Source organism: Dysgonomonas sp. PF1-14, from assembly GCF_029892965.1.
Classification (GTDB): Bacteria; Bacteroidota; Bacteroidia; order Bacteroidales; family Dysgonomonadaceae; genus Dysgonomonas.
The window spans coordinates 1-115,343 of record NZ_JARXWN010000005.1 but is presented as its reverse complement, the minus strand read 5'-3'; the positions used below and the strand labels follow the sequence as shown (position 1 = coordinate 115,343).

84 protein-coding genes and 4 pseudogenes (1 of these 88 running past the window's edge) are annotated in these 115,343 nt (G+C 41.1%); 61 read left to right on the top strand and 27 right to left on the bottom strand.

The genetic code is table 11. The annotated features are described in order from the left end of the window. The 3 genes from M2448_RS08140 to M2448_RS08130 form a co-directional block, all read left to right on the top strand. Nucleotides 1-157, top strand: the 3' portion of a protein-coding gene (locus M2448_RS08140; protein WP_280645703.1) for a hypothetical protein. The gene continues 650 nt to the left of window position 1, outside the view; only the last 157 of its 807 coding nucleotides appear in the window; the start codon falls outside the window, past its left edge; its stop codon occupies nt 155-157. Nucleotides 158-255: 98 nt separating this feature from the next. Then, nucleotides 256-1,419 carry a DUF418 domain-containing protein gene (locus M2448_RS08135; protein ID WP_280645704.1) on the top strand — a complete coding sequence of 388 codons (1,164 nt, stop codon included), beginning with the start codon at nt 256-258 and terminating at the stop codon, nt 1,417-1,419. A gap of 49 nt (nt 1,420-1,468) precedes the next feature. Beyond that, entirely contained in the window at nt 1,469-2,272 is an 804-nt protein-coding gene (locus M2448_RS08130) for a hypothetical protein (RefSeq protein ID WP_280645705.1), read from the top strand. Nucleotides 2,273-2,336: 64 nt separating this feature from the next. Here the strand turns inward: M2448_RS08130 and M2448_RS08125 are convergent, their stop codons facing one another. Both M2448_RS08125 and M2448_RS08120 read right to left on the bottom strand, forming a co-directional pair. After that, nucleotides 2,337-3,875 (bottom strand): hypothetical protein, encoded by a 1,539-nt coding sequence (locus M2448_RS08125; protein ID WP_280645706.1) that lies wholly within the window; start codon nt 3,873-3,875, stop codon nt 2,337-2,339. 37 nt (nt 3,876-3,912) lie between these two features. Further along, nucleotides 3,913-6,747 (bottom strand): TonB-dependent receptor, encoded by a 2,835-nt coding sequence (locus tag M2448_RS08120; RefSeq protein ID WP_280645707.1) that lies wholly within the window; start codon nt 6,745-6,747, stop codon nt 3,913-3,915. A gap of 259 nt (nt 6,748-7,006) precedes the next feature. Here M2448_RS08120 and M2448_RS08115 point away from each other — a divergent pair, with 259 nt between their 5' ends. The 12 genes from M2448_RS08115 to M2448_RS08060 all read left to right on the top strand — a co-directional run bounded on the left by M2448_RS08115 (nt 7,007) and on the right by M2448_RS08060 (nt 22,357). Further along, on the top strand, nt 7,007-7,588 hold the full coding sequence (locus M2448_RS08115) for a hypothetical protein (RefSeq protein WP_280645708.1): 582 nt from the start codon (nt 7,007-7,009) through the stop codon (nt 7,586-7,588). Nucleotides 7,589-7,606: 18 nt separating this feature from the next. Then, complete coding sequence (locus M2448_RS08110; RefSeq protein WP_280645709.1) at nt 7,607-8,941, top strand: TolC family protein; 1,335 nt, start codon at nt 7,607-7,609, stop codon at nt 8,939-8,941. Between the two features lie 11 nt (nt 8,942-8,952). Then, nucleotides 8,953-10,176, top strand: coding sequence for an efflux RND transporter periplasmic adaptor subunit (locus M2448_RS08105; RefSeq protein WP_280645710.1), 1,224 nt, complete (start codon nt 8,953-8,955; stop codon nt 10,174-10,176). Nucleotides 10,177-10,313: 137 nt separating this feature from the next. Next, entirely contained in the window at nt 10,314-11,057 is a 744-nt protein-coding gene (locus M2448_RS08100; protein WP_280645711.1) for an ABC transporter ATP-binding protein, read from the top strand. Nucleotides 11,058-11,141: 84 nt separating this feature from the next. Beyond that, entirely contained in the window at nt 11,142-12,362 is a 1,221-nt protein-coding gene (locus tag M2448_RS08095) for an ABC transporter permease (protein WP_280645712.1), read from the top strand. A 364-nt stretch (nt 12,363-12,726) separates the two neighbouring features. Then, complete coding sequence (locus tag M2448_RS08090; protein WP_280645713.1) at nt 12,727-13,803, top strand: histidine kinase; 1,077 nt, start codon at nt 12,727-12,729, stop codon at nt 13,801-13,803. Continuing rightward, nucleotides 13,800-14,522: a LytTR family DNA-binding domain-containing protein gene (locus M2448_RS08085; RefSeq protein ID WP_280645714.1), complete on the top strand. Its 723-nt coding sequence runs from the start codon at nt 13,800-13,802 to the stop codon at nt 14,520-14,522. The genes M2448_RS08090 and M2448_RS08085 overlap by 4 nt, the downstream gene beginning before the upstream one ends. A gap of 173 nt (nt 14,523-14,695) precedes the next feature. Then, complete coding sequence (locus M2448_RS08080) at nt 14,696-17,095, top strand: family 20 glycosylhydrolase (RefSeq protein WP_280645715.1); 2,400 nt, start codon at nt 14,696-14,698, stop codon at nt 17,093-17,095. A gap of 268 nt (nt 17,096-17,363) precedes the next feature. Continuing rightward, the gene (locus tag M2448_RS08075) at nt 17,364-18,524 is read left to right on the top strand and encodes an NAD(P) transhydrogenase subunit alpha (RefSeq protein ID WP_280645716.1); all 1,161 of its coding nucleotides are present in this window, start codon (nt 17,364-17,366) and stop codon (nt 18,522-18,524) included. Between the two features lie 26 nt (nt 18,525-18,550). Beyond that, on the top strand, nt 18,551-18,862 hold the full coding sequence (locus tag M2448_RS08070) for an NAD(P) transhydrogenase subunit alpha (protein ID WP_280645717.1): 312 nt from the start codon (nt 18,551-18,553) through the stop codon (nt 18,860-18,862). Further along, a complete protein-coding gene (locus M2448_RS08065; protein ID WP_280645785.1) occupies nt 18,862-21,339 on the top strand; it encodes an NAD(P)(+) transhydrogenase (Re/Si-specific) subunit beta in 2,478 nt (825 codons plus the stop codon). Before M2448_RS08070 ends, M2448_RS08065 begins: the two co-directional genes overlap by 1 nt. Before the next feature lie 163 nt (nt 21,340-21,502). Then, nucleotides 21,503-22,357 (top strand): neutral zinc metallopeptidase, encoded by an 855-nt coding sequence (locus M2448_RS08060; protein WP_280645718.1) that lies wholly within the window; start codon nt 21,503-21,505, stop codon nt 22,355-22,357. A gap of 12 nt (nt 22,358-22,369) precedes the next feature. On the opposite strand, the gene nadC is transcribed toward M2448_RS08060, so the two are convergent. The 4 genes from nadC to M2448_RS08040 form a co-directional block, all read right to left on the bottom strand. Next, complete coding sequence (nadC, locus tag M2448_RS08055; protein WP_280645719.1) at nt 22,370-23,236, bottom strand: carboxylating nicotinate-nucleotide diphosphorylase; 867 nt, start codon at nt 23,234-23,236, stop codon at nt 22,370-22,372. Continuing rightward, nucleotides 23,233-24,807 (bottom strand): L-aspartate oxidase, encoded by a 1,575-nt coding sequence (gene nadB, locus M2448_RS08050; RefSeq protein ID WP_280645720.1) that lies wholly within the window; start codon nt 24,805-24,807, stop codon nt 23,233-23,235. The genes nadC and nadB overlap by 4 nt, the downstream gene beginning before the upstream one ends. A 218-nt stretch (nt 24,808-25,025) precedes the next feature. Beyond that, complete coding sequence (gene nadA / locus M2448_RS08045; RefSeq protein ID WP_280645721.1) at nt 25,026-26,030, bottom strand: quinolinate synthase NadA; 1,005 nt, start codon at nt 26,028-26,030, stop codon at nt 25,026-25,028. A gap of 172 nt (nt 26,031-26,202) precedes the next feature. After that, a complete protein-coding gene (locus M2448_RS08040) occupies nt 26,203-27,411 on the bottom strand; it encodes a hexokinase (RefSeq protein ID WP_280645722.1) in 1,209 nt (402 codons plus the stop codon). Between the two features lie 829 nt (nt 27,412-28,240). On the opposite strand from M2448_RS08040, the gene M2448_RS08035 reads away from it, so the two are divergent. The 3 genes from M2448_RS08035 to M2448_RS08025 all read left to right on the top strand — a co-directional run bounded on the left by M2448_RS08035 (nt 28,241) and on the right by M2448_RS08025 (nt 34,185). After that, nucleotides 28,241-29,335 carry an efflux RND transporter periplasmic adaptor subunit gene (locus tag M2448_RS08035; protein WP_280645723.1) on the top strand — a complete coding sequence of 365 codons (1,095 nt, stop codon included), beginning with the start codon at nt 28,241-28,243 and terminating at the stop codon, nt 29,333-29,335. Between the two features lie 122 nt (nt 29,336-29,457). After that, complete coding sequence (locus M2448_RS08030) at nt 29,458-32,496, top strand: efflux RND transporter permease subunit (protein WP_280645724.1); 3,039 nt, start codon at nt 29,458-29,460, stop codon at nt 32,494-32,496. A gap of 369 nt (nt 32,497-32,865) precedes the next feature. After that, nucleotides 32,866-34,185, top strand: a complete 1,320-nt coding sequence (locus M2448_RS08025; protein WP_280645725.1) for a TolC family protein — start codon at nt 32,866-32,868, stop codon at nt 34,183-34,185. Between the two features lie 317 nt (nt 34,186-34,502). Here the strand turns inward: M2448_RS08025 and M2448_RS08020 are convergent, their stop codons facing one another. Both M2448_RS08020 and M2448_RS08015 read right to left on the bottom strand, forming a co-directional pair. Further along, the gene (locus tag M2448_RS08020; RefSeq protein ID WP_280645726.1) at nt 34,503-35,264 is read right to left on the bottom strand and encodes a TIGR03915 family putative DNA repair protein; all 762 of its coding nucleotides are present in this window, start codon (nt 35,262-35,264) and stop codon (nt 34,503-34,505) included. 2 nt (nt 35,265-35,266) lie between these two features. After that, nucleotides 35,267-36,529 (bottom strand): putative DNA modification/repair radical SAM protein, encoded by a 1,263-nt coding sequence (locus M2448_RS08015; RefSeq protein ID WP_280645727.1) that lies wholly within the window; start codon nt 36,527-36,529, stop codon nt 35,267-35,269. Nucleotides 36,530-36,755: 226 nt separating this feature from the next. Between M2448_RS08015 and M2448_RS08010 the strand changes: the two genes are divergently transcribed. From M2448_RS08010 to M2448_RS07945, 14 genes and pseudogenes are all read left to right on the top strand, one after another. Next, a complete protein-coding gene (locus M2448_RS08010) occupies nt 36,756-37,940 on the top strand; it encodes an NlpC/P60 family protein (protein ID WP_280645728.1) in 1,185 nt (394 codons plus the stop codon). Nucleotides 37,941-37,946: 6 nt separating this feature from the next. After that, nucleotides 37,947-39,089 carry a dipeptide epimerase gene (locus M2448_RS08005; RefSeq protein WP_280645729.1) on the top strand — a complete coding sequence of 381 codons (1,143 nt, stop codon included), beginning with the start codon at nt 37,947-37,949 and terminating at the stop codon, nt 39,087-39,089. A gap of 69 nt (nt 39,090-39,158) precedes the next feature. Further along, entirely contained in the window at nt 39,159-40,004 is an 846-nt protein-coding gene (locus tag M2448_RS08000) for a hypothetical protein (protein ID WP_280645730.1), read from the top strand. Nucleotides 40,005-40,495: 491 nt separating this feature from the next. Continuing rightward, entirely contained in the window at nt 40,496-41,662 is a 1,167-nt protein-coding gene (locus M2448_RS07995) for a DUF1343 domain-containing protein (RefSeq protein ID WP_280645731.1), read from the top strand. An 18-nt stretch (nt 41,663-41,680) separates the two neighbouring features. Beyond that, a complete protein-coding gene (locus M2448_RS07990; protein ID WP_280645732.1) occupies nt 41,681-43,138 on the top strand; it encodes a glycosyltransferase family A protein in 1,458 nt (485 codons plus the stop codon). Nucleotides 43,139-43,247: 109 nt separating this feature from the next. Further along, nucleotides 43,248-44,189, top strand: a complete 942-nt coding sequence (locus M2448_RS07985; RefSeq protein ID WP_280645733.1) for a DUF4922 domain-containing protein — start codon at nt 43,248-43,250, stop codon at nt 44,187-44,189. Between the two features lies 1 nt (nt 44,190). Further along, on the top strand, nt 44,191-45,486 hold the full coding sequence (locus M2448_RS07980; protein ID WP_280645734.1) for a SpoIID/LytB domain-containing protein: 1,296 nt from the start codon (nt 44,191-44,193) through the stop codon (nt 45,484-45,486). 10 nt (nt 45,487-45,496) lie between these two features. Next, nucleotides 45,497-45,985: pseudogene (locus tag M2448_RS07975) on the top strand (MFS transporter); the annotation flags it as partial. A 573-nt stretch (nt 45,986-46,558) separates the two neighbouring features. Next, nucleotides 46,559-47,363 (top strand): annotated as a pseudogene (locus M2448_RS07970) (MFS transporter); the annotation flags it as partial. 20 nt (nt 47,364-47,383) lie between these two features. Next, nucleotides 47,384-48,619, top strand: a complete 1,236-nt coding sequence (locus tag M2448_RS07965) for a DUF1343 domain-containing protein (protein ID WP_280645735.1) — start codon at nt 47,384-47,386, stop codon at nt 48,617-48,619. Between the two features lie 8 nt (nt 48,620-48,627). Beyond that, the gene (locus M2448_RS07960; RefSeq protein WP_280645736.1) at nt 48,628-49,797 is read left to right on the top strand and encodes a heparan-alpha-glucosaminide N-acetyltransferase domain-containing protein; all 1,170 of its coding nucleotides are present in this window, start codon (nt 48,628-48,630) and stop codon (nt 49,795-49,797) included. Then, nucleotides 49,794-50,651: a BadF/BadG/BcrA/BcrD ATPase family protein gene (locus tag M2448_RS07955; protein ID WP_280645737.1), complete on the top strand. Its 858-nt coding sequence runs from the start codon at nt 49,794-49,796 to the stop codon at nt 50,649-50,651. The genes M2448_RS07960 and M2448_RS07955 overlap by 4 nt, the downstream gene beginning before the upstream one ends. 11 nt (nt 50,652-50,662) lie before the next feature. Then, a complete protein-coding gene (gene murQ, locus M2448_RS07950; RefSeq protein ID WP_280645738.1) occupies nt 50,663-51,484 on the top strand; it encodes an N-acetylmuramic acid 6-phosphate etherase in 822 nt (273 codons plus the stop codon). Nucleotides 51,485-51,905: 421 nt separating this feature from the next. Next, nucleotides 51,906-53,195 (top strand): DUF1080 domain-containing protein, encoded by a 1,290-nt coding sequence (locus M2448_RS07945; protein WP_280645739.1) that lies wholly within the window; start codon nt 51,906-51,908, stop codon nt 53,193-53,195. 80 nt (nt 53,196-53,275) lie between these two features. Here M2448_RS07945 and M2448_RS07940 read toward each other — a convergent pair whose 3' ends face one another. The 3 genes from M2448_RS07940 to M2448_RS07930 all read right to left on the bottom strand — a co-directional run bounded on the left by M2448_RS07940 (nt 53,276) and on the right by M2448_RS07930 (nt 56,452). Continuing rightward, nucleotides 53,276-54,895, bottom strand: a complete 1,620-nt coding sequence (locus tag M2448_RS07940; RefSeq protein WP_280645740.1) for a flotillin family protein — start codon at nt 54,893-54,895, stop codon at nt 53,276-53,278. Nucleotides 54,896-54,928: 33 nt separating this feature from the next. Continuing rightward, nucleotides 54,929-55,504, bottom strand: a complete 576-nt coding sequence (locus M2448_RS07935) for an NfeD family protein (RefSeq protein WP_280645741.1) — start codon at nt 55,502-55,504, stop codon at nt 54,929-54,931. A 111-nt stretch (nt 55,505-55,615) separates the two neighbouring features. After that, on the bottom strand, nt 55,616-56,452 hold the full coding sequence (locus tag M2448_RS07930; RefSeq protein ID WP_280645742.1) for a methylated-DNA--[protein]-cysteine S-methyltransferase: 837 nt from the start codon (nt 56,450-56,452) through the stop codon (nt 55,616-55,618). Nucleotides 56,453-56,634: 182 nt separating this feature from the next. On the opposite strand from M2448_RS07930, the gene M2448_RS07925 reads away from it, so the two are divergent. The 4 genes and pseudogenes from M2448_RS07925 to M2448_RS07910 all read left to right on the top strand — a co-directional run bounded on the left by M2448_RS07925 (nt 56,635) and on the right by M2448_RS07910 (nt 63,272). Next, nucleotides 56,635-56,883 (top strand): hypothetical protein, encoded by a 249-nt coding sequence (locus M2448_RS07925; protein ID WP_280645743.1) that lies wholly within the window; start codon nt 56,635-56,637, stop codon nt 56,881-56,883. Nucleotides 56,884-57,388: 505 nt separating this feature from the next. Then, nucleotides 57,389-59,854 carry a phenylalanine--tRNA ligase subunit beta gene (pheT, locus tag M2448_RS07920; protein ID WP_280645744.1) on the top strand — a complete coding sequence of 822 codons (2,466 nt, stop codon included), beginning with the start codon at nt 57,389-57,391 and terminating at the stop codon, nt 59,852-59,854. Between the two features lie 311 nt (nt 59,855-60,165). Further along, nucleotides 60,166-60,273, top strand: a pseudogene (locus M2448_RS07915) (hypothetical protein); the annotation flags it as partial. A gap of 107 nt (nt 60,274-60,380) precedes the next feature. Beyond that, entirely contained in the window at nt 60,381-63,272 is a 2,892-nt protein-coding gene (locus tag M2448_RS07910) for a PD-(D/E)XK nuclease family protein (RefSeq protein WP_280645745.1), read from the top strand. Here M2448_RS07910 and M2448_RS07905 read toward each other — a convergent pair whose 3' ends face one another. From M2448_RS07905 to M2448_RS07875, 7 genes are all read right to left on the bottom strand, one after another. Next, on the bottom strand, nt 63,273-63,839 hold the full coding sequence (locus M2448_RS07905) for a pentapeptide repeat-containing protein (protein WP_280645746.1): 567 nt from the start codon (nt 63,837-63,839) through the stop codon (nt 63,273-63,275). Between the two features lie 3 nt (nt 63,840-63,842). Further along, on the bottom strand, nt 63,843-64,406 hold the full coding sequence (locus M2448_RS07900; RefSeq protein ID WP_280645747.1) for an L-threonylcarbamoyladenylate synthase: 564 nt from the start codon (nt 64,404-64,406) through the stop codon (nt 63,843-63,845). 4 nt (nt 64,407-64,410) lie between these two features. Then, nucleotides 64,411-64,938, bottom strand: coding sequence for a GNAT family protein (locus M2448_RS07895; protein WP_280645748.1), 528 nt, complete (start codon nt 64,936-64,938; stop codon nt 64,411-64,413). A gap of 18 nt (nt 64,939-64,956) precedes the next feature. After that, nucleotides 64,957-65,775 (bottom strand): DUF5672 family protein, encoded by an 819-nt coding sequence (locus M2448_RS07890; RefSeq protein ID WP_280645749.1) that lies wholly within the window; start codon nt 65,773-65,775, stop codon nt 64,957-64,959. Between the two features lie 27 nt (nt 65,776-65,802). Further along, nucleotides 65,803-66,258, bottom strand: a complete 456-nt coding sequence (locus M2448_RS07885; protein ID WP_280645750.1) for a hypothetical protein — start codon at nt 66,256-66,258, stop codon at nt 65,803-65,805. Between the two features lie 133 nt (nt 66,259-66,391). After that, nucleotides 66,392-67,015 carry a recombination mediator RecR gene (gene recR / locus M2448_RS07880; protein WP_280645751.1) on the bottom strand — a complete coding sequence of 208 codons (624 nt, stop codon included), beginning with the start codon at nt 67,013-67,015 and terminating at the stop codon, nt 66,392-66,394. Between the two features lie 120 nt (nt 67,016-67,135). Further along, entirely contained in the window at nt 67,136-67,918 is a 783-nt protein-coding gene (locus M2448_RS07875; protein ID WP_280645752.1) for an ion transporter, read from the bottom strand. A 191-nt stretch (nt 67,919-68,109) separates the two neighbouring features. Between M2448_RS07875 and M2448_RS07870 the strand changes: the two genes are divergently transcribed. The 3 genes from M2448_RS07870 to M2448_RS07860 all read left to right on the top strand — a co-directional run bounded on the left by M2448_RS07870 (nt 68,110) and on the right by M2448_RS07860 (nt 75,848). Further along, nucleotides 68,110-69,915, top strand: a complete 1,806-nt coding sequence (locus tag M2448_RS07870; RefSeq protein WP_280645753.1) for an ABC transporter ATP-binding protein — start codon at nt 68,110-68,112, stop codon at nt 69,913-69,915. A 327-nt stretch (nt 69,916-70,242) separates the two neighbouring features. After that, a complete protein-coding gene (locus M2448_RS07865; protein ID WP_280645754.1) occupies nt 70,243-74,676 on the top strand; it encodes a translocation/assembly module TamB domain-containing protein in 4,434 nt (1,477 codons plus the stop codon). After that, nucleotides 74,664-75,848: an SAM-dependent methyltransferase gene (locus tag M2448_RS07860; protein WP_280645755.1), complete on the top strand. Its 1,185-nt coding sequence runs from the start codon at nt 74,664-74,666 to the stop codon at nt 75,846-75,848. Before M2448_RS07865 ends, M2448_RS07860 begins: the two co-directional genes overlap by 13 nt. Nucleotides 75,849-75,856: 8 nt before the next feature. On the opposite strand, the gene M2448_RS07855 is transcribed toward M2448_RS07860, so the two are convergent. The 3 genes from M2448_RS07855 to M2448_RS07845 form a co-directional block, all read right to left on the bottom strand. Next, nucleotides 75,857-77,113: a DUF5103 domain-containing protein gene (locus tag M2448_RS07855; protein ID WP_280645756.1), complete on the bottom strand. Its 1,257-nt coding sequence runs from the start codon at nt 77,111-77,113 to the stop codon at nt 75,857-75,859. A gap of 91 nt (nt 77,114-77,204) precedes the next feature. Beyond that, nucleotides 77,205-77,933 (bottom strand): YebC/PmpR family DNA-binding transcriptional regulator, encoded by a 729-nt coding sequence (locus tag M2448_RS07850; RefSeq protein ID WP_280645757.1) that lies wholly within the window; start codon nt 77,931-77,933, stop codon nt 77,205-77,207. A 487-nt stretch (nt 77,934-78,420) separates the two neighbouring features. After that, nucleotides 78,421-79,257, bottom strand: a complete 837-nt coding sequence (locus M2448_RS07845) for a hypothetical protein (protein ID WP_280645758.1) — start codon at nt 79,255-79,257, stop codon at nt 78,421-78,423. 217 nt (nt 79,258-79,474) lie between these two features. Here M2448_RS07845 and M2448_RS07840 point away from each other — a divergent pair, with 217 nt between their 5' ends. Next, nucleotides 79,475-80,527: a tyrosine-protein phosphatase gene (locus tag M2448_RS07840; protein ID WP_280645759.1), complete on the top strand. Its 1,053-nt coding sequence runs from the start codon at nt 79,475-79,477 to the stop codon at nt 80,525-80,527. Here the strand turns inward: M2448_RS07840 and M2448_RS07835 are convergent, their stop codons facing one another. Genes M2448_RS07835 through M2448_RS07825 form a run of 3 tightly spaced genes read right to left on the bottom strand, consistent with a single transcriptional unit; the run spans nt 80,528 to nt 84,361 of the window. After that, nucleotides 80,528-81,076, bottom strand: coding sequence for an AAA family ATPase (locus M2448_RS07835; RefSeq protein ID WP_280645760.1), 549 nt, complete (start codon nt 81,074-81,076; stop codon nt 80,528-80,530). 39 nt (nt 81,077-81,115) lie between these two features. After that, nucleotides 81,116-81,946 carry an endonuclease VIII gene (locus tag M2448_RS07830; RefSeq protein ID WP_280645761.1) on the bottom strand — a complete coding sequence of 277 codons (831 nt, stop codon included), beginning with the start codon at nt 81,944-81,946 and terminating at the stop codon, nt 81,116-81,118. 45 nt (nt 81,947-81,991) lie between these two features. After that, complete coding sequence (locus M2448_RS07825; RefSeq protein ID WP_280645762.1) at nt 81,992-84,361, bottom strand: cation:proton antiporter; 2,370 nt, start codon at nt 84,359-84,361, stop codon at nt 81,992-81,994. A 320-nt stretch (nt 84,362-84,681) separates the two neighbouring features. Between M2448_RS07825 and M2448_RS07820 the strand changes: the two genes are divergently transcribed. Next, nucleotides 84,682-85,836 carry an OmpA family protein gene (locus M2448_RS07820; RefSeq protein WP_280645763.1) on the top strand — a complete coding sequence of 385 codons (1,155 nt, stop codon included), beginning with the start codon at nt 84,682-84,684 and terminating at the stop codon, nt 85,834-85,836. Between the two features lie 252 nt (nt 85,837-86,088). After that, nucleotides 86,089-87,108, top strand: coding sequence for a phenylalanine--tRNA ligase subunit alpha (gene pheS / locus M2448_RS07815; protein WP_280645764.1), 1,020 nt, complete (start codon nt 86,089-86,091; stop codon nt 87,106-87,108). Between the two features lie 61 nt (nt 87,109-87,169). Here the strand turns inward: pheS and M2448_RS07810 are convergent, their stop codons facing one another. Next, nucleotides 87,170-87,325 (bottom strand): hypothetical protein, encoded by a 156-nt coding sequence (locus M2448_RS07810; RefSeq protein WP_280645765.1) that lies wholly within the window; start codon nt 87,323-87,325, stop codon nt 87,170-87,172. Between the two features lie 429 nt (nt 87,326-87,754). On the opposite strand from M2448_RS07810, the gene ilvD reads away from it, so the two are divergent. The 9 genes from ilvD to M2448_RS07765 all read left to right on the top strand — a co-directional run bounded on the left by ilvD (nt 87,755) and on the right by M2448_RS07765 (nt 96,894). Then, on the top strand, nt 87,755-89,587 hold the full coding sequence (gene ilvD / locus M2448_RS07805) for a dihydroxy-acid dehydratase (RefSeq protein ID WP_280645766.1): 1,833 nt from the start codon (nt 87,755-87,757) through the stop codon (nt 89,585-89,587). A 4-nt stretch (nt 89,588-89,591) separates the two neighbouring features. Next, complete coding sequence (locus M2448_RS07800) at nt 89,592-90,089, top strand: DUF2628 domain-containing protein (RefSeq protein ID WP_280645767.1); 498 nt, start codon at nt 89,592-89,594, stop codon at nt 90,087-90,089. A 6-nt stretch (nt 90,090-90,095) separates the two neighbouring features. After that, the gene (locus M2448_RS07795) at nt 90,096-90,617 is read left to right on the top strand and encodes a DUF2628 domain-containing protein (protein ID WP_280645768.1); all 522 of its coding nucleotides are present in this window, start codon (nt 90,096-90,098) and stop codon (nt 90,615-90,617) included. Nucleotides 90,618-90,632: 15 nt separating this feature from the next. Then, on the top strand, nt 90,633-91,622 hold the full coding sequence (locus tag M2448_RS07790; RefSeq protein WP_280645769.1) for a zinc-binding dehydrogenase: 990 nt from the start codon (nt 90,633-90,635) through the stop codon (nt 91,620-91,622). A 16-nt stretch (nt 91,623-91,638) separates the two neighbouring features. Beyond that, a complete protein-coding gene (gene ilvB / locus M2448_RS07785; RefSeq protein ID WP_280645770.1) occupies nt 91,639-93,342 on the top strand; it encodes a biosynthetic-type acetolactate synthase large subunit in 1,704 nt (567 codons plus the stop codon). A gap of 86 nt (nt 93,343-93,428) precedes the next feature. Next, nucleotides 93,429-93,992 carry an acetolactate synthase small subunit gene (ilvN, locus tag M2448_RS07780; protein ID WP_280645786.1) on the top strand — a complete coding sequence of 188 codons (564 nt, stop codon included), beginning with the start codon at nt 93,429-93,431 and terminating at the stop codon, nt 93,990-93,992. Nucleotides 93,993-94,060: 68 nt separating this feature from the next. Next, nucleotides 94,061-94,798: an acyl-ACP thioesterase domain-containing protein gene (locus tag M2448_RS07775; protein WP_280645771.1), complete on the top strand. Its 738-nt coding sequence runs from the start codon at nt 94,061-94,063 to the stop codon at nt 94,796-94,798. 52 nt (nt 94,799-94,850) lie between these two features. Continuing rightward, nucleotides 94,851-95,897, top strand: coding sequence for a ketol-acid reductoisomerase (ilvC, locus tag M2448_RS07770; protein ID WP_280645772.1), 1,047 nt, complete (start codon nt 94,851-94,853; stop codon nt 95,895-95,897). Nucleotides 95,898-96,264: 367 nt separating this feature from the next. Next, nucleotides 96,265-96,894, top strand: coding sequence for a hypothetical protein (locus M2448_RS07765; protein ID WP_280645773.1), 630 nt, complete (start codon nt 96,265-96,267; stop codon nt 96,892-96,894). Between the two features lie 352 nt (nt 96,895-97,246). Here M2448_RS07765 and M2448_RS07760 read toward each other — a convergent pair whose 3' ends face one another. After that, nucleotides 97,247-97,591: a helix-turn-helix domain-containing protein gene (locus tag M2448_RS07760; RefSeq protein WP_280645774.1), complete on the bottom strand. Its 345-nt coding sequence runs from the start codon at nt 97,589-97,591 to the stop codon at nt 97,247-97,249. A 79-nt stretch (nt 97,592-97,670) separates the two neighbouring features. Between M2448_RS07760 and M2448_RS07755 the strand changes: the two genes are divergently transcribed. After that, nucleotides 97,671-98,753: an aldo/keto reductase gene (locus M2448_RS07755; protein ID WP_280645775.1), complete on the top strand. Its 1,083-nt coding sequence runs from the start codon at nt 97,671-97,673 to the stop codon at nt 98,751-98,753. 42 nt (nt 98,754-98,795) lie between these two features. Here the strand turns inward: M2448_RS07755 and M2448_RS07750 are convergent. Continuing rightward, nucleotides 98,796-99,444 (bottom strand): annotated as a pseudogene (locus tag M2448_RS07750) (UvrD-helicase domain-containing protein); the annotation flags it as partial. Here M2448_RS07750 and M2448_RS07745 point away from each other — a divergent pair. From M2448_RS07745 to M2448_RS07705, 9 genes are all read left to right on the top strand, one after another. Beyond that, complete coding sequence (locus M2448_RS07745; RefSeq protein ID WP_280645787.1) at nt 99,352-99,573, top strand: hypothetical protein; 222 nt, start codon at nt 99,352-99,354, stop codon at nt 99,571-99,573. The pseudogene M2448_RS07750 and the gene M2448_RS07745 overlap by 93 nt on opposite strands. Nucleotides 99,574-99,741: 168 nt before the next feature. Further along, entirely contained in the window at nt 99,742-102,342 is a 2,601-nt protein-coding gene (locus M2448_RS07740; RefSeq protein WP_280645776.1) for a hypothetical protein, read from the top strand. 288 nt (nt 102,343-102,630) lie between these two features. Continuing rightward, nucleotides 102,631-105,762, top strand: coding sequence for a TonB-dependent receptor (locus M2448_RS07735; RefSeq protein ID WP_280645777.1), 3,132 nt, complete (start codon nt 102,631-102,633; stop codon nt 105,760-105,762). 12 nt (nt 105,763-105,774) lie between these two features. Then, on the top strand, nt 105,775-107,745 hold the full coding sequence (locus tag M2448_RS07730) for a RagB/SusD family nutrient uptake outer membrane protein (RefSeq protein WP_280645778.1): 1,971 nt from the start codon (nt 105,775-105,777) through the stop codon (nt 107,743-107,745). 26 nt (nt 107,746-107,771) lie between these two features. Further along, the gene (locus tag M2448_RS07725) at nt 107,772-108,464 is read left to right on the top strand and encodes a DUF3823 domain-containing protein (RefSeq protein ID WP_280645779.1); all 693 of its coding nucleotides are present in this window, start codon (nt 107,772-107,774) and stop codon (nt 108,462-108,464) included. 31 nt (nt 108,465-108,495) lie between these two features. Next, nucleotides 108,496-110,748 carry a GH92 family glycosyl hydrolase gene (locus M2448_RS07720; RefSeq protein WP_280645780.1) on the top strand — a complete coding sequence of 751 codons (2,253 nt, stop codon included), beginning with the start codon at nt 108,496-108,498 and terminating at the stop codon, nt 110,746-110,748. Between the two features lie 101 nt (nt 110,749-110,849). Then, nucleotides 110,850-112,007 carry a glycoside hydrolase family 99 protein gene (locus tag M2448_RS07715; RefSeq protein ID WP_280645781.1) on the top strand — a complete coding sequence of 386 codons (1,158 nt, stop codon included), beginning with the start codon at nt 110,850-110,852 and terminating at the stop codon, nt 112,005-112,007. A 44-nt stretch (nt 112,008-112,051) separates the two neighbouring features. Continuing rightward, nucleotides 112,052-113,968 carry a LamG-like jellyroll fold domain-containing protein gene (locus M2448_RS07710; RefSeq protein ID WP_280645782.1) on the top strand — a complete coding sequence of 639 codons (1,917 nt, stop codon included), beginning with the start codon at nt 112,052-112,054 and terminating at the stop codon, nt 113,966-113,968. A gap of 36 nt (nt 113,969-114,004) precedes the next feature. Further along, on the top strand, nt 114,005-115,102 hold the full coding sequence (locus M2448_RS07705; RefSeq protein WP_280645783.1) for a DUF4972 domain-containing protein: 1,098 nt from the start codon (nt 114,005-114,007) through the stop codon (nt 115,100-115,102). The last annotated feature ends 241 nt before the right edge of the window (nt 115,103-115,343 follow it).

The following is a 115,343-nucleotide window of genomic DNA, read 5'->3' as shown; positions in this document are numbered from 1 at the left end:
TCTTAAGTCGAATCCGTTAATTTCGGCAACAGATATTTGTACTTTCAGACTGTATGCCCCATTGTATGGACTGGAAGAATTTTCTGTATATTCTCCGGCAATAAAGAAATATATGAAGTATAATCTATCCACTAATTCTATTACAACAGACAAATAAGAATTTCTTGTTAAATAACAATAAAAGGATTGTTTATAGAAGCGGCATTTCACAATTATATATTTTCTTTGTCGCGTCCAATATAAAATATAATACCAATGGAAAAAACACAGCGGATAGATGTAGCCGACGCCTTACGGGGATTTGCCATTATGGGTATCTTCCTGTTGCATAGTGTAGAACATTTCAATTTCTACTCTTTTCCCGAAACCAGTAGCCAGTTTCTCAAATTCACAGATAAAGCCATCTGGGATTCGTTATTCTTTACATTCGGCGGAAAGGCATATGGTATATTCGCTCTGTTGTTTGGTTTTAGTTTCTTTATTCAGGATAACAATCAGTTGCAACGGGGAAACGATTTCCGCTTGCGCTTCCTGTGGCGCTTGTTCCTTTTATTCATTTGGGGAAATATAAATGCTATGTTTTTTACAGGGGAAATACTGGTGATGTATTCCATACTGGGTATAGCACTTATATTGGTAGCAAGGCTGAAAACCAAAACTGTATTCATTATAGCCATGATACTGATGCTGCAACCTATGGAATGGGGTAAAATGATATATGCTATCTTAAATCCTGAATATGTGCCGGCAGAACCACTGGCCAATTATTATTTTGGACGGGCATTTGAAGTACAAAATAATGGTACATTCCTCGAAACTGTGAAAATGAATCTCTGGGACGGACAGCTAGCCAGCCTCACATGGGCATGGGAAAACGCACGTTTCTTTCAGACTCCGGCTCTGTTCATGTTGGGTATGCTAATCGGGCGCAGGAAAATGTTCCAGAAGACGGATGAAAATATCAGATTCTGGAGAATAGCGCTTATTGTAGCTGTAATTTGTTTCTTCCCACTTAAAGGATTAGGCGAAATACTATCCGGATTTATAGAGAATCCTGCCGTATTGAGGCCTTTGAAACTTATAGTAAAGTCTATTGAAAACATGGCATTTATGACATTCCTTGTCTCGCTTATCATGCAGCTTTATTACCTGACTACTAAGGGACATAATCTGCTAGACAAGCTCCGTCCGTACGGAAAAATGACACTTACCAGCTATATCATGCAGTCTATTGTGGGTAGTATGCTGTTCTATAACTGGGGTTTTGGCTTACACAACAAGCTAGGTGTTACATATTCATTCCTGCTGGGAATAGTATTGTTCCTGTTGCAATATCTATTTTGTCGCTGGTGGATGAAGAATCACAGGCATGGTCCGTTAGAATATATCTGGAAGAAACTGACTTGGATAGGTAAATGAAAATAATATTCATATATTTGAGAACTTACATATTATAAAGGTCTATATTATGAAAACACTACGCAGATATATCGGTTTATTATCAATGGCAATGATAATTTTGTTATCATCGTCATGTAGTAATGACGATAACGATAATGACAGAGAAGTTATATTACCTCAAAAGATCACAATGTATTCGTATGGTTATAATTCTTATAATAGAGATATATTGACAGAATATACCTTTTCGTTTGATAATAAAAATAGGGTAAAAAGTATAATAAAAGAAGAATCTGGCATGGGTATGCACAATAAAGCCAAAACAGAACTAATGTTTTCTTATGATGACAATACCGTAACAACATACAAATTCACTTCAATTATTTATGCTCCCGACGAAGAAAAGCCTGAATATATAGAAGTATCGCGAATAGAGAAAAATGAGCGGTTTACATATAAAAATAATGCAGTAGACTATATTGCTCATACTTATAATATGGAAGTTGCGATACATCTATCATTAAATACTAAAAATCAAATAGAAGAAAGAATGATAGCTTATAATGCTTATACAGAAAACTGGATATATGAACATGACAAAAAAGGGAATATGGTAAAAGGACAGAGTGGCTTTTCAGGTAATACATATATTTCGGAATATGATTCTAAGATTGGCATTTATAAAGATGTTAATAATCCGAGTTGGTTCATAATGGAGTTTCTACCTCTAGGATTGAATATTAATAACAACCTATTGAAGACAACAGGCGAAGATGTAGAAGACCCTTATGAAATTATCTATAATGCTAACGATTACCCTATATCCATAGAGAATATTTCATATAAAGCCATAATAGAATATTCTAAATAAACGTATAAAAATAAAAGAGGATTACCATCGCGGCAATCCTCTTTCCGATTAAAAAGAAGCGTGCTTAATAAACAGTGTTCTGCGGATCGAAATTAGTCCAGTCTTTGAGCCAGTTGTCCGCATCCGAATCGCTGGCGAAAGCTCCCGAATAAGTTACTTTGGCAAAGAAGCTATCCTGTAGGAACGCATCGTTGAAAGATGCTGCTCCAAGTGCCGGACTACCTGTCACAGGGCCGTAATTCGGATTAGAAGCCTTGCTGTCAGGCTGGCTCAGTTTCAAATCCGATATAGAGGCTAGTGCTTTATTATTATTTGCTACAATATTGAATATAGTGCTCGATACAGATGCTTTTGTAGGATCAGTAACAGCTGTTCCGTCTGTAGATTCCTGATCTGTCCATCCATTAGCCTGTTTGTTGATATCCGATCCGAGTATCCCCATTCCTGCAAACAAGTTGTTCTGTATCTTGAGCGCTCCCTCCTTAGCCCATGTGTGGGTTGTTCCTTTCTGATTGTCGAGCAATAAACCTACCGGATATCCTGTTGCAATGGAGTTGAACAGATTCAGACGAGAATTGCGGCGGATCTGTACAGCAGACTGAAACACACCCAGACGCGAACCATTATTCGGATTCATGCCGTCACCTGTTATGTATTGTGTTGTATTAGCAAAATCAGATGCTTGTCCCATAGGCCCTATCAAAGTCACATTGCTGAATACAGCCGATGTGTAAGGCGAGTCGGTAGTTCCATTTGAATTATTGTCCGATTCGAAACCATTCGATAGCGACTGATCGGCTAATTTCGGATTGCGTATGCCTAGCAGGAATTGCAGTTTACCGGAGAAACCGTTATCCGTATCGAAATCATCGTCCCATCCGTAATATGCTATCAGATATTTTGCATTCACCGTACCTCCGAACCACTCGAATGAGTCGTCATTGGAATATGATACCTGTACGTGGTCTATCTGGGTAGCTTTACCTACTGAACCCATTGTCAGACCATTAATCTCCAGATCGGTCTCGAATGGATAACCTGCAAACTCGATGCGTACATAGCTCACAATACCCGAATTATCATTATCGTCATTTCCGCCATGTGTGGCAAGCGGACCACCTTCTATAGGCATACCTTCATTGATATCTGTATTGTTCTTGGCACGCCCGCACAGGATTATACCACCCCAATCGCCGGGTTTACGTTTTCCTTTTTCCTGATTCGATGTGAATATGATAGGTTCTGTTACTGTACCTTTGGCAATCAACTTCCCTCCTCTTTTGGCTATCAATGCCGCTTTAGTATCTTTATCCCCTTTTATCACCGTACCGGGTTCTATGGTCAGCGTAGCTCCGTCTTCTATATATACCCATCCTTTCAGTACATAAGTACCTTTTTTGATAGTATGGCTTTCTTTTACATAGAAATCCCTTTCCCCATTACCAATTTCAGCTCCATTATTAAAGAGAATTTGTTCCGCATCAGGGTCTGTTCCGGGATCAGTACCTGGATCTGCAGGATCATTATTGTTGTCGGAACACCCCCAGAGCAGCACAATAAATGCCACAACAAATAATTTACCGAATAAATTTAAAGTTTTCATAATTGATTGTTATTAGTAAAATGAATAATATTCTGTTTTAAAATGTATATCTAGCCGTTAATGTTATATTCCGTCCGGGCTTGTATTCCTTTGTTGTTTGTTCCCTTTCCTGCGTATTGCCGTTTTCATCTATAAACTTGGGGAACTGTTTGTACTTCACCTTCTGAGCCAGTATGTCTTTTATTCCTGCGTTCAGTTCGAAGTGTGGGCCAAACTTCTTTGTCACCATAAAGTCGACTACGTTGCGCGGCATTTCGTACATATCGGGTATATCGTTATTGATTGTCGACCCTTCCGAAGACGATACACGCCCTATACCCACAATACGTTTACCGATGATGTTGTACAACAGGCTCGATGTCAGTCCCAGTTTATCATTCTGGTAAAACAACCCTGTATTCACAAGGAACGGTGATTGTCCCTGCATCGGGCGATCGTGGTTTGCACCTGTATTTTCTATAAACTTCACCTCGCTTTTTATCAACGCCCCGTTGAAAGTCAGTGATAAGTCTTTCAGACCTACAAATTCCAGATTTTTCTTTACATCCAGTTCTACACCATAGTTGTCGGCAGTATTGGCGTTGCGGAAAGTATAGATATAAGTACCGCCTCCATCGAGATATGTCCATTCTATTGGGTTCGAAAAACGCTTGTAGAATAAGGCGAAAGAGACTACTTCGGCGCTCGACGGATAAAATTCATATCTAAGGTCGAAGTTGTTGGCATACGCAGGTTTTAGATCGGGATTACCCGACACGAAGCTGAATAGATCGAAATCGTAGTATGAAGACGGTGATACTTCTCTGAACTCCTGTCTGTTGGTAGATCGTCCGTAGGCTAGTCTTACAAGTTGGTCTTTTGTTATATTGTATGATGCGTTTATTGACGGGAAGATATCAGTATAGTCGTAATCAGTTGTTTTCGATTTGTCGCCTTTAATGGTAGTATAGCTTTTCAGCGACATCTTATTGTTTTCTATACGCGCTCCTGCATAGATATTGAACTTGTTGAGCGGAATATTAAAGCCCAGATATCCGGCAATCAATGTATTTGTCCCCGAATAATCGTTCAGGCGATCGGTGTCGTCATATACAAACAGTTTGTCTGACGCATAATTCTCAGGGATGAGTATCTGGCTAACAACATCTCTGTATGAGAAATCATCGGGCAGATTTTCGGGTATCCAGCGATATTTGAAATAGCGGGTATTGTAATCTCTGTCGCGGTATTCGGTGTAAGCTCCTACTTTAACAGATGGCTTAAAACCATTGTCGAATGAAAAATCGCGTACATAATTTGCTGTCAACGAATAGTTGTATTCATTCAGTTTGTTAAAATCCCGAGTTATGTCGTTCTGATCTACCTGATATTCCATATAATGGGCATCTCCTGCATAACCGTTCTGTTCCCAGTTGATAATACGCCTGTCGGGCTGATTCTTGTTTGCATAAGAAAATCCGGCCACCCAGTCGAGATTATCTTTATCGGTTATCGTATGTTTTCCTGCCAACTGAGTGGAGTATGTCAGTCTGCTGCTGTAGATATATTCCGCCTTGCGCTGTCCGTAAAATCCGCTTGTATTCTGATAGCCCTCGCGGTCGGTATATCTGTCGCGTCCTACCTGATTCAGCATATTGCGGAACTCGAACCGATGCCTGTCGTTCGGCATATATATCAGGTTCGCCATAGCCCCTACCCTTGCATCGTTATTATACTGATTGTCTGTATATTTATAGGTGAAGTACGGCTTATCGTTATCCGAATCATATACTCCGTATCTGGAGTTTTCCATGTCTGTATACGTCTTACTGGTATAGCTGTAATTCAATGCAGCTATCACACCCCATAGGCTGTTGTTGCTTCCTGCATATTTACGGTTGATAACGAAACCCAGACGCTGATCTGGTATCGGTTTCTTAGTCTTCACCGACCAATCATTATTAAAACCGTTTTTGGTTACGTCTGTTACCAGCTGGCTGTTTTCGTTATCCATGCGTGACGATGGCACCACAGACGATAATTTCCGCATACCGTTGTCGAATCCCAAAAAGTCTGTACCACTGCTTTTGCTATACTTGAAATTTTTAAACTGTGTCTGTGTATTTATGCCTATGCCATAGCTCAGTTGTATAGAGTTTTCGCTGGGAATACCTTTTGTTTCCACTTTGATGAATCCTCCTGAAAAGTCGGCAGGTAGCTCCGGTTGCGGCGATTTCACTATCATTATATTCTCTATCTGCGAACTGGGAATAATATCGAACGAAAAGGCTCGTGTATCAGCTTCGGTACTAGGTATAGAGCTGTTGTTTACCCATACATTATTGTATCGCTGAGCTAATCCTCTTGCTACGACGAATTTGTCGTCCAATATAGAGATTCCGGGTATGCGCCTGATCACTTCCGACGCGTCCCTATCCTGACTTTTAGATATTTGCTGTGCCGAAACTCCACTTACTACTGCATTCGATTTTCGGATAGAATTGAGTAATGACACTTCCGAGTTGATACGCCCTACGGCAACTACATATACTTCGTTCAGCGCATGTTCCGATTCCAACATGGGAATATCTACGATCAGCGGTTCTCCTCTTTTTACATTCACATCAGTAATTTCCAGTGGCTGATATGAAATATAAGAGGTCGTCAGTGTATATCTTCCGGGCGATACATTCAGTTCATAGTTTCCGTCAGCATCACTGATTGTTCCGACTGTCGTTCCTTTAATGGATATGGCTACACCCGGTAATATCTCCTGTGTATTAGCATCTTTTACTGAGCCTCTGATTATGGTTTGCGCGGTGAGTGTATTGGCAGCTATAAATATAAATGCTGCGAAAATTACCCTGAATAAAACATTACATTGCTTATACATACTTCTGTTTATCTGTTACATATTCTTTTTAAAAATTCACAATGCAAAGCACTTGCATTTTTGTTACAGACAAACTACATATATGATAAGCTTGGATAAAGAAACTGTATCTTTTTTGTTAATGTGAATGTAACAATGTTAAATGAAAGATTATTACATCCGCCGAAAACAGCTATACTTCGATTAAACAGCCCTGTTTGTCGATTCTGGTTGTTTGTTAATATTTCCGGTCTTAATTTCGAATCAAAAATCAGAAGAAATGAAATCATTAGTAGCAGCCATATTAATATTTGCCGGTGTTTGCACCAATCTTTCAGCTCAACCTCCTATGGGCATGGGAGGAGGAGGAAGACCTCCCGGAGGTAAAGGTGGTGGTCGTCCACCTATGATGCATGGTATGGGACAAGATATGAACGAACCAATGATAATGGGTTTACCCGAAATACCGGATCTCACATTAGAGCAACGCGAGAAACTTAGCAAAGCCGTTACGGATGAACGTAAAGATATTTCAAAATTGCTAAAAGAAAAGCAAGATATGAAACGGGAGTCCGAGAATCCGGGACTGGCGGGTAAAGACCTACAAAAACTGTTAGAAAAAATGGATAAAACAGACGAGAAAATAAAGAAGAAAGAAGAGAAATACGACAAGAAGTATCGCTCCATTCTATCTGATGATCAATACAATATATTTTCCGTCAATAAAAAAGACATACGGTTCAGGAGTGAGAGGAAACCCGATGGTAAAAGACCGGAAAGAGGTGACCGCAAAACGCCTCCTGCCCGACCGGACAGCAATAATATGCAAAGACCGGAAATATCGGAAGAAGATATGTTTTAAATAAGATAAAGATTTCACATGAACACATTTTTCATCAAAAGATTGTTTGGTCTAGTTTTCTCAGTGGCCGGATTAATTATACCGGCTACTGCTTTTTCCCAGAATGCGTGGACGCTCAAAGATTGCATCGACTATGCCCGCAGGGAAAATATTCAAGTGAAAAGATCGAACATATCAGCCGAAAGTTACAATATAGATATATCGCAGTCGAAGGCGGAGCTATTCCCCAGCCTGAGCGGAAGTGTTTCGGCACGATATACAAATTCCCAGTCGCCTAGCGAAAAGGGAGATTACAGATATGAAGGTTTGTTCAATGGGCAATATACCCTGAATGCCAACTGGACTATATACAATGGTGGCAAGAACAGGAATAATATAAAGCAGGCTCAACTGCAAAAAGAGGCACAGGATCTGTATACAGAGTATAATCAGAATGAGATAGAAATAGCCATTACACAGGCCTACCTGCAAATACTATACAGCAGGGAATCTATCAAGAATAATGAGAATATAGTAGCCTCATCTGCCGAACAACTGAAACAGACACAGGACTTTCTGGATGCAGGCAGTATTACCCGCAGCGAATACGCGCAGGTAGAAGCCCAATATAGTTCGGATAAATATAATCTGGTACAAGCGCAGAATTCATACGACAATTACATGTTGCAGCTGAAACAATTACTCGAACTGGATTATAATGCGGATATAGATATAGTGTTTCCTGTTATTACAGACGAACAGGTACTCGTTTTCATTCCGTCCAAATACGAAGTTTACAGGAGAGCATTAGCCATAATGCCCGAAATACAAAGCAGTAAACTGAATATGCAAATAGCCAACCTGACCAAGTCGTCAGCCAAAGCAGGGTATTTACCTACCGTATCTCTTACTGGTAGCATCGGAACAGGCAACATATTCAACAGTTCACCTTCATTTGCCACACAGATAGGACGTAACTTCAATCAGAGTGTAGGTGTTACAGTCAGTATACCCATATTCGATAATAAACAGAACCGGTCGAATGTAAAGAAAGCCGAATTGCAGGTACAAACTGCCGAACTAGACTATCTGGATACACAAAAGACATTGCAACGCACAGTAGAAAGTCTTTATCAGGACGCTGTAGCCGGACAAAGCAAATATAATGCGGCTAAAGACAAGCTGAACTCGGCAAAACTGAGTTATGAACTTGTGCAAGAGCAATATTCGCTCGGTATGCGCAATACAGTGGAGCTAACCACCGAAAAAAACAATTACGCAAATGCTTTACAAGATATGCTACAAGCCAAATATACGGCATTGGTCAGCGTAAAGTTGCTAAACTTTTATCAAGGACAGGAAATCACTCTATAATATACACAAAAATGAACAAGAAATTAAAAAAATACTTGATTGTAGCAGCGGTAATAATCGTAATACTCGCTCTGGTATTTCTATTATTACCTTCGTCTAAAAAATCAACAATCTCACTGAGTACTGCTAAGGTAGAAATAGGTAATATAACTACGGCCGTAACAGCGACCGGAACGGTAGAGCCTATTACGCTTGTAGAAGTGGGTACACAGGTATCAGGGGTTATCTCCAAGATATATGTGGATTATAATTCGGAAGTAAAAGCCGGTCAGGTACTTGCCGAACTCGACAAGCGGCTACTGTCATCTGAACTGGAGAATGCAAATGCAACCCTGCAATCGAGACAGGTAGAACTGGATTTGCAAGAGAAGAACTACAACAGACAAAAAGGTCTGTGGGAAAAACAGGCAATCAGCAAAGTGGATTGGGAAAATGCCGAAACGACATATAAAACGGCCCAACTGGCGGTGACATCGTCAAAAGCAGCCGTACTGAAAGCACAGACTAATCTGGGATATGCTACCATTACTTCTACCATAGACGGTGTAGTAGTATCGCGTGCTGTGGAAGAAGGACAGACAGTAGCAGCTTCGTTCAGCACCCCTACCCTGTTTACAATAGCTAACGACCTGACTAAGATGCGGGTGATAGCCAATGTGGACGAAGCCGACATAGGCGGAGTAAAGGAAGGACAACGTGTAACATTCACAGTAGACGCATTTCCCGAAGATGAATTTAACGGAAAAGTTGTACAGGTACGGCTGGAAGCAACGACAACGTCCAATGTAGTTACTTACGAGGTTGTTATAGATGCGCCTAATCCGGATCTGAAACTTAAACCGGGACTTACTGCTAATGTAAACATTTACACATTGGAAGAGAACGATGTACTGGTAATCCCAACCAAAGCTATGCGTTTCAATCCTGATCCTGAGATACTGAAACAAATAGAAGGGTTGCAAATAGAACAATCTCAACAAGCTCCAGATCCGAACAATAAATTGAAAAGAACAATTTGGATAAAATCGGGTAATACCCTGTCTCCGAAGAGTGTAACTCTGGGAGCTAACGATGGGGTACATATTGCTGTAACTGCCGGCCTCAACGGAGGTGAAGAGGTCGTTACCGGAATAGTGCAACAGTCTAATGGCAACGAACCTCCGGCTGAAAGTTCGAACGGAGAGTCGAGCCCATTCATGCCGCAACGTCCGGGTGGAAATAACAAAAAGAAATAAGTAAACATTACAAGCACTTTGTTTTACCGGGAAACGCCGATCTGCAACAATATTATATAGATCGATTTCCTTATTCCTTACTCAACCGCAATGTTGCACATGAGGTGTTTCCCGGTTTAATCTAGTTACAATAAAATATGTCGAAAGAAATAATAAAGGTAGAAAATCTGAAACGCGACTATGTTGTGGGTGATGAAGTAGTCCATGCACTGCGTGGAGTCGATTTCAGCATTCACGAAGGCGAGTTTGTTACCATTATGGGGACGAGCGGATCGGGTAAATCTACCCTACTGAATATATTAGGCTGCCTAGACACTCCTACCGAAGGCGATTACTACCTCGACGGGACTTCGATACGCAAAATGGGAAAGAACGACAGGGCTACAATACGTAACCGGAAGATTGGGTTTATCTTCCAATCATACAATCTGTTGGCAAAAACTACAGCCGTAGAGAACGTAGAGCTGCCATTGATGTATAATCCCGATGTTTCGTCTAAGGAGCGTCATCAGAGAGCTATTAAGGCTCTCGAAGATGTAGGGCTGGGCGATCGTCTCAACCATAAATCGAATCAGATGTCGGGGGGGCAGATGCAGCGTGTAGCTATTGCCCGTGCTCTGGTGAACGAACCTGTAATCATATTGGCAGATGAAGCTACCGGAAATCTGGACACACGCACTTCGTTCGAAATATTGTCGTTGATGCAGAGCCTGCACAAAGAAGGGCGTACAATTATATTCGTAACTCACAATCCCGAAATAGCTGCATTCAGTAGCCGCAATATAGTGATTCGTGACGGACGAATAAAAGAAGATAAAGTAAATGACAATATCCAATCGGCAAAAGAGCATTTGGCCAAACTGCCGAAAGAGGATAATTAATAATACGATAATATGCCAATGTGCCAATAAATAGAAGACTTATAATTGGCATATCGGCACATTAAATAATTGGCATATTGAAATATGAATATCGTAAACCTATTCAAAATAGCACTCAAAGCCCTGAACGGAAATAAGTTCAGGGGATTTCTCACCATGCTCGGTATCATTATAGGGGTGGCGGCAGTTATATGTATGCTGGCTATCGGGCAAGGATCGAAAAAGAGCATACAGGATCAGATCTCCACAATGGGCTCCAATATGATAAATATTCGTCCCGGTACAGGACAATTCGGCGGAGTGCGCCAAAGTTCGTCCAGTATGCAAACACTGAAGCTGGAAGATTACGAAGCTATTATAGATCAGGCAGAATATATAACTATGGCATCGCCCGAAGTACAGTCTTCGGGACAGGTTATTTTCGGGGCGAACAACTCTCCTACTACCATCTACGGTGTGAATCCCTCTTATCTGGATATCCGCAAACACACAATAACACAAGGCGAAATGTTTACCGAGGCGGAAGTAAAGACCTCTGCTAAAGTGTGCGTAATAGGACAAACCGTAGTCGAAAATTTGTTTACAAACGGTGAAGACCCTGTAGGACAAACAATCCGTTTCAATAAGATACCATTTAAAGTAATCGGCGTACTGACCTCTAAGGGTGACAACACGATGGGTATGGATCAGGACGATCTGGTCATTGCCCCCTACACCACCGTACAAAAACGTATTCTTGCCATCACCTACATACAATCCATTTCGGCTTCGGCAGTTACCGAAGATGCCACAGAAGATGCTATTGTCAGCATTGAAAACATTTTACGGCAACAGCACAAGATAGGTGCGAACGATGACGATGACTTCAATGTGCGCTCACAAAAAGAGCTGATCTCCATGATGAGTTCCACTACCGACATGATGACAGTATTGCTAGCCTGTATCGCGGGGATATCGCTATTGGTAGGAGGTATCGGTATTATGAACATTATGTATGTGTCTGTAACCGAACGCACAAGGGAGATTGGACTGCGTATGTCTATCGGGGCAAAAGGAATAGACATTCTGATGCAATTCCTAATAGAAGCGATACTGTTAAGTGTTACCGGAGGTATCATTGGAGTAATACTGGGTGTAGGCAGTTCGTACGTGGTAAAAAACCTTCTGATGTGGCCTATCGATATTCAGGTTTACACGATTGCCCTGTCGTTTATTGTATGTACGGCCACCGGTATATTTTTTGGTTGGTATCCGGCAAAGAAAGCGTCCGGTCTTGATCCGATAGAAGCTCTCAGATACGAATAAAGTATTATTTATATTCTGATATTTTATCTATAAGATAGGCCGATAGCGATCGGAAATATAACTTAATATTATTACTGTAAAAGTGTGACCTTTGTCAGGTTTTAGTTAAAACGTGTACTGTAGGGGCGAATTGCATTCGCCCGAAGATTATACAAATTTATATAAACGGGCGAATGCAATTCGCCCCTACAGGATATAAAAAAATTAAAAACTCGTCAGTTCTGTCAGCTTTTAGTTAAAATATAAATACACTGATATATAATTGTTACTTGAAAAAATATTACTTTTGACTTGGCTTTACTTCGTCGGTTGTTGATTGACTGCATGTCGTCTCAGTGAGGATGTTGTCTTTAAACTTTGAGTTATGAAAAACTTTATAAAAGTATTCTCACATATATTCGTCTGGACTATTCTATTGATAGTACCGATGCTTTTCATGATAAAAGAAGGCAGCTTCGAAAGTAAGCCTTACCTCACCTATGTAGTACGTATAGCTGCTTTTGCATTTCTATTCTATATCAACTACTTGTATCTCATAGATAAATTTCTGTTCAGTAAAAAATTTGTTTTATACATACTCATCAATGTTGTATTGATGCTACTGATGGTAGTCATGCAGAGCTATGTTACCGACCTGCTAAAACCACCTTTGGAAGAGATATTCGACCGGATGCCGCCCATGGAAAGAGCGCGACACAGAGGTCCCGGAGGTCCGCCTATGGTTATGCGGTTAATTATAGAATATGTATCCATGCTTTTTGTTATAGGGCTGAGTGTGACAATAAAAACCACAATCAGATGGTATCGCGATTCCATTACTTTCGAAAAAGCAAAAAGCATACAGCTCGAAGCTGATCTGCGTAACTTGCGAAGCCAATTGAACCCTCATTTTCTGTTCAACACACTGAACAATATTTATTCGCTGATAGCTGTTGACCAGACTGGGGCGCAGGATGCCGTTCACAGGCTCAGCAATCTGTTGCGATATGTGATGTATGACAATAACGAGAAGTTTGTGCCGATGGATAAGGAACTGGAATTTACCCGCAACTATATCGACCTGATGAAGCTGCGTCTGAGTGCAAATGTAAAGCTGGATGTATTGATAGAAAGTAAAGGTAGTACCGACTTGGTGGCATCGCTTATGTTTATGACACTTATCGAAAACGCCTTTAAACATGGCATTAATAATGGTGAAGACAGTTTTATCGATATCAGCATACTGGTAGACCCCGGAAAAGGTGTGCTTTGTACTGTAGAGAACAGCCTGTTCGAAAAGGAAAATAATATGGAAGAACGTATAGGCATAGGCATAAGCAACCTGCAAAAAAGACTCGACCTGCTATATCCCGACAAATATGAATTCGTTGCAGAAAAACGGACAAACAGCTTCTTTACACTACTGAGGATTGATTTCTCCAAACAAAATATATTGCCATGAAATTGAAATGTATTATTGTAGACGATGAGCCTTTGGCTATAGATTTATTAAAAACGTATGTACTGAAAACATCATTTCTCGAGTTGGCAGGAACATTCAATAATGCTTTATCGGCAATAGACACGCTCAACAGCGAAAACATAGATGTATTGTTTCTCGATATCAATATGCCCCAGATCAACGGACTGGAGTTCTCAAAAACGCTGTCGCCATCTGTACGTGTTATATTCACCACAGCATACGACCAGTATGCAGTAGAAGGTTTTCGCCTCAATGCACTTGACTATTTGCTTAAACCAATAAACTATACAGAGTTTCTGCAAGCAGCCAATAAAGCATTAGAATGGTTCAAACTTACTTCGAGAGAAGCCGTAACAACCGAAGAATCAATCTCATCTTCCAGTATTTTTATAAAATCGGGTTATCGTATGGAGAAAATAGAATTCGAGAATATTCTTTACATCGAGAACCAAAAAGACTATGTGAAATTTCATCTGGAGACTGAAAAAGAACCCGTAAGCTCGTTGATGAGTATGCAGTCGCTCGAAGACAAGCTGCCTCCTACCCTGTTTATGCGTGTTCACCGCTCATTTATTGTTAATCTGGATAAGATTAAAACGATAGAACGAAACTGCATCATTTTCGGAAAAGAATACATTCCGGTATCAGAATCTTATAAAGCTAAATTTACCGAATTTCTGAACAAACACTTTTTATAAGCAATAAATACTTATTAATCAAATAATTATGCGGATCGTTTGTAGCTTCATTAACATATTAGCAAGCTTTGTGGCTAAATGTTAATTAACATTTTACAGATACAACCAATCTAAAGGATAGTTATATTTGTAGTTGGAGAATTAAATCCTAAATAAATTAAATCGTTATGCTAATGAAAAAACTACTACCCTTGCTATCACTCGCAGCAATAATGCTGGTATCGTGCGGAGAGGCGGGAAAAACCGTCCGGAAACCATACAATGAAGGTATAAACATTACCCCTATGCCTTTGGAAATAACCCAGAGGGAGGACACCTTCAAACTTTCTAAGAGTGTTGTATTTGTGGCTAACGATGATGCTGTAAGTAAAGTAGCCTCATATTTTGCCGCTAAGATAAAAAATTCTACCGGCTACAATCTGAATGTAGATAAAAGTAAACCTGCTGTAGATTACATCAATCTTGCAATCTCCCCTGACATAGCAGTAAACGACGAAGGTTATCTGCTTGATATTACAGATAAAGGAGTAGATATTCAGGCAAAAACACCTCAGGGAATATTCTACGGAATGCAAACTCTGATGCAGCTACTACCTGCCGAAATAGAAAGTTCGACTATCGTTAGAAACATCGTATGGAAAGTACCTGCTGTTACCATAAAAGACGAACCTCGTTTCAAATATCGCGGAATGCACCTCGATGTGTGTCGCCATTTTGCAAGTGTAGACTTTATCAAAAAGCAGCTCGATGTACTATCCATGTTCAAAATCAACAAATTCCACTGGCACTTGACCGACGATCAGGGATGGCGTATTGAAATAAAGAAATATCCTAAGCTTACCGAAATGGGTGCTATGCGTACCGAAGGCGAAGGCAATACATACGGCCCATATTTTTACACACAGGAGCAGATAAAAGATGTAGTAGCCTATGCCAAAGAGCGTTTTATAGAAGTTATACCTGAAATTGAATTACCGGGACATGCCGTTGGTGCATTACACGCCTACCCTGAACTGTCGTGTACAGGGAAACCGATAGAGGTAAGAAATGTCTGGGGTGTTGCTACAGACGTATTTTGTGCAGGAAACGACAGTGTTTTCCAGTTCCTCGAAGATGTATTGGCTGAAGCCATTCCATTGTTTGATAGTGAATATTTCCATATAGGTGGAGACGAGTGCCCTAAGCTGCGTTGGAAAGAGTGTCCTAAATGTCAGGCACGAATCAAAGAACTAGGACTAAAGGCAGATAAAGACCATAGTGCAGAAGAAAGGCTCCAAAGCTATGTAGTTCAGCGCATCGAAAAGTTCCTGATAAAAAACAATAAGAAAATGATCGGTTGGGACGAGATTCTCGAAGGAGGCTTGGCTCCATCGGCCACAGTGTTAAGCTGGCGAGGCGAAGAAGGCGGTATAGCCTCTGCAAATATGGGACATGATGTGATAATGGCTCCACAAAAGTGGATGTATATGGACAGATTCCAAGGCGATTATACATTGCAGCCTGTTACTATCGGCGGTATGACTACTTTAGAAAAAATATATGACTATGAGCCTGTTCCTGTAAAGATAGCAGAAGATAAGAAACATCATATACTTGGCGCACAGGTGAATATCTGGAATGAGTACAAATATACAGAAGCAGGAATGGAACACGATATATATCCTCGTGTTATCGCTCTGGCCGAACTGGGATGGACGCCTAAGGAAAAGAAGGACTATAAAGACTTCGAGCGCCGTATCGACAATCAGCGTGTACGCTTGGATATGTATGATATCAACTATTATATCCCTATGCCGGAAGATAAGGGCTTTGCTCTTGGTGTAAATAGCTGGGGTAATTCTGTAACAGCTCCGCGTTCTTGTAATTTTGTAGCTTTCACCGATCAGGCTACAATGGAATTCAAGACAACAGAGCCTGCCCGAATGGTTTATACAACAGACGGTAGCGAACCTACCCTGACTTCTACGCCTTATGATAAACCATTGACATTCACAGAAAATACAACGCTAAAAATACGCAGTGTGCTATTGTCAGATAAGATGAGCCCTGTACGTACAATCACATTGGAGAAACAAACATTTGCTCCTGCCACAGACAAGCCGGCAGATGCTAAACCGGGACTTAAAACCGAATACTACAAAGGCTATGCAAGAACTGTAGCCGAACTGGAAGGCAAAACGGCCGAAAGTACCGAACAGGTTGGCGCTCCGCAAGATAGTAAATACAGGGTGATGAATTATATGGAGTTGTATCCTGACAGTTTTTATTCTACAGTGCTTACAGGATACCTGAATATTCCGGAAGATGGTGTTTACTATTTCAGCACCGATTATGAATTCTGGCTCGACAATACACTATTCATCTCCAACGAGAAAGACAACAATGGTACTGCACGCCGTTTCTCACGCAGTGATAAATCTATAGCATTAGCCAAAGGATACCACGCTGTGAAAATAGTAAGAATGGGTGCTATCTTCGGAGGATGGCCTACACAGTGGGAAAATATAACCTTATCGATGCGTAAATCCGATCAGCCATCATTTGCGGTATTGGATGCCTCCTCCTTCAGGTAAACAATCAGAATATATATCTTAATAGAGAATCCTGTTAATATTAATTTATTGGCAGGATTTCTTTTTATATAAGTGTTTGGGAAACAATGGGAAATACAAGAAAATATTATCAATAAAAAAAAGAAGAAAAGTATTTTGAAAAATAGGATAATTTATATTCTTTTATTACTATATTTGAATCATTTTGAAAGCTGAATTATTTGATTTCACAAATAAGTAGAGCTTGATTATTTAGATTAACCAAGAATATACCTAAAAAACTTACATTATGATTATTGGAATCCCAAAAGAGATTATGCCTGGCGAAGCACGCGTGGCAGCAAGTCCGGAAACAGTAAAAAAGTTTGTTACTGACGGGGCTACAGTTTTAATCGAACAAAAAGCAGGAATAGGATCATTCTATTTTGATGAAGACTACACTGCTGCTGGTGCACAAATTATAACTTCTGCCGAAGAGCTTTTTCAAAAAGCCGATTTGATCCTTAAAGTAAAAGAACCTTTGTTCAATACTACGCACAACAAGCATGAAGTAGATCTGATGCACGCGGGGCAATATCTGATCACTTTTATACATCCGGCGTCTCCGGTTAATCACGAAATGGTACAAATGCTGGCTGCAAAAGGAATTATTGCTATGACTCTCGATGGAGTTCCACGTATATCACGCGCCCAGAATATGGATGCACTCACTTCTATGAGTACATGTGCCGGATATAAAGGAATTCTTCTGGCTGCTAATGCTATGTCTAAGTTTATACCGCCTATGTTCACAGCTGTAGGTTCTATTCCTCCGGCTAAAGTATTGGTCATTGGTGTAGGTGTGGGCGGTTTACAAGCTCTGGCAACGGCAAAACGTCTGGGTGCAATCACGTATGCTACAGATATTCGTCCTGCTGCCTTAGAGCAGGCTATGAGCTTGGGTGCAAAACTGATAGACACAGGAGTGCCGGCTGAGTTGGCAATAGCTGAAGGAGGATATGCCAAAAGCCTGTCGGAAGAATGGATCATCAAAGAGCGGGAGAAACTGAGCGAAATAATAAAAGATATGGACATTGTGTTCTGTAGCGCTCTGGTTCCGGGAAAGATAGCTCCTATACTGTTAACTGAAGACATGGTGAAAACAATGCCGAACGGATCGGTTGTAGTAGATATATCTATCGATCAGGGGGGAAACTGTTCTATAACACCTCCGGGAAGCACCGAAGTGAAACATGGGGTTACACTGATAGGTATCAAAAACATTCCGGGAATGCTGCCTACCAGCTCTACATGGATGTTTGCCAATAATGTATATAATCTGGTTAAATACCTGACTAAAGACGGAAAGATAGAACTCGATATGTCTGACGAAATTGTCAAGTCAATTCTGGTATCTATAGACGGTAATGTAGTTCATGCCGGAGCACTGGAAGCAATGGGTAAGAATTAACATATAAATCATTAATACATAGCAATATGAATCCGATTTATTTAATATTGATCTTCCTTGTATCCTCATTCGTGGGCTATCTCATTATCAAGAATGTACCCAGTCTGTTGCATACTCCGTTAATGTCGGGGATGAATGCTTTGGCAGGTATATGCCTTCTGGGAGCTATCGTTACGGTAGGATATTCATATCAGGCAGGAGGTACAGGGCTGCTCGCCGGACAAATATTCGGTGGTATAGGTGTTCTTTTGGCTACAGTGAATGTAGTAGCCGGTTTTGGGGTTACCCACCGTATGCTCAGAATGTTTAATCCGAAGAAAAAAAGTACTGAAAAATGATGACGGAAACAATCTTTTATATCGTTTGTGGAGTCCTCTCCCTTTTGGCATTGCTGGGAATATCTATGATGAGTAAGGTTACTACGGCTGTTCGGGGTAATCTTCTCCTGTCCTTCTGTATGTTTGTGGGAATTATAGTGACACTGCTGTATTACCGCATCTTTGAAGTCACTACTATCTATGCCTTTATATTAATAGGAAGTATTATCGGAGCTATTCTTGCCCGTAAAGTGCAGATGATAGAAATGCCGCAGACAGTGGCAATGCTCAACGGATTGGGCGGATTGGCAGGAGGTATAGTCGGTGCACTTACTCTGATCAATATTGGAGTAAAACCATCCGAGTTTCCACTTTTTGTGAATGTAACTGCCACACTCGCTGTTGTAGTAGGTATGGTGACTTTCGTAGGCAGTATGGTTGCAGCCGGCAAACTACACAGAGTGCTGCCACAAAAGCCTGTGATCTGGAAAAATCATCAGTTGATTACGATTGTTACTATCACCGGATCGGTTGCGGCTATCGCTTTTGCATTCTTTATCGGGTCGTCTCAAAGTATTATTGCTAACCCTTATTTTATACTCACTATTGCTGTAGTATTCGGTTCTCTTTTCGGATTGGCTTTTGCCATTCGTGTCGGAGGAGCCGATATGCCTATTACAATATCATTGCTTACATCACTGGCAGGAGTAGCTGCTGCTATTGCCGGTATGGCGATAGGCGATCTGCTGGTAGTAGCTATCGGAGGTATCGTAGGTTCTTCGGGATTGCTTCTGACACAGATAATGTGCAGGGCGATGAATCGCAAACTCATGGTTATACTGATGGGTAATACGGCTGCACCGGTTGCTGTTAAGGCTGACAAACCTGTAGAAAAAGTAATAGAGACAGTCGTAACAGAAGAAAATTCATTAGCAAGTATCCTTAAATCAGCCAAGCGTGCGATTATCGTTCCCGGTTACGGAATGGCATTGGCACAGGCGCAACATCAGGTACGACAACTGGCAGACAGTTTCGAAGCACAGGGAACAGAAGTAAAATACGCCATTCATCCTGTTGCAGGACGTATGCCCGGACACATGAATGTATTGCTGGCCGAAGCAGATGTGCCTTACGATCAGTTGTACGAGATGGATAACATCAATGACGAGTTTAAAGATACGGATGTGGTGGTAGTCATCGGTGCGAACGATGTACTCAACCCTGCTGCGCGTGATGCTGAGGGTACACCGATATATGGTATGCCTGTACTGAACGTGGATCAGGCAAAACATATCATTATCTGTAACTTCGACCTGAAACCGGGTTATGCCGGCGTACCGAATCCGCTCTACGAAATGAAGGATAAGGTAACTATGATGCTGGGCGATGCTAAAGAATCGGTTGCAAAGGTTATACAGCAGGTTAACAATACTGAAAAGATTGTAGAAAAAGAAGATACAAATACAAACAGTATTCTTAAATCAGCCAAGCGTGCGATTATCGTTCCCGGCTACGGAATGGCATTGGCACAGGCACAGCATCAGGTACGACAACTGGCAGACAGTTTCGAAGCACAGGGAACAGAGGTAAAATATGCCATTCATCCTGTTGCAGGACGTATGCCTGGACACATGAATGTATTGCTGGCCGAAGCAGATGTGCCTTACGATCAGTTGTACGAAATGGATAACATCAATGACGAGTTTAAAGATACGGATGTGGTGGTAGTCATCGGTGCGAACGATGTACTCAACCCTGCTGCGCGTGATGCCGAAGGCACACCGATATATGGTATGCCTGTACTGAACGTGGATCAGGCAAAACATATCATTATCTGTAACTTCGACCTGAAACCGGGTTATGCCGGCGTACCGAATCCGCTCTACGAAATGAAGGATAAGGTAACTATGATGCTGGGTGATGCTAAAGAATCGGTTGCAAAGGTTATACAGCAGGTTAACAATACTGAAAAGATTGTAGAAAAAGAAGATACAAATACAAACAGTATTCTTAAATCAGCCAAGCGTGCGATTATCGTTCCCGGCTACGGAATGGCATTGGCACAGGCGCAACATCAGGTACGACAACTGGCAGACAGTTTCGAAGCACAGGGAACAGAGGTAAAATACGCCATTCATCCTGTTGCAGGACGTATGCCCGGACACATGAATGTATTGTTAGCCGAAGCAGATGTGCCTTACGATCAGTTGTACGAGATGGATAACATCAATGACGAGTTTAAAGATACGGATGTGGTGGTAGTCATCGGTGCGAACGATGTGCTCAATCCTGCTGCGCGTGATGCCGAAGGTACGCCGATATACGGTATGCCTGTACTGAACGTGGATCAGGCAAAACATATCATTATCTGTAACTTCGACCTGAAACCGGGTTATGCCGGCGTACCGAATCCGCTCTACGAAATGAAGGATAAGGTGACTATGATGCTGGGCGATGCTAAAGTATCTTTAACCGAGTTACATAATAGTTTCAACTAATAACAAGTTAATTATATAAATGGCAGAAGATTTTTCTTCTGCCATTTGTTGTTATATTATTATATATTGGTCTGATTTATTTTATATATTGAACCAACATAATTAGTTTTTTTATATGTTTGCATAACAAAACTTCACAAATAATATATAAAGAAGAAAAGATATGAGATTGGACGGAAGACGAACTAGTGACAATGTAGATGACCGCCGCGGCAAAGGTCGGGGTAAAGCAACCTTAGGTATCGGTGGTACCATCATTGCCGGACTGATAATATGGCTTATGGGTGGTAATCCTTTAAGTTTCTTTACACAGCAAGCGGTTGAAGGAATGACCTCTACAAATACAGAATACAAACCGACTGCCGAAGAAGAGGCGATGGCACTGTTTTCTAAAAGGGTATTTGCCGGAACAGAGGATGTGTGGACTGCAATTTTCCAACAGAACGGGATGAAATATAAAGCACCTCAATTGGTATTATTCACAAGTGCTACGACTTCGGGTTGCGGGAGTGCATCTTCATCGACAGGGCCTTTCTATTGTCCGGCAGACCAGTCTGTATATATAGATCTTTCATTTTTCAATCAGATGAAAGACCAGTTGGATGCAGGCGGTGATTTTGCCTATGCCTATGTTATTGCGCACGAGGTAGGGCATCATGTGCAATACTTGCTGGGAACATTGGATAAAGTGCATCAACAGCAACAGCGTATGAGCCAGAAAGAAAGTAATCAACTGAATGTAAGACTGGAATTACAAGCCGATTTCTATGCCGGCATCTGGGCATATTATGATAATAAAAACTACAACTCGATAGAAGAAGGCGATATAGACGAAGGTCTGAATGCAGCTTCACAAATCGGAGACGACCGCCTGCAAATGAAATCGCAGGGATATACAGTACCCGATGCCTTCAATCATGGGACATCGGCACAGCGTTCGCGCTGGCTGAAAAAAGGGCTGCAAACAGGGAAAATATCAGATGGCGATACTTTTTCTGTTCCTTATTCGCAGCTTTAACCCCTATATAATTCAGAATGCTTTCAGGCTCAGATCTATGTTAGGAGCCGAATATATAATAGCGCCGGAGGAGATATAGTCTACTCCGGTTTTTGCTATATTATGAGCAGTCTCTTTCGTTATTCCCCCCGAAGCTTCTATTTTGGCAGCTCCGTTTATAAGATGTACGGCTTCCGACATTTCTGCCAGAGACATATTGTCGAGCATAATAATATCTACCGCCTTAGTAGCTAAGGCCTCTTTTACTTCTTCCAGATTACGGGTTTCCACTTCTATTTTCAGGTCTTTACCTTTCTCTTTCAGATATTTTACTGTGGCTTCTACCGCAGGAGTTATACCTCCGGCATAGTCGTTATGATTGTCTTTCAGCATCACCATATCGAACAATCCGAAACGGTGATTTTGCCCGCCACCGATTTGCACCGCCCATTTCTCACACATACGGAATGTCGGCGTTGTTTTACGAGTATCAAGTATGCGGGTATTGGTATCGGCAAGCAGGTCTACCATACGGCGGGTATATGTGGCAATACCACTCATGCGTTGCATACAGTTCAGCACAAGACGTTCCATTGTAAGGATTGACTGAGCCGATCCGGTAACTACGAAAGCTACGTCACCTACTTTTACTGTATCTCCGTCATTCTTGAACACTTCTATTTCCAGTGACTTGTCGTAGAAATGAAATATATACTGAGCAAGTTCTACGCCTGCTAAAACACAGTCGTGCTTTATAAGTAAGCGTGCTCGTTGTTTCAGCCCTGCCGGAACACTGGCTAGTGTAGAGTGATCTCCGTCACCTATGTCTTCTCTGATAGCTTCACTTACGAAGTGTTGCAAAGCTTCGTCTGTCACGTATGATGGTCTGTTGTTTTTCATTTCAGGTCTTTATTATAAAATGTTCCTTTATTCTCGTTTTGTTCTATACTTTGTGTTATAATGAGGTATGCAACACTGGCGAGGTTACGTAGTTCCGACAATTGCGGAGACAGGATAGAGAAATTGTAAATCTCCTTTACAGACTTATATATCTCTTCTTCCTTTTGTTTAGCCAGATTCAGACGTCTATTGCTGCGTACGATGCCCACAAGGTCACTCATCAGGCTCTGAAGCTCTTTGCGCAGGTAGTTAAGCAATACCATTTCGTCATTTACCTTCATTCCTTCCTGATTCCATTCGGGTATTGCGTGCAGTTGTTCATAGTTGAAGTTATCCTCTGTCAGCCGCTCTACCGTTTTTAGTGCTGCCCTGTGAGCAAACACAAGAGCTTCTAACAGAGAATTCGATGCCAACCTGTTAGCTCCATGCAGTCCGGTGTTAGAACATTCGCCTACGGCAAACATATTTTTGATGGTACTTTGCCCGAACAGGTCTACGTCTATACCTCCACACAGGTAATGACTGGCAGGTACTACAGGAATCAGATCTTTGAACATATCCAGTCCGGCATCCTTACATTGCTTGTAGATATTCGGGAAATGCTCCATGAATTTGCGCTGATCGAGATGGCGGCAATCGAGACAGACATAGTCGTCGCCCCGCTGTTTCATTTCACTGTCGATGGCACGAGCAACAATATCGCGCGAGGCAAGTTCTTCCCGATCGTCATATTTATGCATAAACGGCTCGCCCGAAGCAGTACGCAATTTTGCACCGAACCCTCTTACAGCTTCAGATATCAACGGCAACTGCCCCGACATGGTACTGTAAAATGCTGTGGGATGAAACTGTATAAATTGCATATTGCTGATCTTAGCCTTTGCGCGGTGTGCCAGCCCGATACCGTCTCCGGTAGCGATAATCGGATTAGTCGTATTTTTATATACATGCCCGCAACCACCTGTTGCCATCAGTGTGATCTTTGCAGACATTTTTTTTATTTTCTGGTTCTTCATATCCAGTACATAAGCCCCATAACAGTTCAGATTATATTTATCGAACTCTGCATCGGGTACCTGATGTTCGGTCAGAAGGTCTATGACATAATGATGATTCAACAGCTCCACATTCTCGAGCCGTTGTATCGCTGTCAACAAGGCTCGTTCTATTTCGGCTCCGGTAATGTCCTTGTAGTGTACCACACGATTCTCGGTATGTCCGCCTTCGCGCCCAAGATCGTAGTGCTGCGTTTCGTCCTTGTCGAAGTTAGCTCCCCACTCTACCATTTCGCGTATGCGTTCGGGGCCTTCAGTTACTACGACTTCCACAGCTTCGCGCTTACACATACCATCTCCGGCACGTAAAGTATCTTCGATGTGCTTCTCAAAACTATCTTTTGTAAAGTCGGTTACTACAGCTACACCGCCCTGTGCATATTTTGTGTTCGATTCTTCATCATCCGATTTTGTGATAATGCTTATCCGCGTATCGGGACGTTGTTGTGCTATTTTCAGCGCGTACGACAGTCCGGAAATACCCGAACCTATTACAAGAACATCTGTGTATATCATTTATTTAGTTATGAGTTATGTCTCTTTTTTTATCCTTTTGCTTTTTTGCTTGCGCAGAAACAACGTTCGAGGAGCGAATGCGACTCAATTCCAGTCTGTGTGCTGCGTAGCAAACTCATTTTATAATAATTACATTAAACAATCCTTTCTCCCCCCAGATAATTAATAAAAAACAAGCTATCCCCTGCCTGCGCGAGTGATAACTTATTACTTGCAATTTATTTTATCGCTTTCGACATTTCCAGCATTCGGTTGATAGGCTTCAGCGCTTTCAGGCGTATTTCTTCATCCATCAGTATCTCCGGCTGTTCATATTTCATGCACAAGTATAGTTTTTCCATTGTGTTGAGTTTCATAAAGTGGCACTCGCTGCAATTACAAGTGTCATCTATTGTCAGCGCCGGAATCAGTGTCTTACCCGGTGCACGTTTTCGCATTTCGTGCAATATGCCCTCTTCTGTGGCAACGATAAATTCCTGACTTTCGTCATTTACAACATAGTTAAGCAGATTGGAAGTAGATCCTACATGATGTGCCACCTGCAAAACAGGCTTTTGAGCCTCAGGGTGCGCTATCAGTTTCGCATTAGGATGATCGAGCATCTGCTGTGCTATGCGTTCCAGCGAAAAAGCTTCGTGTACGATACAGGCACCGTCCCACAGTATCATATTGCGTCCTGTCACCTGATTGATGTATCGTCCCAAGTTGCGGTCAGGGGCAAATATAATTTCCTGTTCTTTGGGTAACGAATTTATTATAAGTTCGGCATTAGACGAGGTAACGATAATATCGCTCTCTGCCTTTACCGACGAATCGCAATTTATATAGCTGACAACAATAGCTTCGGGGTGCTTCTTTTTCAGTTCACGCAAACCCTCTCCCGAACACGAATCGGCAAGCGAACAACCTGCGAGCAAATCGGGAAGTACGACTTTCTTTGTCGGATTCAGTATTTTAGCCGTTTCGGCCATGAAGTGAACTCCGCAGAAAACGATCATATCGGCATCAGTATTTTCGGCTGCACGAGCAAGCTGCAAACTATCACCCAAGAAATCGGCGATATCCTGAATATCTCCAGTCTGATAATAATGCGCAAGGATGATAGCATTTTTTTCTTTACGCATCCGGTTTATTTCTTCTACCAGATTTACACCTTTGGGGATTTCCATATTCAGATAACCTTTATCAGGCAGTGCTGCCATTGCTTTTTCGAGTATTGTCATACACATTTATTCTTTTATTGTAATGGTTAAATCGATGACAAAAATACTTATAAAAAGTGATTTAAACCATATCAGTATAGATAAATTGACGCCTTACAGCATTCCTTTCAAAAGCAAACAGGATTCGGGAGTATTCTCCGAATCCTGCTGTAACAGATATTTTATATAAGTATTATGATAATGCAGCAATGGCCGATCCTATCAGATTTGCATTATCCATTTTGCCTACATATACATGTACGTCATCGTGCTCCAGTTCCGATAACAAATTCTGAAGTTCGGACATAACCATATCCTTGTAGTTCTTACCTTTGCGGTGTTCACTCCAGAACAAGCTTCCTTCGGCTACCAGTTTTATGCGTTTGATGGAAGGATCGTGCGACACCAATACCGATACCAGACCTGCAATAGATGCAGCCACAAGCTTTGCCGAGCGCTCATATATTTGTCCGGCAACCCTTACATATCTTTTCTTATGTATATCCGGGTAATTTAATATATTGGTAAGCTTCTGCGCATCGAATCTTTCTTCAAATTCATCGCAAGGGAAGACCGATTTTAGGATTTCCCCCAGATACATTCCCGAAACGGCTTTTTCGAAACGTTGTGCACCTTTAGTATCCGAGCAGGCATCTACCTTATCGTCTATAGTTGTCAGATGCGGAGGGAAGAAATTACCCGACTCCAGATTTACAGGGATTAGCCCTGTACCTTTATAGTCCTTATTCAGTTTTTTTATCTTATCGGTCTTGATAAATGTAGCCATATTAGTACCTGTACCTACAATCAGTCCTATATAAGCGTCATAGTTGCTTTCGGTAAGACCGGCAAACAGACTGGCAACAGTATCGTTGATTACCTTCACTCCGGTAAATTTCACCTCATTTTGTTTGTTGAGATAGTCTACAAGGGGCTGTCCGACAGGCTTTCCTATCATCTCCTTGATATCTACTCCTTTTGTCCAACGTATCAGTTTTGCATCTCCATCGAGCATAGAATCTGCCGGATATGAGAAACAATAACCGATAGGCATCGGCTTTTCGCGCTTCATTTCACCAATCGGATCGGCTTGTTCCTTAAACAGGTCGTCACGACTAAAGCCGGGACTTCTCATCACCGACAAATCTTTTTTCCAACCGTTCTCGGGATGTATGGAGGCTTTTCCATCTTCAAAATCCACTACAGCCACGCGGTAGTTTGTTCCTCCAAGATCGAGTACGGTAGCATGTCCGTTGATTCCGGAAGTCTTAGGACTAATGTAAGTAGGAATACACTGAATCTCGGTATTATCTTTTTCTAGGCCATTTTCTACTTTAGCGTGAAGTGATTGGGCAATTTCCTTCAGTTGCCTTGTTTTTAATTTAAATAAGTTTTTTTTCATTTGGTATTCTGTTAAATTAAGCTGCTTTTAGATACACAAAGATATATAATAGCTACCGAATAACAGACAGATGTAAAAAGTAATATGCCAGATAATAACTATTTTTAATTTATATACTAATAATTCGGCTGCTACGAGCCCGATAGTTCATTTGCGCTTCAGCAACGAAACAGTGTACACAATTATGTACAATAGGTAAACAGTTATATGAAATATTTTCGCTCAAATTTAGATAGTTATGCCAATCAGTATTTGAGATTGTATTGAATAATCGTTTGTTTATTTTCTACTGCGCGCAATCACAGATTGCTTGCATTCCTTTTGGCCTAAGCCCCAAAAGGAATCAAAAAGTCTTTAGCGCCCCGCTTCATAGGACGACCCGTTATAGGGCTCAAAGGCTAAACAAAAAAACTCGCTCATGGCTTTTGCATAATACGAACCAACAACTAAGCTCAAACACGTTTTTGTTTTACGCCTTTCTCACCCTACGGTAAAGCTAACGGCACGGGCTAAAGCACGATCTGGAGACAATAAATAAAGAATTTTACTTGTAACTTGTAACTGCCCAAAGGGCGAAGTAACTAGTAACTAATAAACAATCATATAATTTCAACTCCTGAATTCGCATTAGTTACTAAACTTCACAGAATCGTTAGCACGGAAAAAGTCGGGGTTAAGCATGGCTATAAAACACCTAACTTTAGTTAACTCCTGTTTATTATTGCAAATAAAAACTAAATAAAGAGAGATGAATTAAACCTTTTTGCTTATTTAATATCACATTCTCGGGAAATCTATACCATAAGCCCGAAAATAGAAAAGATTTTGTATGAGTAAAAAGACTAGAATTGCCTTAATTGCAGTCATTGTACTGTTTTTGGCCGGAATGGCTCTTTATCCTAAAATAAAGGCTTGGGTTGTATCCGGTGACGGAGAACCTGTACCCACTACCGAAGGAAACAAGGGAGGGAAAACCGGACGTTCGGCACTGAATGTGAACGCCCAGATATTGAAGTATGAAAATCTGACTGATGTGATCAGGACAAAAGGGCTGCTTATTCCCGATGAAGAAGTAGACCTCTCGTTCGAAACATCCGGAAAAATAACGGAAATTCACTTCAAAGAAGGATCGACAGTGCGCAAAGGGCAACTATTGGCTAAGGTAAATGACAAACCCTTACAGGCCGAATTGCAAAAACTACAAGCTCAGGTTCCGCTTGCTCAGGACAGGGTTTTCCGTCAGAAGTCGCTATTGGCAAAAGATGCCGTAAGTCAGGAAGCCTACGAATCGGTAAATACCGAGTTGGAAAAACTAAGGGCGGATATCGACCTCGTAAAGTCGCGTATCGCACAGACCGAGCTTCGGGCACCGTTCGATGGTGTTATCGGGCTGCGTCAGGTCAGTGAAGGTACTTACGCCTCGCCTACCACTATTATATCGCATCTGACAAAAATATCGCCTTTAAAGATTGAGTTTTCGGTAAACGAAGCCCATGTGAATAATGTAAAAGCCGGCACTGTGCTTACATTTTCTCTGGATAACGACATGAGCTCTTATCAGGCAACAGTGTACGCCGTAGAATCGAATCTGGATAAACAAACACTGACTCTGAAAGCCCGCGCATTGTATTCCAACCCGGGAGGAAGGCTTAAACCGGGACTTTCTACAAACATAGAGATACGATTGCAGGAGATAAAAAATACGCTGGTTATACCTAGCCTTTCCACGATTGCCGAAATGGGACGCGATATAGCATATGTATATAAGGACGGGAAGGCGCATCAGGTACAACTCAAAAAAGGAATGCGTACTGCATCGTCCATTCAGGTGCTGAGCGGACTGAATGCAGGAGATACGCTGCTGGTAACGGGTGTAATGCAGTTGCGTGACGGGCTGCCTGTAGTAATAGACAGTTTTGAGTAACAGCCCTCTCCTAGCCTCCCTCTTGGGGGAATATGGTATCTGCATCAACAATTAATTAGAAATAATAATAGAACTTATAATCCTTAATTCTCCCTTCGGGGTTAGACGTCAATAATAAACCAATGACAATATCCGAAATAAGCATAAAGCGTCCGGTACTGGCAACCGTATTCGTATTGGTTATATTCCTGCTGGGTATGATCGGATACACCTATCTGGGTGTACGCGAGTATCCGAATATAGACAACCCAATTATCTCGGTGAATGTATCTTATCCGGGTGCTAATGCAGAAATCATAGAAAATCAGATTACCGAACCGCTCGAACAGAATATCAATGGTATTCCCGGTATCAGGTCGCTCACAAGTAGCAGTAGTCAGGGACAAAGCCGTATAACGGTCGAATTTGAATTAACGGTCGATCTGGAAACTGCTGCAAATGACGTACGAGACAAGGTATCGCGCGCCCAGCGCTATCTGCCGCGCGACTGCGACCCTCCTACCGTATCGAAAGCCGATGCCGATGCAAATCCTATCATACAGATCAGCATACAAAGTGAAAAACGTTCGTTGCTCGAACTGAGCGAAATAGCCGAACTGACGGTTAAAGAACGATTGCAGACCATACCGAATGTAAGTGCTGTTGAGATATGGGGACAAAATCGTTATTCGATGCGCCTGTGGCTCGATCCTGTAAAAATGGCTTCGTACGGCATTACACCTATGGATGTAAAAAATGCAGTAGACAGGGAGAATGTAGAATTACCATCGGGTAGTATAGAAGGAAATGACCTTGAACTTGCCATTCGCACATTAGGTTTGATGCAAACACCTGAAGAATTTAACAACATGATTATCAAAGAAGATAATTATAATGTAGTACGATTCAAGGATGTAGGGACAGCTGAGCTGGGTACAGAAAACCACCGGAGCATTATGCGCCGCAATGGTGTGCCCGCCGTAAGCACAGTAATTATCCCGCAACCCGGTGCCAATCAGATAGAGATTTCGAACGAAGCGATGATACGTCTCGAACAGTTGAGAAAAGACCTGCCTGAAGATGTCTTTATCGATGTGGCTTTCGATAATACGAAGTTTATACGGGCATCTATTGCCGAAGTGGAAGAAACCGTTTATATAGCATTTTTACTGGTTGTTATTATTATTTTCCTTTTCCTCCGCGACTGGCGTGTGACATTGGTTCCATGTGTAGTTATTCCCGTATCGCTGGTGGGGGCTTTCTTTGTGATGTATGTTGCAGGATTCTCCATCAATGTGCTTTCCATGTTAGCAGTCGTATTGGCTGTAGGGCTGGTAGTAGATGACGCCATTGTGGTAACGGAAAATATTTATCTGAAAATAGAGGGTGGAATGACGCCGCGTGAAGCGGGTATAGAAGGCTCGAAAGAAATATTTTTCGCCGTTATTTCCACTACCATTACAGTTGTAGCCGTATTTTTCCCTATTGTATTTCTTGAGGGAATGACAGGTCGTCTGTTCCGCGAATTTAGTATTGTGGTAGCGGGAGCCGTTCTTATTTCGGCATTCGTCGCCCTCACTTTCACACCGATGTTGTCGACTAAACTACTGAAAAAGGTAGACAGACCGAATTGGTTTTACAGAAAAACCGAACCATTCTTCCTTTGGTTGACAAACGGTTACCATAATGCTTTAGCTGCTTTCTTAAAACGCAAAGTTATTGTATTGCCTATAATAGCCGTTACGCTAGCGGCTATCGGTTATCTGATCAGTGTCATCCCTTCTGAAATGGCTCCACTCGAAGACCGTTCGCAAATAACGATACGTACAAGTGGCCCCGAAGGCTCTACCTATGAATTTAATCGTAACTATACGGAAAAAATTGCAGTCATAGCCGATACAGTAGCCCCCGAAAGGCTTATCAACACGATGCGTGTATGGACTGGAGGCGGTTTTATCAATCTGAGTCTGCCCGATATAAAAGACCGTAGCAGAAGCCAGATGGAAATAGCAGCAGAACTGACAAAGGCGGTAAGACGCGAAACCGGTGCCCGTACATTTGTACAACAGCAATCTACATTTGGCGGACGACGTTCAAGTATGCCGATACAATATGTACTACAAGCTCCTAATATAGCAAAACTGGAAGAATTTATTCCCGAATTTATGCGTAAGGTGCAAGAAAGCCCTCTGTTCCAGATGGCAGATGTGAATTTGAAATTTACCAAGCCCGAAACCCGTATTATCATAGACAGGGACAAGGCTGCCTTGCTTGGCGTGAGTACGCGAGACATAGGACAGACATTGCAGTATGCACTGAGCGGGCAGCGTATGGGTTATTTCTATATGAATGGAAAACAATATCAGATACTGGGTGAAATAAATCGTCAGCAACGTAATACGCCTCTCGATCTGAAATCGATATACCTGAAAAATCTTTCGGGAAACATGATACAGATGGATAACCTTGTGCGTCTGGAAGAAAGTGTTGCACCGCCGCAACTTTACCGTTACAACCGTTTCAATTCGGCAACCGTTTCGGCGGGACTAGCTCCGGGTGTTACTATCGGTGCGGGACTCGACGAAATGGACAGAATTGCGAAAGAAACTCTTGACGACACATTCCGCACAGCATTGTCGGGTGACTCCAAAGACTTCAGGGAAAGTTCATCGAGCCTTATGTTTGCTTTCGTATTGGCTATCTTATTGATATTCCTTATTTTGGCAGCACAGTTCGAGAGTTTCAAAGATCCTTTTGTTATCATGCTTACAGTACCGTTGGCCATTGCCGGAGCATTGCTGTTTATGTACGTGAAAGATGTCACGATGAATATTTTCAGCCAGATCGGTATCATCATGCTTATCGGACTGGTAGCAAAGAATGGTATTCTTATTGTGGAATTTGCCAATCAGCGACAAGAAACAGGCATGAGCAAAATGGAAGCTATACAGGGAGCGGCAGTACAGCGTCTGCGTCCTATTCTGATGACGAGTTTTTCCACTGTATTAGGTCTTTTACCATTGATTTTCGCCAGTGCTGAAGGTGCCAACGGTCGTAATGCTATGGGGGTAGCCGTTATCGGTGGCATGATGGTATCTACATTGCTTACTATCTTTGTTGTTCCTGCCATGTATCTGTACATATCTACCGACAGAGGCAAAAAGGCAGTCGATGAGAAGTAAAAATATTTATCTATATAGTGCCGATAGAGATCGGTAACAGTTTGCAGCATAAAACATTGTATAATGTGTAACCTTTGTAAGGTTTGTAAGGTTTTAGTTAAAAACCACCTCACCCGAACCCTCTCCGAAGGGAGAGGGAGTTGCAAATCCCTGAAAAGGGAATGCTGTAGGGGCGAATCCATGTGTTCGCCCGAAAACCAAATAATTGGGCAGACACGCGGGTCAGCCCCTACAAAAAATAGGGTTGGACTAGCAAGCTAGAAACATCGTTCAGCGGAACAAAGTGTAGCTAAAACTAAAAACGAGTAAACTTTGTAAGAAATGTCAGCTTTTAGTTAAAAAGGAATAGAAATTGAGAATTTATCATATATGAAGAAATATATACCAATTGCATTACTGCTTGTTTTGCCTGTATTGATGCAGGCACAGGTAGTGTATGATCTGAAAAGATGTATAGAAACCGGATTACAACAAAATTACGATATCAGGATAACCCGTAACAATCAGGAGATATCCGATAATAACATGACTATCGGCAATGCGGGCTATCTGCCTACAGTAGACCTTACTGCCGGTTATTCAGGAACAGTAAACGATGTTACGCAAAATCTGTCGGAAGGTGGACAGAACAAAAACAACGGGGTTCACAATCAGCTACTGAATGCAGGGGTTAATCTTAATTGGACTGTATTTGACGGATTCAACATTCAGACCAATCATAAGCGACTGAAGGAACTGCAACAGATGGGCGAACTCAATACCCGCCTTACTATAGAAAACTTTATAGCTGATCTGACAGCCGAATATTATAACTATATACAGCAAAATATCCGCCTGAACAATCTCAAATCAGCCGTAAAGCTATCAAAAGAGCGCCTTCGCATAGTAGAAGCACGTTACGAGATAGGCGCAGGTTCGCGTCTGGAAATGCAACAGGCACGCGTAGACTTCAACAGTGACAGTTCGCGCCTGATAAAACAGTATGAGATATTGTATGCTTCGCGTATTTCGCTAAATCAGATGATGGCTGTAGATAAGGTAGACCAACTGATAGTAACAAGCGATTCTACAATATCATTCAACCAGTTCCTCAATCAGGAAGAGATATGGCAACGTACTCTCTCATCCAATAGTTTTCTGCTATTGGCCGGCAGAAACAGAAATCTGAGCGAATTGGATTTAAAGACAGCCCAAAGCGAGAACTATCCTTATCTGAGAGTAAATGCAGGCTATGGATATAGCCGGAATATCTATAATACAGGCACAATCGACAAACAGAATACACTTGGTTTCAATTACGGCTTTACGGTAGGCATGAACCTTTTTAGCGGCTTCAATCGCAAACGTAAACAAAAGAACGCAAAAATAGAGATCGAAAACAAGCAATTACAGTACGAACAAACTACCTTGTCACTGAAAGCTGATCTGGCCAACATGTGGATGGCGTACAGGAATAATATAGAACTTACCAATCTGGAACGAGAGAATGTAGAAACTGCACGCGAAAATCATGAGATAGCAGTTGAGCGTTACAAGCTCGGAGACCTTGCCGGTATAGAATTGCGTGAGGCTCAGAACAGTTTGCTTGAAGCTGAAGAGCGTCTGGTACAAGCCGAATATAATACCAAACTGTGCGAAATCTCTCTGATGCAAATCAGTGGACAGGCGTTAAGCTATTCCGGAAAATAGATTAAAGAAGACTATGTATATGTAACAATATGTATATTATTCGCAACACAGGTTTTGAGCATTTTCATCAATATTAATATGGCTAAAATTACTCTTTTATACTGAATAATTTGTCAATAATATAGTCCTAATTACAAGTTGATTAAGGGTAACAACAAGGAAAAGATTGTGTCTGAAATATAGAAATATATTACTTTACATATTTTATATATTATATTGTTTATCAGTTAATTGATTTATTGAGAATGCCAATGAAAAACAAATAAGTAGTAGTGTTCGCGAAGCGGGTTTGTCGGTATATAATATGGTAAGAATAGCTACTGCTTTTCGGTCAGGTATTTCCAGAATCTCTTTGGCATATGCTGGCGATGCAACTTAAGATTTATGCGTTCTTTAATGGTCATCGACTTGAAGTAACCTTTCCACAGTTCCTGAAACATTTTTTCGTCCTCTGCCATCAGGTTTTCATCCAGTTTTCCGCTCAAAAGGTGTTTGTCATTGTCGAGTGTCATCTCCACCATTGTATGCAGGTCGTAGTAATATCCGTATTTCCGTTTGATGTCGTATATTACCCATTTCTGATCAGCGAAACGATCTTTGAAATGTTCGATAGCCAAAGGCAAGGCGTTACACTTTGGTGAAACCGGAGCAAAGAATATGTCATCGGCTGCTTTCTGGAAACGGACAAACTGTTTCAGATAAAGGCATTCGTGTGAAACCCGTTTTGCCACTTGGTGCATCCGTAATACATCTTCATCTCCGAAGTTAGTCTCTATGGATATTTTACTGTCTGTCTGTTTACGTATGTATCTGAACAACAATTCGTCACTCCCCTCTTCTTCCGAGAGCCACACATGCGTAAGCATATTGCAGGCTCCTTTACTCATTCTCTTTTCCAGCGATGTCCATACGCGAGTAGCCTTATCTTCCTGTGTGACTACAGTATAACAGTCTTCCATAAACAACGGTGCAACGTCGCCTTCTGCCAGCAGCTTATCGGGAAATACTTTGCGGTTGTAAGCATCGAATATGGCGGTCAATAATCCCTCAAATGTTTTATCGTAAAAGAATACAGTCATAATTAGTCCGGAAATATAATGGATAACTGTCTGTCGTCCCCTTTGCGTTTTTTTGGTTCGGTGAGTATCTTCCGTACATATTCGGGTGTAGCCTCGTTTACGGTGTACATCGGCAGTTCGTTGCAGGTTACAAAATATTGGGCTTTCTTCATTACTACTCCTATTTTTTTTAGTTGCGAGGCATTCAGTTTACCGTATCTGCGCGAGGTTACGATAAACTGCGCCGACTTGACACCAATACCGGGCACACGCAGTATCATTGCATAATCGGCCTTATTAATGTCTATCGGAAATACTTCAGGGTGACGCAATGCCCAAGCCAGTTTCGGATCTATTTCGAGATCGAGGTCAGGATACGAATCATCCACTATTTCATCGGCACGGTATTGATAGAAACGCATCAGCCAATCGGCCTGATAAAGCCTGTTTTCCCTTACCAACGGAGCTTGCTTGAGAGCAGGCAAGCGACTATCGTAGCTATTCACCGGAATGAACCCCGAATAATATACCCGCCGCATCTGTGTCTGCTGATAGAGTATAGAAGATACACGAAGAATGTCCTTGTCTTTTTCGTCGGTCGCCCCTACTATCATTTGTGTACTTTGTCCTGCCGGAACAAATCGGGGTGCTTTGCGGAATTTCTTGCGGTCTTCTATACTCTGTAGTACGCCTTGCTGGATATAGCGCATCGGTTTGTACACACTACGATGGTCTTTTTCGGGGGCAAGCAGTTTCAGATTGGCCTCTGTCGGAATTTCGAGGTTCACACTCATACGATCGGCATAAAGTCCGGCTTCGTTTACCAATTCCTGACTGGCTCCGGGTATGCTTTTCATATGAATATATCCGTTAAACCGCTGCACTGTACGCAGGTCTTTTACCACACGCACCATACGTTCCATTGTATAGTCGGGATTATTGATCACTCCCGAACTGAGAAAAAGCCCTTCTATATAGTTTCTCCGGTAAAACTCAATAGTAAGTTCCACCAATTCCTGTACTGTAAAGGTAGCTCGTCGGATATCATTGCTCCTGCGATTGATGCAATAAGCACAATCGTAGATGCAATAATTGGTCAGCATTATTTTCAATAGTGATACACAGCGACCGTCCTCCGTAAAACTGTGGCAGATACCCATCCCGCCCACAGTATTGCCCAAGCCGCCTGCTTTATTTTTGCGGACAGTACCGCTGGAAGAACAGGAAACATCGTATTTCGCCGATTCAGCCAGCACTTTGAGCTTTTCGAGTACATTATCGTTCATATCATTACAAAGAAAAATAATTTAGAGGACAGCGGGGTAGTAAAAACTATTAAAAAGTATGTATTTGTTGAAAAGTAAATTATCTATATCTAAACTTATATTTTCATTTCTTTCAGTACGTTATTTACTGAAAGAATTGGGATGAAAAGGTGTTTATAAATAGATATTGATTATATTTGTATTAATAATAATCCGAATTTTACTGCGTGTATATTTCCAATATCCTATGAAAAGATTATACCCCATAATAATATTGTTAATCCTTTTCTCAGTAAGCTTATCCGGTCAGAATAAGCAGAATCCGAAACACCGTAAGATACAGGCTGTAATAGATAGTCTCCGACAGGAATATGCACCCGACAGGCGGGTATATGTATTCGATGTGGAAGTAAAAGGTAATACACTGAATGGCTATATATACGACAGTTTCGATTATGCTAACTTTTGTGAAGTTGTAAAGAAATATGGTTATGTGAACAATGTGGAAACTTTACCGGCAAAGGAACTGGGAGAAAAGACATTCGGGGTGATTAATTTATCGGTAGCCGATATACGGGAAAAACCGGATTTCACTGAGGGAATGGCCACACAGGCAATACTGGGAACTCCTATCCTCATACTTCAAAAAGACGGATGGTATCGCATACAAACTCCCGATGGATATATAGGCTGGTCGCAGCATTTCAATTTCCATCCGATGACAAAAACCGAGTTCAATACATGGACAGAAGCGAAGAAAATAATATTTACCGATTATTTTGGATTTGCCTATTCTAAGCCGAATAAGAATAGCCAAACGATTTCAGATCTTGTGAATGGTAATATGCTAAAATACGAAGGTGAAGAAGGTGATTTCTATAAAATAGCTTATCCTGACGGAAAGATTGCTTATGTACTAAAATCGCAATGCCAACCATTCTACAATTGGTATTCTTCTTTACAATTAACAAAGGAAAGTATTATAGAAAAGGCATTTACACTAATGGGAATACCTTATGTATGGGGTGGCACATCGGTAAAAGGAATGGATTGCAGCGGATATACCAAGCAAGTTCTGTTCATGCATGGGGTAATACTTATGCGCGATGCCTCGCAACAAGTGAATACAGGTATTCCTGTGGATATAAGCAAAGGATATGGAAACCTACAAATAGGTGATCTGATATTTTTTGGTAAAAAAGATCAAAAAACAGGAAAAGAACGCATCCGTCATGTCGGTTTCTATATTGGTAATAATGAATTTATCCATGCTTCGGGCTATATAAGGATCAGCAGTCTCGATCCGAAGAAAGAGAATTATGATGAAGCAAACACAAAAGAATTTATACGTGCATCGAGGGTAGTCGGAGCTGTCGATACAGATGGTATCTGGTCTATTCAGAATAATCCTATGTATCAGGTGATTAAATAGAAATATATGAGATCAAACAGACGTAATTTTATAAAAACAGCCACACTGGCAACCCTTGCTACGGGCATTTCTGCAAGCCCACTCAATATATTTGCTCAGAATAATAAAAAGGTCATTTCTCTGAACAAAAAAATGACATTGACCTTCAAGCCTTACGACCTGCAACTGCGCCATGTATTTACATTGGCTAATTCTTCAAGAAAGACAACTCCGGTTGTGCTCACAGAAATCGTTTATGACGGCATCACAGGTTACGGGGAAGCCTCTCTCCCGCCCTATCTGGGTGAGACACAGGCTTCTGTCATGGAATTTCTCAAAAAAGTAAATCTGGAGCAATTCTCGAGTCCGTTTGAGTTGGAAGATATACTCACCTATGTAGATAAGATAGCGGACAACAATACTGCGGCAAAAGCTTCTGTCGATATTGCCCTGCACGATTTGGTCGGAAAACTCATGAACCAGCCATGGTACAAGATATGGGGCCTCAACAAAGCGGATACACCCGATACCACATTTACGATAGGAATCGACACTGATGAAGTAGTAAAACAAAAAACGAAGGAGGCTGCGCCGTATAACATACTGAAAGTAAAACTGGGACGTGATACGGACAAGCAAATGATAGAAGCAATACGTTCGGTCACAGACAAGCCTATTGCCGTAGATGCCAATCAGGGATGGAAAGACAAACATTATGCACTGGATATGATCTACTGGCTGAAAGAAAAGGGAGTAGTAATGCTCGAACAGCCCCTGTCGAAGTACAATCTGGAGGATGCGGCATGGATTACCGAGCGTAGTCCTATTCCGGTATTTGCAGACGAATCGTTCCAACGGCTACCCGATATATTGCGTATCAAAGGCGCATTCTCGGGTATAAACATAAAGCTAATGAAATGTACAGGTATGCGCGAAGCATGGAAAATGATCACGATAGCGCGTGCTGCCAATATGAATGTAATGATAGGTTGTATGACCGAGACGTCATGTGCCATATCTGCCGCCACTCAGCTGTCATCGGGAGTGGATTGGGCAGACCTTGATGGGAACCTGCTGATCAGCAACGATTGTTTCAAAGGTGTAACAGTCACAAACGGACGTATGACACTAAACGACCTGCCGGGCATAGGTATTGAAAGGCTAAAATAGTATTTTGATGATTAACTGCCTCAGCCCTATTCTTTTTATAAATTTGTACTAACTTAATTTTTTGAGCTTGTGATTATTTTAGCCGAAAGTGGTTCAACAAAGACAGGATGGTGTATAGTCGACAGAGAAGGCATTGTCGAGTATTTTTTGTCGGATGGTATCAATCCTTTTTTTCAGACACGAAAAGAAATAAGCCGCTTGATACGGCTACAGTTACCACAGGTATTCTTCAAAACCAAAGTGAGTGCTATCCATTTTTATGGTGCAGGATGTTCTTCTATCGAAAAGAAGAGTGTAGTAAAAGCTTCACTCGAAGCTCAATTTAAAACTCCGTCTATCATCGAAAGTGATTTGCTTGGCTCTGCACGCGCCCTGTTTCAGGACGAAGCGGGTATTGCCTGTATTCTGGAAACTGGCTCTAACTCTTGTTTTTATGACGGAACTGCAATTATTAAGAATGTAAAACCGTTAGGCTACATATTGGGAGACGAAGGTAGTGGTGCATCGCTGGGTAAAGCTTTTATTTCTGACTGTCTAAAAGGACTTGCACCAAAAGACCTGATCGATCCTTTCTATAAGAAATATAAGATAGAACCGGACGAAATAATGGATTATGTCTATTCCAAGCCGTTCCCGAACAGGCTTTTATCCGTACTTTCGTTTTTCTTGTACGAACATTTGGAGCATCCTTATGTAGACGATTTGGTTCGCCGCAATCTACGCGCTTTCTTTGAACGCAATATCCTGCAATACGAGTACACCGAATACCCGATACGTTTTGTAGGTTCTGTGGCTAAAATGTATTCCTTTATACTACGAGAAATAGCTCAGGAACTGGGGATATACATAGATGCAATCATCGAAAACCCTATAAAAGGACTTATCAAATATCACAGCGAGAATAGTCAGTTCTGAAGAAGGTGCAAAGGGAATTTATGTGTTTTATGGATTGTTTAAATATATTACTGTTTATTATATTAAATTTTCATATTTTAATTTTTGTATAGAATAAACAAGCAACACATATATAGTATAAAATATTAATAAACAGCATGTTGAGGCACAATCACCCGATATGATAACAAATTGTCAGTTCAATATTTATTTAGCTATATTAACTATGATATATCTATAGCAGGAAATGAAATTCTATTTAAACCCTTATTCCAAGGCAGTATTAAATTAATAAACCTCTAATACGCCCACTTTTCTACAGTTTAAGATATCTCTATAGTTAATTTATGTATCTAACAATAAATAATAGTTAATTAAGTGATTTTATTAATTTATTATTACGAATTTTCAAATATAACAGTCTATATTTGCCCATGAATCCAATTATAAAGACTCATACATCAGTTTAATCTTTTATCTTTGATATTTAAAACAAAATTAAAGATTTCGCTATGAAAAGATTACTAAACATACTTTTTGTATTGCTTTGTATATCATCAGTATATGCACAGAATGAATCTATTCGTGTGGGTGCAGAATCTACTGATGAATACTTTCCGTTGCTCGAAGGAAAAAGAATAGCTGTACTCTCGAATCATACAGGAATGATAGGCGAAGAACATCTGGTAGATGTATTAGTGAGAAACAAAGTGAACGTTGTAGCCATCTTTTCACCGGAACACGGATTCAGAGGGAATGCCGATGCAGGAGAACATGTAGCCAGTACCACTGATAAGAAAACAGGAATACCCATCAAATCCTTATACGATGGCAGAGATAGAAAACCAAGTGTTGCGTCAATGAATATGTTCGATGTGCTCGTATTCGATATACAAGATGTAGGGCTGCGATTCTATACTTATTATATAACAATGGTGCGCATGATGGATGCCTGTGCCGAATATAACAAAAAGATGATCGTACTGGATCGTCCCAATCCTAACGGACATTATGTAGATGGACCTATACTAGACATGAAGCACAAATCGGGTATCGGATGGCTACCTATACCTGTTGTACATGGCATGACGTTGGGCGAACTGGCACTAATGGCTAATGGAGAAAAATGGCTTCCCAACAGCAGGCAATGCGATCTAACCATAATCAAGTGTAAAAACTATACTCACAAATCGCTGTATCAGCTACCAATAGCGCCATCCCCTAACCTGCCGAATATGAAATCAGTATATCTTTACCCATCCACCTGCCTTTTCGAGGGAACAGTTCTAAGCTTAGGCAGAGGTACATCTTTCCCTTTTCAGGTATATGGGCATCCGAGAATGAGAGGATATACGTTCTCATTTACGCCGAGAAGTATATCAGGCGCTAAAAATCCGCCGCTACTAAACAGGAAATGTTATGGTGTAGACTTGCGCAATGTGGCGGATGAAAAAATATTTACAAAAGGCTTCGATCTGTCACACGTAATAAGTGCTTACAAAAATATGAAGATGGGAAATAAATTCTTTACCCAGTCCTTCGAGAGGCTTGTAGGAGTCGATTACATACGAACGATGATCAATGCCGGAAAATCGGCTGATGAAATAAAGGAAATGTGGCAAGGCGACGTTGCCAAATTTAAAGAACAGCGCAAACCTTATTTATTATACGAAGAATAATAACCTAATAATATAAAAATGAAAATCAACTGTTTTATACCTTTTCAGAGCATAAACCAAGCAAAAGAGACTATAGCTTCCTTGCAAGCATCGGCATTAGTAAAGAAGATCTATTTACTGACCGAAAACAACTGCAAAGACAGTGTGTCGGACTGCGAGATCATCAATATAGATTCGCTACGCTCGACAGCTACAATAAAGAAAATAGCAGCCAAAGCAGATGCGGAATATACCATGATCTATACCAAATCGGCCGACCTTCGTCTTGGCTACTTTGCATTAGACCGAATGCTGCAAATAGCTAAAGATTCGGGTGCAGGAATGGTATATTCAGATCATTATCAGATAGCGGGTGAAGAAAAGAAAAACAGTCCGGTCATAGCATATCAGAAAGGCAGCCTGCGTGACGATTTTAATTTTGGCTCTGTGCTTATTTACAAAACAGATGCACTGAAAAAGGCTGTATCTGAAATGAATACAGAATATAAATTCGCAGGAATATACGACCTGCGCCTCAAAGTATCGCAAAACGCCGATCTGGTACACATCAACGAATATTTGTACACCGAAATAGAGAACGATACACGCAAAAGCGGTGAGAAGATTTTCGACTATGTAGATCCTAAAAACCGCGATATGCAGATAGAAATGGAAAAGGCCTGTACCGAGCATCTGAAAAAGATAGGTGCATACCTCATTCCACAATTCAAAAAGGTAGAGTTTGGCCAAACCGAATTCGAATACGAAGCATCCGTTATCATACCTGTGCGCAACCGCATACGTACTATATCAGATGCCATAAAATCGGTATTGAGCCAGAAAACGAACTTCAAATTTAACCTCATCGTCATCGACAACTACTCTACCGATGGCACTACCGAAGCTATCGACAAATTCTCCGGCGATGAAAGGTTAATACACATTATCCCCGAGAACAAGGAACTGGGTATAGGCGGTTGTTGGAATGCAGGCGTTCACCACCCAAAATGCGGGAAATTTGCCGTACAACTCGACAGTGACGACGTGTATTCAGGTGAAGACACATTGCAGAAAATAGTGGATGCTTTCTATCAGCAAAATTGTGCAATGGTAGTAGGCTCGTATATGCTCACCGATTTCGATATGCAAATGATACCTCCGGGCATTATAGATCACAAAGAATGGACTCCCGAGAATGGACGCAACAATGCACTTCGCATCAACGGGCTAGGCGCTCCACGCGCATTCTACACACCGGTACTCAGGGAAATAAAAGTACCTAACACCAGTTATGGTGAAGATTATGCACTGGGGCTGTACTTCTCGCGCGAATACCAGATCGGGCGCATCTATGATGTGTTGTATCTGTGCCGCCGTTGGGACGATAATTCGGATGCATCGCTGGATATTGTAAAAATGAATGCACACAATACCTATAAAGACAGAATACGCACATGGGAAGTAGAAGCCCGCATCGCTTTTAATAAAGCTCAATGAGAAATAAGACTAGAATTAAGTAAGAAGTTAAGTAAGAAGGTGAGAGCTATAATTCATTAATGCTGCTCATAACGTCGCAAGGCTCTCACTTTTTAACAAATAAGACAGTATGAATTTAACATCAATAGAAGCAAGAAACTTACTTCGCTCACAACTGGCAGAATGGGCTTTAGCTAAATCAAACTTTGAAGCACTGAATGGTGTGGAAACCAAAGAATTTCAGTTCAACGGATTCATGGTCAGGGTGCAGTTCAATCCGGCACGCATACAGTCGTCAGCAGCTAAAGTAGACAAAAAGTCTATACAAGAAAGAAAGTGCTTCCTTTGCCCTGCCAATCTGCCTGCCGAACAAAGAGGAATACCATTCGGCGACCAGTATCAGGTATTGGTAAACCCTTTCCCTATTTTTCCGGAACACTTTACCATGCCCACATACAACCATACCGACCAGCTGATTCTGAACAGGTATGGCAATATGCTCGATCTGGCACAAGCATTGGACGAATACACAATATTTTATAACGGGCCTAAGTGCGGAGCATCTGCACCCGATCATGCCCATTTTCAGGCAGGAATCAAAGGCTTTTTGCCATTAGAAAAAGACCTCAAGAATGCACAATTTAAAGAAACAATATATCAATCGGCAGAAATAACTGTTTATGCAATCAGAAACTATCTGAGAAATGGTTTCTTACTCGAAGCCAAAGACAAAACGGCTTCTGTAGAATATTTCAGCAGGATATACTCCTTACTGGAACTGAAAAGCGATGACAAAGAACCCATGATGAACACACTCACATGGTACGATAACAACAGATGGCACACATGTATTTTCCCACGCAAGAGACATCGCCCGACCTGCTTTTATGCAGAAGGTGACGACAATCTGCTGATAAGCCCTGCCTCTGTAGATCTGGGCGGCGTATTTATCACTCCATTGGAAAAAGACTTTAAGAAAATAGCTGAAAAAGATATTAAAGATATACTAAAAGAGATTTGTATCGGTGATGACAAAATGCAAACGATCATCGACAAATTGAAAGATCAATAAAATGGAACCTAAAGTAAGTATCGGTATTTTGTGGAACAAGGCTGTTTCTTTTGTTCTCAACTCAGATTATTCATGTCTTGGCAAAGTGGTGACAGAAGAGAAGACTGTTTTCCTCAGTAACGGACAGATACTCTGGGAGGGGAATATGTATGATGAATTATACTTCGAACCTCAGAACGACAATGCCTCATTTACTTTAAAAGATGTAGTTATAGGTATCGGTTTTCATTGGGAACGCAAAGAAGATCAGGTATTTCAGGGAGCATTGAAGCTGATAGTGGAAAATGACATGATAACCGCTGTCAACATCATAGGTGTGGAAGATTACCTTACCAGTGTGATCTCTTCCGAAATGAGTGCTACCGCCTCTCCCGAGTTATTAAAGGCGCATGCTGTTATCTCCCGAAGCTGGCTTCTGGCACAGATAGAGAAGAATAAGGAAATTGCTGCTGCGAATGAGAAATATTCGACTTTTACCGAAACCGAAGATGAAATAATCCGTTGGTACGACCGTGAAGATCATCTGTACTTCGATGTATGTGCCGACGACCATTGCCAGCGTTATCAGGGGATTACACGAGCATCAGCTAATCTGGTAACAGTAAAGCAGGCTATCAGTGAGACATGGGGACAAGTCTTGATGTCTGATAACAAAATCTGTGATGCCCGTTTCTCGAAATGTTGCGGCGGTGTAGTCGAAGAGTTCCAAAACTGTTGGGAAGACATTCCGCATTCCTATTTGGTAAAGCTGCGCGACAGCGAGCATGGCAAAGACATACCCGATCTCATACAGGAGACTGAAGCCGTAAACTGGATACATACGCGCCCCGAAGCGTTCTGCAATACGCAGGACAAAAAGATATTGGGGCAGGTACTCAACAACTACGATCAGGAAACGGTCGATTTCTACCGATGGCAGGTAACCTATTCACAGGAAGAGCTTTCTGCTTTGGTACTGAAACGTTCGGGAATAGACTTCGGACTGATAGAGAAACTGATCCCTGTACAGAGAGGAACCTCAGGACGTCTTGTAAAACTGAAAATCGTTGGAACAAAGAAAACGTTAACCATAGGAAAAGAGCTCGAAATACGCCGTATCTTATCCACATCGCACCTATACAGTTCGGCATTTACCATAGACAGAAAAAATGATACATTTATAGTGTCGGGAGCCGGATGGGGACATGGTGTAGGACTGTGTCAGATAGGAGCTGCCGTAATGGGAGAACAAGGATACCTTTACGACCGGATACTGTTGCACTACTATGTAGGAGCAAGTATAGAAACATTGTATTAAAAACAATACCATGAAAGAAAACAAAAAATCGCCGTGGGCTTGGATTCCCAGCCTTTACCTTGCCGAAGGATTACCTTATGTGGCCGTAATGACCATATCGGTGATCATGTACAAGCGGATGGGAATATCCAATACCGACATTGCATTATATACCAGTTGGCTCTATCTGCCATGGGTTATCAAGCCACTATGGAGTCCGTTTGTAGACCTGCTGAAAACAAAGCGCTGGTGGATTGTGACCATGCAGATACTTATAGGTGCCGGATTTGCCGGAATAGCATTCACCATCCCCCTACCCTTTTTCTTTCAGGCTACACTGGCATTCTTCTGGCTGCTGGCTTTTAGTTCGGCTACGCACGACATTGCCGCCGACGGATTCTATATGCTTGGGCTGAATACAAACCAACAGGCTAAGTATGTAGGGATCAGAAGCACATTTTATCGTGTGGCTACTATTATGGGACAAGGTGTGCTTATCATCCTTGCCGGATTTTTGGAAAGCACATCGGGGCTTGAACCTCTGAAAATAAACATCGATGCCTCGCCACAATATACACAGTCGACTTTATATATCCCCACACTTAGCGATACAAATGCTAAAGACGGGGAAATACATTTCATCCTCGATCGTGATAATATCCGGATAGGCACGCAGAGTGTCAATAAAGATTCGTTGGACACATTCCTTAAAAAGGTGAATAAGATGAATCTAGATAACGGATTTGTTATAAAAGAAGCCGAAAAGAACAAAAGCAAAGATGGCTGGTGGAAAATTAATGTATCACAACCTTTGGGCAATTGGATAAAGGAAAACTTCGGAGAGAAACGCTATGTCGAAAAATCGGCACACTCAGGAAACGTTGCCGTTGCAGCCGTAAGACTATCGAAACAACCCGAGCAAGGAAAAGAAATGGTACTGAACACCACCATGAACAGAGGTGACAACAGCATCTCTCTCCTGCATGGTGAGCGTCTGGCATTCAATGAAGCAAACTGGAATAAAACGGCTTATCTGGTTTTCCAGATCGACCCGAAACTGAATACAGCCAGTACAGCCGAATACAAGGGATTGTCGGGCAACATACCGTTTGCTTGGTCTATTACCTTTTTCGTATTGGCAGGGCTGTTTATTGTCTTTAGTTTCTACCACAGGGTAGTATTGCCAAAGCCTGATTCGGATAAGTCGCATGCACATTTGACCGCTGGCTCTATAATGAATGAATTTATATCAACATTTAAAAGCTTTTTCAAAAAGCCACAGGCAGCCGCTGCTATATTCTTTATGCTCACATTCCGTTTTTCAGAAGCACAAATCTTGAAGCTAATCAATCCGTTCCTGCTCGATTCGCGCGATATTGGCGGACTGGGACTTACAACGGGTGAGGTAGGCTTAGTATATGGAACGATCGGCATCATCGGCCTTACATTGGGAGGTATTATCGGTGGCCTAGTTGCTGCAAAAGGCGGATTAAGAAAATGGCTGTGGCCAATGACATTCAGCATGTTGTTGACTATTGCTACATTCCTCTACTTGAGCTTTACACAGACTGAAAGTCTGATTCTTATAAATATCTGTGTATTCATAGAGCAATTCGGTTACGGTTTCGGTTTTACGGCTTATATGCTGTATCTGATGTATTATTCCGACGGAGAACAAAAAAACAGCCCATTATGCCATCTGTACAGGTTTTATGGCACTAGGTATGATGATACCGGGTATGTTTGCCGGATGGCTGCAAGAACAACTGGGTTACAATCATTTCTTCATCTGGGTGATGATATGCTCCATAATACCTATTATAGCAGTATCACTGCTCAAAATCGATCCTAAATACGGGAAGGCAGAAGACAAATTGTCCGAAAATGCTGAACAGTAAACATCAAAAGAATAAACAAAATGAAAAAACTATCTATCATATTATTCATACTTTGCTTAACACCGCTTGCCGCTTTCTCGCAGAAGATAAAGATCAAGACAGGCATCGAAGTATTGAAAGAACAGAAGTTCAAAGTATTGGAAGGGAAGCGTGTAGGGCTTATTACGAATCCTACAGGCGTAGACAATAGTATGAGGTCTACTATCGACATACTGCACGAAGCACCCAATGTAAATCTGGTAGCACTATTTGCCCCCGAACATGGGGTGCGTGGCGATGCTCATGCAGGCGACCATGTAGACAATGTGACCGATCCGAAAACCGGATTGCCTGTCTACTCCCTACATGGAAAGACGAAAGTGCCTACACCCGATATGCTCAAAGGCATAGACGTACTCGTTTACGATATACAGGATATCGGTTGCCGCTCGTTTACATATATCAGTACGATGGGACTGGCTATGCAAGGTGCGGCAGAGAGCAATATCGAGTTTATTGTACTCGACCGCCCCAATCCTCTCGGAGGTTTAAAGGTAGAAGGTGGCCTGGTTGACGATAAATTTATTTCCTTTGTAAGCCAATTCAAAATACCGTACGTCTATGGACTTACCTGTGGAGAACTGGCAATGTTGCTCAATGGCGAGAATATGCTGTCGAAACAATGCAAACTACAAATAGTGAAGATGAAAGGATGGAAGCGTAAAATGATATATGAAGAGACAGGACTGCAATGGATTCCGTCTTCTCCGCATATCCCACAACCAGTATCGGCTGTGTTCTATCCTGTATCGGGCATACTCGGCGAACTGGGTTATCTGTCGATCGGCGTAGGATATACCATTCCGTTCCAGATGTTTGCAGCCGAGTGGCTCAAAGCCGGAGACCTGGCTGCTAATCTTAACCGCTTGCATCTGCCCGGAGTACACTTCAGACCGATATATCTGAAACCGTTCTACTCGGTAGGGCAAGGCAAACAGCTCGAAGGTGTGCAGGTGCACATTATGGATTACCAGAAAGCCCGCCTGTCGGAAATACAGTTCTACGTGATGCAGGAAATAGCAACCTTATATCCTGATAAAGCCGTTTTCGACAATGCAAACGATAAACGTTACAGAATGTTCGATCAGGTTTCGGGAAGCGACTATGTAAGGCTCAACTTTGCCAAGAACAACAGATTCGACGACATAAAAGACTTTTGGTATAAAGAAGTAGAACCATTTAAGAAAGTATCGAAGAAGTACTATCTTTATAAATAAAACCTAATATGGAAAAGAAACAAAGCAGCAGGCTCTTATCGCTGGATGTACTCAGAGGTATAACTATAGCAGGCATGATAATGGTTAATAATCCCGGATCGTGGAGTTATGTGTATGCGCCTTTAGGACATGCGCAGTGGCATGGGCTGACGCCTACCGATCTGGTATTCCCCTTCTTCATGTTCATTATGGGAATTTCCACATACATATCGCTGCGTAAATTCAACTTTGAGTTCAACAAACCTACCCTCCTCAAAATATTAAAGAGAACAGTTGTTATATTTCTCATAGGGCTGGGCTTAGGCTGGCTGTCTTTGTCTTTCCGCACATACCATGACTTATCCGGAGCAGAACTTGGATTCTTCGAACGATTCTTCAGAGCCATTACCAACTTCGAACAGATACGCATACTGGGTGTAATGCAGCGACTCGCCATTACTTACGGCGCTACTGCACTTATAGCTATTCTTATAAAGCATAAATATATCCCGTATATCATTGTCACTACACTGGTGGGCTATTTTCTGCTCCTGCTGTTCGGTAATGGATTCGAGTTTAGTGAAGATAATATCATCTCAGTATTCGACAGAGCCATACTTGGCGTAAACCATATGTACAAAGACAGCGGACTGGCTATCGACCCCGAAGGCTTGCTAAGTACAGTACCTGCTATCTGCCATGTACTTATAGGGTTTTGCTGTGGCGAGCGGCTGTTATCCACCAAAGATAACTACGAGCGGATAACAAGGCTTTTCATCATAGGAGCAATACTAACATTTCTTGGCTTCCTGCTAAGCTACGGATGCCCTATCAACAAAAAGATATGGTCGCCTACATTCGTATTGGCTACATGTGGTCTGGCAGCAACGTTACTGGCTTTACTTATATGGATTATTGACATTAAAGGGCATAAAAAATGGAGTGTATTCTTTGAGTCGTTCGGCGTTAATCCGCTTTTCATCTATGTGGCTGCCGGCGTATTCTCTGTAATATTGGGGAGTACCCTCATCACATACGATGGCAATGCAATCAGCCTCAAAGGTTTTATTTACAATATCTGCTTACAGCCATATCTGGGCAACTACTTCGGATCGTTGATCTTTGCCCTGCTGTTTGTCGGATTCAACTGGGTGATCGGAAACATATTGTATAAAAAGAAAATATATATTAAGATATGATATTACTAGCAGACGGAGGTTCTACCAAAGTCGATTGGCGTTTAGTAGACGGCAATAAAGAAATAGCACAAATAACGACAAAAGGAGCTAACCCGTTTTTCCGTACAAGGGAAGATATCAGCAGCGAGCTTGCTGCTATACTGAAACCCGTTGTTAATGGGCAAACTCTGGATGGCGTATTCTTCTTCGGCGCAGGATGTGCTTCTCCCGAAAAGAACAAGATAATCAGAGATGCGATAGCAGACAATATACACGCCTCTTACATAGATGTAAACAGTGACTTACTTGCTGCGGCTAAAGGATTGTGCGGCAACCGTAAAGGTATAGCCTGTATTATAGGTACAGGTTCTAACTCATGTTACTATGATGGCAACGAGATTAAGGAAAACGTCTCACCTTTGGGTTATATTCTAGGTGATGAAGGCAGTGGAGCCGTCATAGGCAGATTATTTCTCGGAGCATGTCTGAAGAATCAATTGACTCCGGGCATCAAAGAGAAGTTTCTGAAAGAGTATGACCTCACTCCTGCTCTCATCCTCGACCGAGTGTACAAGCAACCGATGGCAAACCGTTTTCTGGCAAGCTTGTCGCCTTTCCTTATCGAGAATCTGGGAGATAGGACAATCTATAACCTTGTGTATAATGCTTTCAGAGAATTCTTTGTGAAGAATGTGATGCAATACGACTACAAGAACAACGAGACACACTTTACAGGTTCGGTTGCTTATCATTATCGCGACGTATTGCGAAAAGCAGGTACAGACTTCGGCATCAGTGTAGGTAATATTGTGCAATCACCAATGGAAGGACTTATAAGGTATTACGGTACTCAGCAACCAATCAGCAATTTGTAAAACGTAGAAGAATGACATTCATCAAAATAACAGAGCAACCTTCTCAGTATGATAATCTGGAAAACAAATCAGTACTGGAGTTGCTCACCGACATCAATCGCGAAGACCAGAAGGTTGCCCTTGCAGTAGAAAAGACTATACCACAGATCGAAAAGCTGGTAAGCCAGATTGTGCCACGCATGCAACAGGGAGGGCGCATCTTTTACATGGGTGCAGGAACAAGTGGACGGCTCGGTGTACTCGATGCTTCCGAAATACCGCCGACATTCGGTATGCCAAAAACACTTGTAATAGGACTTATTGCCGGGGGGGATACGGCTTTGCGTAATCCGGTGGAAAAAGCAGAAGATAACATGGAAGCGGGCTGGAACGATTTACAGGCTCACAACATCAATGACAAAGATATAGTAATCGGCATTGCGGCATCAGGCACTACGCCCTATGTAATAGGCGCTTTACGCGAAGCCCGCAAGCATGGCATACTTACCGCATCCATTTCCAGTAATCCCGATTCACCTATCGCGCAAGAAGCCGATGTGCCCATCGAAATGATCGTAGGGCCTGAATATGTCACAGGCAGCTCCCGCATGAAATCGGGCACTGGACAAAAAATGATACTGAATATGATCACTACGGCTACCATGATAAAAATGGGACGAGTGAAGGGGAACCGTATGGTGAATATGCAACTATCGAATGCTAAGCTGGTAGACAGGGGCACGCGCATGGTCTCGGAAGAACTGGGGCTCGACTATGAGCAATCGCAGCGGCTCTTGTTACTGCATGGCTCAGTGAAAAAGGCTGTAGATGCCTACCGCGAGGATAACAAATAAAAAGATTCGTCATGCTGAACGGAGGTGAAGCATCTATTCTATCGAAAGATATCTTTCCCGTTGGTCAGGATAACAGAGTCGTCTTATTCTATCAATTGCCTCCACTTTCAAGTGGAGGAACAAGGCTGATAATTTGAAATGGCTTTAGCCAAAAGAGATTTGACTAAAGTCTTCTTAGAGGGTATTTCAAGCCCCCGCCTTTTAGGCGGGGAAACTCATAGAGTTTAATAACCCCACCCTATCTCTTAATTTATTCTAATATAGCATGATAGATACTCCCTATCTTATCACTTTTATCTATCTTTATCGCAATATTAATAAGTATTAACCCTAATCGGTACGAAATATGTGTATCGGTGATGCATTAATGCTCGGCATTATGGATACACTCCGTATAACCCTTAAACTAAATTATTTACACATGAAATCATTAAAAGAATTGACTTCTCAGAGCTTGTTGCTGTTAGGTTCGGCAATAGCATTGTCGTTGGCATCGTGTAATAGCGAGCCACAGCATAACACCCTCTCCGAGAAAGAAAAAGCCGAAGGCTGGCAACTGCTGTTTGACGGTACTACAATGACCGGATGGCGCGACTACAACGGCACTGCCCTCACTCAGCCGTGGCATGTAGTAGACGGATGTATTCAGGCTAAAGGAGATGGCAGTGATGCCAGCGGCTACATTGTTACCGACAAGCAATATGAGAACTTCGAACTGTCCTGGGACTGGAAACTATCAAAAGGTGGAAACAGTGGGATGCTGTACCATGTAGTAGAGCGTCCGCAATACAAAGTGCCTTACGTTACAGGCCCCGAATATCAGCTGATAGACGAGCCTAACTTCGACGGAGTACTCGAACCTTGGCAACGTCTTGGTGTAGATTACGCCATGTATCTGCCCGACACTACTAAGATGAAGGTAAACCCTCAGGGAGAATGGAACAATGCCCGCATCGTATTCGACAATGGTCATGTAGAGCATTGGCTCAATGGAGTAAAGATACTGGAGTTTGAAGCGTGGACGGACGACTGGTTTGCCCGTAAGAACAGTGGCAAGTGGAATAATGCACCTGAGTACGGACTGGCACACAAAGGTGTTATTTGCCTGCAAGATCATGGTTCTCCGGCTTCGTTTCGCAACATAAAGATAAAAGAGCTGCCACGCAAGACTAAGGAAGTAAGCTTGTTCAACGGCAAAGACCTTAACGGATGGGAAGCCTATGGCACCGAAAAATGGTATGTAAAAGACGACTTGCTGGTTTGTGAAAGCGGCCCAGACAAGCAATACGGCTATCTTGCCACACGCGAGTATTATGACGACTTCGACCTCACTGTAGAGTTCAAACAAGAAGCCGATGGCAACTCCGGAGTATTTATCCGTTCGTTCATCGAAGAAGGTGTGAAGGTCAACGGATGGCAGGTAGAAGTAGCTCCTAAAGGGCATGGTACAGGCGGCATATATGAGTCGTACGGACGCGGATGGCTGATACAGATACCGAAGGAGAAAGAAGAGTTCCTTAAAGTAGGCGACTGGAACACCATGCGCATACTGGTTCAGGGCAATAAGGTAACTACATGGCTCAACGGTGAAGAAATGGTAACACTCGATGATGAGATGATAGGCAAAGGACAAGGACGCATCGCCCTGCAAATACACGATGGTGGCGGCATCAAAGTCCTGTGGCGCAATCTGAATCTAAAAACCCTATAATGGGTTCATATACAGCCAGATAGAAAGAGCGGATACATTGACTGTATCCGCTCCTTTATTTATATCTGATAATCAAATGATTACTTCTTCTTGTCGTCTTTTTTCGCTTCCGGTGCAGGCTTAGTCTCTACTTTAGGCTCTTCCTTTACTTCCACTATCGGCTCTTCTTTCTTTTCTTCTGCCGATGCTAACGGAATAGTCACTCCCGATTTTTCAGCATCACCTTTCAAATAAGACGGAAGACCCATTCCCGCCATATTGAACAGATCGTTCAACGGAGGAACAGACTTCATCAGCCCCGACACGAAATTAGCTGTGGTCGTATTACCATTCGCATTACCTCCCGCAGAATCCCATACAGTAACTTTATCAATTTTAAGATTCTTGATAGCTTCAACCTGTGTTTTAACCAACTCGGGCAATTTCTCTATCAACAATAGCTGATAAGCTGCCACCGGATCGCCGTTAGCCGCACCAACCACGCCTTTATAACCTTCAGCTTGTTTGGATAATATCTCGAACAAACCGCGTGCTTCGGCATCCATTTTGGCAAAGATAGCATCAGCTTCCCCTTTAGCCTGTTCCCGCATACGCTCGGCTACTGCCTGTGCTTCTATAATTACCTTTTGTTTTTCTATCTCAGCAGGAACTACTACATTGGCTATCTGGGTAGAACGTTCTCTTTCCGAACGTGCCATTTCGGCTTTCTGCTCTGCCTGATAAGCTTCTTCGAGAGCTTTTGCCTGTTGCACTTTTTCGGCAGCAACAGCAAGGCGTGCAGCTTCCGCTTCCTTCTCACGACGCAAAGCATCAGATCCGGCAATTTCTATCTTCGCTGTATTTTCACCTTTTACGGCTATTGCATTAGCTTCGGCTGTTTTTACACGTGTATCTCTGTCTGCTTCAGCCTTACCGATAGACTCATCCCTGAATGCTCCGGCAATACTTACTTCCTTATCTTTCTGGGCAATAGCAATAGAAACATCTCTGTCTCTGTGGGTTTCGGCAATCTGCACGTCGCGTTGTCTGTCTGCGATAGCTTTACCTGTTTCCCCCATTTTTTCTTGTTCGGCAACGCTTACCTTCGCTTCATTTATTGCTTTGGCAGCAGCTTCCTTTCCCAATGCCTCTATATAGCCCGATTCGTCATTGATGTCCGTTACGTTCACGTTTATCAGTTTCAGACCTATTTTGCGAAGTTCGGTATCCACGTTCTTGGCAATATTGTCAAGGAACTTATCGCGGTCGGAGTTGATCTCTTCGATCATCATGGTAGCAATAACCAGACGCAACTGTCCGAACAGAATATCGTTTGCTACTTCTTTTATCTGAGCTGTAGTCAGACCTAAAAGCCTCTCGGCAGCATTGTTCATATTTTCTTTCTCCGTCGAAATAGCTATCGTAAAGCGACAAGGCACGTCTACACGAATGTTCTGCTTACTCAGCGCACTGGTCAGATTGGCCTCTATCGAAATCGGTTTCAGATCGAGATACGCAAAATCCTGAATTACAGGCCATATAAACGAACCACCGCCATGGATACACTTGGCCGAAGCCCCGCCTGTTTTTCCGTAAACGACCAAGATCTTGTCTGAGGGACAACGCTTGTACCGCGAGGTCATCACCAAAATCAGGACGATTACAACTACTACGAGGACTACGCCTACCGTAACTCCTCCTCCTAATAATCCATCAATCATAGTTTCAATTTAAATTTATATTTATTATTCAATTTACTCATTCAGTGGAGCTACTACCAGTATGTCGCCTTCCAGTGCAAGCACTTTCACAATGGAGCCATTTTTGATTTCATTTGCACTTGTTGTCACCGCACCCAGTTCGTGAGTAGAGCCGCGCACACTGATAAATATCTTACCCTTACCCGATTTTGCAGCAGGAATGGTCATATAAACATCAGCGGTCTTACCTACCGTATCTTCAAGCTTGAAGGTATTGTCTTCCGACAATCGCATCAGTAGTCTGATGACAAAGAAGAATATAGCGATAAATACTATACCCACAATCAGGGCGATAATACCCAGCACTATCTTATTGTCAATAGCCGTATATAGCGATGCTCCCGTCCAGCCGAAGCCCAGAAAGAAGTTCACCAGATTGCGGAGCGAGAACAGTTGGAACGGGTGGTCTCCTCCATCCAGATTACTATCGAAATCGGCATCTACACCCGTATCAGTATCGGCACCGATAAACGACATTATGGTTTGAATGATGAATACGACACTGGCTATGATGGCGATATACCAATAGACTTGTTGTGTAGAATCCATGCTGGCAAAGAACTCTTTCATAATTGCAGTTTGGTTTTATAGTTATGTTTTCATTAGACTAATACAAAAATAAGATTTTTTTTGAAATATACAATACCCGACATACAGCAAGATTCAACAAATTCCGTATTTCTAAAACCGGGCTCTTTCCCACCCTATCAGAGCAGCTTTTCGCCCACTGTCCCAATGGTATTGCCCGAGTACGCCCGACGACCTTATCACGCGGTGGCATGGTATCAGATAAGCCACAGGATTCTCAGCTATGGCTGTTCCTACTGCCCTGCTTGCGTTCACACTATCTACACAGGCAGCTATGTCGCCGTATGCAGCTACCTGTCCGGCAGGGATTTTAAGGAGCGTTTCCCATACTTTTAGCTGAAAGTCAGTACCTTTTATGTGCAGCTTTATCTGTTCGAGGCTTGTCCAGTCTTGGTGAAAAATGTGCAGCGCATTCTGTTGCATACCATCTGTCAACTGCCTGTATCCCGCATTCGGGAACAGTATTTCCAACTCCGATAAGGCTACTCCCCTGTCGTCAGCAAAGGCCATGTAGCAGATGCCTTTATCAGTGGATGCAATCAGTATTTCGCCAAAGGGTGTTTCAGTAAAACTATAGTTTATTGTAAGATTCTCGCCACCGTTCTTATACTCGCCCGGTGTCATACCTTCTATATTCATAAAGAGGTCGTGCAGACGCCCTGTGCCCGACAATCCGACTTCGTATGCCGTATCAAATAGTGTGGCCCTACTTTCTTTCAGCATCTTTTTAGCATTCTCGATACTGATGTATTGCAGAAACTTTTTAGGGCTGACACCCGCCCACTCAGTAAACATACGCTGAAAGTGGTATGGGCTGAGCGATATATGTGCTGCCACCTTGTCCAGATCGGGCTGAGAAGTATAGTTGTCCGATATATAATTTATCGCATCTTTTATACGAATGAAATCTATTTTTTCCTGCTCTTTCATAATCTGTAAATTTAGAATAATAATGTAAAAGTAATAGTATACGAAATCAAAATAAACCCGAATCTTGCGGTAAGCAATGAGCTCCTTTTGTTATCCTGTTTGTAATATTCATTTTAACTAAAACCTGACAAAACTCACTCTTTTTCATTATATTTGTCCTTATTATTACGATGCAACACACGATGAAAACACTTTTAACTATAGCTCTGCTTCTGATCATGTCTGCTTCTTTCAGTTCTTGTGCAGTTATTAACTCTCTTCTGGGATTCGACGAATGCGGTTATCCTGATTGTGATCGAAAATGCGTTGAAAACTGTAATTACTGTATGATTCATTGTGATACATATAACGTACCTTCGGACCTGAATACCAGAGTCGGCAAATCACTGGATAAGCAATTAGAACCTTATAAATATAAACAGAAGAAATAGTTTGTACAGTTGGTTTTAACTAAAAGCTAACAAAAGTTATACAGTTTACTAGTCTTTAGTGTACTAGCCTGTTAGTACAAATCCCTCCTTTTTGTAGGGGCTGATCGCGTGTCTGCCCGTCTATCCGGTTATCGGGCGAACACATGGATTCGCCCCCTACAGCATTCCCTTTTCAGGGCTTTGCAACTCCCTCTCCCTTCGGAGAGGGTTGGGGTGAGGTGGTTTTTTAACTAAAACCTCACAAACATTACACATTTTGCACTGTTTTTTTCTCTCTTTACGCTAATTTTTATTGGCTCGGCCGATTTATCAATTCAAAGAACGCTGTTTCCAATCGGGCTGATTCAATCAGCCCCTACATTCATAATTTATAATTACTCTCATATTATAGATAAACTTCTCATACAATATCAAAAATCATACATCTATACCGCGATACTTATGACCGAATGAAATATATTTTGTATTTTTGACGGACTTTTTTGAAAAATATAAACAACTATATATGAATATTTCTTACAACTGGTTGAAAGATTACCTCGATTTCGATTTATCACCGGAAGAAACATCTGCCGCCCTCACCTCTCTGGGGCTCGAGACAGGCGGAGTAGAAGAAGTGGAAACCATCAAAGGAGGACTCGAAGGCCTTGTTATAGGCGAAGTCCTTACCTGCGTAGACCATCCCGATTCCGACCATCTGCACGTTACAACTGTAAATGTAGGAGAAGGTGAACCCTTACAGATAGTATGCGGCGCACCGAATGTAGCTGCCGGACAGAAAGTAGTAGTAGCACTTGTCGGCACAACATTGTATTCTGGCGACGAGCCGTTTAAGATAAAAAGATCGAAGATCAGAGGAACCGAATCTTTCGGTATGATATGTGCCGAAGACGAAATCGGGCTGGGTACCAGCCATGCCGGAATCATCGTATTACCTGCCGATGCCAAAGTAGGTACTCCGGCTAAGGAATATTACAATATAAAGAGTGAATATGTACTCGAAGTAGATATTACGCCTAACCGCATAGACGGAGCTTCGCATTATGGTGTGGCACGTGACCTTGCAGCATATCTGAAACAGAATAAGCTGAAAGGTAGTCTACATCTGCCGTCTGTAGATAACTTTAAAATAGATGAGCCGAATGGCGGTATCGGCATAAAGGTAGAGAATACCGAAGCCTGCCCACGCTATGCAGGTATCACCATAAAAGGTGTAGAAGTAAAAGAAAGCCCTGAATGGCTGAAAAATAAGCTAACCCTTATAGGTCAGCGTCCAATCAACAATATAGTAGATATTACAAACTATGCCATGCTCGGACTAGGACATCCGTTCCATGCATTCGATGCGGCACATATAACAGGCGGACAGGTAATAGTGAAAACATTGCCCGAAGGAACTAAGTTTGTAACACTGGATGAAGTAGAACGCACGCTCAGCGACAGAGATCTGATGATATGCAACGACAAAGAAGGGATGTGTATCGGAGGTGTTTTCGGGGGTGTGAAATCGGGCGTAACAGAAAACACAAAAGATATATTCCTCGAATGTGCTTACTTCAATCCTACATGGATACGCAAGACAGCACGCCGTCACGGCTTGAATACAGATTCGTCTTTCCGTTTCGAACGCGGTTGTGACCCTAACGATACGCTCTATGTACTGAAATATACAGCCATGCTGATACAACAGATAGCAGGCGGTAAGATTACAGGCGAAATACAGGATATATACCCTAATCCGATACAAAAACCGATAGTAGAATTATCTTACAACAAGGTAAATACACTTATCGGAAAACATATAGATAAAGAAACTGTAAAATCTATACTCGACAGCCTCGAAATAGGTATAGAAAAAGAAGACGGTGACATACTTACCCTGTCTATACCGACATACAGGGTAGACGTATTGCGCGATGTGGACGTGATAGAAGACATACTGCGTGTATATGGCTACAACAATGTTGAGATCGGCGAGGAAGTAAAATCGAGCCTTTCGTATCAGTCGGCTACCGACAAAAGTTACGATTTGCAGAATCTTATTTCCGAACAGCTTACAGGCGGTGGATTCTACGAAATAATGAACAACTCGCTGACTAAAGAGTCTTACTATGCCGAATCGGAATTGTACCCTATCAAACATTGTGTACATCTGATTAATCCGTTGAGTGCCGATCTGAGCGTTATGCGTCAGACATTATTGTACGGAGGATTGGAAAGTATTGCTTATAACCGCAACCGTCAGAACTCAGATATACGTTTCTATGAATTTGGAAATTGCTATTACTACGATGCTGACAAGAAGGTGGAAGGTGATAATCTGCGCGAATACGCTGAAGATTTCCGTCTGGGGCTATGGCTTAGCGGCAACAGTGTAGACAACAGCTGGGCTGCTGCCAACGAAAAATCGTCCGTCTATCAGTTGAAAGCCTATGTAGAAAATGTACTGACGCGTCTGGGAATTTCATCCAGCAGATATGATTATGTGCAGACATCGAACGAAATATTCAGCGCTGCCATCGACATACAGGCTAAAGGCAAAGGTAAATCGCTGGGAATGCTTGGTATTGTAAACAAAAAGACACTGAAAGCCCTCGATATAAATACAGAGGTCTACTTTGCCGAACTCAACTGGGATTCGCTGATGAAAGAGATAAGGAAACACAGCATCACATACAGCGAAATATCCAAATTCCCTGCCGTTAAACGCGACTTAGCTCTGCTATTGGATAAAAATATATTGTTCGATCAGATAGAAAAAATCGCATACAAAACCGAACGGAAGTTGCTGAAAGATATAACCCTGTTTGATGTCTACGAAGGCAAAAATCTGCCCGATGGCAAAAAGTCGTATGCAGTGAACTTCGTATTGCAGGATGATGAAAAAACACTGAACGACAAACAGATAGACACCATCATGCAAAAGATACAGAAATCACTCGAAAGCGAACTCGGTGCGCAACTGCGCTGATAGCTGACAGAAATACAAAAGGGCTCCATCTCAGAGCCCTTTTATACTTATAAGAACCTAAACCCATAACCGCCCAATGAAAAAGACATTATTATCTATTGCCTGCGGTCTGCTCTTGTGTAGCAATATCGCAGGGTAAATCTACAACCCTATTGTTAGTATCCCGCTGGATGGAAACACCTATATCACCGGCAGACAACAAAGCCGTAACTTTATTAATCCGGCAAGAGTAACAGACTGGACAAATCCGCAAACGAAATTCTCTTCATGGTTTATAGTAACCGAAACAGGGCTAGCTTACTCGTAAAGTACAGTTTGATAACCAATGGGCTGTAACGAACAAGGGGAAATGGATTCCGGTGACACAGGGCAGATTCACATACGATGCCACAGCCGTTGCCGGAGCGCGCAATCTGTGATTGCGCGCAGTAGAAAATAATAGAAGGTTTATTTGATATAACATCAAATACTGATTCGCATTATTTATAAATTAGTACCTTTGTACTTGTCATAGAAAAATCGAAGAATGATCCCATTCCTATACAATGTCGCACAGGTATATTATAAGAATTTCGGCGCGCAGATAAGCCGTTATACCTTTGTGTTCCCCAATCGCAGAGCCGGGATATTCTTTCAGCACTATCTGGCTCAGATAGCCAATAAACCTTTATTCTCGCCGGAGATACTTACGGTTACCGACCTTTTCGACAAACTGAGCCCTTACAAAAAGGCTGACCGCATAGAGATGCTTTTTCTGCTATACGATATATATAAGGAGATCAGTCGCACGCAGGAAACTTTCGATGAGTTTCTCTATTGGGGCGAAATGCTGCTCAACGACTTCGATGATGTGGATAAATATATGGTAGATGCACAGCAGCTTTTCCGCAATATCCGCGACCTGAAAGAGATAGATGCAGGATTCGATTTCCTCACGTCCGATCAGATTGAAGCTATTCGTCGTTTCTGGTCTAATTTCCTACCTATAGGAGAGAATGATAAGAAGAAAGACTTTCTGGAGATGTGGGAGGTACTTTTTCAGCTTTATACCTCATTGCGTGAGCGGCTTACGGCAAAGGGGTTGGCTTATGAGGGCATGATATTCAGAGATGTGGCAGACCGACTGGCTAAAAATATGGATTATCGCCTGCCATTCGAAAAGGTTGTATTTGTCGGGCTCAACGGACACAGTATATCGGAAGAGAAACTACTCAGATACTTGCACAAGAGAGGAATAGCCGATTTTTATTGGGACTACTCATCACCACTTGTTCGCGATAAGCAAAACAAGGCATCATTCTTCATAGACAAGAACAAAATGCTGTTCCCGACACAGTTGGAACTAAGTCCCGAAGAACTGACTATGGAAAAGCCTATAATAGAGGTCATCGGCATACCGTCGGCTGTGGGACAGGCAAAGCATGTATATCCTGTTATCAAAACCCTGTTGGAAGAGAAGCAGATCGTTTCGTCCGATCAGGCTATGAATACGGCATTGGTACTGCCTGACGAGAATTTGCTATTGCCCGCATTATACTCTATCCCTGAAGAGATAGATAAGATAAATGTGACAATGGGTTACAGCCTGGGTAATAGTTCTATCTCGGGATTGATGGAGCATATTTTCGAGCTGCAACGTAATGTACGAAAATCAGACAATTATACCGGCTTTTACTACAAGCCTGTGCTGGCAATACTCAATCATCGGTATATAACAAACATAGCGGAAGATGAAGCTAAACGGCTCAGACAAAATATAGTACAGTACAACAGGGTGATAGTTCCCGACAGGGATTTTCTGGGACATCCGTTGCTGAAGATGATATTTCGCCCGATAACAGTCTGGGCTGATATACCCGATTATCTGCGCTCCATCTTGTCTACTCTCAAACTATCTTTGTCAGTAAAAGACAAGAAAGATGATGATGAAGAGGTGGTTAGTGCCCGATCGGCAGATATAGAAGGCGAATTCATTGTCGAGTATTATAAGACAGTAAATAAGATGGACGAGACAGTAAAGGACGTTTCATCTGATATGTCGGTAGAGACTTACTTCAAACTGTTGAAAAAACTGATTGTCGGTATCAGCGTGCCATTCAGCGGAGAGCCTTTGTCGGGCTTGCAGGTGATGGGGGTATTGGAAACCCGCGCGCTGGATTTTGACAACCTTATCATCCTTTCGATGAACGAAGGCATCTTCCCTCTGAAAAAGGCTGCCAGTTCGTTCATTCCCTACAATCTACGAAAAGGATTCGATCTGCCTACATACGAGCATCAAGACAGTATATTCTCGTACCATTTCTATAGGATGATAAACCGAGCCAAACGCATCTATCTCCTATACGATACACGCACCGAAGGGTTGCAATCGGGCGAAGTGAGCCGCTATTTTAATCAGATAAAACATTTGTACCCTAATCATTTCGATATAAGGGAAAAACTGGCTGTATATAAGGTGTCTTCTGCCGAGAGCCTTGCTATTTCTATAAAGAAAACTCCGCAGATACTGGAGAAGATGAACGTATTTCTGCAAGGGGGCGACAAACGGCTTTCGGCTAGTTCTATTAACACATACCTGAACTGTCCGCTGCAATTCTATTTCTCTGTGGTAGAGGGTATGGCTGAGGAAGACGAGATAGCCGAAACAATAGAGGCCAGCACATTCGGAACTATCTTTCATGCTGTGATGGAATGGTTGTACGAACCCTTCAAAGGGAAAATGATAACTGCCGATCTGCTGCATAAGATAAGTAAGGACGATAAGCTGCTGACAGCTACTATCGAGCGTTCGTTTGCCGAAAACTATTTTAAGTCGGATAAGATAAAAAGGCTCACAGGACAGAACTACCTGACGGGTGAAGTCTTGCGCAAATACATCAGGCAGGTATTGGCTACCGATGCTAAACTGACGCCGTTTGTATATATCGATGCAGAGGAACGTATAAAATCAAACTACCAGCTCCCTTCGGGTAAAACAGTTTCGCTGAAAGGGATTATCGACCGCGTGGACGAAGTGAAAAGACACACCCGTATCATCGACTACAAGACGGGAAAGGGCGTACTTCGTTATAAGGAAATGAAAGACCTGTTCGATAAGGAAATGAAAGACCGCCCGAAAGCTGTTATGCAGGTGTTTATGTATTCACACCTCTATCTGGCAGATCACCCCGACAAGATATTGGAACCAGGTATATACTATCTGCGCAATCTGTTCGACACAAAGTTTGATCCTGATGTTATCCGCAGATCGGGAAGAGACGATGAGCGCATTACTGACTTTTCGGAATACAGGGATGAATTTAAGACCTATTTTGATGCCTGTCTCGAAGAGATATTCGATCCGCAAGTGCCATTCGACCAGACTCCTACGGGTGAGGCTTGCCGCTGGTGTATATTTACAAATATCTGTAAGAAGTAGTTATTCAATAACTATATCGAACTGACTGAGTAGCCCAATTAATTCATTTTTAGAGAAACGAGCTTTCTTTATATAATTCTGGCTAAGGTCTATAACGTAATTGTAGGCAGAGGTAAAATCGGCTTCCTGAATATTGGTATCGTAGAATATTGCTTCGTTGAGGTCACATTCTGTAAACTGAGCCTGTTTCAAATCGGCTTCACCAAAATCTACTCCTTTCAGCGATGAGTTTTTGAAGATGGTTTTACTCATCTTTCGCTTCTCAAACGAACTATAATCGAGAATACAGTTATCGAAGCTTACCTCAAAAATGAAATCGTGGCAATAGTTGAACTTTACCCCGAGTATCTTGCAGTTTACGAATACCACATTATTTAACGTAGTGTTGTGGAAGTCGGTCATAGACACGTTGCAGTTCACAAAGGTGCAATCGGTGAAATTGCACGAATGTATCTTCGCGTTAGAGAAGTCACAGTTAGAAAATATGCACTGGTCGTATATTTTCTTGTCTATCCCATCAGTGAAAGATTTACCGTCTATTTTAAGGTCGTCGCGGGTTTTAGCCATTGTCTATTCTCTTATTATTTTTACTTCTCCCGATTTGCCAAGTTTGATAATGCTCGAGGCTTTCGATTTAGATATGTCGTCCTGTCTGTAGCCTACAATATAATCGACACCGCTCTTTATCTCTTCACTGATCTCGCTAAAGTTGGCCGGAGACGGTTCTCCGCTTATATTTGCCGATGTAGATACAAGAGCCTTACGGAAACGCTGGCACAGCTTATGCGAAAATTCCTCTTTGGTAATGCGGATAGCAATGCTGCCGTCTTCGGCTATCAGGTTAGATGCAAGATTGCGGGCGTTGTCGTATATTATGGTCAGTGGCTTATCCGATACTTCTATCAGATCCCATGCTATTTCGGGTACGCCGTTTATGTAGTAGTCCAGCTTCACTGAATTGTCTAGTAAAGTGATAAGCGCTTTACTATCGTTGCGTTTTTTCAGTTCATACACTTTACGTACAGCTTCTTCGTTCGTTGCATCACAGCCTATTCCCCAGATGGTATCGGTAGGGTAAAGAATGAGTCCGCCGGCTACCAGTGTGTCGAATGCTTTTTTTATATCTTCGTTCATGCTGTTATTTAACGTTTAGTAATTGGAACAAACGTACGTCCTCAAATGTTTCGCTACGCTGAATCCAATCTTTTAACACACCGACCTCTTTATAATCTGATTTCTCAAACAAGCTGATACTCTTAATGTTACTCACCGATATGTAAGCATACAACTGGTGGAGGTATAAAAAGTTGAAAGCATATTCCTGCATCAGCAATAGTGCCTGTGAGGCATATCCTTTCTGGCGGTAATTTTCATCGATGAGTATGCCTATTCCGGCACGGCGGTGATGTCCATCTATATCATACAGGTCTACAGTGCCTATGGTTGTATCACTGCCTGCAAGGTCTACCATCAGGCGCAACTGCCTGCTCTGATAGATATCCATTTCCAGAGCATCATTTATATATTGACGTAATACAAGCTTTGAGTAGGGAGCAAGCGTGTTGCCATGTATCCACAGTGCTGTGGAATTTTCCCATTTGTAGAGGGTGTCCAAATCTTCGGGTTCCACTGCCCGCAATAGGATTTCTGTATTTTTAAGAAGCATACGACTGACGATTAAGGGTTATACTTTCTCGTCAAAGTTAATGAATTCTTTCCAGAATCCTTTCCATTTTCGTTTATACCATCCATGACAACCAAATGGCAATTGGTTACCATTAAGTTCGTAGCAATAGGCCGGATATTTGTCGAAAGCAAATTGCATGGCTTCTTGTACCGGAGGGTATTTGAATTCAGGTACTTCTATCGCCCAGAATACGTCCTCGTTGTATAAAGGCACGTTTTCGTGTGAGAGATAGAAAGCTATACGTTCTGCATGCCTTTCTATAGCATGGCAAAAGCTTTGTGTTTTCCTTAGCGAAAATCCGCCATTGCCGACCTTATTGTATAGATTTTGTCTACAAGGTTTGTCTTTCTTGTTATACCTTTTCTTTTTATTGTCTAACAAGAAGGTCATTATAAAGTTTTGGTAGATTTTCTTTTTCAGCCAAGGGGCACCTATGTAATCATAATCCTTGCTGCAAAAGTGCAGTAATTCGTCTCTGAATACATAGGAGTCCAATTGGCATATAAGGATGTATGTGTGGTTAAGGAAGCGTTCGTAAAATACAGCTGACAAAAGCAGCCTGTTGTATCCGGTAATTCCTTTAAAATATGTGTCGTCGAACGATTCGAAAGCGATCAGCGGATATTCTTCTTTCAGTGCCGACAGATCCAGTGATTCGGGCTTTATTACCGTAATCGGATGGCTGTTTAGTGTATTGTATATATTATTGAAAGAGATTTTCTCTAAACCGGTCATCTCCTGTTTATACATTGGTATCAGCACATTTACTGTTGTGTCTTTTACCATGATATTCTCTTTCTCTGATTTGTCTTGCACTATATTAGCCTGTAGAAGTATATGCTTTTAGTATTTATCTTTCTCAAACATTTCGCCCAAGCGAATAAAGAAGTTCTTCTTTCTGCGGCGTACACGTTGGTTTTCACCTGACGACATCATTATTCTTTCAAATGAGGTTTCGCCTTTTTCCATTGCCTTAATGGCGTGATAGATAACGCCCCAATCAGGCAATCCGCCCAAATTGCGGTCATCTATAAACAGATCGGCGTCTAATTTGCGGGATGCAGTCGCTACATCTTCATCGGGATGATTCTTGTTGGCAGCGTAATACACCAGCCCTTTTTCGGCACAATAGTCCACTGCCTCCTGTAACAATCGTCCGCTGCGTACCGTCCACATAAGCAGTGTATGCCCGTCTTTTTGTAATTGCAGCAATGTTTCTATAGCAAAAGGAATCGGACGTCCGATTTTTGGATATTCATGTTCTACGACCGTACCGTCAAAATCTACAGCAATAATCATATTGTATATTTTTAGTTTAGTATTCTTAGTTTTGTTTGTTAGAGTCGGTTTTCTTAAAAAAGAGATGCAAATATAATTATAATTATCATATATACAGAATTTTATTCTGTAGTAAACGATAATATTCTTGCATCTACATTCTGTATGATTCGTTAAATAAAGTTCTGTTGAGTATCGAACGCCCGAGAGTGACTTCGTCGGCATATTCAATTTCGTCGCCAATAGATATCCCTCGTGCTATCATCGATACTTTAAGGTCGAATGGATTTAGTTTTTTATATATGTAAAAGTTGGTGGTATCACCTTCCATCGTTGTGCTTAGTGCCAGTATTATTTCTTTGATATTACCCTGAGCTACGCGTTCTACCAGCGAATTTATTTCGAGGTCGGCAGGGCCTATTCCGTCTATCGGCGAAATGATACCTCCCAATACATGGTATAAGCCTCTGTATTGCATGGTGTTTTCTATTGCCATCACTTCTTTTATATTTTCTACCACACAGACAATAGATGAATCGCGCGACTTGTCCTTACAGATAGGGCACACTTCGTCGTCACTTATATTGTGGCACACATTGCAGTATCTTACCTCATGCTTGAGTTTTACAAGGGCTTCAGAGAAATTGTCGACCACAGTATTGTCTTGTCTCAGCAAATGCAGAATAAGCCGCAAAGCTGTCTTTCGTCCGATGCCGGGCAGCTTGGCAAATTCGTTTACCGCATTTTCGAGAAGAGTTGAAGGATATTTTTGGTTCATAACAATTCCTGATAAATCGCCCGCAAAGATAAAAATAATCTGGTATTATTCTTACCCTTTTAGCGATGCTTAAGACTATTTTAAGCAAAAGAAAGAAATTTTGGGGACAGTCTGCTGTTGTTATTTCAACTTATCCATCAGTTTCTTGTTCATCTCGTGCAATTCATCGATCTTACTTTCAAGTTGTTTCACATGCGATATAAGTTCGTCATTGTTGTCCGATGCCAGTTCGTCTACAATAAGGGAAGTGACGAACGACATCCCCAGCATGCCGCCTACAAACACAAATATGGAAAAGAACAGCCTTATCATGACTGACGAAATATAGGGTATTCCTTCCGACATAAGGTCGGGTATTTCGTACCAACCTTCTACCGTAAGCATACGGAATACTGTATATGCCGATTCGAACGGATTGCCAAACAAGGAAGGGTACGATTCTTTGAATATATAGGTAAGGATGGTACTGATAATAATAAGCATAATCAGTGCGCCGAGTATCAGGCTGATAGATGCTTTCAGAGCCCTGTTGAAGTCTTTAAGCAGCTTCTTAAAGTTGGGGATAAACTTACCAAACCTGATAAACTTGAATAACTTGAATATCCTGAGTAACAATATATAGTTGAGATCAGTCGGATGCTTGCCGAGTAATATAAGAAACAGCGGTATAGATGCCACCAATATCAGTATCATATCGAAAACATTGGTTGCATCCTTAAAAAAATCTTTTTTGTATGTATGTATCTTATAAATAATTTCTGTAAGGAACAAGATGGTGATCAGATGATCAGCAATTTCCAGCAACCCGTTTACGGGAGTATTAAACGTCAATAGAATGGTTATTAACGTATTCAGCAGTATAGCTCCGCCTATGAAGCGGTTATTCAATAGTATTTTGAGCATAAGTTATATTAGTGTAAGTGACAGAAAGTTTCTAGTGATATACTCTTGTGTCATAACTTTCTCTGGTTGCTATGCCTACAAGAACAATAAAAAAGTCTGTGACTTTAGGTCGCACCAAAGATATAAATATTCTTCGGTATAGGTGAACCAAAGAATCCGATAAAAAGTTATATTTGTAAAAACTTTGCACAATGTCGTTATTCGAGCTATTCAAAAACCTGAAACCTTACGTTTATCCTTATCGCTGGCTGGTCGTCCTGGCGTTGGTACTTACACTTATCGGATCGCTCACCGCTCAGGTGAATGCGTGGGTGCTGCGCTATACTGTAGACGAGATCAATGCGCTGGTAGAAGGACATAAAGGCTTGCAGGAAGGGCTGTCGATACTCGTCACCATTTCGGTTATACTCATCTCTAAGGAGATCATCAATTCATTCATACAGTTCGGGCAGAAATTCTATGGCGAAAAGCTTCGCATATTCATAGCCAAAGACCTTGCCCAGTCTGTTATAGATAAAATATTGACCTATCAGCTTGCATTCTACACCTCGGGAGGCAATCAACCCGGAAAAATGCAGGCACGAATCGACAGGGGGGTGGAAAGCCTTACCCGATTGGTGCAGAATTTCTTTATAGATATATTGCCGCTATTTGCCAATTCCATCGTGGCACTGATAATGATGTTTAATGCTAATTTCTATGTCGGGTTGGTGGGACTGTGTATTATACCGATCTACTACTATGTAAGCCGCACACAAGCTATAAAGATGAGTGGCGCACGGCGGTCGATCAAAGACTTGAGAGAGAATAAAAGCCAGGGCATTTTAGGTATATTGGAATCCATTACTGTCATCAAATCTTTTATCCGCGAAAATATAGAAAGCAAAAAGCAGATGGATCTGCAAAACAGCCTGACCGATGCGCAGATGAAGACGCGTAAGATCAGTTTCCTGTTCGATGGACTCAAAAGTTTTGTAGAGCAGATAGGTATTGTTATTATCATTATACTTACGGCATATTTTGTACTTATCGGCGAAATGACGATAGGGGCTATTATGTTCCATATATTGCTGTTCAACAACGTATCGGCTCCTATACGTCAGTTGCACCGCATATATGATCAAATGAACGATGCGCTGATATATTCCGAAAGCTTTTTTGATATACTCAAAGCCGATCATCAAATAGAGCATTCGGGCAGCTATAAGGGGCGCGTATGGGGAAAATTCCAGATAAAGAAAGTTGACTTCACCTATCCCGATAATGCTATACAGACATTGTACGACATAAATATGGAAATACTGCCGGGACAGACTACTGCATTAGTCGGTCTATCGGGCGCAGGTAAAAGTACGTTGATAAATCTGTTGGATAAGTTTTATAGTCCCGATTCGGGTGAAATACTTCTCGACGGTGTATCTCTCAAAGATTATGATACAGCATACCTACGCGAAAATATAGGGTTGGTATTGCAGAAAAATCATATATTTAACGGAACGATAGAAGAGAATATCCGCTATGGGAAGCCAGATGCTACACAGGATGAGGTAATCGATGCCGCCAAGAAATCATATATTCACGATCAGATAATGACTTTCGAGAATGGCTATCAGACATCAGCTTTATCCTTGTCGGGTGGGCAGCAACAAAAGATAGCCATTGCACGTATGTTCCTCAAGAATCCGCCGATCATCTTCCTCGATGAGCCTACCGCAAGCCTCGATGCAGTGGCTACCGAGCAGATCAAGAATAGCTTGGATGCCATAAAAAAAGACCGTACGGTAATCATCATATCACACAGTATTTCACAAATAATAGACTCTGACCGTATATACGTAATGAAGAACGGGCGGGTTGTAGAATCAGGTACACACGAAGAAATTTATCATCAGGAAGGAACTTACAAAGAAATATTCGATGCTATGGCTCGTAGCCTCAATATAGATAAGATATCGAAGACATTGGACGACGACGATGACAAGGGTGTTGATAATTAAGATATTGTGATATATTATCTTTTTCTGTATGAAGTGCTTTCTCCTGCCAGGGTGAGCAGATAAGAGATGTTTACGTCTGAGTAAACCGGCTGGAAAGATAAAGATATACCCCTTTTTGTGACACAGTCTGAATCACAATTTCTATAAAATATCTTAATAGTAAAATAAAGAAGACATATAACGAGGGCTCAATAAGACATCAGATACTTTTTTTTGATACTTTTGTACAAATAAAAAAAGAGTGTTATAAAACGATTTAAGCAAATATTCTTATCGGTTCTGGGTATTTTTGCCGGATTGGCAATACTACTTTATGGTTTATTGAATATGCCTGCATTTCAGGAATATGCAAAAGACCTTATTGTAAAAGAACTGAAAAATAAGATGGGAACCGAATTTGGCATCGGCAAACTCCATTTCAAGCCGGTGAATACACTCGAACTCGACAGTGTATATCTTTACGGACAGAATAACGAAAAAATACTGATGGCAGACAGGATCTCTGCCGGTGTAGACCTTCTTTCTCTGCTTGAAGGGCGTATTGTTATCACATCGGCATGGCTCACCGACTTTGAAGTACATCTGTCGAAACAAGATTCGGTAGCGCCATTGAACATCCAGTACATAATAGATGCCTTCAAACCGCAGGACGACAGCAAACCAAAGAATAAGATTGATTTTGTCGTTAATTCCGTCAATGTTACCAACGGACATTTTACATACGATGTACATGGCAAACCTTTCAAAGACTCTTTGTCGTTCGATGCCAATCATATTCGGGTATCAGACCTGCATGCAAAGCTTGCGTTGAAGTCTTTGGCGTCTGATTCGCTGAATATACAGGTGAAAAAGATCAGTTTGAAAGAAAAAAGCGGAGTGGAAATATCCGATCTGGTATTCAGGCTGATTACTAAGGGAAAGAAAGCCTCAGTCAGAGGTTTCAATCTTCATTTACCATCCTCTCATCTGCAATTCGACAGGTGTGAACTCGATCTTACACCTAACAGCGATACGGCAAAGATTCTTGATTATGCTACGCTTGACTGTATCATTGCTCCGTCGCGCATAGCGCCAAAAGATGTAGCGGCATTTACTTCCGCATTACAGCATTTCAAGGATGAAGTAACGTTGCAGGCACACATACAAGGTTCGATAGACGACCTGAATGTAAAAGACCTTATACTCGATTATGGTAAGGAACTGCATCTGGTGTCGAATACCGAAATAAAAGATCTGAGGAATAAAGACAAAATGTATATACTGGGTAGCATAGACGAGCTGAAACTCAGTAGCAATGAAATAGAAAGTATTGTAAATAACTTTTCTAAAAATAGGACACAATTGCCTCAGGAGTTGAGGCGTCTGGGTACCATTTCTTTTGAGGGTGATGTGTCGGGCTACCTTAAGCAGCTTACAGCATTCGGAAGTCTCGAAACAGCTCTGGGCATTGTCAATACCGATGTCTTGTTCGGATTTGATCCGAAGCCGGGCGTAAGTTCATTTGTTCAGGGGAAAGTATCTACAAATAATTTTGAACTGGGGAGACTACTTGAAAATAAAGATTTAGATAAAGCAAGTCTTAATCTGACAGTCGATCTGGAAAAACCAAAATATGGAAAGATCAGAGGCAGTGCAGAAGGAGATATTCATTCGTTCGACTACAAAGGATATACTTACAAAGATATAGCACTTGATGCCAGTTATGACGGGATGAAACTGGACGGGCAAGTTGATATAAACGATCCGAATGGGTTGTTGAGTATCAATGGGCTGATGGATATGACTGATAAGGAAAATCCTATCCTCGATTTTAAAGCGCGTGTAAAAAACGTACAGCTCGACGATCTGCATATTGCAGAGAAGATGCAACATTCGTATCTGTCATTTGTTGTCGATGCTAATTTTGCAGGAAAGAATATTGATAATGCAAAAGGATATATAAAAGTAGACTCCATTGACTTTATCAGAGAAGATAAGCTCTTCCTTATGAATCAGTTGCTGGTGGAAGTATCGGGAGAGGAAGAAGCCCGCAATCTGAAAATAACGTCAGACTTGCTCAAAGGAGAAATCAGCGGATCGTATTCCTTTTCTTCGTTGATCAACAGTGTACAACAAACATTGTACGAATACCTGCCGGCATTGATTAAACGAAACGATAAGAAGAAGCCCGAAGATAAAGTTAATATTATGGACTTCCAGTTTCAGGTCAACAATACCGAAAGCCTGAGCAATGTACTCAATCTGCCTGTGACCATACTGAGCCCTGCCAAAATAGTAGGATTCTACAACAGTGTGCAGGACAAATTTAAAGTTGAGGCATTTGTGCCGTCTGTTAAGGCAGCCGGAACAGCCATACAATCGGGATACGTCATACTAAACAATCCCGACAATGTCATAGATGCAACCATAAATGCTCTGGTACTGGGCAAGAAGGATGTGACAAACGATATAACGCTGAAAGCTCACATAAAAGACAATCTGGTAAATACCAATATAGCCCTGCTCAACAACGGAAAGCAAAAGGCAAAAGGAGAATTTTCCATAGCTACATTGTTTACCAGAGAAGATACAGATCCTCTAAAAATAGATATAGATGTTTTCCCTAGCGAATTGCTATTGAATAACGCAAGCTGGAAAATGGAGAAATCGCATATACAGATACAGCAGGGACTTTATGCCGTAAATAATTTCCGAGTGTACAACGATGATGGTAGCCAAGAGATAAATATAAACGGAAAATATTCGCAAAAGAACACGAACGATATCTTGAAAGCCGAATTGAAGAATATCAATCTGGAATATGTTTTCCAGACATTGGCTATAGATGCCCTGCAATTTGGCGGAGCGGCTACCGGTAATATATTCTTCTCTACGATAGAGAACAAACCGTATGCTAATACGCGTTTGCAGGTATCGGACTTTAAGTTCAATGGTACCGATCTGGGTAATCTTAATCTATTCAGCGAACTCGATGAAGAAACAAATAAGGTCGTGTTGGACGGACTCATTGTGAGTAAAGAAAACAAACAGACAAAAGTGGATGGCGAGCTCGATCCTATCAAACAGAGGCTTTCTATCAACTTCGATGCCGATAGTGTAGATATAGGTTTCCTCAACAAGTATGCAGAAGCTGTATTTCAGGGTATTAAGGGACGTGGCACAGGTAATGTCCATCTTTACGGAGACTTTTCGAATGTAACTGTCGAAGGGAAGGCGTTTATCCAAAACGGTGAATTGGGTATTAATTTCCTAAATACCAGATACTCGTTTACCGATACGGTCTATATGAAGAAAGACCTTATTTACTTCAACGATATAACATTGCTCGATCAGAATAAGAATAAGGCACTGGCAAGTGGTAAAGTATCGCATGACTTTTTCCAGAATTTCATGTATCTGGTCGATCTCAGAGCCAGCAACTTCCTCTTGTATAATGCTACGCCCGTACAGAATCCGTTATTCTACGGAAAAGTGTTTGCCAGTGGTAACGGCTCTATCAGCGGTGACGAAAAGGTAGTAGATATAGACATACGTATGCGTACAGAACAAAATACGGTGGTGCGTATGAACTTTATGGAAGAATATGTAAACGAATATTCGTTCCTCAAATTCAAATCGAAAGAGCCGACTGATTCGCTTACTACAGCTTCTAACCAACCTGCGCCTATACAGACCAGTTCCGATATGGAAATCAATATGAATTTCTATGTAGATGCTACGCCCGATGCCGTAGTCGAACTGGTAATGGACCCTATTGGCGGAGATATATTGCGGGGTTCGGGTAGCGGAGCCATGCAGTTTTCGTGGAGTACAAAGTCATCACCTCGCCTGTATGGAACATATAATATCAACAGAGGTAGCTACAACTTTACATTCCAGCGTATTATGGAAAGGCGATTTACTATTCAGGATGGCAGTAGTGTGCGGTTCGACGGAGACCCTTTCCAGGCTGTACTTGGTGTGCAGGCCATATACAAGATTACAGCCAACCTGACCGACCTGAGCCGATATATGGTGGAAAGTACAGGATTGACAACTATTCCGGTCAACTGTGTGCTGAATCTGTCAGGGCCATTGAGGCATCCTAACGTGGGGCTCGATATAGATTTCCCTTCGTCCGATGCAGAGGTAGAACGCCAGTTGAAAAGTATTATCAATACCGAAGATATGATCAACAAGCAGGTTGCCATGTTGCTCATCATGTCTAAATTCTATACTCCAGACGATAATCGGGAAAACAAGACTTCCGATTTTGCGGCAGTCGCTTCGGCTACTTTGTCAAACCAGTTGACTAAGATTGTAAGCCAGATAGACGACCGTTGGCAGCTCGGGACAAATATACGTTACAGTGACAGTGAAATGACGTCTACTGAAGCCGAAATTATCCTGTCTAGTAGATTACTCAACGATAGATTGCTTATAAATGGTAACTTCGGATACCGAAATGATATAAACCTGAATCAAGAAGCCATGATCACCGATGTGGATATAGAATACTTGTTGAATAATTCGGGAACATGGCGTATAAAGGCTTATAATCATTATAATGAGAAATATTATTACACCAGTGCCAGATCAGATAAAGCAACACAGACACAAGGTGTCGGTATTGTTTATAAGAAAGACTTTGACGGAATAGGAGACTTGTTTAAAAACAAGCGTTTGAGAATAATGCCTAAAACGGATACGATCAAACCTATAGTCCCCGATTCGGCAAGGCGCGACAGTTCATTAAGCCATTTTCTGAAATGGAAGAAATAAATCTGTCTCCCGATCTGATCCGCTTTGTAAACGAGCACGAGCAAGACGATGTACATTCTCTGGCTCTGAAATCGAAGAAATATCCCGATATAGATATGGAACTTGCCATTAGGCAGATTTCGGGACGCAAGATTGCTAAAAGCAAAATTCCTTCATGGTATTCCAGTGATCATATTATATATTCTAAATCGCTGTCGATGGAGCAAAGTTCATCGGAGCAGACCGCACGTTACAAAGCCGCTTTGTGTGAAGGTACATCTATGGCTGATCTGACGGGAGGGCTTGGTGTCGATTTTTCATTTCTTTCTACGGGTTTCAAGGAAGCAGTGTATGTAGAACTCCAACCGGAGCTGGCTGCTATAGCCCGCCACAATTTCGAAGTGTTGGGCTTAAATAATGCAACAGTCGTCAATAGTAATGGTACGGATTATCTGACCGATATGCAGCCTGTATCTATGATATATATCGACCCTGCCCGCAGGGATGATACAGGTAAAAAAACTGTGCTGATATCGGATTGCACACCCGATATACTTGCTATAGAAGATTTGTTGGACGAGAAAGCTGATATGGTAATGATTAAATTGTCACCTATGCTCGATATATCATTAGCTGTACGCTCGATGAGGAATATTTCAGACGTTCATATAATCAGCGTAAACAATGAAGTGAAAGAATTGCTTTTCATTAAGAGGAAAACGGCTGACAAAACCTTATACCATTGTATCAATATAGCAGGGAATAATACTGATTCATATACTTTTAGCAGGGAAGGCGAAGAAACTGCCATTGTAAATTACGCTTCGCAACCGGATAAATATCTGTACGAGCCGAATACCTCCATACTGAAAGCCGGAGCATACAAAAGTATTGCTGCTGAATATTCTTTCCGAAAACTGCATCCGAGCAGTCATTTGTATACTTCTGATGAACTGAGAACCGATTTTCAGGGGCGAAGATTTGAGATAGAGCATATCTGTTCGCTAAGTAAGCAGGATATAAAGGAATATCTTTCGAAGATCGGACAGGCCAATATAACTACACGCAACTTTCCCCTGTCGGTACAGGAAATCCGCAAAAAAACTAAACTAAAAGAGGGAGGAGATATTTATATTTTCGCCACTACACTATCCGATGATAGGAAAGTGCTGATTGTTTGCCGCAAAGCTTAGTGAATATACTACTTATCTCGTGAACGCATAGTCTGCACACCTATAAGGCTATCGTAACGCTGTCCTGTAGGACGGTAATACACATACACCGTATATTCGTTTTCTGCCTCGAAGTAATTACCTTCTGTTTTTGCTGTCGAAAATTTGTTGACATCCTTCACCAGATACTGATAGTTGTACAAACCCTGCTTTAATAATAGCGACAGGCGGTATTCCTTATTCTTGAAGTCGTACTTCATCTTGTACGTATCGGAAAAAGTGTTATTTGTAAAAGCTCCGTTTATATATATATCCTCATTCAGCGGGCTATCCATCGGCAGTGAGAAGTTGGTAGTAAAATAATCGGCTTCCGTATCGCTGAGTTCCGTATCGTTGCTGCGGATATAGAAACGTCCGTTCTGATCCTGATCGTAGCTATACGTGCGGTTTGCTTTCACCTTATCTGTTACAATATCCATCTCGTAGCCGGGACGCACATATTCTATATGTCCCACATTCATGCCATTGTAGCGGTAGCTCGATGTCTCGAAACGGCGGTATTCATTTCCCGCTTCGAATATCAATTCCTTATTGTGTTCGTAGATTAGTTTACCCGGATTGATATAAGTAGGTTTTACGTTCTTCCGTTCATTATCGAGCCTGTTATTCTGTTGAACAAAAACAAACAGATCACTACGCGGATCGCGGATATTGAGATTCTGATGATGCAAGGTAAACGACAACTGCTGATGATGACGGTTGAAATCGATATCAGTGTTCGATGATATGGTAACACCAATGCTCAGCATGGGATCTACTACCGAAAAGCATGCAGTAAGAAGCACTCTGTCGGGGATGCCTTCTTCGTACACCTCTACAGTATAATTCCCTGATAGCCTGACGCCTGTGTCTTTGTTGGGTATAGACAAGCTAAAATGTGTATAGTCCACTGTTGTATTTACCGACGGGTTGTAATCTTCTATCAGGTTGTCGTTGAACCCATCCAGATAGTCTATGTCTGATATTCCGGTACTAGGTAGCCAGTATGCATCGCAATGCAGGATGCGATAACGCAACCGGTCGTACGAATTCTCGGCTATACGGTCGAAACTAATATATATCCTGTCTCCGCTATTAAGTCTGATTACCGGATTCAGGCTTTGATTACCATTCACATTCACCTGTATGGTATGTATTTCAGGAGAGATAGCCTGTGTACGGTATGCCTGAGCATTCAGTATGCCGTAACAACTCAGAAGTAATAGGCAAATTAGTGAATATTTCATGATCTTTGATTGATGCGTTCTACTGCAAATGTAATAAAAAAACTGTAAGATGGCTATCCTACAGTTTTTGCATTGTATATGAGACTATTCTTTATTCTTCCTCTACATCTTCCTTCATATTGTGGAAAACGTTCTGTACATCGTCATCGTCGTCAAATTTATCCAGCAATTTCTGAATCTGTTCCTGTTGCTCTTTTGTCAGTTCTTTCAGATCGTTAGGAATACGCTCAAACTCTGCACTGTGAATTTCAAATTCGTTTTCTTCCAGATACTTTTGTATGTCAGAATATGACTTGAATTCGCCATACAGGATTATATCGTCACCATCCTGTTCTACTTCATCCACACCGAAGTCGATCAGTTCCAGTTCGAGGTCTTCGAGTGAAACTCCTTCTTTCGTTGAAATTTTGAATACACATTTGTGCTCAAACAAGAATTCAAGGCTGCCCGATGTTCCCAGCGAACCTCCATGTTTGTTGAAATAGCTGCGTACATTGGCTACTGTACGTGTAGGGTTATCTGTTGCGGTCTCTACGAAAATGGCGATTCCGTAAGGGCCATAGCCTTCGTAATTCACCTCTTTATAGTCGGCCTCGTCTTTCGATATAGCTTTCTTTATAGCACGTTCTACATTGTCCTTAGGCATGTTTTCCTTCTTCGCCTGTTGCATCAATACACGCAGACGCGGATTAGTATCCGGCTCGGGACCGCCTTCTTTAGCTGCTATTGTTATTTGTCTGCCTAATTTTGTGAACACACGGGCCATGTTGCCCCAGCGTTTCAGCTTTGTCGCTTTGCGGTATTCAAACGCTCTTCCCATAAATATATTTTTAGTTACAAGTTACTTTGCCCTATGGGGCAGTTACAAGTTACGGTCAATAAATCAGTTTTATTTTTCGCTAGGCAAAAGTATGAAAAGTAAATGAAGAATGAAAAATTAAGAGTGAAGAATTTCAATTGTTACACTTATTCCTCAATATAATTGTCTGATGTATAAAAATCATGCACATATGCCACCAATACACGCATGAGCTTTTCCGAATGATATTTGCATCACATTAAGTAGCTGTTTGAATTTGACCGAAAATATTTCATATAACTGTTTCTGATTATTCTTTGACTCTTATTTTTATTCTTTCTTCTCTATTTTCTACTTTTCACTCCTGGTTTAGCCCGCTAAACCTGCGAATAAAAAGAAAAAAATATATTTGATATAATACAAAATAAGAGAGCCAATCAAATTTAAACAGTTACTAAAAAAGCTGTCGGTAATACCAACAGCCTTTGGAATAAATATATAATAAGTGTTATACAGGTTGATTTTCTTTAGCCTTGCAGGCATCCGTCATGATCTGGCGTCTTTCTTTTTTATAGTTCTCACGTAGTTCTGATATCTTCTGCTTCTGTGCATCAGGAGCTATACGGCTCAGTTCTACAGCTTGTTTCTGTTTTATAAAATCTTCTTTCAGACTTTTTAGTTTAGCCTTGCTTGCTTCATCAAGATTGAAGCTACCTCGCTTACCGTTGAATGCAAATTTACCGTCTCTGGCAGGCCTTTTGCGCATATCTTTCAGTTTAGCCTGCTGCTCAGGAGTATATATCTTATTCAGATCGTCGCGGTGTTTTTGCGAAAGTTCTTTCGTTTTTGTTCTGTACTCATCGTTCAACGCTTTGATCTTTTGCTTCTGATCGTCAGTCAGGTTCAGGTCTTTCATCCTGTTGCCATGCTGTGCCAATATACCTTTGTCCATTTGTCCTCTGTAAGGACGCATAGCCGTACTTTTACCGTCTCTGCCTTTTCCTTTGCGGCCGTCTTTCATTCTCTCTCCTCTTTTGGCTTTCAGTTCTTTCGCTTTAGCCTGTTGTTCAGGAGTCAGTATATTGTTACATGCTGCCTGATGCTGTTCGCGCAACTCTTTCATTTTTGCCATCCTATCTTCTTTACTAAGAGATTTGTTATCTCTCAGTTCTTTCATTTTTGCATCCATATCAGCCTTTGCAGCCTCCATTTTCTGCTGTTGATCTGCTGTCAGATTCAATTCCTTTGCAACTTCTCTTCCTCCTCTTCTCGATTCTTGTGCTCCTACTGTTGCTGTCAAAGACATACAAGCTATTATAGCTATTGATAAAAATAATCTTTTCATAATCATAGTTTTTTTAATGTTTCTATGTGGTTAGATATAATTTGAGGTTAGAAGTTTAATCGGATCACCATATTTAACATTTATTGAACTTCGACACAACGATCTGAAATACAGCAATATCATGCCGGAAGTCTTTTCCCTGACGGCCATACCGTTTTATCGCTATCTGTTTAAGTACAGTTTTTTTAACTAACTTGCAACGATAAAAAAATCACAGATGAACAAATTGAATATATTACTCATACTTATAATATCAGGTGCTATGTCTTCATGCAATAAGAATACGGGGTCAACAGTTGGATATTCGGGAAAAGATATTTCGAAAAATATAACTATTATACGCGAAAAGTCTACCAAAGCAGCTTCGATACAGATATACACCAAAGGGTTGTGGAAAATCTATGCAGGCCTGTCTCCCGATAATATAGATATGACTAACCCGATAGCCCAAGGAATGGACAGCGGTACATTTCCATTGAATGTACCCGATTCGGTTCGTTCCTACTTCGTGATAGAAACAGAAGAGGGAAAAGCCATTGTATCTGACAGGCATTTACCAATGACAGGCGGATACAACTTTCGCGATCTGGGCGGATATGTCACTACAGACGGCAAACATGTGAAATGGGGCAAAGTATTTCGTTCCGATGACTTGCACAGTCTTACAGATGCAGACCTACACTACCTGTCTTCGATACCACTGGAGTCTATTGTCGATTTCAGATCGGAAGAAGAAATGAACGAGCAACCTGATCTCAACCCTGCTTCGGTAAAGCAAAATTATAAATATCCGATTAATCCGGGTAACTTGATGGGAGCGGTAAAAGCCGATCTGGAGAACCTTACAGAGATGAAAGCCGACACGCTGATGATGGGCATGAATGAACTTCTGGTGAGCGATTCAGCAAGTATAAGCCAGTACAGAAAATTCTTTGCCTTGCTGCAAAGCGAAAACGATGTACCGCTAATGTTCCACTGTTCGGCAGGTAAAGACCGCACAGGTATGGGAGCGGCATTGTTCCTGTGGGCATTGGGTGTAGACGAACATACAATATTACAGGACTATATGCTGTCGAACAGCTACCTTGCTAACAAATATGCTAAATACAAGGCTATAAATCCGGCTCTAGCTTCTCTGTTTACAGTAAAGCCCGAATTTATACAGGCAGGGCTCAACCGCATAAAGAAAGATCATGGCTCGGTAGAAAATTACCTGACCAATGTGCTAGGTGTAGATATTCCTAAAATGAAGGATAAATATCTGTACTGATTATATTCCCAACTGATTTAGAACAAAGTCGGCTCGTTCTTTAACAGGTAGTGTCGGCACTTCGACAGGTGTGTAGCCTAATTCGCTGTATATCTCAGTCATTACATGATAGGTAGCCACAGCTTCTTCAAAATCCTGTTTGCGTTCGCTATCGGTTTCATATATCTCTTTCCAAGCGGGCAGAATGAATACAACCGGATTGTAACGGTATATTGCAACAGCTTCTTTCAGTTTCTCACTCATATCCAGCCCTATAAGCCTCTCGTATCCGTAGGTATCGGGTATCCCTCTGTCGAAGAAGTACAGTTCATCAGAAACGGATAGTCTCACAAAATCATCCACCGAACGGGAAAGCATCATGTCTGAATACTTGCGGGCATCTGCCCAAGGCAAAGCGTCTCCACCTGTTGCAATCTGCTGCCGGATAATGTCGCGTGCCACTTCGGGCACATAGTGGTATCCCCTGCGGGCAAGCTCATCGAGCAAGGTGGTCTTCCCTACTCCGGGTCCACCAGTTATGATATAGAAGTTGGTTTTATGGTTTATCATTTTTCAGAGCATATTGTATAATATCTGTGTCTTTTGTGGTTAAATCTTCTCCTGCTGGCACGAAGGACAATAGTAGATAGTGCCACCCAGATAGGCTTCTTTTATGATGTTTCCGCCACAGTTAGGGCAAGGCTCTTTGTAGGTATTCTTACTCAGTAGACATTTATATTTACCGTAGTTTCCATAAAAGTCTTTCTCTGTATCGCGTCCACCCTTATCGGTCATGCTTTGCAGTGTGACTTTCAGGCAATGGTACAAGTCTTCTTTTTCGAGATCGGAAAGAGTGGATATCTTTCGTTTCGGATGAATACCTGCATTGAACAGTATGTCCTGCAATACACCGTTACCCAATCCGGGAATACGCTGCTCGGTCGCCAGCAGGGCTTTTATCGATATGTCTTTCTTAACACTTTTAAATATATTGTCAAAATAAGCCTTATCGAAAGCATCATCGAGCGGAGAGATACTGTTGAGACTGTTGCGATGATAGAAATTATCCATTTCACCTGTATAGGCAAATATAGCCCCATACATGGAAACGGTGAAGGCTATAAAGCTACCATCATCAAATACAATGAGTAATTGATGTTTAGCAGGATGCTTTTCTATCGCCGGATAATATTTCAGATTGGTGCCATCACCTATCGAGATATATGTATCATTGTCGCAAAGTATGTCGATATAAGCTCCATGTCCTCTCACCGACTCTATTTTCCGACCGACAAGCATATCGGAGTACAGCAAAGGGTCTCCGTTGTACCACGTAAATTTGTGCGGACTGGTAGCCTGCACAACTTCCTTTATCCGTTTGCCTGATAATATAGTTTCGGACTGACGGCTTATTGTTGTTGATTCGGGGATCTCAATCATAAATAGCTTTTGTTTTAATGACTAAAAACAATAATACTAAATATATTATGGTATGAGCGGTGTCAGATCGCTGATGTTTTCTTCAAACGAATTCAGTTTCTCTTTTTCACCTGCAAGCCATATCACGTCACCCTCTTCGAACATAAAACCGGCTGTAAACTGTATAATGGATTCATCGCCCCTGTCGATACCTATCACCATACATTCGGTTTTTTCACGGATGCCTGCACCGCCAATGGTTTTGCCGATAAGCGGTGACTCGGGTACTACCAGATATTGAGACAGGCTGATATGGTGCTGCGCTTCTTCTTCCATATTAGAGACCTGCGCACGCTTATCTTGTAGGTATTGCGACAACTGCTGCATTTCATCATCAGATCCCGACACTACCAGTTTATCGAACGGATAGAGCCGCTCATTACCATCAGGTATATTTATCTTTTTACTACCCCTGATTATAGTTACTACATTTACACCCGTTTTCTGTCTGAAATTGAGTTCACGCAGCGATTTGCCTATACTTGGCGAGTTCTGCGAAATTTCAAACTCTTCTATATGTATATTCTTTGATCGCAGGTCGTTGGCTACGGTGGGCAGTATAGCGGCTTTCTTCTCATCCATCCGTTGTTTCAGGTTAAGGTTTTCGAGAAATCGTGCCTCAATCTTACGCGACTGTGCTTTAAACCCTTGAGAGAATATGATAAGTGTCACCACAACTAGCGAAATAATCACCATCAGCACAGTCAGTCTAGGGAATAACGGAATGAGTACCATCAATACCAGTACTACACATATAATAATACGGAAAGCGATAAGAGAAATAAGTGCTCCTTTGTTCAGGCGATTGTCTCCCCACAAGTTTTTGAACTCTTCCGAACGGTTTTTCTTCATCATTATGGCACGCAGAAATGGAGCCATCAGTACCAATGTAATGATAGCAGCCAGTATATTCCCCCATATTCCCGGCATCCACTCCACTATATATGGTGTGATAAAATTCTGGAATACAAGCAGAATCGCTATAGATATAGTGAAATAAATAGCAACAAGTGTCAAGATACTTTGCAATAACTTTTTCCAGTCGGTTTGCTTATTAACCGTATCATAACCTGATGCACTGTAGCCATGTATAAGCTTTTCCCATTTGTTGGGTATGCGCTTTTCTATCCAACCATATACATTGTCAGAATATTTGATACAATAAGGTGTGGTAAAAGTGGTTATCACCGATACAGCTACAATAATAGGATACAGTGTTTCGGTAATCACCCCCAGACTCATACCCAGTGTAGCTATAATGAAAGAGAACTCCCCTATCTGCGCAAGGCTGAAACCAGATTGCACAGCCACCTTGAGTCCTTCACCCGATGCAAGTACACCAATAGCCGCAAAGAACGGACGTCCGATAAGTATTACCAATGTAAGGATAAGGATAAGAATGCTGTATTCGCCGATAACGGCCGGATCGATCATCATACCTACCGACACGAAGAATACTGCACCAAAAAGATTTTTCAAAGGCTCTATCAGATGTTCTATATGTTTAGACTCTACCGTTTCGGCAAGAATAGACCCCATGATGAATGCGCCCAATGCCGCTGAGAATCCTACCGCTGTAGCAAAATACACCATTCCCAGGCATAGCCCAATGGCGACGATAAGCAGGGTTTCATCATTCAGGTATTTCTTCAGTTTTTTCAACATGGTAGGAATCATATAGATACCAACGACAAACCAGATAAGCATGAAGAACAGCAGGCTGACGATACTATTCGCCAGCTCACCGGTTTCGAAATGCTGGCTTACGGCAAACGTAGTGAGCAATACCATCATCACAATGGCGGCGAGGTCTTCTACAATGAGCATGCCGAACACAATACCTGCAAACTTCTTCTTTTGCAGTCCCATATCGTTAAAGGCCTTTATAATAATGGTGGTAGATGACATCGAGAGCATACAGCCCAGATAGATGCTATCCATCGTAGTCCAGCCTTCTATTAGTTGTGAGATGAAAAGCTGCCCTGCCAGATAGCCGATTATTATCATCGAGCCCAGATTGATCAGTGTGGCAATGGAAGCCTTTCCACCCACATCCATTAGTTTTTTGAAGCTAAATTCCAATCCTAAGGCAAACAACAGGAAAATAACACCCAGTTCAGACCAGATAGTAACGTTTGCCATATCTGAAATCTCAGGCAATGCCTTAAATACATTAGCTACCTGATCGGGAGCAACTCCTGTTATTTTCACAACAAGGCTTTCGATGAAATTTTTGAAATGCAGGCTGGCAAGGAATCCGGCTACAATATAACCTAAGACAACCGGTTGTTTGAGTCTTTTAAATATAATAGTTACTATCCCGGCTGTAATTAGGATAATCGCCAGGTCACTGATAAAGTCAGGTAGGTGAGCCATATATTGTCTTTATATATTATAAGTTGTGTAATTATTTTGATCTCTGATAAAGTGCCGTAATGAGGAATTTCGGCACATAAAAATATCAAAAAAAAATGGTTTATGAAAATAAAAGACCAAAGAGACATTTAAAAGAGAGATTTTTTTCTTTTTTTCACGTCTCACTTTTATCTGTTCCTTTTTGACAACAAGACTTTTATAAAGGTTATAGCAATTTATTCTGATTTAACAAATTTATTATAAAATAAAATATTGTACCTTTGTTGCGAACAATGTGTAAAGTATGTTGTTCTAGTTATTAAGTAACAATAATTATTAAAATGAAAAAACTAGTATTAAGTATCGCAGCGATTGCCATGACTGCAATGCCTGCTTTAGCACAAGAATCAGTGGTAGCTCCTTCAAAAGCAGGAGATAACTGGTTTATCCAACTACAAGGCGGAATTAATTACACAATCAGCGAGAACCACAAAGCATCTTCTTTTGGTGACGTTATTGCCCCTCATGTTGCATTATCATTCGGTAAGCTTTTCACTCCGGTATTCGGCGCACGTTTAGGTGTTGGCGGATGGGAATCTAAAAACTACTACGAAGTTGACAGCAAAACAAGCGGAACCTATAAAGTAAAATATGTTCAGGCTAACTTAGACGGATTGGTAAACCTTACTAACGCTTTCCTTCCATACAAGGAGGACAGAGTATTTAATCTATATGGAATTGCCGGATTAGGTTATACACATGGATTCAAAAACTCTAAGAACGGCATATACAGACCGACTAATCTTATCACTCCGCGCGCAGGATTTATGTTTGATTTTCGTTTGAGCCAGGTAGCAAGTATCAACCTTGAGGTTGCAGGAAACTTGTTACGTGATGATTTTAACGGACGCGTATTTGACAAACCATACGACGGTGTGATCGATGCTATGTTGGGTCTTAAATTCAACTTAGGTAAGAGCGGTTTCAGAACTGTTACAGAAGGAGATCCTGAAGCATTGAGAAGAGTTAACAATGAAGTTAACGCTCTGAAAGCTGCGCTGAATGGCAAAGACGGTGAAATAGACAGACTGAAACGTGAACTTGCTGTTAAACCGGAACCTCAGGTTATCGTGAAAGAAACTAAAGAAGTTACAGAAGAAACTGAAGTACTGATGAATGCAGTTGTTGTATTCCGTCTTGGTAGCGCTCAGCTAGAAAAGAATCAGGATATCAACATCTACAATGCTGCCCGTTATCTGAAAGACAATCCGAATGTGAAAGTTACAGTTACAGGATATGCTGATAAGAGCACAGGTACTGCTGCTGTTAACCAAAGACTTTCTGAACAACGCGCTCAGGCTGTTGCTAAAGTGTTGATCGAAAAATATGACATCGCACCTAGTCGCATCACTACTAAAGCCAGTGGAGACAAAGAACAATTGTTCCCAACTGACGAGTGGAATCGCGTAGTAGTATTTACTGCAACAGGAAAATAATACAGAAGGAAATCAAAAAGAATATCAGGTAAGAAAAAGGATGTCCCGTAAGAGACATCCTTTTTTATTGTATTATATCCCATCCTGAAATAAATTGACATAAAAACAAATTTAATAGTTAAGACAGATATAAAATAAAAACACATTAAAATAGCCTATAAAGAAAGAAAAGTGTATTTTTGTACCCTGATTGTAAAAACTGTTATCAGTTTATCAAGCAATTTATAATAACTCGCATTATAATTTAAATACATGATTGACAAAATAAACAGGCTACTGTCCGAAATAGACAATCTGAAAGCCTCTAAGGCTGACGAAATAGAAGCGCTGCGTATAAAATACCTGAGCAAGAAAGGTGAAATATCGGAACTGATGAATGACTTCCGTAATGTAGCATCCGACCAGAAGCGCGAAGTGGGCATGAAGCTCAACGAACTGAAGGAAAAAGCACAGGAGCGTATCAATCAGCTGAAAGACTCATTGGAAAATGTACAAACAACTGATAACATTATAGACCTTACCCGCACTGCCGCCCCGATAGAATTGGGTACACGCCATCCGATGTCTATTGTCAAAAAAGAAATCTGTGATATATTTCGCCGTCTTGGTTTCTCTATAGCCGAAGGCCCTGAAATAGAAGATGACTGGCACGTTTTCTCGGCGCTTAACTTTGCAGAAGATCATCCGGCACGCGATATGCAAGATACATTCTTCATTGCACGCAGCCCCGAGATTGTTCTGCGCACACATACCTCATCGGTACAAACCCGCGTAATGGAAAAGCAACAACCACCGGTACGGATTATCTGTCCGGGACGTGTTTACCGTAACGAGGCTATTTCTTACCGCGCACACTGTTTCTTCCATCAGGTAGAAGCTTTATATATTGACAAAAATGTATCATTTGCCGATCTGAGACAAGTACTATTGTTCTTTGCAAAAGAAATGTTTGGAGAAGACACAAAGATACGACTGCGCCCGTCGTATTTCCCGTTCACTGAGCCTAGTGCCGAAATGGATATATCATGTAATATCTGTGGCGGAAAAGGCTGTCCGTTCTGCAAACACACAGGGTGGGTAGAAATCTTAGGTTGCGGTATGGTAGACCCTAACGTACTCGAAAATTGCGGAATCGACAGCAAAGTATATTCCGGTTACGCATTGGGTATGGGTATCGAGCGTATTACCAACCTCAAATACAGGGTAAAAGACCTGCGTATGTTTTCGGAAAACGACAAACGCTTCCTCGATCAGTTCGAAAGTGCACACTAAAAACCACAACATACTTATAAATACAAAAAGCTATCTGTGCAGACAGATAGCTTTCTTTTTATCAGAATTGTCTTACACTTATTGTCACTACTCCTGTCTTGTTTTCGGCATCGATTACAGTCAGTTTCAGTAGTTGCTCATCATCATTGTCTCCGGGGCAGCCGGTCAATAATATAGTCATGGCAATGCCAATTAACAGCAGAAAGATGTTCTTCATTAGTTTAGATAGTTAAGTTTATAATTAATGTTTGATCGTTATATTAATATGATGCAATACGATGCCGGATAGTTGAAATATATAAACATAATCAGCATTTTCACAACATTGAGTTACACTTTTCTCTAATTTACAGTAAAAAAACACGAATAAAATTTGTTTCTAAAAAAAAGTTTATAACTTTGTGATCACTTTTAGTTAGAAATAATGACAAATTGCTTTTTACATATCGTCCTCGTCATTGATATTCTCCTCGTCGGTCAGAATAAATGAGAAAGGTATGTATATAGATATTAAAAAGAAATCTAAGGGATAAAAATAGATATAGCCTTTCTCAAGTATGAGAAAGGCTTTTTTTTATAAAAGTTGCCTATTTAATTATAATTGCTGATAGCTATAAGCTAAAGGCTTACAAGGAATAAAAAAGATATGGGATTTACATTAAGAAGTTCAACAAGTACACAAGGAAGGCGGATGGCCGGAGCAAGAGCCCTGTGGAGGGCAAATGGAATGAAAGAAGAACAAATGGGTAAACCGCTTATTGCCATTGTCAATTCTTTCACGCAATTTGTACCGGGACACGTTCACCTTCACAATATAGGACAGAAAATAAAAGCAGAAATAGAAGCATTAGGCTGTTTTGCTGCCGAATTCAATACCATAGCCATTGATGATGGTATAGCGATGGGGCACGATGGAATGCTCTACTCCCTACCCTCGCGTGACCTGATCGCCGATAGTGTAGAATACATGGTAAATGCCCATAAGGCTGATGCAATGGTATGTATCAGCAACTGCGACAAAATCACACCTGGAATGCTGATGGCTGCCATGCGGTTGAACATCCCCACCATATTTGTATCCGGAGGGCCGATGGAAGCCGGAGAACTGAACAACCAACATCTAGACTTGATAGATGCCATGATAAAAGCTGCTGACGATACTGTTTCCGACAAGGAAGTAGAAGCTATTGAAAAAGCCGCCTGCCCTACCTGCGGATCGTGTTCGGGTATGTTTACAGCCAACTCGATGAACTGCCTAAACGAAGCAATCGGACTTGCCTTGCCGGGCAATGGCACAGTGGTAGCCACCCATGCCAATCGTCTGAAATTATTCACCGATGCGGCAAAACAAATCGTAACCAATGCTTACCGCTACTACCGCGACGGCGACCTGTCGGTACTGCCACGCAATATAGCCACCAAAACGGCTTTCCTCAATGCCATGACACTCGACATAGCAATGGGAGGTTCTACAAATACAATACTTCACCTGCTGGCTATAGCACAGGAAGGCGAAGTGGATTTTACAATGGACGACATAGATAAGCTTTCGCGCAAAACGCCATGTCTGTGTAAAGTAGCACCTAATACGCAGAAATACCATATACAGGATGTAAACCGTGCCGGTGGTATTCTGGGTATAATGAACGAACTGGCCAAAGGCGGACTGATAGACACATCGGTATCGCGTGCCGACGGCATGACACTCGCTCAGGCAATAGACAAATACGACATCACCAAGAGCATTATTATATCCAGAGAAGCCGAGATATTATATAAATCGGCTCCCGGAAACCGTTTCAATCTGGTAATGGGATCTCAGGACAATTACTTCCCAAGCTTAGACACAGACAGAACTGAAGGTTGCATCCGTGACATGGAACACGCTTACACTAAAGATGGCGGACTAGCCATACTGAAAGGAAATATAGCCCTCGACGGCTGCGTAGTGAAAACAGCAGGCGTAGACGAAAGTATTTTCAAATTCTCTGGAACGGCAAAAGTATTCCCTTCACAGGATGCAGCCTGCGAAGGGATCCTCAAAGGAGAGGTAGTAGCCGGAGATGTAGTAGTCATCACTTACGAAGGGCCGAAAGGCGGGCCGGGTATGCAGGAAATGCTCTACCCTACATCCTACATCAAATCGAAACATCTGGGTAAAGAATGCGCCCTCATCACTGACGGACGTTTCTCGGGCGGCACTTCGGGATTATCTATCGGTCACGTTTCACCCGAAGCAGCATCGGGCGGAGCTATCGGATTGGTTCGCAATGGCGACATCATAGAAATAAACATACCGGAACGTTCCATCAACGTAAAACTGTCGGATGCAGAACTGGATGCACGCCGCAACGAAGAACTCGCCAAAGGCAATAACGCCTTCAAACCCGACAGGGAACGTTATGTATCAAAAGCCCTGCGTGCGTATGCAAGCATGGTAAGTTCGGCAGATAAAGGTGCGATAAGGATAGTGGAATAATATAATGGAAGGAGATCCTCTAAAAGAAATAGAAGAAAGAGCCATGTATACAGCATTTTTTGGCAGCAGCGAAGATTATTATCTGAGGTGTTTAGATAAAGTTAAAAAAGGAGTTATCATCAACTTAAATATCTATGCACTCATTGGCAACATATTTTGGTTCTGTTATCGTAGAATGACTATCGAGACCATCATTATTGGATTGATTCATATCGGACTCTATATAGCAGGCATTATTTTCGGAGCTTCTTTTTTCTTATTGTCGTTTGGTATATTTTCTTTCACACTAGGGCTTTTAGGTAATTATTTATATATAAAAAAAGCTATGAGAACAATAGAAAAAGCGAATGAATATGATAAAATAGGTGATAAGTTCTCGTACATATCAGAAGAAGGTGGCACCAACATATTGGATTCTTTACTTATAGTCGCTATTCCGATGTTATTTTTTATTGCCCTTTTTATATTTGTAGTATTTATAATGGGTGATCCTGTAATGTAATTTAAAATGGAGTACAACGATCAAAATAACGAGACAGAACTGAACAACATAATAGACGAAAGCCTTTATTACAGGACTTTCTTCGGCAAAAGTGCCGACTATTATGAAAAAATATATAAGAGACTGCTTGCGGGCGAATCCATTATATTCAATCCCTATGCATTTCTGTTCAGCATCTTCTGGCTTGCCTATCGCAAGATGTACATAGAACTGATCATCCTTGTACTGGGAATAGGGTTTCTCAACAATTTCATTCTGTTCGTTCTCGGCATATATACATACAAAGCAACATTGTTTACCGGAATTATATTAACTAGTTGCTACGGCAATGTTTTCTATATGAAAAAGGCACAGCGTACCGTAAAGCGGGCAAAAGAAATGTATGTAAGTACAGAAGCACAACTGGATAATATAGAGCAGGAAGGCGGAGTTTCGCTTGTAGGGCCTGCGGTTGTAGCCTTTGCCGTATTTGTACTCACAATAGGAATTTATGCTTTTACCAATTATATGAAAAGTCTTTATTTTTAATATTCTGACCATAAAATGGAAATAACTGCTAAATCGTGGTGCTGGCAACAAAAAGGTGAACCCACCGATCTCATACTCAAAGATAAAAAGATAAGGAATTTAGGTGAAAACGAAGTCCTTATACAAAACACAGCCATAGGTCTGAATCCTGTGGATTGGAAACTGATCGAAAGAGGCCATCCCGAATGGAAACCCGATACAGTACCCGGAGTAGATGCTGCCGGCATAATTATAGCTACAGGCAAAAATATGGGGCATCTGCGCACAGGCTCCAGAGTTTGTTATCATACCGACTTGTCGCGCGACGGCAGCTTTAGCACACATACCATTGTTGCAGGACGTGCACTGATGTACATACCCGACAAGGTAAGTGACTTTGCAGCCGCATCGTTCCCCTGCCCTTCCCTAACGGCGTGGCAGGCATTCTGCAAAGTACCCGCCATCAGTGGTAGGAATGTACTTGTAAGTGGTGCAGGTGGCTCAGTCGGATATTTCCTCACACAATTGCTTATAGCAGCCAATGCACGTGTATATGTAACGGCAAGCACAAAACACCATACCGAATTTTTAAGGATGGGTGTTATCAAAGCTATAGACTATAAAGAAACCGGGTGGCAAAGTAAAATGGTAGAATCGCTCAACGGCAACCTTTTCGATGCAGCATTTGATACCGTAAACAGACAACACGCAGCAAGCCTTGCCCCGATGCTCGGATATTACGGACATATGGTCGCCATACAAGACCGAGTCGAAGTGGCTCCGCTATCAGCATTCAGCACTTGTATCTCTTTGCATGAGATAGCACTCGGAGCCTTTCACAAATATGCTACCGACAAACAGGTAGCAGCATTGATGCAGGACGGGGAAACACTTCTGGGCAAAATAGGCAACGGTACGCTCAGGCTCAGAAATTACACCGTCAATAGCTTTGACAACCTGCCTCAACATCTGGCAGAAATGAAAAAGAATAATACAGAAACGAAATATATCATTCAAGTTCAATAAGTATCTACATAAAATCATGGATAATAACAAAATAACAGGAAGTCAGGCTCTTATACAATCATTACTGAATGAAGGGGTAGACACTATATTCGGATATCCGGGTGGAGCTATAATGCCCGTATTCGACTGTCTGTACGACTACAAGAAAGAAATAAATCATATACTGGTACGCCACGAACAAGGTGCAACACACGCAGCACAAGGCTATGCCCGTACATCGGGAAAAGTAGGTGTAGCACTGGTAACATCGGGTCCTGGTGCAACCAATACCGTAACAGGAATTGCCGATGCTATGATAGACAGTACGCCTATCGTTGTCATTTCGGGACAGGTAGCTTCATCGCTCTTGGGGAGTGATGCCTTTCAGGAGGCCGATGTAGTAGGCATTATGCAACCTGTTACCAAATGGGCATACCAGATACGCCGCCCCGAAGACATTGCTTGGGCTGTATCGCGGGCATTCTACATTGCCTCTACCGGACGTCCCGGCCCTGTGATACTGGATATAACGAAAGACGCGCAATTCGGATTGTTTGACACTTACAAATACGAGAAAACAGACTTTATACGCAGCTATCAGCCGAAACCTGATGTAAAGCAATCGGAAATAGAAACGGCTGCACAGATTATAAACGAAGCAAAAAAACCGCTTGTATTAGTTGGTCAGGGTGTGATTCTCGGCAATGCTGAAAAAGAATTTATCGCCTTTGCCGAAAAATCAGGTATCCCCGTTGCAGCCACCGTTCTGGGACTATCGGCTATGCCTTCCGATCATCCGCTGCACGTAGGAATGCTGGGTATGCACGGCAATGTAGCTCCTAACCAGATGACAAACGAATGCGATGTACTTATTGCTGTAGGTATGCGTTTCGACGATCGGGTGACAGGTGATCTGAAAACTTACGCCAAACAGGCGAAAGTGATTCACTTCGATATAGACAAAGCCGAGATAAATAAGAATGTAACCGTTACAGCACGCGTTTTAGGCGATGTGAAAGATACATTGCCACAGGTTACCGCGCTGCTGAAACAAAAAACATACCCCGATTGGCTGGGTGAGTTTAAGAAGTGCTACGAAAGAGAGTACAATGTAGTTATCAAAAATGAGCTATATCCCGATTCGGGACAACTGAAAATGGGCGAGGTTATCAATAAGATCAGCGAAGCCACTGGTAATAAGGCTGTTCTTGTAACTGATGTAGGCCAGCACCAGATGATGGCTGTACGCTACTTCAGATACAAACAGACGCGCAGTGTAGTTACTTCGGGCGGACTGGGAACGATGGGATTCGGATTACCCGCTGCCATAGGTGCGAAATACGGCACTCCCGACCGCACTGTATGCCTATTTGTAGGCGATGGCGGCATACAAATGACTATACAGGAACTGGGCACGATAATGCAATACAATGTAGATGTAAAGATTATTATCCTCAACAATCATTTCTTAGGCATGGTGCGCCAGTGGCAGGAACTCTTCTTTGATGAGCGTTATTCCGAAACGACAATGAACAACCCCGACTTTGTAAAGATAGCAGACGCATACAATATTGCAGCCGAGAAAGTATCGGAACGTGCCGATCTGGATAGCGCGATTGCACGTATGCTGGCTCACAAAGGCGCGTACTTGCTCGATGTACAGGTAGAAACCAAAGGAATGGTTTACCCGATGGTTCCGGCAGGCACTTGTGTAACGAATATATTATTGGGGAATGAATAATTAATTAGCGAATTCGGAAATTAGCAAATTTGATAATGGATTATTTTAATTTGCTAATATGCTAATTCTCAAATTTAGAAATTAAAATTATGGATAAAACATTATATACAATAACCATATTTTCCGAAAACACAGTAGGTCTGCTTAGTCAGGTAACCAGTGTTTTCACACGTCGCCAACTGAATATAGAAACCCTGTCTGTCTCGGCATCAGCACTCGAAGGCATACACAAGTTTACCATAACTGTTTTTTGCGACGAAGAGACGATCAAAAAGGTAGTCCTGCAAATAGACAAGCGTGTAGATGTACTGAAATCGTATTATAACACGAACGAAGAGCTTATTTTTCAGGAAATAGCTTTGTATAAACTTTCGTCAGCTGACTTTCTGAAAATAACCTCAGTTGAAGAACTGGTACGTAAGCATAACGCACGCATACTCGACATCAACGAGAACAATGTAGTGTTGGAAAAAACAGGGCATTATCAGGAAACGCAAGACCTCTTCGAAGAGCTGAGTAAGAGCATTGGTGTATTGCAGTTTATCCGTTCGGGGCGCGTAGCTATTACCAAGTCTAAAATAGAGAGACTAAGCGATATGCTTGCCGAACTGGACAAAAAGTATAAGGAAAAATCAGTAGCTAACAGTTAATGTTTGAATTGTTAATTGTAAATTGCAGACACTTTAACTGTTAATTACTAATTTTTAAATATTCTGATATGATAGAACGCATTGGACGATACGAATTTACGATAGACGCTTACCTGACCGATTTCAGAGGAAAAGCCACGTTGCCCATGATTGGCGGATTTATGTTGCAGGCTGCAACAAAACATGCCGACGAGCGCGGATTCGGTTATTCCGAAATGACTTCGCAGCAGCGCGTATGGGTATTGTCACGTATAGCCATCGAAGTATTTGAGTATCCCAAGAATGATACCACATTCATTATCAAAACATGGATTGTAAGTGTCAACAGGCTGTTTACCGAACGTCATTTCGCATTTGAAGACAGTGATGGCAAAACTATCGGCTATGCCCGTTCGCTATGGGCATCTATCGACCTGAAAACCCGTAAGCCGACCAACTTGCTGGAGCTATACGGATTGTCGGATTATATACATACCGACAAGCTGGCCGAGATAGAAGGTATGACGAAGATCCCAGCCCTGAAAGACAATTACGAACAGGCTGCCGATTTCACAGTCAAATACAGTGATGTGGACATCAACAAGCACCTCAATAGCATGAAATATATTGAACACTTCGTAGATGTATTCGATATAGACATGTTTCGCGAGAAAGAGATTCGCCGCATCGAGATCAACTATATCTCGGAAGGGAAATACGGTACAAGGCTCGACATCATCCGCCGCGACGAAGGTGATGGGGTGTATGTACTGGAAATGAAGGATGGCGACACCAATGTATGTTCGACCAGAATAACATGGAAATAGAAAATAAGAAACAATTATAAACTTGATTTTAAATTAATTAAACAAAAACAAAATGGCAGAAATGAATTTTGGAGGAGTAACTGAAAATGTGGTTACCCGTGAAGAATTTCCTTTGGAAAAAGCAAGAGAAGTACTAAAAAACGAAACTATTGCGGTTATCGGTTACGGTGTGCAAGGTCCCGGACAGGCTCTGAACCTTCGCGATAACGGATTCAACGTTATCATCGGACAACGTAAAGGTGGTAAAACATGGGAAAAAGCCATTGCCGACGGTTGGGTACCGGGAGAAACCCTGTTCGACATAGAAGAAGCAGCCGAGAGAGGTACTATCATACAATACCTGCTGTCTGACGCAGCACAGATAGAAGTATGGCCTCGTCTGAAACCTTACCTTACAGCAGGCAAAGCACTGTATTTCTCACACGGATTCGGTATCACATACAAGGAGCGCACAGGAATTGTTCCTCCGGCAGATGTGGACGTAATCCTTGTTGCACCTAAAGGATCGGGTACAAGCCTTCGCCGCATGTTCCTCGAAGGACGCGGACTAAATTCAAGCTATGCCATTTTTCAGGATGCTACAGGCCGCGCATTCGAGCGCACCGTATCACTTGGTATCGGCGTAGGTTCGGGCTACCTGTTCGAAACAGATTTCAAACGTGAAGTATATTCAGACCTTACTGGCGAACGCGGTACGCTGATGGGTGCCATACAGGGAATACTACTTGCACAGTACGAAGTATTGCGCGAAAACGGTCACTCTCCGTCCGAAGCATTCAACGAAACTGTAGAAGAACTTACACAGTCATTGATGCCTCTGTTTGCTGAAAAAGGTATGGACTGGATGTATGCTAACTGTTCTACAACAGCTCAGCGTGGTGCATTGGACTGGATGACTCCTTTCCACGATGCTACAAAACCGGTATTTGCAAAACTATACTCGGAAGTAGCCAACGGAAACGAAGCTCAACGCTCTATCGACACTAACTCTAAACCTGACTACCGCGAAAAACTGGAAGAAGAACTGAAAGCCCTGCGCGAAAGCGAAATGTGGCGTACAGGTGCAGTAGTTCGCAAGCTGAGACCTGAGAATAACTAATAAGAAGATTTCTTATATATACGAAAGGAGTGGCTGTGCTGCTCCTTTCGTTTTTTCACACTACCCTCTTCATAAACATGCCGTATTGGCCTATTTTTTTCTTTCCGGTTATTCTCTTTTCCGTTATCTTTTTTATCTTTGGCTTTTAGTAACTGTTTAAATTTGATTGGCAATTTTATTTTGTATTATTTCAAATATATTTTTTTCTTTTTATTCGCAGGTTTAGCGGGCTAAACCAAGAGTGAAAAGTGGAAAATAGAGAAGAAAGAATAAAAATAAGAGCCAAAGAATAATCAGAAACAGTTATATGAAATATTTTCGGTCAAATTTAAACAGTTACTTACTATTATATAAACTTTTATAAACTATGAAGAAAGTATTCTTATTCTCCCTTGCCGCATCATGTGCTGCTCTCACACTATTCAGCTCTTGTTCGGGTTGTGTAAAAAAAGCAACGAAAAGTGTCACCGAATTAGGTATTAGCGCAGTAGAAGGTGTAGCCGAAGCCGTTGACGAACATGGAGAACGCGTAAGCGAAAAAGCAGCCGATGCTGCCGGAAAAGTAGCGGTAGGTGTAGGCCGAAGCCTCGATAAATTTCTGGACGAGCATGCCGAAAAAATAGCATCGGTAGGCGGACGCACTGTAGTACAGGCGGTAGACGGATTCACAGGCGGATTTAATGAAGAAGTAGATACCCATTACGATAAGCTCCCATACACCGACAATTTCTGTTCTGGCGTGTCACTCGATTATTTTGCAAAATATAAAGAGACTCCTGTAGTAGATGCATATTTCATTATCATGGAGAAGGGTACTTATAAATGCAAATTTGAATGTACCAACAATAGCGGTAAAGTGTTCCTGACCAAAGATGCCGAAATAGAGAAAGTGGCAGGTGAACGTAAATATTCATTGGTAAGCTTCTCACTCAATCCTCAGGAAGAAAAAGAATTTACTGATATCAAAGATGTAAAGATTACAGTGACGAAAAAGTAAGACTGATATAAGATATTTTCTCAGAGCAAGGTGTAGCCGATTTATATATTGGCTGCACTTTGCTCTGATTTCTACATATCATTCATAGATAAGCCCTTTTGTTTTTCCAATAATAAAATTGATTTCACTTTTGGGTATTGTTAAAGCAACGTGAGTTCGATATAAAAATAGTATGTAATCAATTGTTTTCCAAAATATATGGTGCAAATTTCGTGCCCTTTGTGGTTTTTCTTTGTGTCCTTTGTGGTAAAAGAAATAAGATTTAACCACAAAGAGCACAAGGTTTTACACAAGGCTCACAAAGAAAACATATAACTAGCTGATATTTAGATACTATTATTTCGAACTCACGTTAAAGCACTAATTTTTCAAGTATTGGCCGATGCTTTTCACCCCAATCATCCATACTGTCTATAATCGGTAATATACTTCTCCCTAAATCAGTCAAAGAATATTCACTATGAGGAGGAAGTTCTGCAAATATCTTTTTCTTGATAATACCATGTTCCTCCAGTTCTCTCAGGTTTTGATTTAGAACACGTGAAACAGCATCAGGTATTTCACGATGAAGCTCACTGGGACGTTTGGGAGAATCTCTCAGAGCATCTATCAAGCACGGTTTCCATTTTGAACCAATAATGCTCATTACTATACGGATACCACACGATAAATCTAAGGGTATTTTTCGTTTGTACATAAACTAATATTTTTTTATATGGCAAAGATAGTTATCTATTATGTATTGATAATCAGTATAGGAATAAATTAGTCAGTATATGATTATTTATTCATGTATTGCCAAGTTGTATCATGTATCCTATCTTTGTAAAGAATACGATAAGAAACAAACATCTAAATACAATAAATTATTAAGTGTAATGAAATACAGAGTTTTAGGGAAAACAGGATTTAAGGTGAGTGAAGTTTCGCTTGGAACTTGGCAGCTTGGTTCAAAGTGGGGAGAAGCCTTTGATGAGAAGATGGCGCAAAACACCCTGGAGGCAGCTTACGAGCAAGGTATTAACTTTTTTGATACGGCCGATATCTATCAAAACGGAATGAGTGAAAAAAGCATTGGTAAGTTTCTGAAAACCAAAAAAGATAAAATATACGTAGTAACAAAATGTGGCCGTAAATTAAATCCCCACGTAGCGGAAAGTTATAATGAAGAGAATATCACAAAATTTGTATTCGATTCCATACATAATATGGAAGTGGAAAACCTTGATCTGATACTGTTGCATTGCCCTCCCACAGAAGTTTATCATAACCCTGCGGTCTTCGAAACTTTGGATAAATTGAAACAACAGGGAGCAATTAAACATTACGGTATAAGTGTGGAACGTGTAGATGAAGCATTAGCAGCTTTGAATTATGACATTTCTGCTATTGAAATAATTTTCAATATGTTCCGGTTGAAACCTGCTGAGGAATTATTTGCCAAAGCAAAAGAGAAAAATACAGGTATAATAGTGCGTGTGCCTTTAGCCAGCGGACTATTGACAGGGAAATATACAGAAAACACCTCTTTTGGGAAAGATGACCATCGTTCCTTTAATAGAAACGGAGACTTTTTTGACAAGGGAGAGACTTTTTCCGGTATAGATTATCTGACAGGAATTAAGGCTGCGCAAGAATTAAAAGCATATTTAAATGTAGAAAATTTATCGGCAAAAGCCTTACGTTACATTTTAATGTACCCCGAAGTTAGCACAGTTATTCCCGGAGCAAGTTCTCCCAAACAGATTATCGAGAATGCGGAAGCGTCTACCCTACCCTCTTTTTCAGATGAAGAAATGACTATTGTTCGTGAAGTATATGATAAATACATTCGCAAACAAATTCATAATAATTGGTAATACAACATATTCCCGGTGCAAGGTATTAGCTTATCTATATAACTCCAACCCTTTTGCCATGTGAGCAGAAGTGATAATAATACCTTGCACGAAAGCGGAACTCTGGCTGGAAAGAAAGTAAACATCATCTGTATATGCTTTTAACTTATCTGCTATGATTTTTGCTTACAATTCAATTTTGTAAATAATCCTAAGTGATTTGTAGTCGGATTGCCTGGAAGTAGTTGTCAGTCCCATAATCACAGAAATCTCTTCTTCCTCATTCTTGCATTTAAGGATTTGCGGTTTCTCACCATGTCGAGCAACGGGGTTCAGTTCTTTACTTTTCCGAATCCTTTGTGCAAACTCAGTAATCTCATAGGTTGAACGATAACTCTTGCATAGTTTCATCACTTCACCCGAAGCAAAGGCTTTCCGTATCATTTTCGCAGTAGATGAGCCATAAGGGTTTACTGACTGACCGGACATCGCCCAAAATGGTTTTTCTACAAGGGTAAAGCTTCTGTTAGACTTTATACTGGATGGGCGAATAGTCCTGTATTTCATCTACTAAGAGGTGCCTGACCGAATACTGTATATTATTTCCGTTTAAAGTAATATGCAGGCAGGCCAGCGGAACGAGATCCGCATATTCGAGAGTATGATTCTTGCGCATTTTGAACAATTCCGGTTTGCCTACCCATTCAAAAAAAAGCATACTTCATCTGTAACGATAATGTTATTATTGAGCCGCTATCCGGCGCAATACAATCAGATTACACCTCCTTTCTCCCTTTCCCTCTGGTATCTGAGGGATGAAGAGGTTAGTTCCGATAAATAAATGACAATAAATGTTTTGTGTTTTATATTTAAAAATATCAATAGAATAATAAACAGTTATTTAGTATATATCAGGTATATATATTCAACCATCCATTTTTTAGTAGACACTAATGATTTATATATTCATTTTATTATCTTTACTTTTATTTTGAATAATAGTTCATAAATGAGAAAGATTCTTCTAATAATACTTATACTAACTATATTCTTGTGGAAAATAAATGTGTTTGCTCAGATAAATGAACAATCCCATTCTTCGGGCCTTACATTTACTGCCCATACTAAAAATCAGGATGAACGTACAGGCTTAAATCTCACTGCTGAAAAACCTATGAGATATTCAAAAGAAGGATTTTCGATAGAGTTTGACCTGAGACTGAGGGAAGAGCTTCATACCTATGGTTATGTATGCCGTATAGTATCCAATGATTCGGAAAGTTTCGATGTTATATCTTATTTATTAGAATCAAAGTTAAAGTTCTTACTGACAAAAGTAGACAAGGTAGTTGAAACCACATCTATCCAAGACTCTGTAAGTATAGCTAAGGATAGGTGGATTAAAGTGAAGCTATCTTTTGATAAAGCGAATATTAAAATCCAGATAGATAATAAAGAACAAACAATAACCCAGCCAATCACCGAATTTTCCGATATAAAGATTTACTTCGGAACTAACCGGAATATTCATTTCTACACAAATGATGTACCTCCCATGACTATAAGGAATATTATCATCAAAGATAATAAGGACACAATAATACATAAATGGGAGTTATCTACACACAATAAGGATGAAGTATATGATGAAATAACAAAAAGCCCGGCAATAGCAGAAAACCCGGTATGGGAAATAGATAAACATACCCGGTGGAGTAAAATTGCTTCATTCACTTTAAATACGGATGGTACAAATATAAATCCTCTTCCGCAGATAACCTATGATTCCATTACAGGAAAGGTATTTATAGTGACCAGAGACAGGATATATACATACCATCTGGATAGCAACAGGACGGATACCATTATACCACAGAAAGGTTATCCTTATTTCAGAGTCGGTTCGTCAAGCCAATTGGTGTACGATAATAAACAGAATAAGCTTATTTCCTACAATCCGGATTTACCAAAGCTCAATTTCTTCGATTTCGATAAAAAAGAATGGAGCGAGCAATCTATTGTAGAGGTAGATACCCGACAACATCACAACAGATTTATAGACCATAAGAATAACCGTTTGGTTGTTTTTGGCGGATATGGAATACATCGGTACAATGCACAATTATCTACCATTGATATTAGCGATACGGCTAAATGGAATGTAGCATCTCTCGATTCGATCATTCAACCTCGCTATTTAAGTGCATTATGTAACCTTGATGAGAAAAACATCATGATTCTGGGCGGATATGGAAGTGCATCCGGGAAGCAAGAAGAATCTCCCAGAAATTATTATGACCTCTATAAAATAAATGTAGACACAAAAGAATATACTCGACTATGGTCTTTTGTCAATGACAAGAATCATTATACATTTAGTAACTCTTTAATTGCTGATGTTGAAGCAAACAAAATATATGCCCTGACATATAACAATGACAGATATTATTCGTCTTTATATCTATCTTCTTTCGACATAAATACTGAGGCTCCTTCCATACATATCTTAAGCGATTCTATCAAATACAATTTTCTCGATATCAAATCATATTGCGATTTATTCTTATATCAGAAGACATCAGCACTTTATGCTTTAGTACAACAGGAGTCAGCGTCGGGAGAGTCAACCGTTATAGATATATATTCTTTAGCATTTCCTCCTCTCTCAAAAGATTTTATCCAAACCTATGAAGCTTCGAAAAAAGAGAATAAATCACTCCTATTCCTACTCCTTATAGCCATTGTTATTTTTCTCCTTTCTCTTGCATACATATATTACAGAAAAAAGAATAAACTCCCAAAAATAGATTTAGATGAGAATAAAGACATTGAACAATATTCTAAAAAAGAAAAACCAAAAACAGAATTACAGAAATCAGCTATATATCTACTGGGAGGATTCCGTATCTATGATAAAGACGGAGAGAATGTTACAGGCGAATTTTCGCCCACTATCAAACAAATAATGATATATCTCCTTTTAAATTCCATTAAGAACGACAAAGGAACAACTTCTCAAAGACTAGATGAAACATTCTGGTTCGGAATGGATAAAGATAGTGCTGCTAATAACAGGCGTGTGAATATAAGAAAGCTCCGGTTATTATTACAAGATATAGGAGATGTTGAGATAATTAATAAAAACAGCTATTGGTATCTAAATCTGGGTGAACATGTAACTTGTGACTATAGCGAGGTTTCGCTGCTAATAAACCAATTTGATAGAAATTTTCTCGATAAAAATACAATTAGCCGGATTGTAGCAACAGCTTCGGCCGGACCATTATTGCCCAATATAAATGAGGAATGGGCAGATGATTATAAATCTGATTTTTCCACAAAACTTGTCGATGTATTACTAGAAATAATAAATAAGCCTGAAGTAAAGGATGACCCAAAACTATTACTGAAAATTTCAGATGTAATACTTATTCATGATAGTATTGACGAAGAAGCCATCCGCATCAAATGCAGGGTACTGTATCAGATGAAACAAAAGGGCTTATCAAAGCAAAGTTATGACAAATTTTGTGAAGATTATATAGGCCTGTTAAACACTAAGCCGGACTTCACTTATGAGGATATTATTGGTGATTTAACGAAAAATTAATGTAGGATTAACGCTATTCAATTCGCCTTTTAATCAAATAATTTCAATATTTATTTCTTACATTTCCTCCTGATCTTTAACAAATTACGCATTGTTAACAAAAATACACATCGTGTGTTAATGATAGATTAACGCAGGATTAACCCCCCTTGCTTTATATTTGAAGCAGGAAAACGAAAAAATCCGTTAATGCTATACAAAATTCATACCCGGGAAATTGAATATTGAGCATGAATATGGAAATCTGAACCTGAAAAAATAAAAGACTTTTTAATTAATACTACAACTATGAAAACAAGAAAGCGTGTGAAAAAATCACAAAAAGCATTTTTAAGATTTCTTTTTTTTGTGATAGGTATTACTCTTTCTTTCAGTTTTGTTGCGGCACAGACCAATCCCGTTATTTCGGGAAAAGTAACAGACGATAGAGGAGAACCTATAATAGGGGCATCGATAACATCCCCTATAAAGAGTACAATGACCGATGTTGATGGGACATTCTCTCTTAATATACCTGTCGGAACAGAAATAGAGATATCTTACATCGGCTTTAAATCTTATAAAGCAAAAATAAGTAACACCGATTATCTGGATATAAAATTACAAGAAGACAATGTAAGACTTGATGATATTGTTGTTGTCGCTTATGGTGTACAAAAGAAAGAAAGCCTTACAGGAGCTATTTCGAATATAAAATCAGACGAAATCATTAAGACAAAATCTCCGAGTCTAGCTCAGTCTATACAAGGTAAAGTGTCTGGTCTTAGAATCAGACAACAAGACGGAGAGCCCGGACAATTCAGATCTGATATTAATGTCAGAGGACTGGGAACACCTTTATTTATCATTGACGGAATTGTTCGCGATGGAGCTGATGCTTTTCAACGATTAAATCCGGAAGATATTGAAAGTATCTCTTTCCTAAAGGACGGGACAGCAGCTATATATGGTATGAACTCTGCTAATGGCGCAATCATAGTAACTACTAAACGAGGTGCAAAAGGAAAAACCAGAATAACTCTTTCATCTAACATCGGTATCTCAAAACCGACTGATATACCTAAAATGGCAAACGCCGCACAATACATGGAAATGAGAAATGATGCAGCAATATTTGCCGATGGTAACCCTTTTGTAACCAAAGAAGAATTGGCATTGTGGAAGCAAGGTGCTCCGGGTTATCAGAGCACCAATTTATATGATGATGTTTTCAAAAAGAATTCGATACAACACCAGCATACAATCTCTATGCAGGGCGGATCTGACAATATTTCATACTTCGGCAGTCTGGGTTATGCCCGCGATGAGAGTTTATTACGCTCAAACAATATGAATTATGACAAATACACTTTCCGTTCCAATGCAGATATAAAAATAGCGAACGGACTGGTAGCAGGAATCAACCTCTCCGGAAGATGGGATAAAACCAGCCAGCCATGGAACTCGTTCTTCGAAATATTTAAACAGACCCGCATAAACTTACCAACAAATCCGGCTTATGCGAATAATAATTCTAACTATCTGGCCACACAGGAAATGGGATTCAATCCGATAGCTTTAGCTGATGCCGACCTAACAGGATACCACACTTATCATAATAAAAATTTTCAGTCTACATTTTCTCTGAAATATGACATTCCTTTTGTTCAAGGATTATCGGTTAAAGGACAGTTAGGCTATGATTACAATCAACAGAAGCATAAAGGGATCAGAAAGAAATACTCTACATATACATATTCGGCAGACAACGACGAATACATAGAGACTGTATATAATAATCCGTCATTGATACAAGTAGGAAACAATGAAGCAAACCGGCTCGATTTACAAGCACAGATAAATTATGCCCGCACTTTCAATAGCATACACAATGTTAGCGGAACACTTGTATATGAAAGAAAACAAGAAAAGAATGACTGGTCTAGCATAGAGCGTAAATACGATCTTTACACATACGATGAAATTGATTATGCAGGCATAAAAGATCAACTGTCGGGTGGTATGTCTAACGAATCGGCATTTATATCATACGTAGGCCGTTTCAACTATGATTTTATGGGTAAATACCTACTCGAACTCGCTTTCAGATACGATGGTTCGTACCGGTATGCACCGGATAGCAGATGGGCATTCTTTCCAATGGGATCGATAGGATGGCGTGCCTCGGAAGAGAAATTCATAAAAGACAGATTCAACTTTGTCGACAATCTTAAATTCAGAGCTTCTTACGGAAAATCAGGGCAGGATGCAGGAGATGCTTTCCAGTATATACCGGGATATAATCTGAATGTAGGTATATATGAATTCACTGATGGCACAGCATTATCAGGAATCGGTGCTCCGTCTATTACCAATCAGAACCTTACATGGTATAGAGCTAAATTACTTGACATAGGTATGGATCTTTCATTATTCAATGGGCTGTTTTCAATGGAATTTGACCTATACAGACGAGATAGAACAGGTTTGTTGGCTACACGTACAGTATCACTTCCTAATACTTACGGAGCCAGCCTCCCTCAGGAAAACCTGAACAGTGATATAACCAAAGGAATAGAAATCACACTAGGGCATCGTAATAAAATAGGAGATTTTTCATACAATGTAAAGGCCAATATGAACCTAGCCCGCACAAAAATGAATTATGTGGAAAGAGGACCATTTGTGAGTAGCTGGGATAGATGGAGAAATCAATCGTCGAACCGTTGGAACGACTTTGTATGGGGTTACGAAACTACCGGACAATTCACCAATTCTGAAGAAATAAGAAATTATGGAGTCGTTCAGCATGGCGAAATGGGCAATAGCAAAGAATTACCGGGAGACTATATATTTAAAGATGTAAATGGAGATGGTATCATAGACGACAATGATAAAATGCCTGTTTTCTGGTCGGGAACGCCACTCATCCATTACGGACTCACTTTAGAAGCATCATGGAAAAACTTCGATATCTATGCATTATTCCAAGGGGCAGGTATGTACACCGTTCAGTTTAGCGAAACTTATGCCGAGATTCTATGGTCTAAGGGTATGAATACACCCGAATATTTCCACGACAGATGGCATAAAGAAGACCCGTATGATCCCGATAGCCGCTGGGTTTCCGGCAAATGGCCGGCATCACGCCTGATACAGGATGTTGGGGCTTTATATAAGGACAATAGTGATATATGGCGTAGAAATGCTTCATATCTAAGATTGAAGACATTAGAATTAGGCTATACCCTGCCAAACTCATTGATGAAAAAGGTCGGTATCGACAACCTCCGTTTTTATATCAATGGATACAATTTATTCACGTTCGCCGATGCATTTGTTAAACCTTTCGATCCGGAAAGAATAGAAGGTTCTTACAATGCAGGAATGAACTATCCGTTAACGAAGAGTTTCAATTTTGGCTTTACTGCTAACTTCTAAATTATAACAACTATGAAACAGATATATAAATTAATTCTGATATTAGGTATCGTTTCCGGCATTACAGCATGTACCGACATTCTGGACGTAGAGCCTAATAATAAAGTGCCGGCTGATAAAGTACTCGATTCGGAAGAGGGTATAGCCATGCATATGGCAAACTTATACGGGCGTCTGCCTATCGAGGATTTTTCATATGCCATCGATAAAGGTTTTAGCCTTGGAATAGGGAATACAGATCCTAATAATGGAGGACGTTCGGCGGCCCATGCCTGTGACGAAGCCATGCACTCTGAGTTTAATGATGATGTAGACGAAGGATTCAACTTCTGGGAAGGCTATATAGATGAAAAAGGCACATATAAATCGTGGAGAGGTATATATACCCTGATACGCGACATTAACAGCCTGATAGAAACCATTCCTACCCTGACAAAAGTATCTGGCGATAAGAAAAGCGCATTGGAGGGAGAAGCTGCGTTCCTGCGGGCATTTACCTATTATGCTTTGGCAAAACGCTATGGAGGAGTACCTCTGATTAAAGAAGTACAGGTGTATGATGGAGATTTGGAAGCACTGAAAGTTCCCCGCAGTACCGAAAAAGACACATGGGATTTTATACTGAGCGAATGTGATATAGCTGCTAATAAGTTGACTGATAATCCTGCCGATACTCGCCGCGCAAATAAGTGGATAGCCTTAGCATTGAAATCGCGCGCAGCGCTTCATGCCGCTTCTGTAGCCAAATTTACGCATGCCCCTTACCTGAGTATTTCTGGGCCGGCAGTAGAGCAAAAGCTGGCAGGTATTGATGCCGAAGAAGCGGACAGGTATTACAAATTATGTATGGAGGCTTCCGACGAGGTGATGAAAAGTGGGCATTACGGCTTATATGGCGCAACCCCGTCAACAAAGGAAGATGCTATAAACAACTACCAGCAAATGTTTGAGAACCCGAACAATGTACTTTCAGGAACAAAAGAGCCTATGTTTGTAAAAGGTTATACATCGGGTACGGTATTGGCTCATAATTATGATATCTGGTATCGTCCTAACCAGACAGCTAGTGGCTGGCCTCATCCGGGAAGAATGAACCCGACTCTCGATTTGGTAGATACCTATGAAGATTATACAGATGACGGTAAGGGAACGAGTAGCCAAATAAAAACAAGAGTAGATGGAAATGAAAATAATTATGGAGGATTTGATAAGAATGCAGGTTATTATTCTTTCCCGATGGATAAGCCTTATGAAATATTTGAAAATAAGGATGCCAGATTATGGGCTACAATGATACTGCCGGGTACCGAGTGGAAAGATAAAACAATTATCATACAAGGTGGTATTATCAAACCCGATGGTTCATACATTTTCCGTACCGATGCCAGTGTGACCGGTCTCGATGGCAAAACATACTATACTTATGGTTCAGAAAATGCCAATCAATATTCAGGATTCAGTCCGGTTGGCGGAAATTATACCAGATCAGGCTTCTTGTTAAGGAAATTCCTTCAGGAAAAAGAAGATGTAACTCCCGAGTGGAATAAAGGTTCGAACGACTGGATAGAATTTCGTTATGCCGAAATCCTTCTAAATTATGCGGAGGCCGTAACAGAACATTCTGCCCCTACTACCACAGAGCAGACAATCGGAAAAAAAGCCTTGAATGATGTTCGCAAAAGAGCAGCACATAAAGACGAAATCGCTCTTACTGTAGATAATGTCCGCAAAGAAAGATTTGTAGAGTTCGCTTTCGAGAACAAACGCCGATGGGATCTAATACGTTGGAGAACTTATCATAAAGCATTTGAAAACAGAATGAAACGCTCATTGGTCCCTTTCCTTGATCTGCGCGAAGCTACACCAAAATATATTTTTGTAAGAATGAATCCTCCGGGATATAATAATCAGACTTTCAATTATTCACGTTATTACAGACAGATACCGGGTATAGGAAGTAACGGGCTTGTACAGAATCCATAAAATGACTCTTTAATATATAAAATATTATGAAAAAGAATTTGACAATAATAGCCATACTGGTTTGTTTAGGAATCTTTTCCTCGTGCGAAAAAGACAATCTTGATGATTATGCTCCGAACGCTTCCTTTTCGGGAGAGATCAGAGACCTCGAAACCGGAGAACTGGTACAGCAGGACATTCTGGAAGGCTCAAAAATATATTTTATCGAACTGGGCTGGAATAATCCTCCGGTACAATCAATGGTACTCAAGAATGATGGTACTTTCCAGAATAATCTGATGTTTTCGGGTGATTATAAAATCATTATGAACAAAGGAAACTATATTCCACAGGACACAATAAGGTATCAGATGAAAAAAGGAGCAAATACCCATACATTCGAAGTAATACCATACATCCGTATCACCAATACCGATATTAAGTTCAGGGATGGAAAGGTTATAGCAAAATTCAGGATGCAACAGACATCAGGAGAGCCTGTAAAAGCAATATCCTTGTTTGCCCACCCCGACATATCGGTTGGCTATCGCATACAAACAGCAAGTGTGACATATGAACTGAATACTGTAGCAGAAGATGCTGAATATGAGATTATCATGGATATAAACAATTACAGTAAAATATCCAGAGGCAACAGTTACTATTTCCGTATAGGTGCAATAAGCAGTGCATCGGAAGCAAAATATAATTATGCACCCGCAGTGAACATTGATTTGTGATCCTTTGTAAGTGCAAGCTAATAGACAAGATATGAAAAATTTATCACAAAATATACTTCAGGTCATATCCCTCACATTCATTTTGGGGATAATGGTACACTGCTCAGATAAAAGCATTGTAGGAAAAGAGCCGGTAGACTACGTAAATCCATACATAGGGAATATAAGCCATCTGCTGGTTCCTACTTACCCTACCATTCATCTCCCAAACAGCATGCTTAGGGTGTATCCGGAAAGGGATGATTATACCGGAAATAAAATTAAAGGCTTGCCTGTGATCGTTACGAGCCATAGAGGAAACTCGGCTTTTGCCATAAGTCCCGTTACCGGAGATAAGCAGTTATCTCCGGTTATACCACTGGAGTATGATAATGAAGTAATTAAGCCATATTACTATCAGGTATTCTTAAATGAGGATAATATCAATGTGGAATATGCTCCATCTCACCAATCTGCTATATACAGATTCAAGTTTAGTGAAGGAACTCCATCGCTGATTATCAATAGCAAGAATGGAGTATTAAGAGCAGAAGGTAATTCTGTTTCGGGTTATCAGCAAATAGGCGATTTTTCAACAAGAGTTTATTTGTTTCTCGAAACAGAGGTCATTCCCGAGCAGATAGATTCCCTCATGAATGAAGAAGGAAGAAGCTCCTGTATAGTAATGAGGTTCAAAGAGAGTTCAGAATCTATGCTTTTACGTTATGGTATATCCTTTATCAGTGAAGAACAGGCAAAAAAGAACCTTTACAGAGAGGTCAAGGACATTGGCTTTGATGAAGTAAAAGAACGCGGACGGGCTTTGTGGAATGAGACTTTAGGTAAGATCAGTATTGAAGGGGATTGTGAAGATTCCAAGACCTTGTTTTATACATCACTCTACCGTACATACGAGCGTATGATTTGCATCTCGGAAGATGGGATGTATTACAGTTCGTTCGATGATAAAGTGCATGGTGATAATGGCATCCCATTCTATACCGACGACTGGATTTGGGACACATACCGTGCTACTCATCCATTAAGGGTCATCATAGAGCCGGAGAAAGAAGTACATATGATAAATTCATTTATACGGATGGCTGAGCAAATGGACAATTTCTGGATGCCTACCTTCCCCGAAATCACAGGCGATAGCCGCAGGATGAATTCAAATCATGGAGTAGCAACCGTTATAGATGCTTATGTAAAAGGACTCACCGGATTCAATCTGGAACTGGCCTATGATGCCTGTAAGAAAGGTATTACAGAAAAAACACTTATTCCTTGGTCGGGTGATAAGGCCGGAATACTGGATGAATTTTATAAAAAGAATGGCTATTTTCCGGCATTGAAGTATGGAGAAAAAGAGTCGGTCGAGAATGTGAACGATTATGAAAAGAGACAGCCTGTAGCAGTTACCTTAGGTACAGTATATGACGAATGGTGCCTTTCTCAGATCGCAAAGCATATAGGCAAAAAGGACGACTATTCTTATTTTCTGAAGAGAAGTTTGAATTATCATAAATTGTTTAATCCCGACACTAAGTTTTTCCACCCTAAAGATATGAATGGGAATTATGTCGAACCATTCGATTACCGATACTCCGGAGGACAGGGAGCGCGTGATTATTATGGAGAAAACAACGGCTGGGTATATCGATGGGATGTACCTCACAATATAGCCGATCTGATATCGCTGATGGGAGGTGACGATGCCTTTGTCGATGAACTGGAAAATATGTATGATACACCTCTGGGTAAAAGTAAGTTTGAGTTTTATGCCCAAATTCCGGATCATACAGGAAATGTCGGTCAATTCTCTATGGCTAACGAACCCAGCCTCCATATACCTTACCTCTACAATTATGCAGGGCAAGCATGGAGGACACAGAAGAGGATTCGCACTTTGCTGGGTCAATGGTTCAGAAACGACCTGATGGGGGTACCCGGCGATGAGGACGGAGGTGGCATGACAGCTTTCGTTGTATTCTCGCAGCTTGGATTTTATCCCATTACTCCCGGTTTGCCAATCTACGTGATAGGAAGTCCTATGTTTGAGAAAGCAAGCCTGAAATTAGGAGAAGGCAAAACATTCGATATTGTATGCCATAATTATTCACCGAAGAATAAATACATACAATCTGCGAAACTGAATGGGCTAGACTGGAATAAATCGTGGTTTACCCATCAGGATCTGATGAAAGGAGGAAAACTCGAATTTGTTATGGGAGAAAAACCGAACAAACAATGGGCTTCCGATAAGAGTTCTGTCCCACCATCTTTTGAAATGAATGGAGATTAGACCTTAATCGATAAAAGTATCTGATTTTATTACCGTTAGATAGTTTCAAAAAAACTATCCGGCTCAAGTTATATCCGTAAAACTAATTAATACCCGAAAATATGAAAGAAAAATTGTTGATAATCGCTTGTATAGTGATCTCATTATTTATGCTGGTTTCCTATACAGGATGCAGCAGCGATAATGGGGAAGATATTGTCACTCCTGACCCACCGGGAGAAGAAAATGATACAACTTTAGATTACAATACTATATGTTTCTATTACGACTGGTATGGGAATGAACAGTTCGACGGGGGAATGTCACATTGGGCTCATGCAATAGCACCGAATCCAAATGGAGGAAACAGCCCCGGTACTATTCCCGGCACAGAAGGAAATATTGCATCTAACTTTTATCCCGAACTAGGAAGGTATAGCAATCGCGATCCCGAGATCGTAAAGAAACACATGGAGATGTTCAAAAAAGCTCGTATTGGAGTAGCTGCTGTAAGTTGGTGGAACGAGAAGACGGCAGCGGAAGCCGAAAAGAACCAACTTTTATTGGATGAAGCACAAAAAGCGGGAGTAAAAGTTTGTTTCCATTTAGAACCATATTCAGGACGTAACCCCGAAAATCTAAAAGAGAATATGAAAAAACTTATTGATAAATATGGTAATCATCCTGCATTTTACAAAGTGAATGGAAAACCGATGTTCTTTATCTACGATTCATACAATATAGAGCCGGAAGATTGGGCAAAATTATTAAGTCCGAATGGAGCTATTACAATAAGGAATACAGCCTATGATTCTTATGTTATTGGTTTATGGCTCGACAATGTAGATAAACAAGGACCTGTTATTCTCAATTCCCACTTCGATGGATTTTATACTTATTTTTCTTCACTTGGCTTCAATTATGGCTCCACTCCCACCAATTGGGGTACAATGCAAAAGTGGGCCGAAGTCAATAACAAAATATTTATACCGAGTGTAGGGCCCGGATATATCGATACACGTATCCGTCCTTGGAATACATCAGCTACCCGCAACAGGAATGACGGTAAATATTACGATGTGATGTATCAAAAAGCAATCGAATCCAAAGCGTCCTTTATTTCTATAACCTCCTTTAATGAGTGGCATGAAGGGTCGCAAATAGAGCCTGCTGTACCTTATACCGGTTCGGCATTTACATATCTAAATTACGGAGACTTAGCTCCTGACTATTATTTGACAAGAACAGCTTATTGGATCAAGGAGTTTAGAAGCCAATAAGTACACCTCACATATTACTTAATCAACACTTAAAATTTGTAAAAATGAAAACAAGACACATGTTAACCATTCAGATTTTATTGTTTATGGCAACCTTTTTATTCGGTTGTAACAGTCAGCTCGAGATGCTTGAAAAACCAGACGAGAAACCGGACGTTGCAACATTAAAGAATACAGCTCTTTCGAGCGAAAATTTGGACTATAATACTTTTGGGTTTTACTATAACTGGTATGGGAATGCTGAATTCGACAATGGCTATTTCCATTGGGGGCATGATATTCTTCCCGGTCCGGGACAAACTTCCAGTACAGGCTATATTCCCGGAACAAATGGAGATATTGCAGCCAATTTTTATCCGCAATTAGGAACCTATAGTAGTAAGGATCCGGCTGTGATAAGGCAGCATATGGAAATGTTTGTCCGCTCACGGGTGGGAGTCGTTGCGCTATCATGGTGGAACGAAACGGGTACATCCGAACCGGAAAAAATATCACTGCTCCTTAACATTGCAAATGAGTATAAGCTGAAAGTATGTTTCCATATCGAGCCTTATGGCGGACGCAATGCTGCGACAATGAAAGAGAGTATAACCCATCTGATAAACACCTATGGGAACCATCCTGCTTTTTACCGGCTGAAAGGCAAGCCTGTTTTCTTTATCTACGATTCTTATCTTACTCCGGCAGCAGAATGGGCTACCTTATTAAGTCCTACAGGCAGTAGAACAATAAGAAATACGGCCTACGATTCGCACGTTATCGGATTATGGTTAGAAAATATGAGTTCTCAGCCATCTGTTATACTGACTGCCAATTTTGATGGATTCTATACATATTTTGCAGCCGAAGGGTTCACCTTTGGTTCCACATCTTCTAATTGGGCATCTATACAGGCTTGGGCAAAGCAAAACAATAAAATATTTATCCCAAGTGTAGGTCCTGGATATATCGATACACGTGTTCGCCCCTGGAATGACACCACTACCCGCAATCGTAACAACGGCCAATATTATGACAATATGTACCGCAAAGCGATAGAGACAGGAACTGAATATATATCTATAACTTCATTTAACGAGTGGCATGAAGGTTCGCAGATAGAACCTGCCAGTTCATTCAGCAGCCCGGCTTTCACTTATTTAGATTATGGAAACCTTGCCCCTGATTATTATCTGGACAGGACTGCTTATTGGGTCAATGAGTTTGTGAAGAATAAACAACAAGCTAAAGCAGAATTATATGTAAATGGCAGAAATGGCGGATATATAGACTTTGGTTATAGTCCCGATTATTCAAACTTCGGGGAGAATGGAAAACAAGCATTTACTGTTGAACTATGGCTAAAACTAAAATACACAGAAAACTTTGGCAGTGTAGTTTCCTGTTTCAATGAAGATAGTCAGACCCATACTCGCAAAGGATGGGTTATCAATAACTTCAGCAATTCAAGACTTAGAATGACTGTCGGTCAGGAAAACTGGGGATTATTAGAGCCCGGATTTGATTTCTCTACCACCGGACAGTGGGTACATTTTGCCGCTGTAGTAGATGAAAATGGAATCAATGGAGAACATATTAATGGAAAACCTGTAGTTGTAAAAGTATATCAAAATGGAGTTCTGAAAGATCAGAGTACATCTTTTGACGGAGGAAACTATCTGCCTAATTATTTGCAGACCCCGATGATTGCTTTCGGTCAGCCTGCCGGTATTGGTGGTATGACAAGTGATTGGAGGCTTTCGGGCTATATCAAAGATTTCCACATTTGGAAAGGTGCAAAATCGGAAGAAACGATCAGGAAAATAATGAATAAAAACATTGACGTCTCAGGCTTCGAACCCGATTTGGTTTGTGGCTGGAGATTCAATTCTACACCCAACAACAATCAGGAGATAAAAGATTTAACAGGCAGGTATTCTGCTCGACTAGTTGGTGATTACCAATGGATTTCACTTCAATAAACAGACATTTTTATATAATCTAATTATTAGTACATTATGAAACACATGCTTAAATTATTGACATTGTTAATGTTCGCTGCACTTGTATTTACATCTTGTTCCGACGATGATGACAACAATCAGATGGTGGATGTGAGTAAATTTGTAGCACAAATGGAAGACGTTCGTGACGAAATGGTGCAACTACGGGATAATGCCCGATATGGTGACAAAAAGGATATGTATCCACAAGATAGTAAATATATATTGGACGATGCCGTTATACAGATAGAAAAAACTATTCGCTTCTTCAGAAACGGCACAGAGACAGAGCCAACGCAGGAAAAGGTGGATAGTGCCATTGCTAATGCGAATAAAGCTATAGCGGACTTTAAGGCAACACAACGAGCGGAAGATCTACCTCCTGAATTTAAGGAAGCTGAGTTGTATGTAAACGGCAGAGCCGGAGGATATATCGACTTCGGTTATAGCCCAAACTATTCTAAATTTGGGGAATCCGGTAAGCAGGCATTCACTGTAGAGTTGTGGTTTAAATTGAAATATACAGAAGGATTCGGAAGCATCATATCCTGTTTCAACGAAGATGGAGAAACTCAAACACGTAAAGGCTGGGTAATCAATAATTTTGATAATTCAAGAGTACGTATGACTATCGGACTTGAAAGCTGGGGGCTAATGGAGCCGGGAGTAAATTTCGCTACAACTGAACAATGGGCTCACTTTGCGGCTGTTATAGATGAAAACGGTATCAATGGAGGACCTGAGGTTATCAAAGTATATCTGAATGGTGAATTGAAGGATCAGGCGACAGCTCAAGCAGGTAAAAATTATCTATCGAATTACCTCGAAACCTCAATGGTTGCTTTTGGTCAACCGGCAGGTGTAGGTGGAATGACAGATGCCTGGCGATTGTCTGGATACATAAAGGACTTCCATATCTGGAAATCTGCAAAAACAGAAGAAGAAATAAGAAAAATTAAAGACAAAGAAATTCTTGTTACCGGTTCCGAATCTGACTTGGTTTGCGGATGGGCATTTACATCTACAGTAGAAAATAACGAAGATATTAAAGACTTAACCGGAAAATATTCGGCGAAACTAGTCGGCGAATATCAATGGAACACTATTGATTAATACAAATGTATAATTTGAGTAAGTATGCATTATCTTTGTATTGAGGTGTGCATACTTACCTTTTAACCCTATGAAAAATGAAAAGAAGGCTACTACTCAGTTTGCTTAGTTTTTTGTCTCTGACTATACATTCTCAGAATTTTTCCGACTATGTCACGCCCTTAGTTGGTACACAGAGTAAGCATTCCTTATCTACAGGTAATACCTATCCCGCCATTGCCCGTCCCTGGGGCATGAATTT

Bases quoted from the DNA above. Each gene is read 5' to 3' on its own strand.
- M2448_RS07720 (WP_280645780.1), top strand. From the start codon at position 108,496: ATGAAAAATTTATCACAAAATATACTTCAGGTCATATCCCTCACATTC.
- M2448_RS07855 (WP_280645756.1), bottom strand. From the start codon at position 77,113: ATGAAATATTCACTAATTTGCCTATTACTTCTGAGTTGTTACGGCATA.
- M2448_RS08070 (WP_280645717.1), top strand. From the start codon at position 18,551: ATGAATCCGATTTATTTAATATTGATCTTCCTTGTATCCTCATTCGTG.
- M2448_RS07825 (WP_280645762.1), bottom strand. From the start codon at position 84,361: ATGGCTCACCTACCTGACTTTATCAGTGACCTGGCGATTATCCTAATT.
- M2448_RS07790 (WP_280645769.1), top strand. From the start codon at position 90,633: ATGGAAATAACTGCTAAATCGTGGTGCTGGCAACAAAAAGGTGAACCC.
- M2448_RS07960 (WP_280645736.1), top strand. From the start codon at position 48,628: ATGGAAAAGAAACAAAGCAGCAGGCTCTTATCGCTGGATGTACTCAGA.
- ilvD (WP_280645766.1), top strand. From the start codon at position 87,755: ATGGGATTTACATTAAGAAGTTCAACAAGTACACAAGGAAGGCGGATG.
- M2448_RS08020 (WP_280645726.1), bottom strand. From the start codon at position 35,264: ATGACTGTATTCTTTTACGATAAAACATTTGAGGGATTATTGACCGCC.
- M2448_RS08035 (WP_280645723.1), top strand. From the start codon at position 28,241: ATGAGTAAAAAGACTAGAATTGCCTTAATTGCAGTCATTGTACTGTTT.
- M2448_RS08130 (WP_280645705.1), top strand. From the start codon at position 1,469: ATGAAAACACTACGCAGATATATCGGTTTATTATCAATGGCAATGATA.
- M2448_RS07885 (WP_280645750.1), bottom strand. From the start codon at position 66,258: ATGATTATTGCTGTAGATTTTGACGGTACGGTCGTAGAACATGAATAT.
- M2448_RS07945 (WP_280645739.1), top strand. From the start codon at position 51,906: ATGAAATCATTAAAAGAATTGACTTCTCAGAGCTTGTTGCTGTTAGGT.
- M2448_RS07930 (WP_280645742.1), bottom strand. From the start codon at position 56,452: ATGAAAGAGCAGGAAAAAATAGATTTCATTCGTATAAAAGATGCGATA.
- murQ (WP_280645738.1), top strand. From the start codon at position 50,663: ATGACATTCATCAAAATAACAGAGCAACCTTCTCAGTATGATAATCTG.
- M2448_RS07820 (WP_280645763.1), top strand. From the start codon at position 84,682: ATGAAAAAACTAGTATTAAGTATCGCAGCGATTGCCATGACTGCAATG.
- M2448_RS08115 (WP_280645708.1), top strand. From the start codon at position 7,007: ATGAAATCATTAGTAGCAGCCATATTAATATTTGCCGGTGTTTGCACC.
- M2448_RS08030 (WP_280645724.1), top strand. From the start codon at position 29,458: ATGACAATATCCGAAATAAGCATAAAGCGTCCGGTACTGGCAACCGTA.
- M2448_RS07840 (WP_280645759.1), top strand. From the start codon at position 79,475: ATGAACAAATTGAATATATTACTCATACTTATAATATCAGGTGCTATG.
- M2448_RS07870 (WP_280645753.1), top strand. From the start codon at position 68,110: ATGTCGTTATTCGAGCTATTCAAAAACCTGAAACCTTACGTTTATCCT.
- M2448_RS07710 (WP_280645782.1), top strand. From the start codon at position 112,052: ATGAAAACAAGACACATGTTAACCATTCAGATTTTATTGTTTATGGCA.
- M2448_RS07705 (WP_280645783.1), top strand. From the start codon at position 114,005: ATGAAACACATGCTTAAATTATTGACATTGTTAATGTTCGCTGCACTT.
- M2448_RS07995 (WP_280645731.1), top strand. From the start codon at position 40,496: ATGAAAAGATTACTAAACATACTTTTTGTATTGCTTTGTATATCATCA.
- M2448_RS07925 (WP_280645743.1), top strand. From the start codon at position 56,635: ATGAAAACACTTTTAACTATAGCTCTGCTTCTGATCATGTCTGCTTCT.
- M2448_RS08095 (WP_280645712.1), top strand. From the start codon at position 11,142: ATGAATATCGTAAACCTATTCAAAATAGCACTCAAAGCCCTGAACGGA.
- M2448_RS07740 (WP_280645776.1), top strand. From the start codon at position 99,742: ATGAGAAAGATTCTTCTAATAATACTTATACTAACTATATTCTTGTGG.
- M2448_RS08010 (WP_280645728.1), top strand. From the start codon at position 36,756: ATGAAAAGATTATACCCCATAATAATATTGTTAATCCTTTTCTCAGTA.
- M2448_RS07910 (WP_280645745.1), top strand. From the start codon at position 60,381: ATGATCCCATTCCTATACAATGTCGCACAGGTATATTATAAGAATTTC.
- M2448_RS08110 (WP_280645709.1), top strand. From the start codon at position 7,607: ATGAACACATTTTTCATCAAAAGATTGTTTGGTCTAGTTTTCTCAGTG.
- M2448_RS08075 (WP_280645716.1), top strand. From the start codon at position 17,364: ATGATTATTGGAATCCCAAAAGAGATTATGCCTGGCGAAGCACGCGTG.
- pheT (WP_280645744.1), top strand. From the start codon at position 57,389: ATGAATATTTCTTACAACTGGTTGAAAGATTACCTCGATTTCGATTTA.
- M2448_RS07955 (WP_280645737.1), top strand. From the start codon at position 49,794: ATGATATTACTAGCAGACGGAGGTTCTACCAAAGTCGATTGGCGTTTA.
- M2448_RS07875 (WP_280645752.1), bottom strand. From the start codon at position 67,918: ATGCTCAAAATACTATTGAATAACCGCTTCATAGGCGGAGCTATACTG.
- M2448_RS07725 (WP_280645779.1), top strand. From the start codon at position 107,772: ATGAAAAAGAATTTGACAATAATAGCCATACTGGTTTGTTTAGGAATC.
- ilvB (WP_280645770.1), top strand. From the start codon at position 91,639: ATGGATAATAACAAAATAACAGGAAGTCAGGCTCTTATACAATCATTA.
- recR (WP_280645751.1), bottom strand. From the start codon at position 67,015: ATGAACCAAAAATATCCTTCAACTCTTCTCGAAAATGCGGTAAACGAA.
- M2448_RS08105 (WP_280645710.1), top strand. From the start codon at position 8,953: ATGAACAAGAAATTAAAAAAATACTTGATTGTAGCAGCGGTAATAATC.
- M2448_RS07940 (WP_280645740.1), bottom strand. From the start codon at position 54,895: ATGATTGATGGATTATTAGGAGGAGGAGTTACGGTAGGCGTAGTCCTC.
- M2448_RS07990 (WP_280645732.1), top strand. From the start codon at position 41,681: ATGAAAATCAACTGTTTTATACCTTTTCAGAGCATAAACCAAGCAAAA.
- M2448_RS08025 (WP_280645725.1), top strand. From the start codon at position 32,866: ATGAAGAAATATATACCAATTGCATTACTGCTTGTTTTGCCTGTATTG.
- M2448_RS07900 (WP_280645747.1), bottom strand. From the start codon at position 64,406: ATGAACGAAGATATAAAAAAAGCATTCGACACACTGGTAGCCGGCGGA.
- M2448_RS07810 (WP_280645765.1), bottom strand. From the start codon at position 87,325: ATGAAGAACATCTTTCTGCTGTTAATTGGCATTGCCATGACTATATTA.
- nadC (WP_280645719.1), bottom strand. From the start codon at position 23,236: ATGAAAAACAACAGACCATCATACGTGACAGACGAAGCTTTGCAACAC.
- ilvC (WP_280645772.1), top strand. From the start codon at position 94,851: ATGGCAGAAATGAATTTTGGAGGAGTAACTGAAAATGTGGTTACCCGT.
- M2448_RS07775 (WP_280645771.1), top strand. From the start codon at position 94,061: ATGATAGAACGCATTGGACGATACGAATTTACGATAGACGCTTACCTG.
- M2448_RS07905 (WP_280645746.1), bottom strand. From the start codon at position 63,839: ATGGCTAAAACCCGCGACGACCTTAAAATAGACGGTAAATCTTTCACT.
- M2448_RS08120 (WP_280645707.1), bottom strand. From the start codon at position 6,747: ATGTATAAGCAATGTAATGTTTTATTCAGGGTAATTTTCGCAGCATTT.
- M2448_RS08040 (WP_280645722.1), bottom strand. From the start codon at position 27,411: ATGAAAAAAAACTTATTTAAATTAAAAACAAGGCAACTGAAGGAAATT.
- M2448_RS07800 (WP_280645767.1), top strand. From the start codon at position 89,592: ATGGAAGGAGATCCTCTAAAAGAAATAGAAGAAAGAGCCATGTATACA.
- M2448_RS07860 (WP_280645755.1), top strand. From the start codon at position 74,664: ATGGAAGAAATAAATCTGTCTCCCGATCTGATCCGCTTTGTAAACGAG.
- M2448_RS07765 (WP_280645773.1), top strand. From the start codon at position 96,265: ATGAAGAAAGTATTCTTATTCTCCCTTGCCGCATCATGTGCTGCTCTC.
- M2448_RS07980 (WP_280645734.1), top strand. From the start codon at position 44,191: ATGGAACCTAAAGTAAGTATCGGTATTTTGTGGAACAAGGCTGTTTCT.
- M2448_RS07730 (WP_280645778.1), top strand. From the start codon at position 105,775: ATGAAACAGATATATAAATTAATTCTGATATTAGGTATCGTTTCCGGC.
- M2448_RS07845 (WP_280645758.1), bottom strand. From the start codon at position 79,257: ATGAAAAGATTATTTTTATCAATAGCTATAATAGCTTGTATGTCTTTG.
- M2448_RS08085 (WP_280645714.1), top strand. From the start codon at position 13,800: ATGAAATTGAAATGTATTATTGTAGACGATGAGCCTTTGGCTATAGAT.
- pheS (WP_280645764.1), top strand. From the start codon at position 86,089: ATGATTGACAAAATAAACAGGCTACTGTCCGAAATAGACAATCTGAAA.
- M2448_RS07865 (WP_280645754.1), top strand. From the start codon at position 70,243: ATGCCTGCATTTCAGGAATATGCAAAAGACCTTATTGTAAAAGAACTG.
- M2448_RS07935 (WP_280645741.1), bottom strand. From the start codon at position 55,504: ATGAAAGAGTTCTTTGCCAGCATGGATTCTACACAACAAGTCTATTGG.
- M2448_RS07755 (WP_280645775.1), top strand. From the start codon at position 97,671: ATGATTATTTATTCATGTATTGCCAAGTTGTATCATGTATCCTATCTT.
- M2448_RS07795 (WP_280645768.1), top strand. From the start codon at position 90,096: ATGGAGTACAACGATCAAAATAACGAGACAGAACTGAACAACATAATA.
- M2448_RS07835 (WP_280645760.1), bottom strand. From the start codon at position 81,076: ATGATAAACCATAAAACCAACTTCTATATCATAACTGGTGGACCCGGA.
- M2448_RS07895 (WP_280645748.1), bottom strand. From the start codon at position 64,938: ATGCTTCTTAAAAATACAGAAATCCTATTGCGGGCAGTGGAACCCGAA.
- M2448_RS08065 (WP_280645785.1), top strand. From the start codon at position 18,862: ATGACGGAAACAATCTTTTATATCGTTTGTGGAGTCCTCTCCCTTTTG.
- M2448_RS07985 (WP_280645733.1), top strand. From the start codon at position 43,248: ATGAATTTAACATCAATAGAAGCAAGAAACTTACTTCGCTCACAACTG.
- M2448_RS07715 (WP_280645781.1), top strand. From the start codon at position 110,850: ATGAAAGAAAAATTGTTGATAATCGCTTGTATAGTGATCTCATTATTT.
- M2448_RS07760 (WP_280645774.1), bottom strand. From the start codon at position 97,591: ATGTACAAACGAAAAATACCCTTAGATTTATCGTGTGGTATCCGTATA.
- M2448_RS07830 (WP_280645761.1), bottom strand. From the start codon at position 81,946: ATGATTGAGATCCCCGAATCAACAACAATAAGCCGTCAGTCCGAAACT.
- nadB (WP_280645720.1), bottom strand. From the start codon at position 24,807: ATGATATACACAGATGTTCTTGTAATAGGTTCGGGTATTTCCGGACTG.
- M2448_RS07850 (WP_280645757.1), bottom strand. From the start codon at position 77,933: ATGGGAAGAGCGTTTGAATACCGCAAAGCGACAAAGCTGAAACGCTGG.
- M2448_RS07965 (WP_280645735.1), top strand. From the start codon at position 47,384: ATGAAAAAACTATCTATCATATTATTCATACTTTGCTTAACACCGCTT.
- M2448_RS08015 (WP_280645727.1), bottom strand. From the start codon at position 36,529: ATGAACGATAATGTACTCGAAAAGCTCAAAGTGCTGGCTGAATCGGCG.
- M2448_RS08005 (WP_280645729.1), top strand. From the start codon at position 37,947: ATGAGATCAAACAGACGTAATTTTATAAAAACAGCCACACTGGCAACC.
- M2448_RS08080 (WP_280645715.1), top strand. From the start codon at position 14,696: ATGAAAAAACTACTACCCTTGCTATCACTCGCAGCAATAATGCTGGTA.
- nadA (WP_280645721.1), bottom strand. From the start codon at position 26,030: ATGACAATACTCGAAAAAGCAATGGCAGCACTGCCTGATAAAGGTTAT.
- M2448_RS07735 (WP_280645777.1), top strand. From the start codon at position 102,631: ATGAAAACAAGAAAGCGTGTGAAAAAATCACAAAAAGCATTTTTAAGA.
- M2448_RS08135 (WP_280645704.1), top strand. From the start codon at position 256: ATGGAAAAAACACAGCGGATAGATGTAGCCGACGCCTTACGGGGATTT.
- M2448_RS08100 (WP_280645711.1), top strand. From the start codon at position 10,314: ATGTCGAAAGAAATAATAAAGGTAGAAAATCTGAAACGCGACTATGTT.
- M2448_RS08090 (WP_280645713.1), top strand. From the start codon at position 12,727: ATGAAAAACTTTATAAAAGTATTCTCACATATATTCGTCTGGACTATT.
- M2448_RS08125 (WP_280645706.1), bottom strand. From the start codon at position 3,875: ATGAAAACTTTAAATTTATTCGGTAAATTATTTGTTGTGGCATTTATT.
- M2448_RS08060 (WP_280645718.1), top strand. From the start codon at position 21,503: ATGAGATTGGACGGAAGACGAACTAGTGACAATGTAGATGACCGCCGC.
- M2448_RS07745 (WP_280645787.1), top strand. From the start codon at position 99,352: ATGCAGGCAGGCCAGCGGAACGAGATCCGCATATTCGAGAGTATGATT.